Origin of the sequence: Candidatus Solirubrobacter pratensis (assembly GCF_000425945.1) — a bacterium.
Lineage (GTDB): Bacteria > Actinomycetota > Thermoleophilia > Solirubrobacterales > Solirubrobacteraceae > Solirubrobacter > Solirubrobacter pratensis.
In genome coordinates this window covers 1-114,285 of record NZ_AUEK01000013.1, presented here as the reverse complement: position 1 = coordinate 114,285, position 114,285 = coordinate 1, and the positions used below count along the sequence as shown (strand labels likewise).

Below are 114,285 nucleotides of genomic sequence, written 5' to 3'. Positions count from 1 at the left end.
GCGAGCCGCTGACCGAGCCGCCGCCGTTGCTCGTGCCGGCGGGGCTGGCGGCCGAGGCCTTCAGCGCCGTCGGGAGCGAGAAGGCGCCGTTCACCAGGTGGCCCGGCGCCGTGCTGCCGGCGTCCGTGACCGAGAGGGCCGCGTCGCCGGCGGTGGAGACGACGCCGGCGGTCGTCGAGCCGATGTAGTCCTTGGCCGCGCCCGGCGTGAACGCGCCGAACGAGGCCGCGGTGCCGAGCGTCAGGCTCAGCTGGGCGGGCACGTTCCCGCCCACCGCGGCCGGGACGTCGACGCCGTAGGGCGCGCAGCCGCCGTTGGCGTCATAGAAGCCGCCGCCGGCCAGGCCCGGGCCGGTGATCTGCGGCCGGTTGCCGGCCGCCGGCGAGCCCGTGTACGGCGTGTCCCACCACTGCTTGAAGAACTCGTCGAGCTTGTTGTGGCAGGCGGGCGACTGGTTCGGCAGGTACTTGTGGAACTCGGACTCCAGTTGCGCCTCGGTGATCGAGCCGCCGCGGTAGGCGTCCTGGATGTGATGCAGCGCGGCGTTGTAGTGGTCCTTGCCGAGGATCGCGCGCAAGGCGAGGTACGCCGTGCCCGGGCGCACGTAGGCGTTCGAGTTGCCGTTCATGCTCGCCGACGTCGGGTTCGACGGGGCGGTGTTCCAGAACGTCGTCGACGTCGAGTTGTAGTTGGTGTTGAAGCGGCTCACGAGGCTGGCCTCGAACGCGGCGTCGCCGGCCGCGGTGCCCTGGCCGCCGGCCGCGTTCGCCGCCGCGAGCGCGGTGTTGTAGTACTCGGCGGTCGTCGCCTGGCCCTCCTTGAACCACATGAGCTTGGGCGCGCCCTCGGCCACGTTGTCGCCCCACCACTGGTGCATGTTCTCGTGCGCGAACGTGCTCACGTTCGTGCCCTGGGCGCCACCGATGGTGCCGCCCACGAACACGATCTTGGTCTGCATCTCCTCCTCGAAGCTCGCGCGCGGCAGGGCGACGACGATGCCGTTGGAGTTGAACGGGAACGGCCCGCTGAACTGCTCCTGGAAGTGGGTGATGGCTTCCTGCTGGTCCATCGCGACCTTGTTGAGCGCTTTGCGCGCGGGGTCGATGGCCGAGTCCTGGGCCTCGAAGTAGACGACGTCGTTGGCGCCGTCGCGGAACGAGTAGTCGAAGTTGCCGACGCTGTTCTCGACCAGGTAGTTCGCGATCGGCTCCGAGGACTTCCAGTGATAGCTCGTCGAGCCGTCAGGGAAGTTCGCGTCCGGCGCGTTGTCGCCGGAGCCGACCAACCGGCCGGGGCCGATCGCCACCTTGCCCTTCGTGACCGTGTCGTAGATGTCGTAGGTGGGCTTGACCGACGGGTGGTTGTTGAGCGGGATCCAGGCCTCGGTGCCCGTCGGCTCGGAGGTGACCATGGCGCCCTCGGCGCCGGGCGTGGCGTTGCGGAACCAGCCCTCGGTGCCGGTGGGCGAGGGGCGCACGCCCGGGCGGCCGGTGTAGTTGACCGTCACGGTGAAGTCGGCGCCGGCCGGGATCGGCGCGGCGGGCGTGATCACGAGCTTGGTGTCCCCGCACGGCAGGTTCTGCGCCGCGGCCGCCGTGGACGTCGGCGGGCAGGCCGGCGGGTTCGGGTTGTCGGCGTTGATCGGGGTCGTCAGGCCCGTGCGGTGCGCGAGCGGGTCGGGATCGTCCTGGCCGTTGGGATCGCCCGGATACGTCGGCTGCACGAACTTGAACGTCGCCGGCCCGCCGTCGACCGTGACCGACTGCACGGTGAAGTCGGGACCGGGGACCGTGGTGCTGGTGACCGAGTTGTGGCGATCGAAGTCGAGGCTGAAGTCGGTCAGGCACTGCGTCGAGCGCTGCTGGAGGTCGACGTGCGTGCCCGGCAAGAACTGGTTGGCGATCGCGTCGTAGTCGATGTAGACGTCGCTGTGGGTACTGGCGTAGCCGCCGTTGCCGATATCGGGGTAGACGCGGTCGCCGGGCGGGGCGAGCGTGTGCGCGCCGGAGCTGCAGGAGTCGGCCTGCGCGGCCTTGGCGCTCGTGTGCGGGACCGCCTTGGGCAGCTGAACGGCCGTGCCGCGGACCGGCGTGCCGCCCTTGATCCGGATGTCCTTCTCAGAGGTCGCGCAGCCGAGGTCGCCGGCGCCGGTCCCGGACGGCGTGCACGCCGCCAGGTAGTAGTTGCCGCGGCTCAGGCTCCGCGGGAGCTCGACCGCGACGTTGTACGGCGCCGAGGCGTTGGCGGGCACCCGCACCGCGGTGTTGCCGACGAGCTTCGCGGAGCCGCCGTAGCGCTGGATCCGAACCGTGACCCCGGCATGGACCGCGTGGCCGGTGCGGTTGACGACCTCGCCGCGCAGCGTCCCGGCCTTCGCGCCCGCCTCGAGCGAGCTGAGCGACCCGACGGTCACTTCCGGCGAGGCCAGCGCGGAACTCGCGGCCAGCCCCGCCAGTGCGACCGAAACGAGTGCGACGCCTCCGGCGCGCACCTTCAAACCCTCCATAGACCCCTCCGTAAGACCCTCGCGGGCATGCAGCCCTTGACCCAAACGGGCGGCACCCTGGCAGGGCGCGGGCGGAGATTCAATGAGGCAGGGCGCGCGTTCTCATAAAGCGGATCTGCATTTACATGTATTGAACGACCGGCGTAGCGTGGCGCAGCACGATGCCGGCCGCGGGCGCGGTCACCGCATCACGGTCAGGCTCACGCTCCGGTTCCGGTAGGAGACCCTGAGCAGGTGGCCGCCCGCGCGCACCACGCGCCCTTCGGGCATCCCCTCGAAGCGACCCGAGATCGCGCCGCCGCGCATGATCGTCAGCACGGCGCCCGGCTGCACCGGCCCCCGCACGTCCAGCGTGAGGTCGCCGTCGAGCGCCAGATCGCCGGCGGCCTGCACGCTGGTGTAGTCGCGGTCGCCTCTGATCGTCACGGCAACGCGGCCACGCTTGGCGACGACCACCTTCCCGCCGGTCGTCAGGACGTTGCCCGGGGCGACCTGGACGTCGGTGATGCGCGCCGCTTCCCCGGGCGCGAGCCCGGGCTGCAGCACGCCGCCCGCGACGACGATGTCGTCGCCCACCTCGCCGCTGCCGCCCAGCGTCCCGCCCGACACCTCGATCGGGCTGGCGTGGGTGCCCACGACCGAGAGCTTGCCGCCGAGCACGCGGGTCTCACCGTGCCAGCCGTCCTTGCCGGTGAGGAACAGCGTTCCCTCGCCTCGCTTGGTGAGGCTGCCCTCGTACACGCGCGCGTCGCGCGCCTTCGCCCGGCGTGTACCGATGGCGTAGTCGGACTTGTCGACGTCGCTCGCGTCCGGCGGCAGCCCCTGCGTCCAGCCCTTCGCGCGCTCGGTCTCCAGCCAGGCGGCCGCTTCGCCGGCGTCCTCCTGACGCCGCCCGCGGATCGCGACGTCGGAGATGTCGTTCGACCACACGTCGCTGTAGCCGCGCGTGTCGACGTCGAACGGCCCGAGCAGCTGCCCCGGGCCCCTGACGGCCTCGCGCAGGCTGGGCGTGTGCCAGCCGTTGCGCCGGTCGGGCACCTGCACGATCTGGCCGGCCGTGGGATTCGGGACGGCGGCGCCGGACGCGTCGCTGACCGTGGCGTTCTGCCGGCCGGTGGTGAACATCGTGTAGAGCGCCTGCTCGTTGGTCATGTACGGGAAGCGCTGCATGACCAGCGTCAGCGCGGCCGCCGAGTGCGGGCCGGCCATCGACGTGCCGGACGCGCTCCCGTAGCGCGGCTGCGGCAAGCCGCCGACGAGCTGCACCGTGGTGCTGTTGATCCCCCGGCTCGGCGCGGTCACGCACGACCACTTCGCGACGCCACACTGATTGAACTCCTGTGTCCCCGGGACGAGGACCGATCCGTCGGGGTTGAACGTCCGCCCGATGTTGGGGTTGATGCCCGACGTCGTGTACCAGCGGCCTTCGAGGTCGGGCAGGAAGTACGGCGCGGCGCCGCGCGGCGTCGGATTCGCGTAGCCGCTGTTGCCGGCCGTGAACTGGAGGATGGTGCCGGTGCGCGCGACCTCGATCGCGCCGTTGAGCCAATGCTCGGTCTTGCCGTTCGGATCGGCGACGCCGTCGGGCGTGGACAGGAAGCGCCACGCCGTGTTCAAGCCGAAGCCGTCCGGAGCGCCGGGCGGCGGATCGTAGGTGTTGTAGTTCTCCGTCGCCGGCTGGCTGCCCCAGCTGCTCGTGATGAGCCGGATCGGCCTGCCGTTCTCCGTCTTCGCCGCGTTGACGGCGCGATAGACGTTCTCCAGGTACGCGTTGTCCGGCGTCTGGGCGAGCGTCGCGGTCGCCGGCAGCAGGCCGTAGAACACGCCGTCGGTCTTGTGGGTGTTGCCGACGAAGACGTCGCTGTTGAAGGCGACGCCGTGCATGTTGGCCTCCGGCCCCGCGGGCGTCGTCTCGCCGACGCCGTCGCGGCTGGCGCCCACGGTCCCGCTCACGTGGGTCCCGTGCAGGTCATTGAACGCCGGGTCGTAGAACCCCGGCGTCGGGCCCGTCTCACCGCCTTGGGCCTCGACCGAGAAGTACCGGTCCCCGACGGCGTAGTCCGTCGCCAGGCTGCCGTGCTCGCGCACGTGCCCGGCGAAGACGCCGGAGTCGACGATGCCGATGTTCATCCCGCTGCCGGAGTAACCGGCGGCGTAGGCGAACTCCGCTCCGATCGACAGCATGCCGTTGTCCCGTAGGAACTCCGGCGTGCGCCAGCTCGCCGGATCGCCCGGCCGGCCGGGATCGCCGGCATAGGACTGGATCGGCGCCGGCGGCGCCGACAGTTGCGCGCTCGCCGGTTGCGCGGCGACGACGCACGCCATCGCCGTCGACGCCGCGACAAGCCCCGCCTTGACGGAAATCACAGCTCTCCCCTCCCCCCGCGGATGGTTCAGCCGGGCACCCTACCTCAGCGGTCGGCCGGCGCTCGGCCGGTCGGGTCGGTTGTCTGAGCTGGTACCCGGACTTCTGTCGATCTCGTGGTATAAGCGTGCAACGACACGCGGCTGATCTGGCGGACTTTTGCGTTCCGAGCGAATACGGCAAGGGCCGAATCGCGACGTCGCCGCCGTGTCGACGCAAACACCCACGGGAGGCAACGACCATGAGGAAGCGCTTGCTCACGGGCGCCGCGACGGCCGCATTGGGGACGGGCCTGGCGATCGGCGTAGTCCCAGCCGCCGCGAAGGAGAAGCCGCCGCGTGTCCTGCTCTACACCGGCACGACCGGGTACCGGCACGCGGACGCGATCGACAATGGCCGGCCGGTGGTGCAGGCCGCCCTCGAGGAGGCGGGCTACGCGGTCGACTGGGAGGACTGCACCGACAACGGCGGCAACCCCGGCAATTGCGACCATCCGACGGCGAATCCGCGGGTGTTCACCGACCGCAACCTGAAGCGCTACGACGCGCTGCTGTTCTTCAATGCCTCCTCCTCCTGGGCGGGCGGCGGCAAGGTCGGTCCGCTGTGGGATGAGCCGGAGCGCGCCGCGATCATCCGCTTCGTCCAGAAGGGCGGTGGCATCGCCGCCAACCACAACGCGACCGACATGGGCGCGGGCGTCGTCAGCTGGGATTGGTGGGACGGCGGCGAGCAGTCGGTCGTCGGCACCCTCATGCGCGGCCACGCGCGCACGGACCGCAACAACGTCGCCGACGTCCACGTCGAAGATGCCGACCACCTCTCCACGTTCACGCTGCCGCCCGTCTACGGCTTCGGAGACGAGCACTACAACTTCGCCCGCAGCGTGCGCGACAGCCACCACGTGCTGCTCACGCTCGACGAGTCGTCCTACGACCCCGGCGCGAACGCGATGGGCGCGGACCATCCGATCACCTGGTGCAAGCGCTATGACGGCCTGGTGCTGGACGGCACCGGGGTGGCGAGGCGCTACCGCGACGGCCGGACCTGGGTGACCGGCATGGGTCACTTCGGCGGCTCGTACACGGAGAACGGCGGCGACAACGAGCTCGTGCGGCAGCTCGTCGGCGCGGTTCGGTGGGTGGCCGGGGAGGGCCACGGCTCGGACTGCGCGATCTGATCGCGCACGGCCCCGGGCGCCGCGCGTCGGCGTCCGGGCCGCCGAGGGGCCGATCGTCAGTCGTCTTCGAGCAGCGGCAGGCCCGCGGCGGCGAGCTCGCCCTCCTCGACCGCGCGCTCGTCGCCCGCGCCTGCGGGGGCGCTTGGCAGCGCGCCGCCGGGCAGCATCCACGCCACCGCCGCCGCCGCGAGGCAGAGCGCGCCGCCGACCGCGAACGTCTTGTCATAGGCGCTGGTGGTCGGCACCGCGGCATCGCCGTCGAACGCGCGCAGCAGCGTCACCGCCAGCCCGCTGCCGACAGAGAACCCGACGTAGCGCGTGACCTGGTAGAAGCTCATCGCGCTGCTGGTCTCGTGCCGCGGCACCGATCCGACGATGAGGCCGGGCATCGCGGCGAACGTGAAGCCCAGGCCGAGGCCGACGAGGCCCATCATCACGAACGCCTGCCACAGCGCGTCGCCGGTCAGCGCGAAGAACAGCATCGCCACCGCGATGACCGTGGCGCCGATCGGGATGGTGGCGCGCGCGCCGGTGTGCGCGCGCACGCGCGGCAGCAGGCGGCTGGAGGCCGTCGACAGCGCCGAGAGCGGCAGCAGCGTCAGTCCCGCGACGAAGACCGTCTCGTGCATGCCCGACGGCAGCTGCACGATCTGCGTGACCAGTGAGATGCCCAAGTACATGGATATGCCGAGCACCAGGCCGGTGACGTTGGCGGTCAACACCGCGCGCCGGCGGACCAGCCGCAGCTCGACGAGCGGGTGCTCGACGCGCAGCTCGTTGAGCGTCCACAGCGCGAGCAGCACGACCGCGAGCACGAGCAGGCCGAGCGTGGAGGCCGCGCTCCAGCCCCAGTCGGAGCCCTTCTCCAGCGCCAGCAGCAGCGCGAGCACGCCGCCGCCCACGAGCGCGGCGCCGCGGACGTCGAGCCCCGCGCGATGGTCCGTGCTCGAGGGCCCCGGGACGAACGCGGCCGCCACGACGAACGCCGCTGCGCCGGCGAACGCGCCGAACCAGAACGCCGCCGACGCGTCGGCGTGCTCGGCGATGAAGCCGGTGATCGGGTACCCGAGCCCCACGCCGACCGCTGCGATCACCGAGAGCAGCGCGATGACGCCGCCGGCGCGCTCGGGCGGCAGGTGGTCGCGCGCCGAGGCCATCGTCAGCGGCATGAGGGCAAGTCCCACACCTTGGAGCGCGCGGCCGAGGACGAGGACGGACAGCGAGCCCGCCAGCGCGGCCACCGCGCCGCCGAGCGTCACGAGCGCGAGGCAGCAGAGCAGCACGCGGCGCCGGTGCGGGCCGTCGCCGAGGCGCCCGACGAGCGGCGAGGCGACCGCCCCGACCAGCAGGGTCGCGGTCAGCGACCACTGCGTCGCGCTCAGGCTCGCGTGCATGTCGTGCGCGATCGTCGGGATGAGCGGCGCGCCGAGCGAGCTGATGACCGAGACGACCATGCCGATCGCCAGCAGGGTGGGGACGAAGGCGCGCTCGCGCACGCGCGTGCGGGCCTGGACCGTGGCAGGCATCCCCTGCGGCTCAGCGGTCACGGTCGCGCAAGCGCCGCGATCGCGGGGGCCAGGTGCCCGACGACGTCCTCGGCCGGCGTGTCGCTGAGCGCCGGCAGCGTGCCGACGCGGCGCGCGATCGAGACGCCGACCGTCGTGGCGACGATCAGCGCGGCGCGCAACTCGGGGTCGTCGGCTCCGCGGGCGCGCAGCGTCTCGGCCAACGGCCCGGTGCGCGTGGCGAGCCGCGCGCGGACCTGCTCGCGCATGGCGTCGCCGATCGTCGGCGAGACCATCGCCAGGCCGACGGGCCCGACGCCCTGCGCCTCGTGCCGGCTGAGGGTGCGCCGGACGAACTCCACCGGGTCGCCGGCGTCCGCCGGCGGCTCTTGCGCCGCGAGCGCCGCCAGGTACAGGCCTTCCTTGCTGCCGAAGTAGCGGGCGATGAGCGCGGGGTCGACGGCGGCGCGCTCGCCGATCTCGCGGACCGTCGTGGCGTCGTAGCCGCGCGCGTTGAACAGTTCGATCGCCGCTTCGAGCAGCGCCTGGCGGCTGGCCGGCGCGTCGTGGCGGCGCCGAAGCGGCTTGTCAGCAGGCGTTGACATCAAGCGCTGACCGTAGCAGCCGGCCCCGGCCATCCGGAGCGGGCCGGCGCTCAGGACGATGCTGACGGTGCCTGCGCCGCGGCCGTGAGGGCGACGCAGCAGCGTCCGGGGGCGGGTTCGAGCGTGGCGGTGAGTCCGGGCCTGTGGAGTCCGTTCAGCAATCCTCGAAGAAGCGCGAGATTCATCTCGCAGACGACCTCGGGGTGGCGTTGGGCGACGGCGTGGAACGGGCAGTTGCAGAGGCGGACGGTGCCGTCGTCGTCGTGGAAGGGCTCATAGCCGCGCTCGCGCAGGAGCGGCTCGATGTCGGTGTCGCCGGCTTCTTCGGCGATTTCGCGGCCGAGGCGCTCGGCGGCGGTGGACAGCGCGCGGCGGGTGGCGCCGTCGGTGTCGGAGGCCGCGGCGTCCGCGAGCAGGCGCGCGGCGAGGTGGTAGTCGCGCGGGGGGATGCTCACCGCGACCTCGCGCTCGCTGCGGGCGTAGAGCTTCGCCGGCCTGCCGGCGCCGGGGCCCGTGCGGCCGGAGCGGCGCTCGTAGGCGATGGTCAGAAGGCCTTCGGCGGCCAGGCGGTCGAGGTGGTAGGCGGCGAGCGTGCGGCCGATGCCGGCGGCGGCGGCCGCTTCGTCGCGGCTCACGGGGCCGGGTCGGCTCGCGACGTACTCGTAGACGCGACGTCGCGTCGCGTCCCCGAGCGCGCTGAGTGCCGCCAGCGGATCCATTACCGGGAGTCTATCGCTAACGAGAATTGACAAAACCGGACGCGAGGCGTAGGTTCGACAACCAGGATTGGTTTTAGAAGAGGGAGGACCTCACATGTCCGTGCTTCACGATCCGACCGTCTCGGCTCCGTCGCGGGCCGCGGAAGCCGACCACGCCGCGCAGGACGAGGCCGGCCACCAGGCGTATCTGATGCTTCGGGTCGCCTTCGCGGTCGCGCCGATCGCGTTCGGCCTGGACAAGTTCCTCAACGTGCTGACCGACTGGCCCAGGTACCTGGCCGGATGGGTGGACGACCTCATGCCGGGAAGCGCGCAGGACTTCATGTACGCCGTCGGGGCGATCGAGATCCTCGCCGGCATCCTGGTCGCGCTGCGCCCGCGCTACGGCGCGCCGGTCGTCGTGCTGTGGCTCGCCGGGATCATCGTCAACCTCGTCACCGGCCCCGGCTACTACGACGTCGCGCTGCGCGACTTCGGGCTCTTGCTGGCCGCGCTGACGCTGACGCGGCTCACGCTCGCGTACGACCGCCCGCGCGCTGGGCGATGAGCGGATCCATGACCGACACCTTCATCGTCGCCGGTGCCGGAATGGCCGGCGCCAAGGCCGTCGAGACGCTTCGCGAGGAGGGCTTCGACGGACGCGTCGCGCTCATCGGCGACGAGCTCGAACGCCCCTATGAGCGTCCCCCGCTGTCGAAGGACTACCTCCGCGGCGACTCCCGGCGCGAGACGATCTACGTCCACCCCGAGCGGTTCTACGCGGATCACGACGTCGAGCTGCGGCTCGGCCGCCGCGCGGTCGAGCTGGACGTACGGGAGCGAACGCTCGTGCTCGACGACGGCGAGTGGCTGCGCTACGACCGGCTGCTGCTCGCCACCGGCGCCGAGCCGCACCGGCTCGGGATACCGGGGAGCGACCTCGACGGCGTGCGCTACCTGCGCAGCGTGTCCGACTGCGACGCGCTGCGTGAGCGGCTCGACCATGCCGGCTCTCTCGTCGTCGTCGGTGCCGGGTGGATCGGCTGCGAGGTGGCGGCGTCGGCCCGTACGCGGGGCCTGGACGTGACCGTGCTCGAACCGCAGGCGGTCCCGTTGGAGCGCGTCCTGGGCCGTGATGTGGGCGCCGTCTACCGCGACGTCCATGTCGACCATGGCGTGCGGATGCGGCTGGGGTGCGGCGTCGCGGCGTTCGAGGGCACGGGCGCGGTCGAGCGCGTCCGGACGAGCGACGGCGATGCGATCGACTGCGACGTCGTCGCCGTTGGTGTCGGCGTGCGCCCGCGCATCGAGCTGGCGGAGCGGGCAGGGATCGCCGTCGGCGACGGGATCCACGCCGATCAGCGGCTCGAGACCAGCGCGCCGGGCGTGTTCGCCGCCGGCGACGTGGCCGGTGCCCAGCATCCGTTCTATGACGAGCGGATCCGCGTCGAGCACTGGGCGAACGCGCTCGAGCAGGGCCCGGTGGCGGCGCGGAACATGCTCGGCCGCGGGCTCGCCTACGAGCGCCTGCCGTACTTCTTCTCCGACCAGTACGACGTCGGGATGGAGTACACCGGCTACGCGCGGACATGGGACCGCGTCGTCTTCCGAGGCGATCCGGCGACGCGCGAGTTCATCGCGTTCTGGCTCGCCGGCGACCGCATCCTGGCGGGCATGAACGTGAATGTCTGGGACGTGGTCGACCCGATCCAGCGCCTGATCCGCGAGCGCGTCGCCGTCGACGACCGCCGGCTCGCCGATCCCGACCTTCCGCTCGGCGCGCTCGCTCCCGCGGAGGCGTCGTGAACCGCCTCGAGCACCGTCAGCGAGCGTCCCTGCAGCGCCATGCCGACCGGGGAGGCGAGGGGGAGAGAACGCCATCGCGAGCACGTGCAGCCAGCGGAGAGCGGCATCTCCCGGTGCATGGAGCAGGGCGCCGGGGCGCCCTCGGGCGAGCCGCTCGCCGATCGTGGTCGTGCCGGAGCCGTCGATCAGGCGGCGGCGAGGTTGCGCATGGGCTCGACGACGGACTGGCCCAGGAGGAACTGTGCGATCTCCTGATCGGCCTTGGGCTCGTCGATCGTGTACATGTGCGCGGCGTTCGGCCACAGCTGCAGCTGGGCGGCGGGGATCTTCTCCGCCAGCACCAGCGCGTTGACGGGCGGCACGAAGACATCCTGCTCGCCGTGGACGACGAGCGTCGGGGCGGAGAGGCGGTTGAGCCGCTGATAGGCGTCGTGCGCCGCCACGGCGGCCGCCTGGCGCAGGTAGACGAGCGGCTCGGGGGGTGAGCTCACGCGGTGGGCGATGTCGGCGCCGATGCGGTCCAGGTGGTGCCGGCGGGTGCGCTCGGCGTAGGTGTAGGGGACGGCCGCCCACTCCGCCTCTTCCGCGCCCATGGCACCCGCGCGGACCAGGAAGGTCTGCGCAAGCGAGGACGGTGAGGGCTTGTAGGCGGCGTACCCGCCGGCGGAGCTGGCGCCGAGGACGAGGGCCTCGACGCGGTCGGGATGCCGGAGGGCCAGTTCCTGCGCCACCAGGCTGCCCATCGAGATTCCGTACACGTGGGCGCGCCGCTCGCCGGCGGCGTCGAGGACCGCGGCGGCGTCCTCGGCCATCTGCGCCGCGGAGTAGCGCCAGCGCACGCGGCTGCTGCGGCCGGTGTCGCGGTTGTCAAAGGCGATCACCCGGAACGAGCGGGCCAGGACGGGGATCGTCGCCCACCATCCGTCGATCGTCATTCCCTGGCCAGCCAGCAGCAGCAGGGCCGGGCCGGCGCCGAAGCTCTCCCAGTGAAGGGTGATGGATCCGTTCCTCGCGAAGGGCACGGTCCAGATCTAACGGCCCATACCCCCTGGATTCGGCTGGCCTCTCGTACGGTAGGCCCATCGCTTCGGGTCGGTCTTGTTGCGCTCGCGGGCTCCCTAGGTTCCAACGGGAGCCCATGAACGTCATCGTCACAGGAGCGGCGGGCCATCTCGGCCGCCTCGTCGCAGAACAACTGCTGGAGCGCCTCGCGCCGGAGCAGCTCATCCTCGTCACCCGCCGTCCGGAGGCATTGCGCCGGTTGCGCGCCACCGGCGTCGACGTCCGCTACGGCGACTTCGACGATCCGGCTTCGCTGCGCGACGCCTTCGCGGGCGGCGACCGGATGCTCCTGATCAGCACCGACGCCATCGGTCGCCGAGTTCGCCAGCACGGGGCCGCCATCGACGCGGCGGCCGCGGCCGGGGTCGGCCACGTGGTGTTCACGTCGATCGTCAACCCGGTGGCCGACAACCCGACCGGCGCGAACGCCTGGGAGCCGGGCAAGACCGAGACCTTGCTGCAGCAGAGCGGGCTGGCGTGGACGCTGCTGCGGTTCGGGAGCTTCGCCGAGCTGGTGCTGCCGCCCGCCGCGACGGCGGTCCAGAACGGCCAGCTGGTCACGAACAACGGCCGCGGGCGGCTCGTCCCCATCTCGCGCAGGGACTGCGCCGAGGCGGCCGCCGTCACGCTCACGACCGGCGGCCACGCCGGCAGGACCTACGAGATCACCGGCCCACAGGCGCTGTCGGCGAGCGACCTGGCCGAGCTCTACTCCGACCTGAGCCGCAAGCCGGTGAAGGTCCTCCAGCTCAACGACGCGATGCTCAACTGGGTCCTCATGGGCATCGGCACGCCGATGCCGTTCGCGTGGCGGCTCACGGCGTACGGCCGCGCCGTCCGGCTGGGATACTTCGACGTGGTCGATCCCGCGTTCGAGCGGCTCACCGGACGAGCGCCGGTGTCGCTGCGCGACGTGCTCGTCGCCCAACGCGCCGACCTGCTGGCAGTGGCCTGAGCACCCGTCGGCGCCGGCCGGCTGCCGCGGGTCCGGCACCCCCTCGGGCTCGTGCGTGATCATTTGGCTCGCCGGGCGCCGCGCTCGGTCCGCCGGCCGGCAGGTCGCCGGTGCCCGCTACTGAGACGCCTGGGCGAGCGGGCTGCGGTACGGCTCCGGCGGCTTGGGGAAGTGCGCCTGCGCCTTCGCGACGTTCTCCGGGGTCACGAGCTCGATCGGCGCGTCCAGCTTGGCGGGAACCCGCTTGCCCTCGACCGCGGCGAGGCACGCCTCCACGCCGAGCTGCCCGATCGTGTAGGGGTACTGGGCGACCGTCGCCGACAGCTCACCGGACTTGACCGCCTCGAGCGCCTTGCTGATGCCGTCGACCCCGACGACCGCCACCCGGCCCCTGCGGCCGGCGTCGCGGACGGCATCGGCGACGCCGAGCGCCATCTCGTCGTTGACCGCGAAGAAGCCCTTGATCGACCGCTCCGAGCGCAGCAGGTCCGCGGCCGCGAGCATCGCCTTCTCGCGGCTGAAGTCCGCCGCGACGGTCTCGCCGACGACGAAGCGCTCGCGGGCGCCGCGGTCGAACCCCTCGATGCGGGCGGCGCTGGTGGCGTCGCCCGGGATGCCCGCGATCACGTCGACCTTGCCGCCGGCACGGACGAGCGCCGCCATCGCGTCGGCCCCGAGGCGCCCGGCGGCGATGTTGTCGGTCCCGATGTAGCTGGTGATCTTGACGCCCACCGCCGCGGCCGGCCCCAAGCCGATCGGCGAGTCGATGTTGACGATCGGCGCGCCCTTGGCGACGTGTGAGAGCGCGGGGATGAGGTTCGTCTGGGTGATCGGGTTGACGACGTAGCAGGCCGCGCGATCGGCCGCCAGCGCCTCGAGCTTGGCGGCCTGGCCCGCCGTGTCCTGGAGGCTCGCGGCGGCCTCGAGCCTCAGCGGCGTGCGATAGCGCCTGGCGGCATCGGACAAGCCGTCGCTCATCGCCGCGAAGAACGGGTTCTCCACCCCCTTGATGACCGCCGCGACGCTGTCGCCGCGGGTCATGTTGGCGTGGCCGCAGCCGGTCGCGACGAGCGCGAGCAGGCCGACGACAAGGGCGGTTGCTCGGGGCATCCTGCGACGGGGGCGGATGTGGTAATCGGCTACGTTCTGCGTCACGATGGACCGCGAGTGTTCCTACGCTCGTGGTTTCGCTCCGCCAGCCCGGCCCGGCTTGCGCTCCCGGCTCTGATCGTACTACTGGGCGTCGCCGGATATGTGATCTCGGCCGCCGTGATCCGCCAGGATCGAGCGGCCGCCGCGGCGCGCCGCGCGCAGGTCGAGAGCGTGCAGATCGACGGCGTGCTGGGCCGCGCCAGGGCCTATCTCGCGGGCCTCGCGAGCGTGCTCGGAGGCGAGCAGGCGCCGAGCGAGGAGGCCTTCGCCCGGCTGGCGGGGAGCACGGCCGGAAGCGTCGGCCTGGTCGACGCCCTGTGGGTGGAGACGGTGCCGCATGCGGAGCGGGCGGCGTACGAGCGCCGGCTCGGCGCGCCGATCACGCGACTTACCCGAACGGGCCATGCCGAGCCGGCTCCCGCCGCGCCCACTTACCTGCCGGCGACCTACACGAGCCGGACCCGTCCGGAGCTGCGGCAGGGGGTGGACGTGTCGGAGTGGCCGGCGCTGGCCGCGGCGATCCGCGACCGGGCGAACGTCTTCGCCGTCACCGCGAGCGGTCCCGGGTCGCTCGGAAGCGAGCCTGGCTTCTACCTGCTGCAGGCCGCCCGCTTCGGCCGCGATCCCGGCGACAACGGGGTTCTAGCGCTGTTCGTGCCGCGCGGCTGGCTCACGGCGGCGCTCGCGGACGACCCGCGGCGCGTGGCGATCAGCCTCGACGGTCAGCGGCTCGAGGGCGGGCTCGACACGGCCCCCGCGTCCAGCCAGACCTTCGCGGCGCTCGCCCGCCGCTGGCGGGTGGACGTGGGAAGCGAGCCGCCCTCGGGGTTCCAGACGCTCGTTCCCTGGGTCGCGCTCGCCTGGCCGATCGCGGCGGCGCTGCTGATGGTCCTCGTCGGGCGCGCCAGCATGCGGCGGCGCCGGGCCGAGCGCGACTTCGAGCGCGTCTTCAACCTCTCGCTCGACCTGCTCAGCATCTCCGGCGTCGACGGCTACTTCAAGCGCGTGAACCCCGCCTTCGAGCGCGCGCTCGGATATTCCAGCCGCGAGCTGCTGTCGCGGCCCTACGTGGAGTTCGTGCACCCGGACGACCGGGCCGCCACCCGCGAGGTGGCGCGCAAGCTCGCCCGCGGCGACCAGCTGCTGGAGTTCGAGAACCGCTACGTGACCGCCGACGGCACGGTGCGCTGGCTGCAGTGGAGCTCGCGGCCGATGCTGCGCGAGGGGGTGAGCTACGGCGTGGCCAAGGACATCACCGATCGCAAGCGCGCCGAGGCGGACCTGCGCGCGGCGCAGCGGGCGGTCGAGCGCAGCCGCGACGAGCTGCGCGTGCTGGCCGAGGAGCAGGCCGCGCTACGGCGCGTCGCCACGCTCGTCGCGCGCGGCGTGTCGCCGGAGGACGTGTTCGCCGCGGTCTGCGACGAAGTGGGCAGGCTGCTGGGCGCGGACGCGACGTCGCTCGTCCGCTACGAGCCCGACGGCACGGCGAGGATCGTCGCCAAGGACGAGGAGGGCGTCGGGCCTGAGATCGGCACGCGCGCCCCGCATGAGGCCGATAGCGTCACGGCCGCCGTGCTGCGCACGCGGCGCGCCTCCCGGCAGGACAGCTACGACGACGCTCCGATCTCCGTCGCCTCGCACGCGAGTGAGCTCGACTTCGGCTCGGCGGTCGCCGCGCCGATCGTCGTCGAGGGCCGCGTGTGGGGCGCCATGCTCGCCGCCTGGACCCACGGGGGCCGGCCGACGCCCGATGCGGAGACCCGCATCGCGCAGTTCACCGAGCTGGTCGCGACCACCGTCGCCAACGCCGACAGCCGCGCCCAGCTCGCCGCCTCGCGGGCGCGCATCGTGGATGCCGCCGACGACGAGCGCCGGCGCGTGGTGCGCGACCTGCACGACGGCGCGCAGCAGCGCCTCGTGCACACCGTGGTGGCGCTGAAGATGGCCCGCCGGGCGCTCGACCGGGGCCACGACGGCGTTGAGCCGTTCGTGGAGGATGCGCTCGAGCAGGCCGAGCAGGCCAACGCCCAGCTGCGCGAGCTGGCGCAGGGCATCCATCCCGTCTCGCTCACCCACGGCGGTCTGCGCGCGGCGATCGACCTGCTCGTCTCGCAGCTCTCGCTCCCGGTCATCGTCGACGTGGACCCGCAGCGGCTGCCGCCGGCGATCGAGGCCAACGCCTACTTCGCGATCAGCGAGGCGCTGACCAACGTGATCAAGCACTCGGGCGCGCGCAACGCGTACGTGCGCGCGCACCTCGACGATGGCGTGCTGCGGATCGAGGTGCGCGACGACGGGAGCGGCGGCGCGCGGCCCGGCCGTGGATCGGGGCTCGTCGGCCTCAGGGACCGCGTCGAGACGCTCGGCGGCAGCATGGAGGTCGAGAGCCCGCCCGGGAGCGGGACGTCGCTGCGGCTCGACATCCCCGTCGACGGCGCTTGACGGCGGTCAGCCGAGGAGGGCCTGGAGCTGCCGGCGCACCGCCGCGCGGAGCCACTCGGCATCGCCCTCGCCCGAGTTGAGCACGCTCATGCGCAGGCCGTCGAGCGCGGCGACGACGAGCCGGACGTCGACCTCCGGCGCTCCCTCCAGGACGCGATCGGCCAGTGCGTGAAGGCCGCGTCCCCACTCGCGGTGCACCTCCCGCGCGCCTGGGGAGCCGAGCAGCTCGATCTGCAGGCGGTAGAGCGCGATCGTCGTCTCGCGCTCGGCCGTGACCTGCTCGACGAGCCAGTCGGCGAGCTCGCCGGCCCAGGCGGCGGGATCGAACGCCGAGCCGCCGAGGAGGTCGGCGATCTGCCCGAGCCGCGCGATCTCGTGCGCGGCGGTCCAGCGCAGCGCCGCCTCGAGGATGTCGGCCTTGGCCGCGAAGTGCCACGTGGTCGACGACAGCGAGACGTGCGCCTCCATCGCCAGCCGGCGGTGCGTCACGGCGGCGACGCCCTCGCGCGCGACGATCCTGACGGTCGCCGCGACGATCGCCTCGCGGACGCGCTTCGAGGCCTCGGCCCTCGACACGGCGTCATCGTAACCAGTACGTACGTACTTGCGAGGGAAGTACGTGCGTACTACGCTCCGCGCCGCTCATGATCGGCACACTCACCACGCGCCGATCCTTCTTCGGATTGGCCGGCGGCGCCGCGCTGCTGTGCACGATCGGCGGCGAGGACGTCGAGGTCTCGAGCCCCGGCGGGCTCGACCGCGCCGATGCGGCCGCCGCCAGGGTGCCTCGACCGCGCGCCGCGGCGGCGCAGCAGATCCCGCAGCTGCAGTCCGCTCCCGGCGGCATCCGGCGCGAGTACTGGATCCAGGCCGAGACGGTCGACTGGGCGATCACGCCGAGGCGCCGCGACGAGTGGCACAACCGCACGTTCAGCAGCCGCAACGCCTTCACCGCCTACGTCTACCGCGAGATGACGCCCGGCTTCGCCGGCTACGCCGGACCGGCGGCCATCCCCGGTCCGCGGCTGGTCGCCGAGGTCGGCGACGTGCTGGTGGTGCACTTCCGCAATGCCGACCGCAGGCTCACGCAGGCGGTCACCATGCACCCGCACGGCGTCAAGTACAACCCGGAGTACGACGGCGCCTACATGGGGGAGTTCACGCGCGCCGGCGGGTTCATCGCGCCCGGCGAGTCGTTCACCTACCAGTGGGAGTGCGTGCCGGAGTCGGCCGGAGCGTGGCCGTACCACGACCACGGGCCCAATCACACGGTCAACACCTTCCGCGGGCTCTTCGGCGCGATCATCGTGCGACCCAAGGGTGTGCGGTGGCCGGATCGCACCTACACGCTGTTCGCGCACCAGCTGCCGCCGCCGATCACGCGCCTGGACGGCAACTTCCACTGCTTCAACGGCCGCGCCTACGCCGGCAACACGCCGACGCTGCGCGCCCGCGCGGGCGAGGACGTGGAGATCAACGCGTTCGGCATGGACTCCAACTTCCACACGTTCCACATCCACGGTCACCGCTGGATGGATCCGGCGGGAGCGTTCATCGACAACCCGGCGATGGGGCCCTCACGCTCGTGGGCAACCCAGCGCATCCGGAGAAGGTCGTGCTGCGGGCGCGGGGAAGATGCAGAACGGCAATCTTCGTCAACGACGCCGACGAGGTCACGGTCAACGGCTTCATGGCGCGCGACTACGTCGCCAACGGGTTCTTCTTCACCAACCTCCACGGCTACACCATGAACCACCTGGTGGCGCGTCACACCGGCGTCTATGGCCTGTACGCGTTCAACACCATCGGCGGGCGGATGGTCAACTCAGAGGCGTACTACGTCAACGACGGCGCGTTCTACATCGGGCAGACGCCGCCGCAGGCCAAGCCGGTGCGCACGATCGTCTCCAACGTCGACGGGTGGGGGAGCCCGATCGGCTTCAGCGCGACGAACATGCGCTACGTGACGATCACCAAGAGCCGCTTCTACAACAACGCCCTCGGCATCGTCCCGAACGCGCTGGACTCCGAGAAGTACCCGCCGCCCGAGGACAACGAGATCATCGACAACGACATCTTCTGGAACAACTTCGACTTCCACCAGGGCAAGCCGCCGTTCGCCGTGCGCAAGGAGGGCACCGCCGCGCTGGCGCCCGTCGGCACCGGCGTGCTGCTGCTCGGGGGCGCGGCAACCGGGTCGAGAACAACCGCATCTACGGCAACTTCCTGACCGGCGTCGGGGCGATCGAGGGGATCCTGCTCCAGAAGAACCCGCAGGCCAAGAGCCTCGAACGCAACGTGGTCCAGAACAACCAGTTCGGGCTCGGCGGCACCGACGTCAACGGCGTCGACATCAGCTACGACGGCAATGGCAGCGGCAACTGCTTCCCGCTCGCCGGCGTCACGTCGACGTTCCCGGCCGATCAGTCGACGTTCGCGGGCGGCTGCGGCGGCGCGAACGCCTTCAGCAAGCCGGTCCAGGACACGATGGTCAGCTGGATCGGCGAGAACGCCCTGAAGGCCTGGCACAAGCACCCGCACCCGGCCAAGCCCGGCTTCACGCCGCTGGAGGTCTTCGGATGAGGGGGGTCCTCGTCGCCGGCGCCGTGCTCTTGAGCGCGGCGCCGGCGACGGCCGCGACCAAGGGCAGGACGATCGAGCTCGGCGACACCTACTACTCGCCCAAGACCGTGACCGTCGATCGCGGCACCACGATCACGTGGCGCTGGCCCGGCTTCGACGAGGCCGGCGACGTGCACGACGTGAAGCTCAAGTCGGGCCCCAAGGGCGTCAAGCGCTTCCGTTCGGAGCCGGCGTCGACGGACTACTCGTTCAAGCGCAAGCTCACCGTCGCCGGTATCTACCGGATCGTGTGCACGCTCCACGAGGAGATGCGGATGACGATCCGCGTGCGCCGCTAGCCGCCGCGATCTGCGGGTACCGTCGCGCTATGGAGGCCGAGCGCGCGTTCCACTCCCTGGTCGGCGACCTCGAGTACCCGATGTTCATCGTCACCGCGCGGGCGGGCCGGGAGCCGCTCGGCTGCCTGGTCGGCTTCGCGACGCAGACGAGCATCGACCCGCCGCGCTTCGCGGTCTGCCTGTCGCATCGCAACCGCACGTTCCGGCGCGGGCGCGACGCCGGCGCGCTCGGCGTCCATTGCGTCCCGGCCGATGCCGGCGAGCTGGCCGAGCTGTTCGGCGGTGAGACCACCGACGAGGTCGACAAGTTCGCGCGCTGTGCGTGGCACGAGGGCCCCGGCGGGGTGCCGATCCTCGACGAGTGCGAGAACTGGTTCGTGGGGCGCGTGATCTGGCGCGCGGACGCCGGCGATCACGACGTCTTCCTGCTCGAGCCCGTCGCCGCGCATGCCGGGACCGGCGAGGGCGAGTTCACGTTCCACCGGGCCAAGCGCATCGACGCCGGCCACGAGGCGTGACGAGCGCCTCAAGGATGCCGGGGCCGCGTGAGCCCGGGCGGGACCGGGGCGCCGAGGAGCTCGAGCAGCGTGGCGACCTTGCGGTCGAGCTCGAGGCCGACCTCAGCGATCTCCGGCGTGCCGAAGCTGCCGAAGCGCGTGCTCGGCTGGTCGATCGTGAACCGCGTCGTGCCGCCGGCGTCGACGTAGATCGCGGTGCGCAGCGGCGCATAGAGCAGGATCGCGGGGTCGTGGCGGTACATCCGCTCGGCGATCGTGTGGTTGCCCATCAGGTACTCGACGCAGCGCCAGCGGTCGCCGGCGAGGCGGAGGAGCCCGTCGTCGAAGCTCCAGTAGACGATGAAGTCGTGCGGCGCGTTCTCGGCCGTCGCGCGCAGGACCGCGTCCCAGCCGGCGCCCTCGGCCATCAGCGCCTTGAAGCGCTCCGCGTCCAGCCGCGGGACAGCCGCCTCGTAGCGGGCGCGGAAGTCGTCGAACGAGGCGTTGACGGGGATCGCCAGCCGGTGCACCTCGTGCGGGACGGTCTGGATCGCGTGCGGCGTGAGCGTGCTCATGGTGCCTCCTGGCGCGGTTCGATGACCTATACCACGGGAGTTCGGTCACCGAACCGGCCCGCTGCGCTCGAGGCACTCACCGGCGGCTCGAGCCCCTGATTGCGTCGAGCGGCGCTGCGCAACTACGCACCATACCTTGACCTTTCGGGGATCCGCGCAACGAGCGGGCCGGGGTACGGTCACTCCTGCGCCCGCGCTCTGAGCTCAAGCCCGTCGTCGCCTGACCTTTCGCGGCGGCCCCTGGAGCGCGAACTCCTTACGAGGCCTGACCCCCCTCGCAGCCGGACGGAGCGCGGGCGCACCCCCTCGCCACGGCCCGGCGGGCCCGACCCGGCGTCCGCTGTCGCCGAACCGCCAGGAGGGGTCGTGCCCGAGCTCCGCAGGGGCTCGGCCGCAGGGCGGCGCTCGCGACACCGTCACGCTGGGCGGCTCCGCCACGGATCCCGACGGGGACGGCTAGCGAAGCGAGCGCGCGAGCTCCTCGAGCAGGTCCATGCCCTCCTGCATGCCGCCCTCCATGCCGCTCTCGACGATCATGTCGCGGACGTCCTTGCCGGAGACCTCGGTGAGCAGCGTCAGCGTCGTCCTCTCGCCGTGCTGGGCGAAGGTCACGGTGACGAGCGCGGCGCCGGCGTCCGGATCCGGAGCGCCTTCGTAGACCTCGGTGTTGACGATCCGCTCGTCCGGGACGATCTCGCGGAACTCGCCGTGGAAGGCGACCTCGAAGCCGCCGTGGGCGATCATGACGTAGCGCCAGGCGCCGCCCGGGCGCAGGTCGATCTCGGCGCTCTTCATCGCACCCCGCCGCCCCGGCCACCAGCGGCTGACGAGCTCCGGCTCGGTGTAGGCGCGGTAGACGAGGTGCTTGGGCGCGTCGAACTCGCGCGTGATGAGGATCTGCTCGTCGGTCGGGAGCGTCAGCCTCGCGCTGCCGCTACTCGTGGTCTCGGCCATCTTCCTGCTCCTTCCGCTTGAGGTCGTCGAGCACGACATCCAGCGCCTCGAAGCGCTCGCTCCACAAGCGCTCGAAGGGCTTGACCCAGTCGTGGATGGGCTTGAGCGCATGGCCGTTGAGCCGGTACAGCCGCCGCCGTCCGTCGTCACGCACCTCCACAGCCCCCACTTCCCGCAGCACGCGCAGGTGCTTGGACACCTGCGGCTGTGCGAGGCCGAGCTCCCGGACCAGGTCGTTCACCGGGCGCTCGCCGCCGGCGAGCACGTCGATGATCTGCCGGCGCCGCGGCTCGGCCACCGCGTTGAACGCATCCGCCGTCGTCGCTGCTCGTGCCACGACGACCATCATATGCCTATATGGGAATGTGTCAAGCGGCGCGGGCGAGCCCGCCGCGCCAGTCCACGAGCTCGCGCAGCGCGCCGAGGTCGTAGCCCGAGCTGCTGCCGGTGATGCCGACGATCAGCAGCGACACGCCTTCGGCGACCAGGTCGTCGGCTCCCGCGAGCGGGTCGTCCGCCTGCACCGCCCACGTCCGCTCGATCTCCGACGGGTCGCGGCCCACGTCGGCGCAGTGGCCGAGCAGGATCTCGTTCTTGCGCCGGTAGGTGTCGGCGTCGCCGAAGCCGTGCCACATGTCCGCGTAGCGCGCGACGAGCTTGAGCGTGACCTTCTCGCCGCTGCCGCCGATCAGGATCGGCAGCTTGCCGAGCGGCGGCGGGTTGAGCTTGCCGAGCCGCTCCGTGATGCGCGGCAGCGCCGCGCGCAGGTCGCGCAGCCGGTCAGGCGCGGTGCCGAACTCGTAGCCGTACTCGTCGTAGTCGCGCTCGAACCAGCCGGCGCCGATGCCGAGGATCGCCCGTCCGCCGGAGATGTGGTCGATCGTGCGGTGCGCGTCGGCCAGCAGCTCCGGGTTGCGGTAGGAGTTGCACATCACCAGCGCGCCCACCTGCGCACGCTCGGTGACCTGCGCCATCGCCGACAGCGTCGAGATCGCCTCGAAGTGCTTGCCGTCGGGCTCGCCGCTGAGCGGAAAGAAGTGGTCCCAGCAGAAGATCGCGTCGGCGCCGATCTCCTCGGCCTCGCGCCAGGCGCGCCGCATCTGATCGAAATCTGCGTGCTGCGGCTGGATCTGAACGCCGATTCGTAGCGAAGTCATCCTCTCCACACTAGGCGGCGGCGGCGCGCGCGGCCGTCTTCACCGAGCGCGTGAGCGTGTCGATGTCGTAGACGCCCTGGTGGCGGCGTCCGTTGATGAAGAACGTCGGCGTTCCCGACACGCCGCTCGCGTCGGCGCTCTGGACGTCGGCGGCGACGCGATGGGCGAACCGGCGGCGGCGGAGGTCGTCGGAGAAGCGGTCGACGTCGAGGCCGAGCTCGCTCGCGTGGCGGTAGAGGTCCACCGGCGCCAGCGCGTCCTGGTGATCGAGCAGGCGATCGTGCATCTCCCAGTAGGCGCCCTGCGCGCCGGCCGCCTCCGCCGCCTCGGACGCGAGCTGCGCGTTCGGGTGGACGTCCGTGAGCGGGAGGTGGCGGAAGACGTAGCGCAGCTCGTCGCCGAGGTGGTCCAGCAGCTTCCCGATCACCGGGGCGGCGTGGCCGCAGTACGGGCACTCGTAGTCGCCGTACTCGAGCAGCGTGACCGGCGCGTCGACGCGCCCGCGGATGTGGTCGCGCCCTGGGTCGACGTCCTCGGCGAGGTCGACGATCGTCTCCGCCACCTCGCCGAGCTGGCGGGCACGGACCTCGGCGGGCAGGCGGCGCATGACCTGGATCGCAAGCCAGGCGAGCGCGGGGGAGATGATGGCGGTCGCGAGCACGCCGATCTTCGCCTCGTCCAGCGGCTCGCCTTCGAACGCGAGCGTGGCCACGAGCAGCGAGACGGTGAAGCCGATGCCGGCCGAGGCGGCGCCGACCGCCAGCGCCGGGAACGTCACCGTGAGCCGCGCCCCGCGGCGGGTCGCGAGCCAGGACGCCGCGAGGATGCCAGCGGGCTTGCCGATCGCGTACGCCGCCACGATGCCGAGCGTGATCGGGGACGTGATCGCGTCCGAGAGCAGCGTGCCGTCGATGTGGATGCCGGCGTTGGCGAGGGCGAACAGCGGCACGATCACGCGGCTCGTCCACGGGTGCAGCCGGTACTGCATGCGCTCGTTCGGCGAGATCGCGCTGGTCAGGCTCGCGACCGCCGAGTACGCGAGCTCGGGCGTCGGCTGCTCGCGGAACGAGCGCGCCAGCTCCGTGCTGCGCTCCAGGTCGTCGCGCGCGGGCGGATAGGCGCTGGTGACCAGGCCGATCGCGAGGCCCGCGATGACGGCGTCGACCCCCGACTCGAACAGCGCGAACCAGATGCCCACGCCGAGCAGCACCGCCGCCGGGCCCCGCCACGACCCGGCCCAGCGGACGAGGAACAGCGCGGCGAACAGCGCCACCGCGATCAGCAGCGCCGTGACGTCGATGTGCTCGCTGTAGCCGAGCGCGATGATCAACAGCGCGGCGAGGTCGTCGATCACCACGACGGTGAGCAGGAACACGCGCAGCCGGATCGCGCGCCCGCGCGTGAGCAGCGAGAGGACGCCGAGCGCGAGCGCCGTGTCGGTCGAGACGGCGGCGCCCCAGCCCGCCGCTCCGTCGCCGCCGGCGTTGATCGCCAGGTAGATCCCGCCCGCGCCGAGCATGCCGCCGAACGACGCGAGGACCGGGATGGCGAGCCGCGTCCGCTCGCGCAGCTCGCCGAGGTCGAGCTCGCGCTTGGCCTCGAGCCCGACGACGAGGAAGAACAGCGTCATCAGGCCTTCGTTGATCCACCCGCGCAGGTCGGTCGCGAGGGCGTGATCGCCGAGCTGGACCGCGAGCCGCGTGCCCCAGACCGACTCGTAGGAGCTGGGCGACACGTTCGCCCACGCCAGCGCGGCAAGGGCCGCGGCGGCGAGCACGACCGCGCCGCCGGTCTCGGCGTGCAGGTAGCTGCGGATCGGCGCGGCGAGGTTGCGCGCCCAGGCGGTCCGCCCGGAGCTGGAGGTCGCGACGGCTGCGCTCACCCCTCAAATGGTGGCGTACCGAGGCTCTAGGCGAACAGCAGCGCGGTCACGACCGGCCGCGACTCCGGCGCGGGCTGGTCGCGATCGGAGTATGGCCGGTTGAGCAGGGCGCGAACGAGCGTCGCCGAGCCGCCGCCGTCGAGGTTGATCGCGTCGCGCGCGCCGCAGGAGATCAGCAGCCGCGCCAGCTCTGCGAGGTCCAGCCCGGCGTCGACGCCCGTGCGACGGCCGTCGCAGCAGACCGCGAGCAGCTCGTCCTCGCCGATGCCGAGCGCGCAGCGGGGATGACGCTCGGCGGTGATGTCGGAGTCGAACTGCGCCGCGCCGGCGGAGAATCCCTCGCGGTCCTCGCCGTCGGCGAGCGAGCGTCCGTCGCGCACCAGCAGGGGGCCGGCCTGGACCAGGTCGCCGGACGGCTGGGGTGGGAGCTCACCCCGAGCCGCGAGGCGCACCGCGCCGTCGACGTGGATGCAGGCGCGGCGCGTCGCCCAGGGCTCCGGGACGGGCTCGTGCTCGACCGCCGCGCCGCCGATCCGCACTTCGCCGAGCCGGCCGGTAGGGGTCGCGCACGAAGAAGCCGCCGACGATCGCCTCGGGGTGGCCGGTGGCCGCGCACCGGCGGTCGAGCCGCTCCGGCTGCTCGAAGCCGACCGCCGAGCTCGCGCCCGAGACGTGGACGCACGGCTCATCCGAGCAGCGCGTGCACTGGGTGCTGACGGGACTCCGATCGGGGCTCCCGGCGAGCTGCGACACCTTCTCAGGGCAGTGAGCCACGGCTCCAAGCGCCCGCAGGGTGCGAGTCTTCCGGCTTACCGACGCACCAAAGACCGGCCCAAATCGCCGTCTCATCCGATATAAGTCCGTCTGAGTCCCGTCAGAAGGGGCGATGGGTCAGGAGGGAGAGGAGAGATCTGGATGCATCGCGTCAAGATCGGCGGGCGCATCGCCCGTCGAGCCGGGTGCGCGGCCGCGGCGCTGATCGCGCTGGTGCCCGCCCAGGCGGGAGCGCAATACGTGGCGCCGCCGCCCGATCCCGGGTTCCACTACATCTTCGACGGCACCCCGACCGGCTCGGACGCGTCGTTCGACAAGTGGGTGTTCGCCAGCGGTACGGCGTCCCAGTCGGCGACGCAGGGGCGTGCCACGCTCGATCCCGTCGAGGGCTCGTTCCTCGTGGGCGCGTCGCCGTTCGGCTCGTACTGGTACCCGGTGCGGCCGCTGGGCGACGTCGTGATCAAGCTGCAGTACACGGTCCAGAACACGCCGACCTCGACGCGCAACGGCGGGATCATGATCCGCACGCCCGAGGTCCGCTACACGGGCGCCGACAACAACGCCGTGCTCGCGCAGAAGCCGACCGGCTACAGCTACGAGCTCTGCCCGGGCGCCCTGCCCGTGTGCGGCCGGCTCCAGCCGGCGGCCTCGACGACGTACACGTGGGCGGGCGCCTCCGGGCCGTTCCCGCCGGCCTCCAACGCGTCGAACCCGCCGTTCACGTACTCAGGCTCCTACTGCGCGCGCCAGGGCACGGACAACGTCGCCGGCCTCAACGGCGCGACGCCGCTGACGGTCAACGGCAATGCCAACAACCACCAGCACTGGACGCAGGTCTACTGCGGACATGAGATCCAGATCAACGAGTCGCTCAACGGCGGCGGGCCCGACCCGTCGACGGATCCGATCAAGACCGGCTCGGTGTACGGCTTCCGCAACCTCAACTCCAAGCAGTCCGGGACCTACAAGCGGCTCGTCAAGGGCGTCTGGCACAACATGGAGATCCGCACGATCGGGCAGCAGTACACGGTCCTGATCGACGGCGAGGTCATCAACCAGTTCGACAACTCGATCCCGAAGATCGCGTCGCGCGCCGGCGACCCGCCGACGATGGCGCGCCAGAACCCGAGCGGCTACATGGGGCTCCAGACGCACGGTGGCAACGACCGGATCTCCTACCGGCAGATCCAGGTCAAGGACTTCGCGCCGTCCGACATCCCGGTCAACACGGTCGCGCCGAAGGTCGAGGGGACCGGGTTCATCGGCAAGCCGCTGACGTGCGCGCACGGCGAGTGGCAGAACAACGCCGGCGGCCAGTACTGGGTCCGCTGGTACCGCTCGAACCCGCTGCTGCCCACCAACCCGCGCTACCACGCGCCGAGCCAGCTCGACTACGCGAACTACACGACGCCGGCCGAGCCTGAGATGGGCACCGCGCCGCTGCCGTGGATGGACTCGCAGATCGTCGGCACGGAGGACGCCTACACGCCGACGTCGGACGACATCGGGAAGACGATCCACTGCGCGGTCAGCGCCGACAACGGCGGCGCGACGGTCTTCAAGACCGCCCAGGCGCCAGGGATCCAGGCGTGGACGTCGGCGGACACCTCGGTCGGCGCGGGCGTGCCGGCCCAGCTGGCGCTCGTGCTCGGCGCGCCCGCCTCCTTCGGCGCGTTCGCGGCGGGGGTCACCGGCGACTACAGCGCGGCCACGTCCGCGACCGTGGTGTCGACCGCGGCCGACGCGACGCTCAGCGTCTCGGACCCCGGCCACCTGACCAACGGCGCGTTCTCGCTGCCGCAGCCGCTGCAGGTCTCGCTGTCGAAGTCCTCGTGGACGGGTCCGGTCTCCAACGACCCCGTCGCGATCGCGTTCAAGCAGCACATCGACGCCAACGACGCGCTGCGCACCGGGACGTACTCCAAGACGCTCACGTTCACCCTCTCGACCACCGCGCCGTAGCGGAGCTCGGGCCGGCTCCGCTCCCCTCCCCGGGAGCGGAGCCGGAGTCGGTTACCGTTTCGCCATGAGCGAAATCCGCACGACGGTGGGCGAGGCAGGGAGCGCGTACATCGATCTCGGCGCGGCGGGCGAGGTCCGCGACTCGGTCGCGTTGAGCGAGCACGAGATGGTCGAGAAGGTGCCGGCGCTGGAGTCGCTGGTACTGCACTTCGACTTCTACGGCCGCCTGGCCGCGATCGAGGTGACGGACTCGGCGGCCTCGGTGCTGCCGCCCGCGCTGCTCGATCAGCTCGCGTAGGACGGCGACCGCCGGCCGCGGGCGCGATGCGTGGTCCGCAACGCGCCGGCCGGCGCCCGCATCGTCGTCGCCTGCTCCGACGACCCCGACACCCTGTGCCGCCCGCCGGGCGGCAGCGCCGGGCCCTGTTGAGCGCGCGACAGGAGTCTCAGCTCGGCTCGGCGGTTCGCGGGGCCGATGATCGTTTTGGCAGCGTGGGCGAGGGGGTGTGCTACGAAGCTTCGAATAGTTCGAAGGTTCGTAGGGCACCATTGGGCTCGTGGGCGGCCGTGATCGTTCGTGCGCGATTGGGCGCGAGCGGCTGGTCGATCATGACCGTCGGGCCGGCGCGCGAGGTAGACCGCATCCCTCACCCCCGATCCCGCCAAGCCGCGCGAGCGTGGCCGGTTCGTGGAGGCGCGGGCCCGGGACGCGGCGGCGGTTCGACACCGCAATGCCGCGAGACGCTCCCGCTGTGGACACGATCCGACTCGACGGGCTGATCGTCTCGGCGCAGGGCTCGTGCTGCACGGGCCTCAGCGAGGGATGCGGCGCCACCGACCGCGGGATCGCGGACGATCCGGCGGCCGCTCGATCTCGGCGTGACGTGCATCGACACCGGCGACGCGCACGGCAGCGCGATCGCCGGCCGCCACGAAGCCGGGCATCGACCGCTCCGGCCGGCTGGGGAGCCGCTCTACAGGGAAGTAGTTGCGCCGGAAATCGGTTGCGCTATCTTGGGGACCATCGAAAACGGACCGTGATCCGTTTACAGATCGTCAACCCCTTCGAGGAGGCACTCACCCATGACCACCGCCGCGACCGCTCTCAGCGGAACCTACAACGCCGACCCGGTCCACTCGAGCTTCGGCTTCGCGGTCCGCTACCAGGGCGTCTCGCTGTTCAAGGGCACGCTGAACGAGGTCGCCGCGACGCTGGTCGATGGTCGCCTCGAGGGCACCGCCAAGGTCGAGTCGATCTCGATCCGCACGCCGGAGCAGTTCCGCGCCCACGTCCTCTCCGCGGAGTTCTTCGACGCCGAGAACCATCCTGAGGTCAAGTTCGTCTCCAACTCGCTCGAGCTGGGCGAGGACGGGACCGCCAAGGTCGCCGGCGAGCTGACGATCAAGGGCATCACCAAGCCGGTCACCGCGGCCGGCACCTGGATCGCCCCGGCCGCCGACGCCTTCGGCAACACGCGCGGTCACCTCAACCTCGAGGCCGTGATCGACCGCACCGAGTGGGACATCAACTGGAACATGGACCTCCCGGCGGGCGGCAAGGTGCTCGCCAACGAGGTGGCGCTGACCGTCGAGCTCTCCCTCCTCGAGCAGGCGGCCTAGCAGGATGCGGATCCTCGGCATCGCCGGCAGCCTGCGCCGAGGATCCCACAACCGCAGGCTGCTCCGGGCGGCGGGCGCACAGCTCCCGTCCGGAGTGGACCTCGTGGAGTGGGACGCGCTGGCCGCCATCCCGGCGTTCAACGAGGATGAGGAGCTCGATCCGCCGGAGGTCGTGAGCGACTTCCTGGCCGAGATCGAGTCCGCCGACGCGCTGCTGATCGCGACGCCGGAGTACAACGCGTCGCTGCCCGGCGCGCTGAAGAACGCGCTCGACTGGGCGTCACGCCCGTTCCCGGAGAACGTGCTGCGCCACAAGCCGTGCGCGGTCATCGGCGCGAGCACGGGCCTGTTCGGCGCGGTCTGGGCGCAGGCCGAGGTGCGCAAGGCGCTCAAGGCCTCGGGCGCCCACGTGCTCGAGTCCGAGCTGCCCGTCGGCCTCGCCGACGCCGCCTTCACCGAGGACGGCGCGCTCGTGGATCCCGAGCTGACCGCCCGCCTGCGCGACGTGGTCGGCGACCTCGTCCGCGAGGTCGGCGCGCCGGTCGAAGGCTAGAGGGGCCTGTTGAAGAATTCCGATACGCACCGACCATTCTTCAACAGACCCCTAGAGCGCCCGGAAGCCGATCACGACGCGCGCGGCGCCGTTGACGCCCGCGAGCTGGTGCGGGGTGCCCGCGGGGAGGATCGCCTCCTCGCCGATGCCCAGCTTGCGCTCCTCGCCGTCGGTGGTGAGACGCACGATCCCGTCGACCACGCGCAGCAGCGTGTCCTCCCAGCGGCGCATGCGCACCGGCGCCGGGCGGCTCACGAACGCCTCGATCGTCTCGAACGTCAGAACGGCGCCGTGGCGCGCGCTGCCCGCGGCGGCACGGGTCTGGGGGATCGGGTCTGCGTAGAGCGGGGCCATCTTCATCCTTGGGTTGCGCTGTCCGTCGATGCGTTGATCATCCGTCGCGAACGCGACGCGCGCACGTCGGAGATCTCTAGTCCCGCGGTACGGGCAGCACTAGCGCTGACGGAGTGTCAGCACGTCCGCGGGCGCGAGCAGCATCGTCAGTCCGGTGCGCGGGTCGCGCGGGCTCGCGCGCTGCTCGCGCAGGACGAGCGCCGACCACGGCTCGCCGTCGTCGAGTCGCGGCGCGAGCTCGGCGGCCAGCTCGCGCGGGACGAAGCCGAGCGGCTCGCCGGCCTCGGTGTCGACCGCGATCGCGTTGACGTCGAACTCGTTGGCAGGGTCGCGGCGGAGCCGCAGCGGGCGGCCGGGCGCCGCGTGCTCGGACTGCAGCGCGTCCGCATGGTGGCGCCCCGCTCCGGCCACGCCGGCGACGTGCAGCCCGGCGTCCGCGAGCTCGGCGGCGTCGCGGGGGAGATAGCGGCCCTCGGCGTCGACCAGCTGATAGCCGGCGACCCATACCTCGCCGCCGTCGTCCGGGTACCAGTACCGCTCCTGCAGGACGACGTCGATCTCCACCCGGCAAGCGTAGGCGCGCCCGGGCCGGCGACGGCGGCCCGGGCGCGGTCGGCGCTACGCGCCGAGCTCGAGCTGCTCGAAGACGGCCACGCCGTGGCTCGCCTTGAGCTCGGCCTCCCCGACCTGGCGGCCGGCGGCCAGCGCCTCGGCGCCGCAGCTGCCGTGGCCGCCGTCGCCATGGTCGTCGTCGTCGCCGCCATGGTCGCGGCCGCCGTTGTCGTCGTCGCCCTGATCGTCATCGCCGGGATCGTCGCCTGACGATGTGGCGGTGGCGTCGCCCTCGCACTCGATCTCCGTCTCGTCGGTGACCTGGCCGGTGAGCGTGCCGCCCTTGGCCAGGGTGATCGTGAGCACGCCACCCGTGAACGAGGCGACCTTGCCCGCGTTCTCGGCGTCGTCCCCGATGCCGTCGTCGTCGCTGTCGCCGTCGCGCGGGTCGGTGTGGGAGCGGTACTCGCCCAGGTTGTTGAGCCCGTCGCGGTCCTGGTCGCGGCGCGTCTCCTTGACCTTGAGCGACAGATGGTGCTGCTTCTCCCAGCGGTCCGGGATGCGATCGCGGTTGCGATCGGTGCCGTGTGCGCCCGCCGTGGCGGTGAAGAGCAGCGATGCAGCCACGGTGACTGCCGCGAGCGTGCAGAGCATGCGGGTCACAGGTCCTCCTTGGGTCCGATTGCGGTCCACTGCAAGGGAGACGCCGCCGGCCGGTCCGAGGTGACGGTCAATTTCCTGACTCGCCGGAGTCTCCGGACCGGCCGTCGCGGTCGCCCTGCGCCGCGTTCGCCGAGTCGCGTCCCGCGACGCCGGCGTCGGACGTCGCCGCGTCGGTGCCCTCGGCGCCGCCATCGCGCAGTGCCGAGTCGCCGTCGCCGGACGACGCCGCGTCGCGGCCAGACGTGTCGCCGTCGCGCAGCGCCGAATCGCGGCCCGAGGTGCTGCCGTCGCGCAGCGTCGAGTCGCGGCCCGAGGTGCTGCCGTCGCGCAGCGTCGAGTCGCGGCCCGAGGTGCTGCCGTCGCGCAGCACCGAGTCACGTCCCGAGGCCCCGCCGTCGTGCTCCGCGCCGGAGCCCTCATCGCGCTCGCGCCCCGCGTCGTCGCCGCCGTCCCGCTCGCGCCCAGGCACGCCGCCCGCGGCCCGGCGGACGCTCCGCTCGCTCTCATCGCGCGATTCGCCGCGGTCGTCGTCCTGGCTGCGGGCGCGATGGCGCGCGGCCCCGCCGCCGCCGCTCGCCGGCGCCCGGTCGTCGCCCGCTCCTTCATGCCGCGGCGCGGGAACGACCGACGCGACCGGAACGACCGGCGGCCTCGCGGTCGCCACGGGCGCGACCGATGCCGCCGGGACGGCCCGCGGCGTCGCGGTCAGCGCCGGAGCCGCCCGGGCCGGCGCCGCCCGCGACGCGTGGTGCTCCGCCAGGATCGGGGCCGAGACCGCTCCCGCCACGCCCGCCACGGCGCCGGCCTTCAGCAGCGTCGCCCCGGCGCCCGCGCCTCCGGCGCCGGCGATCAGCTGCCCGATCCGCAGGCTCATCGGCTCCGCGCCCGCGCCGGCTGACGCGAGCCATGCGACGACCGGGAACGGCACGACGGCCGACGCGGCCGCCCGCAGCGAGGTGCGTGCGCGGTGCACGAGCTGGCGCACGGCCACGCGCGAGAGGCCGAGCTCCTCCGCCACCTCGTCCTGGCTGTGTCCCTGGACGGCGATCCGCAGCAGCGCCTCCCGCTGGCGCTCGGGCAGTCCGGCGACGGCCTCTAACGTCTCCCGCACCACCGCGCGCCGTTCGGCCTCCTCCTGCGGGCTGGGAGCCGCGACCAGCGTGCCGAGCAGCGCAGGCGGCTCGGGGTGGCCGGGTCCGCGCAGGGCGCTGATCGCCGTGTTGCGGGCGATGCGGAACAGCCACGCGCGCAGATCGTGCACGTCGTCGCCGCGCCGCAGCGCTCCCCACGCCGAGACGAGCGCCTGCTGCAACACGTCCTCGGCGCGCGCCTCGGGGACCATCCTGCGGCACGCAGCCAGCAGCTGCCGGCGATAGCGCTTCACGATCGCCTCGAATGCCCGCTCGTGGCCGTCGCGCGCGAGCGCGATCAGCCGCTCGTCGGACTGGGTGCGCAGCAGGACCAGGCTCATACCCGTCAGACGCCTTTCGGCGGCCACAGGTTACGGCGTGGAGACATCTCAGCGCGCTGAGCGACTCCGGAACATTGCCGATCGGCAGTTGGAGGGGCAGGATGGAGGCTCACTGCTGGCATTCATGCTCGAGAGGGGAGCAGACAACTTGAGGTTCCGATTCCTGGGGGTCGCCGCCACGGCGACCGCCATGGCCGCGGTCGTGGGCACGAGCTCCGCATCCGCGCTGCCGCTCCTGACCACCGCCGAGAAGCCCGCCGCCCTGGCCCCGCCGGCGCCGGCCCCCGCGGGGGCGGTCCCGACGTTCGTCAACGGCCTCGCGCAGGCGGTGTTCACGACCGACCAGACGAAGTGGGTCCGCAACGAAGGCTGGGTCCAGACCACCTTCGACAGCGACAACGACGGCAAGCTCGACCGCGTCCACTTCGACGTGATCCGGCCGCCGGAGACCGAGACCGACGGGCTGAAGGTCCCCGTGATCTTCGAGGACAGCCCGTACTACGCGAACACGGCGGCGAAGTACAGCAACTGGGTCGTCGACCACGAGCTGGGCGCGCAGCCGCCCGAGCGTCCGCTCGCGCCGTTCTGGCCTGGCCGCAATACGAGCCCCAAGGTGAGCTCGAGCGACATCTACGCAGCGCAGTGGGTGCCGCGCGGGTTCGCGGTCGTCCACGCCGACTCGCCGGGCACGGGCAACTCGGACGGCTGTCCGACGTCCGGCGGCCGCAACGAGACGCTGGGCGCGAAGGCCGTCATCGACTGGCTCAACGGGCGCGCGCCCGCGTACACGACGCGCGCGGGGAGCACGCCGCTGGTCGCGTCCTGGACGACCGGCAAGGTCGGCATGATGGGCACGTCCTACAACGGCACGCTGCCGATCGCGGCCGCCACGACCGGCGTCCAGGGCCTGGACGCGATCGTCCCGATCTCGGCGATCTCGGACTGGTACGACTACTACCGCGCCAACGGCATGGTGCGCGCGCCGCACTCGCGCACCGGCGGCACCGGCACCAACTCCTACCTCGGCGAGGACCTCGACGTGCTCGTCGACGACGTGTACTCGCGCCAGGACGAGAACGCGGCGGGCGCGCGCACGATCTGCGTCCCCGTCATCGATGACATCAGGGTGCAGGAAGACCGTCTCACGGGCAACCGCAACGCCTTCTGGGACGAGCGCGACTACATGAAGGACGTCCAGAACGTCCATGCCGCGGCGCTGATCGCGCACGGCAACAACGACTTCAACGTCATGACCAAGAACGCGGCGCAGTTCCTCGACGCGCTCAAGAACCAGGGCGTGCCGCACGAGTTCTACTTCCACCAGGGCGGCCATGGCGGCGCCCCGCCGGACGTGCTCGTCAACCGCTGGTTCACGCGCTACCTCTACGGCGTCCAGAACGGCGTCGAGAACATGCCGAAGTCCTACGTCGTGCGCGAGCCGGCGACCTGCCCGACGCGGCAGAGCACGGTGACCGGCGACCAGTCGAACACGGCGACGCTGACCGTGGCCGACACGAGCGCGCTGCCGCTCGGCTACTACCTCACGATCCCGCAGCAGAACGCCGACGGAACCGTGACGAACGTCGTGCGCCAGATCACCGACGTGCCGGACGCGACGCACCTGACGCTCGCCTCGGCCGTGGCCACGGGCGCCGGCCAGAAGGTCGCCGCGGGCGCGACGGTCTTCATGCTCTGCCAGAACCCGTCCGGCACGCAGCCGACCTACACCAACCCGACGGCGTACTCCGAGTGGCCCGACCCCGCGTCCGCCCCGGTCGTGCAGCGCCTGCTGCCGGGTGGCGGCACACGCGGCAACCTGACGCTCGGGGCCGGCGGCACGGCGCAGGAGACGCTGACCGACGACGCGTCCAAGGAGGACCAGGCGCTGCTGGACGCCCCGAGCTCCGGCAACCGCCTCGTCTACCAGAGCAATCCGCTGACCAAGGACGTCCGCATCAGCGGCACGCCGTCGGTCACGCTGCGGATGGCGTTCAGCAAGCCGAAGGCGAACCTGTCGGCGGCGCTGATCAGCTACCCGGCGACGGGCGGCAGCGGCACGGTCCTGACGCGCGGCTGGCTCGATCCCGAGAACCGCAACTCGGACTACGTCAGCGACCCGATCGCGCCGGGCACGTTCTACACGCTCGAGTTCGACATGCAGGCCAAGGACGCGATCGTCCCGGCCGGCCGCCGGCTGGGGCTGATGGTGTTCTCCAGCGACCGCCAGTACACGATCCGCCCGGCCGCCGGCACGCAGCTGACGCTGGACCTGGCGGGCAGCTCGATCACGATCCCGGTCGTCGGCGGCACGAGCGCGCTCGCGACCGCGACGGGCACCGACATCGAGAACGGCGGCGCGTCCGGCACGGTGCCGGCGACGCTGTCGCTCACGCTCGGCGCCCCGGCGAGCTTCGGCGCGTTCACGCCCGGGGTCGCGAACGACTACAGCGCGGCGACGACGGCCAAGGTCGTCTCCACCGCGGGTGACGCGACGCTGAGCGTCTCCGATCCCGGCCATCTCGCGAACGGCGCGTTCTCGCTGCCGGATCCGCTGCAGGTGACGCTGTCGAAGTCCTCCTGGACGGGGCCGGTGTCCAACGACGTCGTCGACGTCGCGTTCAAGCAGCACATCAACGCCACGGACCCGCTGCGGACGGGGACGTACAGCAGGACGCTCACGTTCACGCTGAGCACGACCCAGCCGTAGGTCATGCGGGGGCGCCGGCCACGGCCGGCGCCCTCACCGGCGCTGCTGCAGCGCCTGCTCGAGCCGCTCGAGCCGCGCGATCCGGGCCTCGAGCGACGGATGGGTCGCCGGGAGCCGCATCCGGTCCTCGCCGCGGCGGGCGACGGGCAGCAGGTGGAACGCGTCCTGGGCCGCCGCGGCGCGCAGATCGCGCGCCGGGATCGCGCTGATCCCGTCGGAGACCTTCATCAGCGCGGAGGCGAGCGCCGCGGCGCTGCCGGTCAGCGCCACCGAGCCGGCGTCGGCCGCGAACTCGCGGTAGCGCGACAGCGCGCGCGTGCCGAGGCTTGCGACCCAGCCGATCGCCGCGGCGACGGCGCCGCCGGAGATGGCCAGCCACCAGCCGCCGCGCATCAGCTGCACGCCACCGCCGAGCAGCGCCGCGCCGGGGCCGCCGACGACGGTCATCACGGCCGCGTCGTGGTTGGCGACGTGCGCCAGCTCATGACCGATCACCGCCTCGAGCTCATGCCGGTCCAGGCGGTCGATCAGGCCCTCGGTCAGATGCAGGCGGTAGCCCCCGGCGCCGGTCCCGACGACCCAGCTGTTGGGGACGCGCTGCGGCTCGACGACGATCGCCGGCTTGGGCAGATCAGCCAGCAGGCACAGGCGCTCCACGATCGCGTGCAGCTCGGGGGCCTCGCCCTCCGAGACGGTGCTCGTGCGGCGCCCGCCCGCCCGCTCCTTGCGCATCGCGCCGACGCCGAGCACCGACGCGATCCCCGTGACGATGATGATCTTCGTGGGCGCCGCGAGGAAGACGACGGTCAGCAGCGCCAGGACGATCAGCGGGGTTGCCACGGCCGCGACGACCATGCGTGCGACGAGCCCGCGATCGGCGGGCAGCAGCTTGCGCCGAGTCATGGATCCAGTGTGCCACGGGTTCGTGAGAGCGGCCGGGGGAGGTCAGGCTTCGAGCGCCGCGAGGCGAGCCCGCGCGGCGACGAGCGCAGCCTCCGCCTCGGCGTTGAGCTCGGCCAGCAGGTCGCGCCCCTCGATCGACGCTGCCAGCGACCGCTCCATCAGCCGCGCGAGCTCGGTCGCGCGCACGTCGTCGAGCCGCCGCTGGGCCTCCGCCACCGCGGCTCGCAGCATCCGGTCGGAGTCGTTCCCGCCGCGCGCGTAGGGCGAGGTCTCCCATTGCCGCACCAGGTTCGCGATCGCGTCGGCGCCGCCTGCGCGGTAGGCGTCATTGAGCCGCTTCATGAACGCCTCCGCGTGCATCCGCCCGTCAGGGTCCTGGACCAGATCGGGATGCATCCGCTTCGCCGCCTCGCGGAAGAGCGCCTTGAGATCGTCGCCCGGCGGCGGGGCGGCGGGCGTGGGGACCGAGCGCAGCGCCGTCGTCGTCTCCCGCGCACGGTCGCGCGCGGCCCCCGCGGCCGCGACGTCCTCCGCGGCGCCCGTGCGCGCCGCGACCAGCGCCAGGATGCGCGCCTCGAGCTCATGCAACTCGGCGACCGCGATACCGGCGACACGAAGGTAGTCGGACTCGAACGCGGCCAGCTCGGCCCGCAGCGTCGCGTGCTCGGCCTCCAGATCGGCGAGCCGGTCGCGCAGCCCCGTCACGACGCCACCTTGCCCGGGAGAATCGCCCTCTGGGCGATTGCTCCCAGCGACGCGAGCCCTCTGGGCGAGGCGTCGCCGCTCACGCCCGGCCGCGGGCCAGGTCGAGCAGCCTGCCGAGCACGCGCGCGCCGTCGGCGCGGATCCCGTTGTGCTCGTATTCGCTCGTCAACCACGGGCGCAGCCCGCGGATCGCCGCCGCCGTCTCCTCGGAGAAGCTGCGCTCGACGTACAGGTCCTCGGCGTAGATCGCCGCCGCGGCCGGGACCTCGTTCGCCGCCAGCACCGACGGATCGTGCAGACGCGGCCACTCATGCGCGGCGAGCAGCTCGGCGGCGTCGCGCAGCGGCGCCAGCGCCGAGTAGTCCTCGAACAGCCATGGGAACACGTGCTCGCCGGTCAGCAGCTCCGGCGTCTCGGCATACTCGGCCGGCAGCACGCGCGCGGCAGACCAGCGCGTCGCGCCGCCGTCGGCGTAGCAGACCTCGTGGATGATCGCGTAGATCGGATTGCGCGCGAAGCCCATTCCCGGCTCGACGTCATGGCGGAACGCCGGCGAGTCGGGCGGCAGCTCGAGGATGTAGTGGAGCTTCTCGAAGCCGTCGCTCATCCCCAGCGCGTTGCCCAGGGTGCGCAGCCGCCGCGACGTCAGCCGGTCCCCGGACGGCAGCCGGAAGTCCTCCGCGTCCAGCCGCGCCACGAGCGAGCGCACCCGCTCGCGATCGTCCGGGTAGCGCTCGTAGTAGCGCCGGTTGCGCTCGAGCATGCGCGCGAACGTCGCGCCGTAGATCTCGTCGACCGGCCGCCCGAGCGGCGGCAGGCCGCCGGTGATGAGCGCCTCGCGCAGGCCCTCGGGCGCGATCGAGAGGTAGCTCGTGGCGCAGAAGCCGCCGAAGCTCTGGCCGAGCACGCTCCAGCGATCCACCCCGAGCGCCTCGCGCAGCAGCTCGCAGTCACGCACGATCGAGTCGGCGCGGAAGTGCGTCAGATACGCCGCCTGCTGCTCGGCCGTCATGCCATCCAGCGAGCCGACCGGCGTCGAGCGTCCGGTGCCGCGCTGGTCGAGCATCAGGACGCGGAAGTCCTGCAGCGCGCGGTCGAGCCAGGCCGGGGAGCTCGGATGCCGCGTGGGCCGCGGGGCCTGGAAGCCCGGGCCGCCCTCGAGATAGAGGAGGAACGGCTTGTCGAGGCCGTCCGGCTCGGCGACCTCGCGCGCGAAGACGGTGATCCGCTCGCCGTCCGGCTTGGAATGGTCGAGCGGGACCTCGAGCTCGTGCTCGGTCAGCACCAGGCCGGGGATGCGGATCACCGCGTCGACTCCAGGAAGCCGAAGAAGACGGCGCTCCAGCGCGCCGCGGCGTCGAGGAACGGGGCATGCCCTGAGTCCTCGAAGATCTCGATCTCGACGCGCCCGCCGGCGTCGCGGTAGCGCTCCAGCACCGCGCGGATCTGCGCGATCATCGTCTGCGGCGGGAACGCCTCGGCCCCGGGCCAGTCCGGGACCGCGCCGAGGCTGCCGAGGTGCCCCATCTCCCACGGCGAGCCGTCCGCGACGACGACGTCGCGCGCGCCGTGCGTCCAGAGGACCGGCGGCTTACGCGGCAGGTCCACGATCTCGCTCCAGTTGCAGTAGCGGGGGGAGAGGGCGTTGAGGAGCCCGCGCGTGCCCGGCGCGACGCCCGGCCAGTGCTCCGAGGGCGCCGAATCGCCCGGATAGCCGTCGTCGCCGACGTAGGACTTGAGGATCTCCTCCAGCAGCTCCTCCTCGCGCTCCTCGCGGTGGCCTGCCCGCCAATACGCCGAGTTCATGACGCTGCGCGGCGACGTGTCGGCCTGCGCGGTGCGGTCGCCGGCGGCCAGCCGGGCGACGAAGTCGGCGTTCGTCGTCCCGCCGCCCGACCCCGCGTAGTCCGGGAAGCACGGCGTCCCGTCGGCGAACGTGCCGCCGTAGCCGTACGGCGACACGGGATCGATGAACGTCAGCGACGCGACGGGGCGCTCGAGCGCGTAGGCGGCGATCGCGGCACCGCCAGTCGACCACCCGGCGAGGTGCGGCGGCTGCTCGACTCCGAGCGCGCGCAGGAGCGCGGCGGTGTCGTCGGCCCAGTCGCGCAGGCCGCGGGTCGCGTCGATCGGCGCCGGCTCGGAGTCGCCGAAGCCGCGCATGTCGGGCGCGATCAGGCGGTAGCGGATCGGCGCGCGCTCGAACAGGTGCGCGAAGAAGCGCCCGCTCGAGAGGTTGCCGTGCAGCAGCACCACCGGGACGCCGTCCTCGGGGCCGGACTCCAGCAGGTGCATCCGGATCCGGTCGGTCTCCACCGTTCGCTCGCGCATCGGCGCGAGACTATCCGCCGATGGCGCGCGTGATCATCCGAGCCCCGACCCTCGACGACGAAGAGGACTTCCTCGCCGCCATGCGCGCGAGCCGCGAGGCGCACCGCCCATGGCTGTACCCCCCGCAGGATGCCGCCGCCTACCGCGACTACCTCGCCACGCTCGGCGAGCGAAAGCACGGTTTCCTGGCGCGCCGCCGCGAGGACGGCGCGGTCGTCGGCTGGGCGAACGTCTCGGAGATCGTCCGCGGCTCGCTGCAGAGCGCGTTCCTCGGCTACGGCGGCGTCGCGGCCTACGCCGGGCAGGGCTACATGACCGAGGTGCTCGGGCTCGTCGTGCGCCACGCCTTCGGCGCGCTCCGACTGCACCGGCTGGAGGCCAACATCCAGCCGGGCAACGTGGCCTCGATCGCGCTGGCCCGCCGCTGCGGCTTCGAGAAGGAAGGCTTCTCCCCGCGCTATCTCAAGGTCGGGGGCCGCTGGCGCGATCACGAGCGCTGGGCGATCCGCGCCGATAGTGTTCGGGGTGCGCCAAGAAGGTGACGAAGGGAGCCAAATGACGGGATCGAACGGGTCGTCCACAGGCCGAGGCGCCGCAGTGCGGCGCGTCGAGGATCCGCCGCTGCTTCGAGGTACGCGGCCGTATACGGACGACCTGAGAGAGCCCGGAGCGTTGTACGCCGTCTTCGTGCGCTCGGGCTTCGCCCATGCCACGATCACCTCGATCGACGTCTCCGAGGCGGCGAGCGCACCCGGCGTCGTCGGCGTGTACACCGCCGCCGACCTGGAGATGCAGCCGCAGCCGCCTGCGGGGCCGCCGGTCGCGACGCCGGGGGAGATGCGCCGCCCGATCCTCGCCAGTGAGAGGGTCCGCTTCATCGGCGAGCCGGTCGCCGTCGTGGTCGCCGAGACCCGCGCGCAGGCGGTCGACGCCTCCGAGCTGGTCTACGTCGACTACGACGCGCTGGATGTGGTCGTCGACATGGAGAAGGCGCTCGAGCCGGGCGCGCCGCTGCTGTTCGAGGACGCGCCCAACGGCAACGTCGCGGCGCAGGGCCCCGCCGGCGAGGACGCGCTCGGCGACGCCCAGGTGATCGTCAGCGCGCGCCTGGTCAACCAGCGCCTCGCCGCGGTCCCGATGGAGCCGGGCGCCGGCGTCGCCGCGCCCGATCCGGACACGCCGGGCGCGTTCATCCTGTGGACGCCGAGCCAGGGCCCGCACGCGTACCAGTCCGCGGTCTGCGAGTCGCTCGGGCTCGAGAAGGAGCAGCTGCGCGTCGTCACTCCGGCCACCGGCGGCGGGTTCGGCGCGCGCATCGCCTGCTACCCGGAGACGATCACGCTCGTGGCGCTCGCCCGCGAGCTCAACCGGGCGGTGCGCTACATCGAGACGCGGTCCGAGACGATGCTGGCGATGCAGCACGGCCGCGCGCAGGTGCAGCGCTTCGACCTCGCCGGCACGCGCGAGGGCAAGGTCACCGGCCTCAAGGCGCGCGTGATCGCCGACTGCGGCGCGTATCCGGCGGACGCGTCGCTGATGCCGATGCTCACCGGCCTGATGTCGTGCGGCGTCTACGACATCCCGAAGGTCGACTTCCAGTTCACCTGCGTGGTCACGAACACGACGCCGATCGGCGCCTACCGCGGCGCCGGCCGGCCGGAGGCGACCGCGCTGATCGAGCGCGCGATCGACATGTTCGCCGACGAGATCGGCATGGACCCCGCCGAGGTGCGGCGGATCAACTTCATCCGCGACTTCCCGCACCAGACGGTCACGGGCGCCAACTACGACTCGGGCGAGTACGAGGCGGCGCTGAACCGCGTGCTCGAGACCGCCGGCTACCAGCAGCTGCTCGATCAGCAGCGGGAGCGGCGCGAGAACGGCAGCCCGCTGCAGCTCGGCATCGGCCTGTGCAGCTACGTCGAGTGGACCGGCTTCGGCTCAGAGCTCGGCACGTGCGAGGTCGGCGAGGACGGCATCGTGACCGTCCGCTCGGGCGCGTCCGCCCACGGGCAGGGCCACGAGACCGCCTATGCGCAGCTCGTGTCCGGCACGCTCGGCGTGCCGTTCGAGGACGTGCGCGTGATCCAGTCTGACACCGCGAAGGTGGCGCGCGGCATGGGCACGGCCGGCTCGCGCTCGCTCCAGGTCGGCGGCACCGCCGTGCTCAACGCGTCCAACGAGGTGCTCGAGAAGGGTCGCCGGCTCGCCGCGCACCTGCTCGAGGCCGACGTCGGCGACATCGCCGTCTTCCCGGGCGAGGGCCTGGGCGTGACGGGCGCGCCGGGGTCGGCGCTCTCGTGGGCCCAGCTCGCCGCCGCGGCCTCCGACGACGGCCGCCGCCCGGACGGCATGATGCCCGGGCTGACCGCGGAGAACGACTTCGAGACCCCGGACGCGACGTACCCGTTCGGCACGCACCTCGCGGTCGTCGAGGTCGACGTCGAGACCGGCTCGACGAAGCTGATCCGCCACGTCACGGTCGACGACGCGGGCACGATGCTCAACCCGCTGATGGTCGAGGGCCAGGTCCACGGCGGGATCGCACAGGGCGTCGCGCAGGCGCTCTACGAGGAGATCGCCTTCGACGAGGACGGCAACAACGTCACCGGCTCGCTCGCGTCCTACGCGATGCCGAGCGCAGGCGACCTGCCGATGTACGAGACCGAGCGCACCCAGACGCCCACGCCGCGCAACCCGCTCGGCGCCAAGGGCATCGGCGAGGCGGGCGCGATCGGCGCCACGCCCGCCGTCTGGAACGCGGTCGTCGACGCGCTCTCGCACCTGGGCGTGAGGAACATCGACATGCCCGCCACGCCGCAGCGCGTCTGGGAGGCGATCAGCGCCGCCTGATCACCCCGAGAAGCGGGGCGCGGGAGGCGACACCACGATCAGCACGGCCGCGGCGGTCCTTCGCGCCGCGGTCAGCTGACGCGTGCTCGAGTCGACCGCCAATCGGTGCACAGACTTGCCCGCAACGAGATGATCCCGCCTCATCCGACGGGGGTGATCGGCTCGAGGCCGCGACTTCGGATGCCGACGTGTGTCTGAGATGCTTGCCGTGCGCCCTCTGCTCCCATTGCTCCTGCTCCTCCTCCTCGCCGTCCCCGCGAAGGCGTCCGCGTCGATGGAGTTCGCGCTCCAGGACGACGACGTGTTCGTCCACCAGCGCGGGTTCGACCGTGACCGCGGGCTCGATCACGCGGTCGATCTCGGCGTCTCGCGCATCCGCGTCAACGTCCTGTGGTCGCGCGCGCTGGTGTCCGGCGGCTCCGCCCACCCGGTGTACGACTTCTCGGCGATCGACGCGCTCCAGGAGGCCGCCGCCGAGCGCGGCATCAAGCTGCAGCTGACGATCGCGGGACCCGCGCCCTCGTGGGCGACGCGCAACCACAGGGCCGGCAACTACGCGCCGGACGCGGCCGAGTTCGGCCGCTTCGTGCGCACGGTGGCGCTGCACTTCAAGGGACGCGTGGACCGCTACTCGATCTGGAACGAGCCGAACTGGAGCACGTGGCTGGCTCCGGCCAGGGAGGCGCCGTCGCTGTATCGCCGCCTGTACCGCGCCGGCTACGCCGCGATCAAGGGCGTGGACCCCGGCGCCCAGGTGCTGATCGGCGAGCTGGCGCCGGTCGGCGGCGGGCGCGCGATCGCGCCGCTGCAGTTCCTGCGGGCGCTCACCCCGCGCGGGAGCGCGCCGCTGAAGGCCGACGGCTTCGCGCTGCATCCCTACCAGCTGACCAGCGCCCCGACGCTCGCCGCGGGCAAGCCCGACGACGTCACGATCGGCACGCTCGGCCGGCTCACGACCGCGCTCGACGCCCTCTACCGGCGCGGCGCGCTGAAGACCTCCAAGGGCCGCAAGCTCGACCTCTACCTGACCGAGTTCGGCTACCTGACCGCGGGCTCGCGGCGGCAGAAGCCCGCCCGGATCGCCTCCTGGATGATCACCGCGCTCAAGATCGCGCAGCGCAACCCGCGCGTGCGCGAGCTGCTGCAGTACCAGCTGATCGATCCGCCCACCGATGCGCTCTGGCACTCGGCGCTGCTCAGCCGACACGGGTCGCCGCAGCCGGCCTACAAGGCGCTGGTGAAGGCGCTCAACCCGTAAGGACGAGCTTCCCGAACACGTCGCCCGCGTGCAGCGCCTCGAGGGCGGCGCGGGCGTCGCGCAGCGGCATCGTCGCCCCGATCACGGGGTGGATGCCCTTCTCGGCGCAGAAGCGCGCGAGCCGATCCAGCTCGTCGCGCGTGCCCATCGTCGAGCCGATCACGGACAGCTGCAGGAAGAACACGCGGTTGAGCTCGGCCGGTGGGTCGTATCCGCTGGTCGCGCCGGAGATGACGACCGTCCCGCCCGGCTTGAGCGCCTTGAGGGAGTGGCTCCACGTCGCCGCGCCGACGGTCTCCATCACCGCGTCGACGCGCTCCGGCAGCCGCGCGCCGGACTCGAACGCATCGGCCGCGCCGAGCTCGACGGCCTTGGCGCGCTTGTCCTCGCTGCGGCTCGTCGCCCACACGCGGATCCCGGCCACGCTCGCGAGCACGATCAGCGCGGTCGCCACGCCGCCGCCGGCGCCCTGCACCAGCAGCGTCTGCCCGGGCGTCACGGCGCCGCGCGTGAACAGCATCCGGTAGGCCGTCAGCCAGGCGGTCGGCAGGCACGCGGCCTGCTCGAAGGTCAGCCCGGCCGGCAGCGGCACGAGGTTGCGGCGCGGGACGGCGACGCGCTCGGCGAACGTGCCCTGGTGGCGCTCGGAGAAGATCGAGCGGCGCGGGTCGATGGTCTCGTCCCCGCGCCAGTCGGGGCTCGAGATGACCGAGTGCACGAGCACCTCGTTGCCGTCCTCGTCCAGGCCCGCGGCGTCGCAGCCGAGGATCATCGGCAGGCGCTCCGCGGGCAGCCCGACGCCCTTGAGCGACCACAGGTCGTGGTGGTTGAGCGAGGCGGCCTTGACGGTCACGGTCGTCCAGCCCTCCGGCACCTCCGGCTCGGGGCGATCGCCCAGCTCGAGTGCTGAGAGGGGGTCGTCCGGCGCGATGCGGGCGGCGTAGGCGGCGAACACCGTGGTCTAGATCCGGTGCGCCTGGAGTTCGCCGGCCATCGGCGGCGATCGTACCGCGCGCCTCGCAGCGCATCCCCTGAAACGCATCCGAGGTCACTTTGTATGCGTTTCCTGACGCGATCGTGCGTACACGCGTAATGTGGCCGCGACGCTGCGCGCCTGCTGCCGTACGGTCGCCCTGACGGCTACGAAGGACTACCAAGGCGTGCGAGCGATCCCCCCACGCGTCGCCGTTGTCCTACTCGGCCTCGTGGCCGTGACGGGCTTCGGCACGAACGCCGCGGCGCAGACGCCGCACCCAGAACCTGCACCCGGTGCGGCCACAGGGCCGGCCCCGGAACAGGCGCCCGCGCCTCGCGCGACGCCGCGGCCGGCGCCCGCGCCGGTGAAGCCGCACGTGGTCGCGACGCCGCGCCCGGCCGCGACCGCGACGCCTCGACCCACCGTCGCGGTACCGCATGCCACCGCGAAGCCGCGCGTGACCGCCGCGCCCCGGGCGACGGCCGTGCCCCGGGCGACCGCGGCGGCCCCGGTCGTGCGCGCGACGCCGCCCGTCGCGAGCTCAGCGCCCGTTCGCCATCGTGCGACGCGCCACAGGGCCGCGCATCGCGCGACGCCGGCGCCCACCGCGGCCGTCAAATCGTCGCGCGTCGTCACGGCCGCTCCGCGGCCGGCCGTGCACGCCTCCGGCGATGACGGCGACGGCCGCCGCATGGCCGTCGCCGGGCTGACGCTGCTGGGGCTGGCGCTCACCAGCGCCGGGTTCCTCATCCTCACCATGCGCGATCAGCACAGGAGCCCACGGACGTGAGCGCGCGCTTCGGTGTCGTGACCGTGCTGCTCACGCTCGCGGCGGCCGCGCCCGCGAGCGCCGCGCCGGTGATCACCCCGTCCATCTACGGGACGCTCGGCACCAACGACTGGTACACGAGCGACGTAACCGTCAACTGGAGCGTTACGGATCCGAGCGGTGCTCCGATCACCTCGCAGTCGAACAGCTGTCTCGCCACGACATTCCGCAGTGACACCCCGTCGGTGACGCAGTCGTGCACGGCCAGCAGCGCGGGCGGGACCTCGACGGTCACGACGCGGCGGATCCGGATCGACCGCACGCCGCCCAGCGGGATCACGGCGACGACCAGCCGGGCGCCGGATCACGTGCGCTGGTTCAACGGGCCGGTCGCGATCACGTGGTCGGGAACGGATGCCATGTCGGGCATCGCGTCCTGCACGACGGCGACCTACTCCGGGCCGGACTCGCCGAGCGCGGGAGTAAGCGGCACGTGCCGCGACGCCGCGGGCAACACGAGCGCCCCGTTCACGCTCTCGCTCGCCTACGACGCGACGCCACCCGCGCTCAGCAACGTCACCGCCACGCCGGGCGACACGACCGCAGCGCTCGCCTGGAAGCCGTCGGCCGACACACAGGCGGTCTCCGTCATCGCGACCGCTCCGGGGGCGCCCGCGCGAACGGTCTACCAGGGGCCGGGCACTTCGGTCCTGGACACCGGGCTGACCAACGGCCTCCCTTACACCTACACGGTCACCGCGTTCGATGCGGCGGGGAACACCGCGTCCCAGACGGCCGCGGCGACGCCCGACTCCAAGCTCGTCTCACCGCTCCCGGGAGCGCAGATCGAGAAGGCCCGGGCGCGCTCGAAGCCGCCGAACCTGACCTGGAAGGCGCGGGCCGGGGCGGCCTACTACAACGTCCAGCTGTTCCGCCGCATGGGCGGCCGCTGGCACAAGGTCATGAGCAGCTGGCCGCGGAAGAACCACCTGCGGCTGCGCAGCAGCTGGACCTATGGCGGACGGCGATGGACGCTGGACGAGGCGCATTACCGCTGGTACGTCTGGCCGGGCTACGGCGACAAGCGCCTGCACCACTACGGCAAGCTGCTCGGCCGGCGCGACTTCTTCATCACCGCGGCGTAGGCGCCGGCGGCACCGGCAGCCGTAGCCGAGCGCCTTGCGCAGCGCCTTGAACTCGTCCGAGCGGCGGTCGTCCTCGTGCTCGATGCCGGCCCGTGATCTCGTCGAGCAGGTCGAGCACGGCGACGGTGCGGGCCTCGGTGTCCAGCAGCGCCGGCTCGCACAGGCCGCCGACGACGGCGCGGCGCTCCATCGCGGTGCCGCGCGCCCACTCGCGCAGGCGTTCCGGCGGCGCCTCGCCGGCGGCGACGCGGGCGAGCTCGAGATCGGCGCGTGGGGCGGGCGCGCGCAGCGGCGGCTCCCAGTCGTCGGACTCGCGCAGGAGCGCGCGCTACTCGCTCAGTCGCCCTGCCACCCGGACCACAGGCGGTCGGGCACGGGCGGCGGGTTCGGTACGCGCGGCTCGCGCGGGGGCGGGGGAGGCTCGGGCGGGATCCAGACGTTGTCGGCAGGCCGGCGCTCGCGGCGGCCGACGTTGTCGATCAGGGCGAACATCACGCCGCCTACGACGGCGGCGAACAGGATCGAGAACGCGACGGTCATGCTCGCACCGAGGGTAGTGGCCGATCGCCCGGGCGTTACGCTCCGCTCGTGAGCGACGACGAACGCGAGCTGATCGCGCGACTGCGCGCGGGCGACGAGGACGCCTTCATGGAGCTCGTCGAGCGCTACGGCCCGCTGATGCTGAGGATCGCGCAGACCTACGTGCGCTCGCGCGCCGTCGCGGAGGACGTCGTGCAGGAGGCGTGGCTCGGCGTGCTGAACGGGATCGACCGCTTCGAGGGCCGCTCGTCGCTGAAGACCTGGATCCTCCGCATCGTCGCCAACCAGGCCCGTACGCGCGGGCAGCGCGAGGGGCGCAGCGTGCCGCTTTCCGCGCTGGACGGCGACGGCGACGCGGCCGTCGACCCGGACCGCTTCTTCGGTGCCGATCAGGCTCGCCATCCCGGCGCGTGGTCGGTCCCGCCGGAGCCGTGGCCGGAGGACGCGCTGCTCGCGGAGGAGACGCTCGAGCAGGTCCGGATGGCGATCTCGCAGCTGCCGCCGCGCCAGCAGGAGGTGATCGTCCTGCGCGACGTCGAAGGCTGGGACCCCGCCGAGGTGAGCGAGGCGCTGGGCCTCACCGACGGCAACCAGCGCGTGCTGCTGCACCGCGCGCGGTCCAAGGTCCGCGGCGAGCTCGAGCGCTACCTGGGCGGCGTGGAGATGGCGGCGTGACGGCGCCGGGCGGCATCACGTGCCGCGAGCTCGTCGAGCTCGTCAGCGACTACGTCGACGGCTCGCTGGAGCCAAAGACGCGCGAGCGGCTCGAGGTCCACCTGCGGGCGTGCGCGGGGTGCACCGAGTACGTCCACCAGATCCGCACGACGGTCCGGCTCGCCTCGGCGGCTGCGCTCGAGCAGCACCCCGACGGGGCGGCGCTGCTCGAGGCGTTCCGCACCTTCCGGAGGCGCTGAGCTCAGCGGCGCAGCAGCGGCGCGGTCAGGCAGGTGGGGCCGCCGTCGCCCTTGAGCGAGAGGTCGGAGCCGTCGTAGGTATGGACCTCGATCCCGCGCTTGGCGAGCTCGTCGCGGACCATGGGCGCGGCGTCGACCATCACGACGACCCCGGGGCGGACCGCAAGGATGTTGCAGCCCATGGCGGCGTAGCTGTCGGGATCGATCGCAATCCAGCCGATCCCTCGCTCCTTGAGGTCCTGCAGCAGCCGCACCGGGGCGAGCGGCTCGTAGACGACGAACAGGTCCTCGGTGACGGCGGAGAGGAACGACTGCAGATGCAGGACGTAGGCGGGGCCCTGGTCGTGCGGCATGTCGTAGGTCTCGACGTGGACGCCCTCGGGGGTCAGCAGCGCCTGGAGCGCCTGTGCGCCGGCGCGGTTGGTGCGGTACCCGAGGCCGAGCGCGATCGTGTGGTCGTCAAGCCAGAAGCGGTCGCCGCCGTCGGCGTAGGCGTCACCCTCGAGCGTGCCGACGACCGGGATGCCGAGCCGCTCGAGCTCCTCGGCGGCGTGCCGCGGCTCGCTCGACCGGATCGGCTTGGCCATGTTGAGGGGGATGCCGCCGCGCGCCGTCATGATCAGCGGGTCGTGCATGTAGACGGCGTCGACCAGGCCGTCGATCGAGCCGGCCAGCTCGACCTCCACGCCGAGGTCGCTCAGGAGCTGCGCGAAGGCTTCGTGCTGGCGCTCCAGCGAGCCGGAATCCGGGACGCGCCAGCCGGCGGCGTCCCAGTCCCCGGACGTGGCCGGACGGCGGATGAGGACGCGCCGCAGCGGCGCGACCATCGAGGTGACGCCGTAGCGGGCGCCGGGCGTGGTGGCTGCGCTCATGCCCCGCATCCTGGCGCGCCGGGATAAATCGCGCTCAGCGGGTGGCGGCGAGCCGGCGCGCCCGGGGGTATCCGGGCTATGGGTGGCGCCGTCCATGCGCGAGCGGTGTCGTCCATGGCTTGGCGGGCTGACGGTCACGATGGTCGGCTGGTGCGCGAACCTCGGGCGCGGGTTCCGGGTTCGGCGAACTGCGCCGGGTGGGGGATGCGGGTCTGTCCGGCTTGGCGGGCTGACGGTCACGATCGATCATCGTGGTCGCGCGTTCGCGCACGTTCGATCATCTTCGCGCGGTGTCTCCGGGGGGTGCCTCACGAACCTTCGAACTATTCGAAGGTTCGTGAGGCACCCCTCGCATCGCGGCCCCAAAACGATCACGCGGCCCCGCGAACCGCGCAGACAACCTGACCCGCTCCCTTACCAGCGCAGTTCGCCGGACCTGCCGGACCGCGGCGAGAAGAGGCGCCGCACGCGCGGCCCGCGAAGCGCGGTGAGGCGCGACGGGACGAGCCGAGGCCGCGTGAGGCGAGGCGCGGCGAGACGTGACGCGGCGAGGCGCCGCCGGGTGCGGCCCCGGGCGTCTCGTTGGGCACCGGGTCGCGGCGAGTTCATGTCGGGCGACGAGCCGCCCGCGGAGTGGCGCGGCAACCCGCGCCACCCCCTCACCGGCGCAGCTCGTCGGACCTGCCGAGGCGCGGCGACGGCGCGGCTCCCGGCGACGGCGCGGCTCGCGGCCTCGGCACGGCGCGGCGACCGCGGCGGGGCGGGGCGGGGGCGATGCGCGCCAAGGCGAACCGCGTGGTGCCGGCCCCCGGGCCCGGCGCGGACGCGCGCGATCGCTACGACGTGAGCGCCTCCACGATCAGGAGCGCCGCCGCGCGCGATGAAGGCACGCCGCGCCAGCGCCCCCCTCGCACGCGGGTCATCCCGCATGCCTCCCACGACGACCACGGGCGCGTTGTGCACGGTGCCGACCGCCCCATGAGCGTGCGGCCGGCCGGCCTCGCCCGCCCTCCCGACGCGGGCGACCGGTCAGCTGCCGCGGTAGGTGCTGTAGGACCAGGGGGAGACGAGCAGCGGCACGTGGTAGTGCGCCGACGGATGCGCGACGCCGAAGCGGATCGGCACGAGGTCGAGGAACGGCGGATCGTGCTCGTCGCCGCGGAAGTAGTCGCCGATCGCGAACACGAGCTCGTACTCGCCCGCGCGCAGGTCCCCGTGGGCGATCAGCGGCTCGTCGGTGCGCCCTTCCGCGTTGGTGACGAAGTCCCCGAGCAGCTTGCGCCGCGGCCCCGCGTAACGCGCGAGCGCGATCCCGACGCCGGCCGCGGGGCGTCCCCGCGCGGTGTCCAGGACGTGGGTCGTGAGGAACCCGGTCATAGCGCGTCGTCCAGCCGCAGCCGCGCGATCTTCGCGATCTCCGCCAGCGCCGTCTCGACCTCGTGCTCGCGCGAATGGGCCAGGCGCACGCCCGCGCTGGCGAGGATCGACTCGCGGGTGTGCTCGCGGACGCAGATGACGAACGGGAAGCCGAAGCGCTCGCGGTAGGCGGCGTTGAGCGCGGTGAAGCGCTCGTACTGCTCCGGCGAGAGGTGGTCCAGCCCCGCGCCCGACTGCTCGGAACGGGAGGCGCCGGTCAGCACCGCCACGCGCTCGCCGAGGTCCGGATGTGCGCGGATCAGCCCGATCCGGCGCTCCTCGGAGGCCGAGTACATCGCCGCGGCAAGGGCGGCGTGGAGCTCCTCGGCGTCGGCGAAGCCCTCCGGGCGCCAGGCGTCCTCGGCGACCCACGGCGAGGCCTCGTAGAGCGCGCCGAAGCGGGCGACGAAGGCATCACGGGAGAGGGAGATGCGGCCGTTGCCGCCTGAGGCGGCGTCCTCGCCCAGCGCGAGCGGCACGAGCTCGAACGCGTCGACGTCGACCAGCCCGCGGTCGGTGATCTTCAGCGACGGGATCACCGAGAGGGCGAGGAACGAGAGCGTCATGAACGGCGCGCCGATCGCCACGCCCTGCTCGGCCAGCAGCTCCTGCAGACCCTCGAGCCGCGCGGCGACGACCTCGACTGGCTCGTCGGAGAGCAGCCCGGCGACCGGCAGCGGAAGCTCGCCGCGCACGGCACCGCCGCGCGCGACGACAAGGCCGCCGCCGAGCGCCTGGGCGCGCTCGGCGCAGACCCGCATGTCATCGTCGGCGACGCCGACGACCACCAGATTGTGTGCGTCGTGCGCCACGGTCGAGGCGAACGCGCCCGCGCGCAGCCCGAAGCCGCGCACGAGCCCGAGCCCGACGCGGCCGGTTGCGTGGTGGCGCTCGATCACGGCGATCTTCGCCAGGTCGCGCTCCGGGTCGGCGACGACGTGGCCGTCAACCACCCGCGGCGCCTCGACGCCCGCCCCCGTGATCAACTGCCCCGGCTGGATCTCGATCACGCGCACGCGCTCCGGCGCGCCCGGGATCTCGAACCGGACGGGGATCGAGCGCATCGTCCCCTCCAGCCCGCGGGCCGTCGCACCGCCGAACTCGGGCCGGCGGCCCTGCTTGAGCACCAGCGACGCCCGGAAGTCCACGACGTCGTCGAGCAGCACCACGTCGGCGACCATCCCGGGCGCGATCGCCCCGCGATCGAGCAGCCCGTGCGCCCGCGCGCCGTGCAGCGTCGCCATCACGAGCACGTCCTCGGGCGCGATGCCCTCGCCGACGGCGATCCGGCACATCTGGTCGATGTGACCCTCGCGGAAGAGGAAGTCGGGCTCGCGGTCGTCGGTGCAGAACGCGCAGTAGTCCGGGCCATGCTCGCGGACGAGGGCGAGCAGGTCGACGAGGTTGCGGGCATTGGAGGCCTCGCGGATCAGCACCCACATGCCGCGCCGGCGCTTCTCGAGCGCCTCCTCCGGCGTCGTCGCCTCGTGGTCGGAGCCGATGCCGGCCGCGACGTACGCGTCCAGCCGCGCGCCCGTCACGCCCGGCGCGTGACCGTCGACATGCGCCGCGACCATCCGCGCGAGCACGTCCGGGTCGCCCGCGATGACGCCCGGGAAGTTCATCATCTCGGCCACGCCGATCGCCCGCGGGTGGCGCAGGATCTCGCGCATCTCGTCCGGCCCGAGCGGCCCGCACGGGGACTCGAAGCCCGAGGCGGGGACGCACGAGGGCGCCATCACGAACACGTCGAGCGGCAGGCCCTCGGCCGCGTCGAGCAGCCAGCGCACGCCGGCGACGCCCGCCACGTTGGCGATCTCGTGCGGGTCCGTGACGACCGTCGTCGTGCCGCGCGGGACGACGGCGCGGGCGAACTCGCGCGGCGTCAGCTTCGAGGACTCCAGGTGCACGTGGGCGTCGATGAACCCGGGCACGAGCCACTTCCCGCGGCCGTCGATGCGCTCGCCGCCCTCATAGGCGCCGACGCCGGCGATCCGCCCGCCGGCGATCGCCACGTCGCCCTGGAGCCACTCGCGCGTGAAGGCGGAGAACACCCGCGCGCCCTCGATCACGGTGTCGGGCGGCGCGTCTCCGCGGGCGACGGCGATCAGTCTCATAGCCCCACGATGTCATCCGGACGCACAGGCACGCGTACGAGCTCGCGCCCCGTCGCGTCGCGCAGGGCGGCAACCACCGCGGGGGTCGAGGAGATCGTCGGCGGCTCGCCGATCCCGCGCAGCCCGTACGGCGAGTCGGGGTCGCCGAGCTCCAGGACGTCGAGCTCCACGGGCGGCATGTCGAGCACCGTCGGGATCAGGTAGTCGGTGAAGGACGCGTTGCGCACGAGCCCGTCCACGACCTGGATCTCCTCCATCAGCGCCAGCCCGAGCCCCTGCGCGATACCGCCCTCGATCTGCCCCTCGACCGCCTGCGGGTTGATCGCCTTGCCGACGTCCTGCGCGGTGGCGATCTCGACGACCCGCACGAGCCCCAGCTCGACGTCGACGTCGACCACCGCGCGGTGGGCGGCGAACGCGAACGTGACGTGGGCGTCGCCCTGCCCGCGCTCGTCGAGCGGGACGGTCGGCCGGTGGTGATACTCGCGCGTCTCCTCGACCGGATCGTCCTCGACCAGCGCGGCGATCAGCTCCGGGTCGAGCTCGCGGCCGCCCGCGCGCTCACGCAGCCGGTCCCGCACGGCACGGCACGCCGCCTGTACGGCGCCGCCGGTCATGTGCGTCTGGCGCGACGCCGAGGAGGAGCCGGCGGAGCCGACCGCGGTGTCGGCCGGCAGGACGAGCACGTTCTCGATCCCGAGCTCCGTCCGCGCGATCTGGCCCTGGACGGTCACGAGCCCCTGCCCGACCTCCGCCGCCGCCGTGTGCACCTCGACGATCGGCTCGCCGTGCGCGGCCGACACGCGCACCCGCGCGGTCGAGTAGTCGTCGAACCCCTCAGAGAAGCCGACGTTCTTGAAGCCCACGGCATAGCCCACGCCGCGCACGACGCCCTCGCCGCGGGTGACGTTCGCGACGCCGCCGGGCGGCGGGCCGCCGGGCGCCGGGAGCGGCCGCTCGGACACGAGCCGCAGCAACTCGGCGACCGGCGCGGGGCAGTCGATCGGCGCGCCGGTCGGCATGCTCGAGCCGGTCTGCATCGCGTTGATCCGCCGCAGCTCGACGGGGTCGACCTCCAGCGCCCGGGCGAGCTTGTCCATCTGCGCCTCGTACGCGAAGCAGGTCTGCACCGCGCCGAACCCGCGCATCGCGCCGCACGGCGGGTTGTCGGTGTAGACGACGTAGGAGTCGATCCGTGCGCTCGGCACGACGTAGGGCCCGAGCGCGAACGAGGCGGCGTTGCTGCACACCGCGGTCGAGGACGACGCGTAGGCGCCGCCGTCGAGCAGGATCTCCGCGCGCACGTAGGCGAGCCTGCCGTCGCGCGTCGCCCCGTGCTCGTAGCGCATCTTCGCCGGGTGGCGGTGGACGTGGCCGAAGAAGGACTCCTCGCGCCCGTAGACCATCTTCACCGGCCGGCCCGTGTGCAGGGCGAGCATGCACGCGTGGATCTGCATCGAGACGTCCTCGCGACCGCCGAACGCGCCGCCCACGCCGGCCAGCGTGAAGCGGACCTTCTCCGGCGGCAGGTCGAGCGACGCCGCGACCTGGTCGCGATCGACGTGCAGCCATTGCGTGGCGATGTAGATGTCGACGCCGCCGTCCTCGGCGGGCACCGCGAGGCCCGACTCGGGACCCATGAACGCCTGGTCCTGCATGCCCATCTCGTACTCGCCGGTGACGACCACGTCGGCCTCGCCCGGCTCGGGCCCGTGCTCGATCCGGACGTGCCGCAGCACGTTCCCGCGCGGGTGCAGCGGCGGAGTCTCGGGGTCAAGTGCACGCCGAGAGTCGGTCAGCGGCTCGAGCTCCTCGTAATCGACCTCGATCCGGTCTGCCGCGCGCCGGGCGGTCTCCGGATGGTCCGCCGCGACGATCGCCACCGCCTCGCCCTGGTAGCGGACCTCGCCGAACGCCAGCACCGGCTGGTCGTGGATCTCGAGCCCGTAGACCTTGCGGCCGGGGACGTCGTGATGCGTGAGAACCGCATACACGCCGGGGACGGCGAGCGCCGCGCCGAGCTCGATCGAGCGGATGCGGGCGCGCGGGTGAGGGCTGCGCAGCGTCGCGCCCCACAGCATCCCGTCGGCCCACAGGTCCGACGAGTACGCGAACTCGCCCTTGACCTTCGGGATCCCGTCGGGGCGGCGGACCGACTCGCCGATGCCCTGGCCGACGCCGGTGATCGTCGTCACGCGCGCACCCCTGCCGCGAGCCGGGCGCTCGCAGCCGCCAGGTCGTGCGCGATCCGCTCGGCGTCGCCGGTCAGCAGCTCGCCGCCGCGCACGACCTCGCGGCCGCCGACGAACACGCGGTCCGCAAGCGGCCGGGGCCCGAGCACGAGCGCGGCGACCGGGTCCTCGATGCCGGCGTGGTCGAGATCGTCGAGGCGCCACAGCACGACGTCGGCCAGCATGCCCGCCTCGAGCGTGCCGAGCTCGTCCTCGCGGCCGAGGCAGCGGGCCCCGTGGACCGTGCCCAGCTCCAGCGCCTCGTGCGCGCTCAGCGCCGCCGGGCCGCCGGCCAACCGGGCGAACAGCAGCGCCTGGCGCAGCTCGCCGCCGAGCTCGCCGGCCTCGTTGGAGGCGGCGCCGTCGACGCCCAGGCCGACCGGCGCGCCCGCGCGCACCAGCGGCACGACCGGCGCGATCCCGGCCCCGAGCCGCGCGTTGGACGAAGGGCAGTGGGCGACGCCCGTGCCCGTCGCCCCGAACCGGGCGACCTCGTGCTCGTTGAGGTGCACGCAGTGCGCGAGCCAGACGTCGTCGCCGAGCCAGCCGAGCTCCTCCAGATACTCGACCGGCCGCATGCCGAAGAGCTCCTTGCAGAACTCCTCCTCCTCGACGGTCTCGGCCATGTGGGTGTGCAGCCGCACCCCGCGCGCCCGCGCGAGCTCGGCCGTCTCGCGCATCAGCTCGCGGGTCACGCTGAACGGCGAGCACGGCGCGAGCGCGATCCGCAGCATCGCGCCCGGCGACGGGTCGTGCCAGCGATCGATCGCCGCCGCGCACGCCGCGAGGATCTCGTCGCGATCCTCGGTGATCTCGTCCGGCGGCAGCCCGCCCGCCGACTTGCCGAGGTCCATCGAGCCGCGGCACGGGTGGAAGCGGATCCCGAGCTCGCGCGCGACCTCGATCTCGACCTCCAGCAGATCGCCTGCGCCACGGGGAAACACGTAGTGATGGTCGCTCGCCGTCGTGCAACCTGACAGCAGCAGCGCGGCGAGGCCGGCCCGCGCGGCGGCCCGCTCGACGCCGGCGTCGATCCGCGCCCACTTCGGGTACAGCTCGACGAGCCACTCGAACAGCGTCGCCTGCTGCGACTGCCCGCGCGTCGCCGACTGATAGAGGTGGTGGTGGCAGTTGACGAGGCCCGCGGTGGCGAGGCGGCCCGACGCGTCGATGCGCTCGCCGTCCGGCCCATCGCCGGCGCCCACGGACACGATGCGGTCGCCCTCGAACGCGACGTGCCCGATGTCGCCGCCGGCGATGACGCACCCATCGAGGACGATCATGCCCGCGCGGCCGCCAGCCGCACCGCGTCGAGGATCTTCTCGTAGCCGGTGCAGCGGCACAGGTTCCCGGCCAGCGCCTCGCGGATCTGCTCGTCGGATGGCGACGGCACGCGCGAGAGCAGGTCGTGCGTCGCCACGATCAGCCCCGGCGTGCAGAACCCGCACTGCACCGCGCCCGCCTCGAGGAACGCCTCCTGCACCGGGTTCAGCTGCTCCTCGCCCGCGAGCCCCTCGACCGTCACGACCGAGCAGCCCTCCGCCTGTCCGGCGGCGACCAGGCACGAGCACACCAAGACGCCGTCGAGGTAGACCGAGCAGGACCCGCACTCGCCCTGCTCGCAGGCGTTCTTGGAGCCCGGCAGCTGGAGGCGCTCGCGCAGCACGTACAGCAGCGACTCGCCCTCCCATAGGCCGTCGACCTCGCGCGCGACGCCGTTGACCGTGCAGCTCAGGCGCATCGCGCCTCCCACGCCCACTTCAATGCCCGCCGCGCGAGCACCGACAACGCGTGGCGGCGGTACGCGGCCGTCCCGCGCACGTCGTCGATCGGCGACGCCGCCTCCGCCACAAGCTCCCCGAAACGCACGAGCACATCCTCGCCGGCCGGCCGGCCGCCGTCCCAGTCCAGCGCGTCCAGCGCGAAGGCCTCGGCCTCGACCGCGCGCCGGGGCGTCGGCGCGGCGCTCCCGATGCAGGTGCCGAGGCTGCGCTCGCGCAGGTCCAGCGCGAACGAGCAGACCGCGATCACCATCGCGTTGCGCGTCCCGACCTTGGAGAACTGCTGCGGCCCGCCGGCGGCCGGGAACGAGAACGCCGCGATCAGCTCGTCCTCGGCGAGCACGTTGCGCTTGGGCCCGACGATGAACTCCTCGACCGCCAGCTCGCGCACGCCGCGCACCGACGCCAGCTCGACGGTGGCGCCGCTCGCGTACAGCGGCGGCAGCGCGTCGCCCGCGGGCGAGGAGGAGCCGAGGTTGCCCCCGATCGTCCCGCGGTTGCGGATCTGCGGCGAGCCGACGGTGCGCGAGGCCAGCGCCAATCCGGGCGCCAACTCGCCCAGCTCGTCGATCGCGCGCGAGTACGACACGCCGGCTCCGACGCGTACACGCCCATCGGCGCGCCGCCATTCCGTCAGCTCGCCGACACGCGTGAGGTCGAGCAGGACGTCGGGCCGGGAGCGGCCGAAGTTCATGTCCACCATCACGTCGGTGCCGCCCCAGACGGGCGTTGCGCCGGGGTGGGCGGCCTTCGCCTCGAGTGCACCCCGCCAATCGGCGGGTTGGAGGAACTCCATCCGGGCAGGAATACACCGCGAGGCCCTAACGTGCCAACCTTGCCTACTGTGACGCAGCGCACGTTCACGCGTCTCGCCGTGGTCAACCGCGGCGAGCCGGCGATGCGGCTGATCCACGCCGTACGCGAGCTCAACGAGGAGCTCGAGCGACCCATCACCGTGATCGCGCTCTACACGGAGCCGGAGCGCTCGGCGATGTTCGTCCGCCACGCGGACGAGGCTTTCTCGCTCGGTCCGACCGCGACCGTCGACGCCGACGGCAAGCGGACCGGCGCGTACCTGGACTACGAGGGGCTCGAGCGTGCCCTGAAGGCGGTGCGCGCCGACGCGGTATGGCCTGGTTGGGGGTTCGTCGCCGAGCACCCGGAGTTCTCGGATCTCTGCGAGCGCCTCGGCATCGTCTTCGTCGGCCCGAGCGGCGACGTGATGCGCGCGCTCGGCGACAAGATCCAGTCCAAGCTGATGGCCGAGAAGGCCGGCGTGCCGGTCGCGCCGTGGAGCAACGGGCCGGTCGCCACGATCGAGGAGGCGCGGGCGCACGCGGAGCGGATCGGCTTCCCCTTGATGATCAAGGCGGCGGCCGGCGGCGGCGGGCGCGGCATCCGCCGCGTCAACGACATGGACGGGCTCGCGAGCGCACTTGAGACGTCGCGCCGCGAGGCGCAGGACGCGTTCGGCGACGGCACCGTCTTCATGGAGGCGATGGTCGAGGGCGCGCACCACATCGAGGTGCAGCTGATCGCCGACGGCCAAGGCACGGCCTGGGCCGCCGGCGTGCGCGACTGCTCGTGCCAGCGTCGCCACCAGAAGGTCGTGGAGGAGTCCGCCAGCCCGGTGCTCGAGCCCGAGCAGGAGGAGGAGGTCAAGTCCGCCTCCGTGCGGCTCGCGCTCGAGGCCGGCTACCGCAACGCGGGCACCGTCGAGTTCCTCTACGAGCCCGAGCACCGGCGCTTCTCGTTCATGGAGGTCAACGCGCGCCTGCAGGTCGAGCACCCGGTGACCGAGGCCGTCACGGGCCTGGACCTGGTCAAGCTGCAGCTGCGCATCGCGGCGGGGGAGCGGCTGGAGGGTGAGCCGCCCGCGCCGATGGGCCACGCGATCGAGGCGCGCCTGAACGCCGAGGATCCCGCGATGGGCTTCGCGCCCACGCCCGGCCGCGTCCAGCTGCTCGACCTCAGCTCCGGCCCGGGCATCCGCGTCGACCGCGGCATCGCCACCGGCGACGTGATCCCGCCCGACTTCGACTCGATGGTCGCCAAGGTGATCGCGCACGGGCGCACGCGCGAGGAGGCGATCGCCCGCCTGCGCCGCGCGCTGCGCGAGAGCACCGCGATCATCGAGGACGGCACGACCAATCGCGCGTTCCTGCTGACGCTGCTCGACCGCCCCGAGTTCCGCAACGGCGAGGTCGACATCAACTGGCTGGACCGGCTCGGCGTCTCCGGCGACATGGAGTCCGTCCACGGCGCCGACGTCGCGTTGCTGCAGGCGGCGATCGAGCTCGCCGACGACGAGACCGCGACCGACCGCGCGAGCTTCTACGCCTACGCGCGCCGCGGCCGCCCGCACGCATCCGCGGCCCACGCGCGCAGCATCGAGGTCCGCCACCGCGGCCAGCCGTACCGCATCCTCGTCTCGCAGCTGAGCCCCGACCGTTACCGCACCGAGGTCGACGGCGTCGCCGTCGAGTGCACGATCGAGCGCCTCAGCGCACACGAGCGCCGGATCACGATCGGCGGGCTCACGCACCGCACGCTGATCAGCCGCCAGGGCGCCGACCTGCTCGTCGAGGTTCACGGCGTCCCGCATCGCGTCACGCGCGACGACGGCGGCCTCGTGCGCAGCCACGCGCCGGCGGTCGTCGTCGCGATCCCCGTTTCCGAGGGCGACGAGGTCGCCGAGGGGGAGGTGATCGCGATCGTCGAGTCGATGAAGATGGAGACGTCGCTGACCGCGCCCTTCGCCGGCCGCGTGCGCCGCGTCCTCACCGGCACCAATGTCCAGGTCGGCGCTCAGACGCCGTTGCTTCAGCTCGAGGCGATCGACGACGACGACGAGGACGCCGGCGCGGAGCGGGTCACCTTCACCGCCGAGGAGACCGTCGAGGAGGACGGCCTCGGCCGGCTGCGCTGGCTGCTGCTCGGCTACGACGTCAGCGCCGCGGAGGTCCGCCGCGTGCTCGACGAGCTGGACAACCGCGAGCCGGATCTCGAAGGCGAGCACCGGCTGCTGCACGTCTACGCGGACGTGCGCGCGCTCACGCGCGCGCGGCACGACATCGAGCGCGAGCTGCTGCACAGCCCGCAGGAGTACCTGCACGCCTACCTTCGCTCGCTCGACGTCAAGGCGGAGCGGCTGCCGGAGCGCTTCACCAGCTACCTCCAGCGCGCGCTCGCGCACTACGGCGTCGAGGGCCTCGACCGCACCCCGGCGCTCGAGGACGCGTGCTATCGCCTGTTCGTCTCCCAGCAGCGCGCCGAGTTGGCCAACACCGCGGTGCTGGCGATCCTCGACCGCCGCCTGCAGCGCGCCGACGAGCTGATCGGCAGGGCCGGCGACGGCTTCCGCGAGGTGCTCGACCGGATCGAGGCCTCCGCCGAGCGGCGCGACCCGGTGATCGCCGACCTCGCGCGCCAGCTGCGCAACCGCTACTTCGACCAGCCGCTGATCGCCGAGCGCCGTGAGGTCCTCTACGCGGACGTCGAGCGGCACCTGCGGGCCCTGGCCGCGGGCGAGCGCGACGGCCACGTGGAGGCGATCGTCTCCGCCCCGCAGCTGCTCGCTCCGCTGCTGATCGGGCACATGACCGACGCCCCGCCGGAGCAGCGCCCGACGCTGTTGGAGCTGATGACGCGGCGCTACTACCGCATCCGCGAGCTGGGGGACTTCAGCGAGGCGATCGTCGGCGACACGGCGTTCGCGATCACCGACTACGAGAACGACGGCCGCCGGCGCCACCTGATCGCCGGCTTCGTGGAGAACCATCGCTTCGACGACGCGGCGCGCGCGATCGCCCGCGTCGCCGAAGGCCATGAGCACGTCGTCGTCGATCTCTACGCGCATCAGAACGGCGACGCCGAGACGCTGATCGCCGGCCTCAAGGCCGCGCTCGAGCGCGCCGACCTGCGCCCCTCCGTGGAGCGCGTGGTGCTCGACGTGCCGGCGCCCGAGCGCGGCGTCTCGGCGGCCGACGCCATCACGCTGCGGCGCACGCCGGACGGGCGTTTCGCGATCGACCGCGACCTGCAGGGCGTCCACCCGGAGATGGGCGAGCGGCTCGGCCTCTGGCGCATGTCGGAGTTCGCGCTCGAGCGCATCCCGTCGCCGGCCGACGTCTACCTGTTCCGCGGCACCGGCCGCTCGAACCCGAAGGACGAGCGCCTGTTCGCGCTCGCCGAGGTGCGCGCGCTGAGCGTCGTGCACGACGAGAACGGGCGCGTCGTCTCGCTGCCCGAGCTCGAGCACATGCTGACCGAGGCGCTCGAGGCGCTGCGCCGCTACCAGGGCAAGCTGCCGCCGCGCGAGCGGCTGCTGTGGAACCGGGTGCGGTTGAACGTGTGGCCGGTGGTCGAGCTCGCGCCCGAGGCGGCCGGCGCGCTGATCGACCGCTACGCGCGCGAGACAGAGGGCCTCGGGATCGAGATGGTGATCATCCGCGGGCGCATGCGCGACCCGCGCGACGGGGAGATCCACGACCGCGAGCTGCGCCTGTTCGCGCCCGCCGGCCGCGGCGTGCTGGTGGAGCTCGACGAGCCGGCCAGACGACCGCTGCAGCCGCTCGACGAGGGCGCGCGCCGGATCGTGCAGGCGCGCCGGCGCGGCTCCGTGCATCCGGCCGAGCTGGTCAAGATCCTCGCGCCGGAGCGCGAGGACCGCGGCCGCGGCCTGCCCGCCGGCGAGTTCGTCGAGCACGACCTCGACGACGACGGCCGGCTCGTTCCGGTCGACCGCGCGCCGGCGACCAACGACGCCGCGATCGTCGTCGGGCTGGTGCGCTCGTTCACCAAGCGCCATCCCGAGGGGATGCAGCGCGTCGTGCTCATGGGCGACCCGACGAAGGCGCTCGGCTCGGTCGCCGAGCCGGAGTGCCGGCGCATCATCGCCGCGCTCGACATGGCCCAGGAGCTCGGCGTGCCGGTGGAGTGGTTCGCGCTCTCCTCGGGCGCGAAGATCGCGATGGACTCCGGGACGGAGAACATGGACTGGGTCGCCGCGGCGCTGCGGCGGATCATCGAGTTCACGCAACATGGTGGCGAGATCAATGTCATCGTCACCGGCATAAATGTGGGCGCGCAGCCGTATTGGAACGCGGAAGCGACGATGTTGATGCATACGAGGGGCATCCTGGTGATGACTCCGGAGAGCGCGATGGTGCTCACCGGCAAGACGGCGCTCGACTTCGCCGGCGGCGTCTCGGCCGAGGACAACTTCGGCATCGGCGGCTACGACCGCATCATGGGACCGAACGGCCAGGCGCAGTACTGGGCGCCGGACCTCGCGGGCGCATGCGCGACGCTGCTGCGCTACTACGACCACTCCTACGTCGCGCCGGGCGAGCGCTTCCCGCGCCGCGCGGAGACGAGCGACCCGGTCGACCGCGACGTCTGCAGCGCCCCGCACCGCGCCGTCGGCTCGGCGCTGGCGACCGTCGGCGACATCTTCTCCGACACCAGCAACCCGGACCGCAAGCAGCCCTTCGACATCCGCTCGGTCATGCGCGCGGTCTCGGACACCGATCACGCGCCGCTGGAGCGTTGGGCCAACATGCGCGACGCCGAGGCCGCCGTCGTCTGGGACGCGCACCTGGGCGGCTGGCCGGTGTCGCTGATCGGCATCGAGTCGCACCCGATCGACCGCTTCGGCCCCGTCCCCGCCGACGGGCCCGGCCAGTGGACGTCGGGCACCCTGTTCCCGCGCTCGTCCAAGAAAGTGGCGCGCGCGATCAACAGCGTGGGAGGGCGCCGGCCGGTCGTCGTGCTCGCGAACCTCGCGGGCTTCGACGGCTCGCCGGAGTCGATGCGCCAGTGGCAGCTCGAGTACGGCGCCGAGATCGGCCGCGCGATCGTCAACTTCGACGGCCCGATCGTCTTCTGCGTCATCTCCCGCTACCACGGCGGCGCGTTCGTCGTCTTCTCGCAGCGGTTGAACGAGGGCTTCGAGGCGATCGCCGTCGAGGGCGCCCGCGCGTCGGTGATCGGCGGCTCGGCCGCGGCCGGCGTCGTCTTCACGCGCGACGTGATGAACGCGACGCTGGGCGACCCGCGGATCGCCGAGCTCGACGAGCGGATCGAGGCGGCCGACGGCGCCGAGCGCCAGAAGCTGCGGACCGAGCGCGCGGTCCTGCTCGACACCGTGCGCAACGAGAAGATGGGCGAGTTGGCCGCGAAGTTCGACTCGATCCACTCGATCGAGCGCGCCGTCGAGGTCGGCTCGGTGAAGTCGATCGTCGCGGCGGGCTCGCTGCGTCCCTACCTCGTGGACGCGATCGAGCGCGGGATGCGCAAGGCAGCGGCGGGCGAAGAGCTGGGCGCGCTGTCCGGGTCGACGTAGGCTCAGAGGCCGAGGGCGCGGGCCGGATCGGTCGCCGCGCCCCGGACGGTCACCTCGAAGTGCAGGTGCGGCCCAGTCGCGTGGCCGGTCGCGCCGACGCGCCCGACGAGCCGGCCGGCGGCCACCGCCGCTCCCGGCGCAACGGCCGCGACGGAGAGGTGCGCGTAGCGCGTTCGCACGCCGTCGCCGTGGTCGAGCACGACCGTCAGCCCATAGCCGTCGTCGTAGCCGCTGAAGACGACCCGGCCGCTTGCGGCGGCGCTCACGGGCGTGCCGGTCGCGGCGGGGAAGTCGATGCCGGCGTGCCAGCCGGCGCCGCGCGGTCCGTAGCGGTCGGCCGGGGCGACGAGGATCGGGCGCCGCAGCGGCGGCGCGAGCGCGGGCGCGCGCCGGAGCAGCGCCTGCGTGGCCGGGCCGGCGATCCCGTCCTGGGGGAGCCCGCCGTAGGCCTGCGCGCGGATCACCGCCGCCTGGGTGTGGGCGCCGTAGAAGCCGTCGACCGTGCCGAGCGGGAAGCCGTGGCTCTCGAGCGCGAACTGCAGCGCGGCGACGTCGAACCCGCGGTCGCCGGGAGCGAGCGGCCGGCTGCCGACCGGATGGCGGCCGAGTGCGCCGAGCGCGCGGCGCGTCGCCGGGCCGGCGATGCCGTCGACCGCGATTCCCGCGCGCCGCTGCAGCACGCGCACGCCCTGCGCGGTCCCGGGGCCGGGCACGCCGTCGACGTTCCCCGCGTAGGCGCCGCGGGCGCGCAGGCCGGTCTGCAGGGCGGCGATCCGCTCACTCGCGACCGCGGGCGGCGCCGTCCACGCGGCGATCAGCAGGGCTGTCGCGATCCATCGCTTCACCCGAAAAACGGTTCGCGCTCTGACAACGCGATCCTGCCTCGGCGGGTGGCGGCGAGCGGCGTTCTGGCGCGTTGCCAGGCGTGCTCAGCCCGCTAGGCGGTCCGCCTCCGGCGTTCACGAGCCTCACGGGCGATCGAAGCGGTGGAGGAGGTATTCCGGCGTGCGCAGCTCGACGGTGGCGGGCCAGCCGAGGCGACCGAGGTGCTCATGCACGTCGTCGCCGAGCAGCGGGTGGCGATGGGCCTGGTGGCGCCGGTGGACCGCGAGCAGGCTGCCCGTGGGGACGAGCGTGCGCTCGATCTGCTCGAGCGTCCGCTCGAGCGCGGGCTCGTCGAGGCCGCAGAGGATCTCGCAGCAGACGATCAGGTCGAACGCGCCGTCCGGCCACTCCTCGGGGATCTCGCGGCGCTCGAAGGTCACGTGCGGCACACGCGCGCGGGCACGGGCGAGTGCGGTGTCCGCGACGTCGATCGCCAGCAGGCGCTCGCAGCGCTCGGCGAGCCGCTCGGTCAGCGGGCCGCTCGAGCAGCCGACCTCCAGCGCGGACGCGTACGGCGGCTCCAGCGCGGCGATCGTGGCGTCGTGCTTGGCCACCTCGTCGTCGCTGCCCTCGAAGCTCCAGGCGGGGGAGAGGCGCTCATTCTTCATGCCCCGCTCCACAGCCGCACGAGCGGCGGATCGAGCCGGTGCTGGAGGACCAAGCCCTCCGCCGCGGCCCCCGCGATCGCATCGAGCGCCTCGGAGGGCGTGGTGCCGGCGAGTGACGTCACCCGGGTCCTGCTACCCGAAGTCGGGGTTCCCAACCGGCAACGGCCCATGTGGGCGCGCGGGCTCCAGTCCTGGCGCCGGGCCGCGTCGGACATCACGCGACCGCCCCGGGAGCGCACCCGCCGCTAGACTCCGGGCAGCGCTTGGTGGGCGTAGCTCAGTTGGTAGAGCTCCGGGTTGTGGTCCCGGCGGTCGCGGGTTCGAATCCCGTCGCTCACCCCTCGAAAGGCCCTGCATCGCGGGGCCTTTCGCGTTTCGCTCGTCCTGCTTGCGGTAGCCGTGGGGCAAGCGCGGGGAAAGTTTCGTGTTGCGCCGGGGGCGAGCTTTCGGCAACCCTGCCTAGCCGTCAGGCATGTCCCGAACTCGTCGAGCCAACGGCGCCGGCAGGGTCTACATCAAGCACGGCAGCTACTACGGGCGCCGGCCCACGTCGGCCGGGGCGCATACCAATCGACGCCTCGGCCCGGTCCGCCGTCCAGGATCAAGCGACGGCCTCACGCGCAGCCAGGCGGAGAGACGCCTCCGCGAGCTGATGACGGCCATGGCGGCAGCGCCGATGGTGCCGGACCCCGGGATCACGATCGCGCGCGCCGGGCAAGCGTTTGTCGAGCAGTTGGAGGCACGCGGGCGCGCGAAGTCGCACGTCGAGACCGTCGAGGCACATTTGCGCGTGCATCTCGTGCCGTTCTTCGCCGACAAGTGACGCCGGGAGCCCAATAGTGCGCCACTTCTGGGAAGCCAATAGTGCGCCACCGCGCGGTGGGGTGGCGCCGGTCTGGCCGTGAGCCTTGGGGTCGTCTGTCGACGAGTTCGGGGAGGGCGGCGAGGAGGTGCGCAGCGCGATGGAGTGGGCTCAGGTGCGGGCGTTGGCCGCGGACGGTGTCTCGCAGCGGGAGATCGCGGCGCGGTTGGGGATCAATCGGCGAACGGTGGCGCGGTTGGCGGCGTCGTCGGAGCCGCCGCGCTATGCGCGGGCGCCAGAACGGGCCGATATGTCTGCCTCAAAGGAGCAGTCGGGCGGTTCGTCCCAGGGCCAGGCACCGGTCAGCCTCGTCACTTGACGCGTGCGGTCATCGCCGCGAGTCGGCGCAGCGCCGTTTCGGTCGGCGACCCGTGATTCGCGGTGGCTAGCAGGAGCGTCAGGCCGGGGTCTGCCCGCAGTTCGGCGGCCTCGAAGACGAGGTCGAGCATGCCCACGAGCGGGTGCTGGAACCGGTGCAGGCCCGCTGCCGGGAGTCGCACATCGTGCTGTGCCCAGATGGCCCGGAACTCGGCGCTGGTCTGGGAGAGCTCCTCGATGAGGTCCGCGGGTCCGGGGTCGTGCGGGTCTCGTCCTGTTTCGGAGCGCAGGATGCGAGCCGTGTCGTGTGCCACGGCCGGCCAGTCGACGAAGAACGTGCGGGCGCGGTCGTCGAGAAACACGTAGCGGACGTGGTTCGGCGGTCCGGTCTGGCCGTCGAAGATCTCGGCATACACCGCGCGGCCCAGCGCATTGGTCGCGAGGTAGTCCCATCGCCGGTTGCGCACGAGCGCCATGCCGCCGGTGAACGCGTCGAGGGTTCGCTGCACGCTTGGGCGGATCAGGCCGCGCGACGACGTCAGGCGTGTGGCCGCGTCCGGCCTGGCGAGATCGAAGAGATGCAGCCGTTCGGCGTCGTCGAGGCGCAGGGCGCGCGCGATGGCGTTGAGCACGCTGTCAGACGCTCCGTCGACGTTCCCGCGCTCAAGCTGGGTGTAGTAGTCCGCGCTCACGCCGGCGAGATCGGCCACCTCCTCGCGGCGCAGCCCCGGTACCCGTCGAACGTCACCGTCGAGCACGTATAGGCCCGCCTGCTCGGGCGTTACCCGCGCCCGGCGCGACATGAGGAACTCACGGATCTCGTGCCGGCGATCCACGCGCCGAGCCTAGCTCGCGGGCGTTGCCGAGCGCGGGCCGCGGCGGCGCTGAGGGGGGCTCACAGCACCTCTTTGCGAGCGATGTGCGGATCTACCGTCCAGGCCATGACGAAGACTTGGCTTATCACCGGCGCCGGTCGCGGCATGGGCGTCGAGTTCGCCCGCGCGGCCCTGGCCGCCGGCCATAACGTCGTGGCTACCGGCCGCAACCCCGACACCGTGCGCTCGGCCGTCGGCGTGCACGAGAACCTGCTCGTGACCACGCTTGATGTGACGGATGTCCACAAGGCCGAGGGCGCCGTGAGCGCTGCCGTGGAGCGCTTCGGCCGTATCGACGTGCTGCTCAACAACGCCGGCAGCTTCCTCACCGGCTTCTTCGAGGAGCTCACCACCGAGCAGGTGCGCTCGCAGATCGAGACCAACCTCTTCGGCCCGATGACGTTGACCCGGGCGGTGCTGCCGGTGATGCGCCGCCGGCACTCCGGCATGGTGATTTCGATCTCCTCCGGCGCCGGCGTGATCGGCAGCCCCTCCGGCTCGGCCTACGCGGCGTCGAAGTTCGCCCTGGAGGGCTGGATGGAGAGCCTGGCCGGCGAGATCGAGCCGTTCGGGATCCGCTCCATGATCGTGGAGCCCGGCTTCTTCCGCACCGAGCTGCTGACGCCCGAGTCGACCACCTTCGGCGAGCTGTCGATCGACGACTACGACCAGGCACGAGCCGAGATCAACGCCTTCTGGGCCTCGATGAACGGCACGCAGGCCGGCGACCCGGCCAAGCTCGCCCGGGCGCTCGTCCAGCTCGCCGACTCCAGTGAGCCGCCGCTGCGCTGGGCGGCCGGCAAGGACGTCGTCGGCGGTGTCGAGCAGAAGGCGCGTCTGCTGCTGGCGCAGGTCGACGCGCACCGCGAACTGTCGACCAGCCTGGCCCACGAGGACGCGAAGGTGCCCGCCTGATGCGCGGCGCAGTGATGCACGGCCCGGGCGAGGTCCGGGTCGAGGAACGCGAAGCACCGCAGATCGTCGAGCCGAGCGACGCGATCATCCGCGTGTCGGCCGCCTGCGTGTGCGGCTCGGACCTGTGGCCCTACCGCGGCATCGGCATCGAGGACTCGATGTGGCCGATGCCGATGGGCCACGAGTACGCCGGCATCGTCGAAGAAGTCGGCGACGCCGTCACGACTGTCAAGCCGGGCCAGTTCGTCGTCGGCTCGTTCTGGGCCACCGACAACACGTGCCCGATCTGTCTTGCCGGCTATCAGAGCGCGTGCGTGAACCGGGTACCGATGGGCGCGCTGGGCGCCCAGGCCGACCTGCTGCGGGTCCCATTGGCAGACGGCACGCTGATCGCCACGCCCGACATGCCGTCCGACGACCTCGTCCCGAGCCTGCTGTCGGCCTCCGACGTGCTCGGCACCGGCTGGTTCGGAGCGGTGGCGGCCGAGGCCGGCCCGGGAAAGACCGTCGCGGTGGTCGGCGATGGAGCGGTCGGCCTGCTCTCAGTCCTGGCGGCCAAGCAGCTCGGCGCCGAGCGGATCATCGCCATGAGCCGCCACGAGAGCCGCCAGCGCCTCGCCCGCGAGTTCGGCGCGACCGACATCGTCGAAGCCCGCGGCGACGAGGGCGTCGCGGCGATCAAGGAGCTCACCGACGGCCTCGGCGCCCACTCCGTCGTAGAGGCCGTCGGCACGCAGGAGTCGATGAACCAGGCGCTGCACGCCGTGCGTCCGGGCGGCCACGTCGGCTTCGTCGGCGTCGCCCACGGGGTCGCGATCGACGGCATGGACCTGTTCTGGAGCCTCGCACACGTCCACGGAGGCCCCGCCCCGGTGCGTCGCTTTCTGCCCGACCTGATCGACCTCATCTGGAAGCGCGAGATCGACCCGGGCAAGGTCTTCGACGTGGAGCTTCCGCTCGAAGAGGCGGCCGACGGCTACCGCGCGATGGACCAGCGCGAGGCGATCAAGGTGCTGTTGCGTCCATGAGCCGCTTCGACGGGAAAGTCGCCCTCATCACCGGGGCGACGAGCGGCATCGGCCGCGCCACGGCGCGTGCGTTCGCCCGCGAAGGCGCGAGCGTCGTCGTCGCCGACGTCGCCGCTGACGGCAACTGCGAGACGGCGCGGCTGATCGAGCAGGCCGGCGGGCAGGCGCTCGCCGTGACCTGCGACGTCACGCGCGCCGAGGACATCAGGGCGGCGCTCGACGCCGCGGTCGAGCGCTTCGGCCGTCTCGACATCGCCTTCAACAACGCCGGTATCGAGCAGGCGATCAAGCCGACTCACGAGATCACCGACGACGAATGGGACCGCCTGGTCGCGATCAACCTCCGTGGCGTGTTCATCGCCATGAAGTACGAGGTCGAGCTGATGCTCGACCGCGGCGGCGGCGCGATCGTCAACACCTCCTCAGGCGCCGGCGTGAAGGGCTTTGCCGGCAATGCCGCCTACGCGGCGACCAAGCACGGCGTCATCGGCCTCACCAAGTCGGCCGCGCTCGACTACGCCGACCAGGGCATCCGCATCTCAACGCGATCTGCCCCGGGATCATCGACACCGAGATGATGCGCCGCTTCACCGGCGACAGCGATGAAGGCCGCGCCGCCGTCATTGCCCAGGAGCCGATCGGCCGCATGGGCCGCCCCGAGGAGATCGCCGCCGCCGTGCTGTGGCTGTGCTCTGAGGAAGCCGCGTTCACGGTCGGTCATGCGATGGTCGTCGACGGCGGCCAGACCGCCTGAGCGAGGACCGAACGCGATGACCGAACCTAGCTGGACGACCAACGAGCTCGACCGGATCGGCAACGCCGACGAGCTCTACGTCGCGCCGCGCGGCAAGGACGGCGCGCTGCGCCGCGCGGTGCCCATCTGGGCCGTGCGCGTCGGCGACGAGCTCTACGTGCGCTCCTGGCGCGGGAACGGCGGCCGCTGGTATCGCGCCGCGCGGGTCAGCGGCGAAGGACACATCACTGCCGGTGGCGTCAGCCACGACGTTGCTCTCCGAGACGCCGATGACGGGGTCAATGACGCCGTAGATGCCGCGTTCCGTGAGAAGTACGGCCGCTACACAGGGCTACGTCGAGCCGATGGTCGCGCCGCAGGCGCGCGCGCCGGCGCTGCGACTTGTGCCCCGCTGCCAGGCCGGCGCGTGAGCGAGCGCCGCCAACGGCGGGGCGTGGTGCTGGCGATCATCCTCGCCGGCTACCTGCTGGTCCTGATCGACGTCTCGATCCTGATGGCAGCGCTTCCAAGTATCCGCGCCGACCTGGGCTTCAGCGATACCAGCCTTTCGTGGGCGCAGAACGCCTACACCCTGACGTTCGGCGGCCTGCTGCTGCTCGGCGCCCGCGCCGGTGACCTGCTCGGGCGCCGGCGCACCTTCATGCTCGGCATCGCCGTGTTCACTGCCGCCTCGCTGTCCGTGGGCCTGGCGCAGTCGCCGGCCTGGATGATCGCCGCCCGCGCCGTGCAGGGCATCGGCGCCGCCACCCTGGCGCCATCGACGCTCGCACTGCTGTCGACGAGCTTCCCCGAGGGCGAGCAGCGCTCGCGCGCGATGGCCGCCTACGGCGCGCTGGCCGGCATCGGCACCGCTGCCGGCCTCCTCATCGGTGGCGCGCTGACCCAGACGCTGTCGTGGCGCTACGGCTTCTTGCTCAACGTGCCGATCGGCCTGGCGGCGATCGTTGCTGCGCCCCGCTACCTGGACGAGTCCGTTCAGCGCGCCGGCCGACTCGACGTCCCGGGAGCGCTGAGCTCGACCTTCGGAGCCGCGGCGCTGGTGCTCGGCATCGTCCACTCCGCCGACGCCGGCTGGGGGGACCACACCACCGTCCTCGCTCTGACGCTCGGCACGCTGCTCATCGCGCTCTTCGTCACCGGCCTGGTCAACGTGGCGCATCACCTCGGCGGCGCTCTCGGGCTCGGCATCCTCGTCACCGTCTTCGACGCAGCAGGCGCCGCGGGCGACGGACCGCGCGAGCTGTTGGCCGATCGCGTCTCGGCGGCGTTGACCGCCGCGGCCGCCTTCCTCGTGCTGGCGCTCCTGGTGACGCTGATGGGCCGCCCGCGGCGCGCCGCGGCCACACCGAGCGTTGACGATGTCCCGCCTACAGCAGATTTCACCGCGTCAGACGCCGGCAGGCCTGTGCGCGCGTCCGCTTAGACACCCCAATTCACAAGGAATACAGCGATATGCAGATCACTCGCAGCGCAGTCCAGACGCAGAAGGGCCCCGCCGACTGGTTCACCGGCGACGTCTACATCGACGCCGTCGCCGCCCCTGAGGCGACCTCCACGTTCGCGGCCGCGAGCGTCCATTTCACGCCCGGCGCCCGCACCGCCTGGCACACCCACCCGCACGGCCAGACCATCTTCGTCACCGAGGGCGTCGGCCTCTGCCAACGCGAAGGCGGTCCGATCGAAGAGATCCGACCCGGCGACCGGGTCTTCTTCGAGCCGGGCGAAAACCACTGGCACGGCGCGACGGCGAACCGCTTCATGGTCCACCTCGCCATGCAGCAGAACGACCAGTCGGGCAGCCCGGTCACGTGGGGCGAGCACGTCAGCGACGAGCAGTACAGCGGCGGGCGGTCCGCATGAAGCCGACCTATGACTTCACCGGCCAAGTCGCAGTCGTCACCGGCGCCGGCGCCGGCATGGGCCTCGACACCGCCCGCGCGTTCGCCGCAGCCGGCGCCGCGGTCGTGCTTGCCGACGTCAACGTGCAGGGGCTGCATGCCGCGACGGACGAACTGACCACCGCTGGGCACCGAGCGCTCGCCGTGAACTGCGACGTCGCCGACGAGGATCAGGTGGCCGCGCTGGTGGACCGCACCGTCGCTGAGTTCGGTCGGCTGGACATGGCCTTCAACAACGCCGGGATCATGCTCCCGCTCGCCGACGCCGCCGATGAGCCGGCGGAGAGCTTCGACCGCGTTACGGCAATCAACCTGCGCGGCGTCTGGGCGTGCATGAAGCACGAGCTGCGCCAAATGCGCGCGCAAGGCAGCGGCGCCATCGTCAACTGCTCGTCGCTCGGCGGCCTCGTCGGCGGCGCCGGCCGCGCTGCCTATCACGCCACCAAGCACGGCGTGCTCGGCCTGACAAGAAGCGCCGCGCTGGAGTATGCGCCGCGCGGGATCCGCGTCAACGCATGGGCTTGACGCCCGCGACGGAGCCGCTGAGATCGCGGGCCGAAGCTTATCTTCTTGACGCGTCCTCCGGTATCAAGAGCGGGCACACAGTTGCATCCTCCGGATGCCGGTGGCCATGGCGCGCGTCTTGATGGCTGTTCAGATAGCCGATGCTGTCGATCGGGAAGCTCGCCGAGCGGCCAGGCCGACTACTACCTCGCGCTCGCCGGCGCGCGGGTCGACCGCGGCTCGAGCGTGTCGTCTGGCGCCGACGCCGCCGTAACGGAGCAGCTTGCACATCTCCGTCTTCTCCTTGACTGCGGTGGCTTGGAACACGCAGCCATTCCACGGGCAATCAGGGGCGGCTCCGTCCGGGTTCCGGCGCGGACTCAGTGCGGGTTTCCCACATCCTTCGACGGAGATGTCCGCGGTCGCGGGATGACGATCTCGAACCGGGCGGGGCGGGCGCGCGCGAGAATCAGCCGGCCGCCGTCGGCCTCGACGAGCGCGCGCGCGAGCGGGAGCCCCAGGCCGGTCGAGCCGGCAGTCGAGACGTGGCGGTCGAAGATCGACTCCTCGAGCCCCTCCGCGACGCCGGCGCCCTGGTCCTCCACGGCGAGGACGGTGCGGCCGCTTGCGACCGCGGCATGCAGGTGAGTCGTGCCGGCCCCGTGGGCGATCGCGTTCTCGAGCAGGACGTCGAGTGCCTGGGCGACGCCGCCCGGGCTGACCCGCGCGGGCAGCGACGCCTCGACCTGGACGCTGAGCCTCCGCGCGGCGTGGGCGTAGACCGGCTGCCAGGCGGTCGCGTGCCGGCGGGCGAGGTCGGCGAGGTCGATGTCGCGCGGCCGTCCGATGTCGCCCGCGCGCGCGAGCTCGAGCAGGTCGGTCACGGTGCGCTCAAGCCGGTCGGCGACGCGCAGGGCGGCCTCGAGCTGCGCGCGGACGGCGAGCGGATGGTCGAGCGCCGAGAGCGAGTCGAGCCGCAGGCGCATGGCGGTCAGTGGCGTGCGCAGCTGATGCGAGACGTTCGCCGCGAACTCGCGCTGGCGTCCGACGAGCTGCGCGATCTGCACGGCGGCGGCGTCGAGCGTCGCCGCGACGTGGTCGAGCTCGGGCAGGTCGAGCCGCCCGGTGCGCGCCGAGAAGTCACCGGCACCGAGCCGCGCGGACGTCGCGACCAGCTGACGGAGCGGCCGCGTGAACCGCCGGGCCTGCAGGACCGCGAGGCCGGCGGCCGCCGCCGTGCCGACGACGGCCAGGCCGCCGACCAGCAGCCACACCTGCCGCTGCCGGTGGGTGACCTCGCCGGCCGACGCGAAGACCGTCACGCGGACGCCCTGCGTGGCGCCGGAGCGCGCGGACAGCACACCGCCCTTCGACACCTGCCCGACGCGCAACCGCGCCCCGCCGGCCGTGATGACCGCCGCGTGCCCGGATCGCAACCAGGGCGAGAGCACCGTCGCGTCGACGCCGCGGATGCTTCCTGGGCGATCGTCGATCGCCGCGGCGATCGCATCGGCCTCGCGCTCCAGGCGTCCCAGAGCGTCACTGCGGGCGCGCGCGCTCTCGACGAGGCCGAGCGGGATGCCGAGCACGAGGATCGCCGCCAGCGCGATCAGGGCGGTCGTCGCGATCAGGCGTCGCCGCATCAGCGCTCGAAGCGGAACCCGATGCGGCGAACGGTCGAGATCAACGGCGGCTCGCCGAGCTTGCGCCGCAGCCAGGACATGTGCATGTCGAGCGTCTTGGTGGAGCCGAACCAGTTGACGTCCCAGACCTCGTCCATGATCCGCTCGCGTGCGACCGCGTTGCCGGCCTCGCGGACCAGCAGTGCGAGCAGGTCGAACTCCTTGGGCGAGAGATCGAGCTCGCGCTCGCCGCGCCAGGCCCGCCGCGAGGATTCGTCGACGCGGACGTCGGCAGCGGTCAGCTCCGCGGGCGCGCCGCGTCGCAGCATGGCGCGCACGCGCGCCAGAAGCACCGAGAGTCCGAATGGCTTGGCCACGTAGTCGTCGGCGCCCGCGTCGAGACCCGCGATCGTCTCCAGCTCGCCGTCGCGCGCGGTCAGCATCAGGATCGGCACCAGCGGGCGCAGTTCGCGCACGCGGCGGCAGACTTGAAGGCCGTCGATGCCCGGCAGGCCGATGTCGAGGATGAGCAGGTCGGGCGGCGCGTCGACCAAAGCGCTGAGCGCCACCTCGCCGTCTCCCGCGGTCACCACGTCGTAGCCTTCCCGCTGCAGCGCCTGGGCGAGCGGCTCCGCGATGTCATGGTCGTCCTCGACGAGCAGCACACGAGCCACGGATCGATCGTAGGAGGCCCTCGGCAAACCTTGACCAAGGCTTTGCCGAAGCGATGCCTCTCCGTTGACGCTCGACACCGACACTGGGACCATGAACCCGTCCAACGAATCCTCCGCCGCCGAGCTCGGCCGGCTGGCGCGCGAGATCGCTGCGCGCACCGCCGCGGCCGTCGGACTCGCCGGGATCGCACTGATCCACCTGCTGGACTCGATCTCGAAGTTCCACGAGACCCCGTACATGGGGTGGATGTACGTCGGCTTGATGATCTCGTGCCTGGTCGTCGCCGCGACGCTGCTGCGGGCCAACGTCCGCGAGGCCTGGCTGGCGGCGATCGTCCTGCCCGCGTCGGCCATCGCAGGCTTCACGCTGACCCGCACCACCGGGCTGCCGCAGGCCCACGGCGACGTCGGTAACTGGAGCGAGCCGCTGGGCCTCGCCGCGCTGTTCGTCGAGATCGCCGTCATCGCCGTCGCGGGCTACGCCCTCGCTGCGCTGCACCCGGCGCGGATGCCGGCTGGCCGCGCCCGGCTCGCCCACCGGGCGGCCTGAGTGCGGCCTTGCCGAACCATTACCCCCGACTCGCGACGCTGCGGCGATGCCGCGCGGAGTCGCGCGGCTCGAGGTGGCGCCGGCGCGAGGGACCGACCCCGCCGCCGCGGGGCAGCAGGCGTTCTTGCTCCGCGGCGTGGGCTGCGCGTCCTGCCACCGGCACCATGCGCAGGGAATGCGCGGCCCGCGGCTCGCCGGTGGCATCGAGCTCGCCGACTTCCGCCGCGTCCAAGGTCACTGGCTGTTCCCTCCCGACGTGGTCACCGATCGCGACTTCGCGGCGATAAACGCTTAGCTGCGGACGCTCCCCCGGTCGCGGTCAGTGGCGTGGACCCGGTCGGCGTTGTCAGGTCAGGCCCCTGGGGTTAGCTGGTCGTCGTGATCCTGCCAGGTGGCGGCGACCTCGCGTGGGGTGCGGTAGGCCAGCCGTGAGTGGGGTCGGTGGTGGTAGCGCTCGACGTAGGCGCCGATCGTGGCGCGGGCTTCGTCGAGCGTCTCGAACTCTTCGCGCGTGTCAGCGCGCGAGGGCTTTGCGGCGGCTCGGCGGCACGGCGCAGAGCCAAATCCCGCGTCGCGGCGCCGGGTCTCTTCGGGGTCGGATCCCGGAGGTCGTTTGTGCCGCCGTTCGTGGCCGCACTCTCGTCGGCTGGGCTCAACCGGACTGCTCCCGTTCGCGCAACGCGATAGGCGACCGCCGGGCCCGCCTGGCTGCCGCCGTTGACGACGCCCTCTTGTAGTGCTCGCGGTTCATGGAATCGAGTCCTCGTCGGGTTGGTGAAGTGACCGGCGGCGGGCGCGGGGGTCGGCGCGCCCGCCGGGCAGGTCAGCGTCCGGGCTGCGCGATCGCCGCGGTGTGGTGAGCGCTCGAGCGTGCCGGGGCCGCCGTGGCGCCCGCCGCGTCGCGCTGCGCCTTGAAGCGGCGCAGGCGCAGCGCGTTGGAGACGACGGAGATGCTGGAGAACACCATCGCGAGGCTGGCGATGACCGGGTTGAGCAGGCCGATCGCGGCGAGTGGGATGGCGGCGACGTTGTAGCCGAACGCCCAGGCGAGGTTCTGCTTGATCGTGCGCAGCGTCGCGCGCGACAGGCGGATGGCGTCGGCGGCGGCGCGCAGGTCGCCGGAGACGAGCGTGAGGTCGGAGGCTTCGATGGCGACGTCGGTGCCGGTGCCGATGCTCAGGCCGAGGTCGGCTTGCGCCAGGGCGGGGGCGTCGTTGACGCCGTCGCCGACCATCGCGAGGACGCGGCCCTCGGCCTGCAGGCCGCGGATGACGTCGGCCTTGTCGGCCGGGAGGACCTCGGCGATGACTTCGTCGATGCCGACCTCGGCGGCGACGGCGCGGGCGCTGGTCTCGTTGTCGCCGGTGAGCAGCACCGGGCGCAGGCCGAGCGCCTTGAGCGACGCGACGGCCTCGGCCGAGCTGTCCTTGACGGTGTCGGCGACGACGAAGACGGCGGTGGCGTGGCCGTCCCAGCCGGCGGCGATCGCGGGCTGCCCGCGGGCCTCGGCGGCCCTGCGGGCGGCGTCGAGCTCGGGGCTGAGGTGCATCGCCCAGTCGGCCAGCAGCGCCGGGCGTCCCACGATCAGCGCGTGGCCGTCGACGACGCCCTCGACGCCGAGGCCGCCGCGGTTGGTGAAGCCCTCGACCGCCGGCAGCGCGCCCTCGGCCGCCGCCGCCGCGGCGATCGCCCGGGCGATCGGGTGCTCGGAGGCGTGCTCCAGCGCACCGACGAGGCGCAGCGCCTTGTCGCGGTCGACGCCGTCGGCGACGGTGACCTCGACCAGCGACATCTTGCCGGTGGTCACGGTGCCGGTCTTGTCGAGCACGACGGTGTCGACGCGGCGCGTGGATTCGAGGACCTCGGGGCCCTTGATCAGCAGGCCGAGCTGGGCGCCGCGGCCAGTGCCGACCATCAGCGCCGTCGGGGTGGCCAGCCCGAGCGCGCACGGGCAGGCGATGATGAGCACGGCGACGGCGGCGGTGAACGCGAAGCTCGCGCTCTCGCCGGTGCCCAACCAGAAGCCGAGCGTCGCGAGCGACAGGACGATGACGACCGGCACGAAGACGCCCGAGATGCGGTCGGCGAGCCGTTGGACCGGCGCCTTGCCGGTCTGGGCGTCCTCGACCAGCCGCGCGATCTGCGCCAGGGCGGTGTCGGCGCCGACCTTGGTGGCGCGGACGATCAGGCGGCCGCCGGCGTTGACGGTGGCGCCGGCGATCTCCGATCCCGGTGCCACCTCGACGGGGACCGACTCGCCGGTGAGCATGCTCATGTCCACGGCGCTGGTGCCCTGCTCGACGATGCCGTCGCTGGCCACCTTCTCGCCGGGACGGACGACGAAGCGGTCGCCGATGGTGAGCTCCTCGACGGGTACGCTGCGCTCGCTGCCGTCGGCGTCGAGGATGGCGACGTCCTTGGCGCCGAGCTCCAGCAGCGCGGTCAGGGCGGCGCCGGCACGGCGCTTGGCCTTGGCCTCGAAGTAGCGGCCGGCGAGCAGGAACGTGGTGACGATGCCCGCGGTCTCCAGGTAGATCTGGTCGGCGCCCTCGCCCGGGTTGGGGATGACGTCGAACGCCATGCGCATGTCGTTCATGCCGGCGTCGCCGAGGAACAGCGCGTACAGCGACCACAACCATGCGGCCAGCGTCCCGACGCTGATGAGGGTGTCCATGGTCGCCGCGCCGTGCTTGAGGTTGGCCCAGGCCGCCTTGTGGAAGGGCCACGCCGCCCACAGCACCACCGGGGTGACGAGGTTCAGCGACAGCCACTGGAAGTTGTCGAACTGCAGCGCCGGGATCATCGCCATCAGCAGCGCCGGCACGGAGAGCACCGCGGCGAGGATCAGCCGGTTGCGCAGCACCACGGTGTCGTCCTGCTCCACCGCCGCCCCGGCGCTGGCCGGCTCGGTTGATGGCAGCGCGGCCTGGTAGCCGGCCGCCTCGACGGCCTCGACGAGCCGCTCGGGGGCGACGGTGCCCGGGTCGAACTCGACCCGGGCCTTCTCGGTGGCGTAGTTGACGGTGGCGGTGACGCCCTCGAGCTTGTTGAGCTTGCGCTCGATGCGGTTGGCGCACGACGCGCAGGTCATGCCGGTGATGGGCAGCTCGACGCGCTCGATCGCGGTGGTGCTCATCGGGTCACCTCCTGGGTGAACGCGGCGGTGTGCAGGCGGCCGTCGGCGGTCTTGAACTGCAGGAACAAGCGGTGGTAGCCGACCGTCGGGAACGTGGCCATGAATTTCAGGCGGTTCTCGTCGGGGTGCACGTGCAGGAACGCTAGGTCGCCCTGGCGCAGCGCCACGAGGTGGCCCTTGGCGCCCAGGTAGTTCTGGATGGCGACGGGCTTGCCGTTGCGGGTGACGGTGAACGCGAGCTCGGACTCGGCGCCCGCCTTGGTCGCGCCCTCAGTGAGGGAGACGCGCAGGCCGTCGACGTTGACGCTTCGGACCGGCGCCGGCAGCTTCTGGGAGCGCAGCGTCCCGTCGACGACGAGGTCGCCGGCGAGGGTGTACGGCCTGTCGTCGACCGAGAAGTCGGCGAACACGCGGTAGGAGCCCGCGTCGGCGAGGGCCACGGGAACCGTCCAGGTGCCGTCGGGCTGCTCGGTCGGGTGCAGGTGCTGGAAGCCGGTCATGTCGCGACGCACGACGATCAAGTGCATGCGCTTGGTGTGCTCGACGCCGAAGTCGCGCACGGTCTGCCCGCGGAGGTCGACGATCCGGAACGCCAACTCGACGCGCTCGCCCCGCGGCGCGGTGGTCCGCGCGAGCTCGAGCGTCAGGCCCTTGTCGCTGACCGCCAGGCCGCGCACCGGCTGCGGCGCCATCTTCTCGGCGCCGTGGCCTTCGCCGTCGGCGGCCATCGCACCCATGCCGGCCTTGAAGGCCTTCTCGGCCGCGGGCTTGCCCGGATGGACGTCGAGCTGGCTGCCCGCGAATGCCGCGCCGGCGAAGATCAGCGCAGCGACGACGGCGAAGCCGGCGAGCTTGGCCAGCGCGTTCATGCGGTCACCCCCTCGGCCACCGTCGCCTCGACGTCGCGTCCGCGGCGGTGGGGGATGTACTCGGCCGGGCGCAGCAGCATCACGCCGGCCATGGCCAGCAGCATCGCGACGTGCTCGATGAGCATCAGCGCGCCGAGGTCGGTCATCAGCTCGCCCCACAGCAGGCCGATCACGGCGAAGGTCGGGACGAACATCGAGGCCGACATCTCGGCGTTGGCGCGCCAGCCGTGGCCGCGGTACATCATCCAGCCGACCATCGGGATGGTCATCGTCGTGGCCATGCCCAGGAACATCAGCGCGGGCGCCTCGGTGTGGAGCTCGTGCCAGCTCGTGCCCACGGCGCTCATAGCCCAACCGGCGGGGACGCCGAGGACGGCCATTCCAAGGAACATCGCCACGACCATCTCGGCGTAGTGGCGGATGAAGTGCTTCGTGGAGGGGCTCATGCCGCCACCGCGTCGTAGCCGGCCTCGTCGATCGCGGCGACGACGGCCGCGGGGTCGACGTCGCTGCCGTGGACCTGGACGCGGTTGGTGGCGAGATCGATGTCGATCGCGGTGACGCCGGCGACCTTGGTGACCTCCTCGGTCACCGCGAGCGTGCAGTGGTCGCAGGTCATGCCCGCCACCAGGTAGGTGAGCTGCGGCTCGGAGGACGGGATCTGGGGAGGAGGGGACTGATTCGACATGCGGATTCCTTCGTGTGTGATACGGGGAGGGGGTATCGCGGTTGCCGTAGCCTAGCATACCCCTGGGGGGTAACCAAGGAAGGTTTCAGGCGCCGAGCCCGAAGCGCTCGCGATTAGGCGGCGGGAGTGACCCCGACGCGGCGCTGGACGCGCGCCGTTGGAGAGCGCGATCTCTCCGTCGGCGGTCGGCGCGAGGACGTCGACGCGATAGGACCCGGCGCCTGCTGGTTGGCGTAGAAAGAAGGTCTCGACCGGGCCCAGCACGTCGAGCGACTGGACGCCGTCGAGGGCGAGGATCAGGACTCGGCGGATCGGTGGCATGCGGATGCTCCTGCCACGATCGACGTTGGCATCAAGGTCCCACACCCCACGAGTCCCGCCAACTCGGGGACCACTCCCGCGGCGGCGGGAGCGCGGAAGCGAGAAGCTTTGACTATACCCTCTAGGGGTATGCTACTGTCAGCGTACGCCGACCCAGGAGCCTCGCGCCATGCCGACCACCGCCACCGCCACCGCCACGCCGGCCCGCGGCTACACCGCGACCAAGGACCAGCTCCAGAAACGGCTCAAGCGCATCGAGGGCCAGGTCCGCGGCGTGCATGGCATGGTCGAAGATGACCGCTACTGCATCGACGTCATCACGCAGATCAGCGCGATCCAGGCTGCGCTGGACAAGGTCGCGCTCGGGCTGCTCGACGACCACGCCCGCCATTGCGTCATGGGCGCCGACGAGGCCGAGCAGGCCGACAAGACCGACGAGCTGATGGCCGCCGTCGCCCGGCTCATGCGCCGCGGCTGACCCGGCCCACTCACGACAGCGAAGGAGGCCCCGACATGAGCACGCACGCTCAGGCCGGCCACGATACCGGCCAAACCGTGAACCGCCTGGCCTTGAGCGCCACTGTGCACTGCCTCACCGGCTGCGCGATCGGCGAGGTCCTCGGCATGATCATCGGCACCGCACTCGGCTGGTCCAACGGCGCCACGATCGCCGCGTCGATCGTGCTCGCATTCTTCTTCGGCTACAGCCTCACCAGCCTGCCGCTGCTGCGCGCCGGGCTCGGGGTGCGCCGCGCCGCGCCGCTGGCGTTCGCCTCCGACACGCTCTCGATCACCACGATGGAGATCGTCGACACGCTGATCGTCGTGCTCATCCCCGGCGCGATGGCCGCCGGCCTCGGCGACCCGCTTTTCTGGGGCAGTCTCGCCATCGCCCTGCTGATCGCCGGCGCCTTCGCCTTCCCGGTCAACCGCTGGCTGCTCGTCCGCGGCAAGGGTCACGCCGTGGTGCACCAGTACCACCACGCGCACTAGCTTCATGGCGCGCGCCGGGACCCGTGTGGCGCTGGCCCCGAATTTGCGTGTCGGAGGCGGCATCTGGCTGAGCCGCACGTCGGGGAGCGGCTGACGCGCGGGGCTGACATCAGCGGCATGATCCGCAGGAGGCACGGCACAGCGGTCCGCGTGCCCTGCGCGCTGAGACTGTCCTCGCGGACCTGCGGCTTCAGAGCATCGTCCGCGCCGATCCGGTCCTACAGCCTCGTTTGCGACGTAGCGTGGCTGCGCGACCCGGGTCGGCTCGACCATGCGCGCTGACTGCCGCCCGCGAGGCCCCCTCGCCGTCGATCATGCGAGCGCTCGTTGCGGAGGTTCCGGGGTCATAGCTCACCACGAGCGAGCGCTCGAGCCGCACGATTACGCTCAGCTGCCCGCACTCGACATCGGCCACGGTGAGCGCGCCGAGCGCGCCATCAGGTCGCCATGGGACCGCAATCGCGACCTGATCCTCAACCCGCGCATACCCGAGGCTGAGCACGTCGTCCAAGGCGCTGTGCTGCCGTTCGTCCAACGCGAGGCGTTCGACCAACGTGTACCGCCATCGACGGCGGTGCGCGAGCGGCAGCCGACCTGGGGGCGATGTCGCGACGCCCATGAGGTCGTCGCGGCGCGCGGGGGAAGGAACGCTGCTTGCGATGCACAGCACGTCGGCGTAGCAGGGGATCGCGACATACGCCGGCCGCTGCGCGCGTTCCGCGATCTCGCCGACCAACGCGAGTGCGGCGTGAGGCGGCCTGGCCGAGGGCTGGGCCGTCTACTTCCCGCCCGAAGGGCTCGGACCGCAGCCGCCCGACGCCCTGCTCGGCTGGCGCGCGCACCCACTGCTCTTCCCGTTCGCGCGAGGCGCGGCGACCGGCGCTCAGCGGCTGATCGTCCCCGCGGCTGAGAGGCGCGCCTGGTCGGAGCGCGTGCGGGCCCTGGACCTCGAGCTCCGCGCACGGCACGACGGCTACGGAGAGGCGGTCGTCGCCCACCTGACGCTCCTGCTCGTGGGCGTCGCTCGCCTGGCGGCCGACGTGGTCGGGATCTCACGCTCAAGGATGAGCCCCTGCTCGCCGACGTCTTCGGCCTCATCGGGGCGCGCTACCACGAGCGCATCTCGCTCCGCGACGTCGCAGCCGCGGTGAGCCTGTCGCCGGGCCCATCTCACGACGGTCGTCAGGCGCAAGACCGGCCGGAACGGTGCAGGAATGGATCGCCGAGCGCCGCATGGCCGAGGCACGCCGCCTCTGCTCGAAACCGATCTCACTGCCGAGCTCGAGGCCGCGGGCCGCCCGGTCGGTTGCGTTCTCCTACGTCTTCTCGTGGATGAGCGCGTTCGTCGCGCTGTCCGTGCGCAATCCGGAGCCACCACAGTCGGCGGGGTTCATCTGGGTCTTGCTGCTCACGTTCGTGTCCTCGGCCCTCGATGCCGGGCACGCTGGAGGCGTTTGGGAGCGCCAATCCCGTCACGCTGTGCGTCGATGCCGCCCGAGCGCAGACGATCGGCGAAGAGGACGTGACCGGGCCGCTTCTCGGCACGCTCGCTTGGCTCGCCGGCCTGCTGCTCGTGTTCGTGCCGCTGGCCGTGCGCGCGTTCCGCCGCGTAGTCGCGGGGCTGTCGCCCACGGGTATCGCCGGCCACGCCGTCGACCTGGTGCGCGTTGCAGTACGGGCGCGGGTCAGTGTGCCCGTGAGACATCGGTCCGCTCGCGGGCGGTCGGGCCGGTCTGGAACCACGCGACCACCAGGCAGCCGAGGCCAAGGAGCCCGGCGGCGATGCCGTGTTTGACGTGGTGGTGCGTCGAGCCGGCCTCGTGACCGGGGATGAAGCTCGGCAGCGATCCCGCCGAGTCGAGGAAGTACAGGCCCGCGAGCGCGAGCAGCGCGAGGCCGACGATGACGGCCGGGACGATCGATGCAGGACGCTTGGTCACGGCCGGACCTCCGAGTCAGGTTGGCGAGGAAGCGCGCGAAGGAGACGGCGCCGGCGACGGAGCAGTGCGGCGAACGGGTCGAGCGGTTGCTCTCGTCGTTGTGATGGATGTCCCATCCCAACAGTCGCGGCGTGATCGTGCTGTGAGCGGCAGCTTCCTTGCATTGCGGTCTCGCGTCAGCGCTTGGACACGGTCGTTGTCGTGGACGTGCGCGGGGCGGTGCCGATGACGGGCTTGACGGTGAGGACGATCGTGCCGCCGCTCGTCTCTTGTCGGCCGGTGAGGCGGAGCGGGATGGCGGCGTTCCCGTCGGGGGGGAGCGCGTAGGTCGCCGTTCCGAGTGTGCGCTTGCCACTCTTAGCGGTGAGGGTGCCGGCGCAGCCGCCGGCGCCGGTCGAGCAGCTGAGCGTTGGGGCGATGCGGCCGTGGCTGTCGAGCGCGAGCTTGGCTGCCGGGAGTGTCAGCGCGGCGGGCGTCGATGGTGGCGGGGTCGCGGTGGCGGTCGGCGTGGCGGTCGGGAAGGCGACGCCGGTGGGGGCGTTCGAGCCGTGCGGATCGAAGCAGCTGTCGAACTCGAAGACGGGGTTGTCGACGTCGTTGCCGTGTGTGTCGCTGATCGTCTGCAGGCCGACGAGCTTCGACGGGCCGCCGGCCGTGTAGCAGTCGTTGCTGTGGGCGTTGACCTCGAACTTGCCGTATCCGTCGGGGAGCGGCACGTTCGGGTCCTTCCAGCTCATCAGGCAGATCCAGTCGGCGCCGGGTCCGCGGTCGGCGACCTTCGCGCCGCCCTTGTCGCACTGCGCGCGCGCATGCAGTGACCGCACGGTGATGTCCTTGTGCCCGAGGAGCTTGGCCTGCTGGACGTAGAGGTTGGCGAACGTCTGGGGCAGGTTGCGCTCCAGGCGGGCCTTGGTGACGTCGCTGCCGCCGCAGCCGCTGAGCCCGAGCACGACGGCTCCCGTGGCGGAGAGGACGGCGAGGCGCCGGATGGTGTGAAGGTTCATGGTCTCAGCCTCCGGCGATGTCGCGGCGTCGCAGGGAGATGAATGCCGTGGTCAGGCAGACCACGCACCAGCCGGCCGAGGCGACGAAGCCCCAGATCAGGGGTGCGTAGAACTGGTGCTGGGCGAGCAGGCCGTGCCAGGACTCGAAGGGGGTGGTGAGCAGCAGCGGGCGGATGCCCTCGACGCCGCCGAGCGTGCCGGCGAGCTGCATGACCATGCCGATGACGACGGGGGCGGCGATCCCGAAGGCGGGGTTGCGGGAGCGGACGGACAGCAGGATCGCCAGGCACGTGAAGCCGAGCATCGGGGCGAGCGCGGTGGCCCAGCTGGCGATCACCAGGCGCGCGGCGGTGCTGGACGGGATGAGCTGGCCGGAGAGGCCGGTGAGGTCTTGGTGGCCGACGATCAGGATGCCGGCGACGATCGTGCTGGCGGCGAGGATGGCCAGGACGGCGGTCGCGAAGGCGAGGGCGGTGATGGTCTTGGCCCAGAACAGCTGCGCGCGGCTTGCCGAGCGGGTGAGGACGGTCTTCCAGGTACCGTGCTGGTCCTCGCTCGCGAAGATGTCGCCGGCGACCAGCGCGGTGAGCAGCGGGAGGACCCACTGGGCCGCGAAGCCGAGCACCAGCAGCGGGACGGCGTAGCCGCTCTGATGGATGTAGCGCCCGAAGAGGCTGTCCTTGGGCGGGCGCTGCTGGCCGTTGATCACGATCACGATCAACACCGGCGCGATCAAGCAGATCAGCAGCGTGAGGCGGGCTCGGGCTTGGGCGGTGAGCTTGGTCATCTCCCAAGCGATCGCGTCGAACAGGGTCGGCCGGCGGCGTGCGGCCCGCTGGGGCGGCGCGAGCGGTGCGACGGCGGCGGGGCTGCTCATCGGACGGCTCCGATCGGGCGGCGATCGAGCTCGTTGGGCACGCCGCCGGGGGCGGACTCGGTGAGCATGAAGAACAGCGTCTCCAGCGGCGTCTCGGTCAGCTCGAGTCCGCGCATCGCGATCCCGGACGTGACGAGGGTCGTGACGTAGGCGTCGACGTCGTGTTGCGACCCCTCGACGACGAGCCCGCCGTCAGGTGCGAGGGTGACCTGGAGGCCGGGGTGCCGTGCGGCGCGCTCTCTCGCGCGCTGGTCGTCGTCGGTGTGGATGCGGTGGCCCTGCTCGGGCGCCTGGTCGCGCAGCGCGGAGATCTCGCCGTGGTACACGACCGACCCCGTGCGCATGATCGTGACGTTGTCGCAGATCTCCTCGACCTCGGACATGTCGTGGGAGCTCAGGAGCACGGTCAAGCCGCCGGCGGCGAGTCGCTTGATCAGAGAGCGCATGTCGCGCATGCCGGCGGGGTCCAGGCCGTTGGCGGGCTCGTCGAGGACGAGCAGTTGAGGGTCGCGCAGCAGGCTGGCGGCGACGCCGAGGCGCTGGCGCATGCCGAACGAGTACCCGCCGACCTTGTGGTCGGCGCGGTCGATCAGATCGACGATCTCGAGGACCTCGTCCAGCCGCCTCGGCGTGGCGCCGCCGTCGAGTCGCGCGAGGCCGGCGAGGTTCTTGCGTCCGCTGAGGTAGGGGTAGAACTTCGGGCTCTCGATGAACCCGGAGACGCCGTCGAGCGTGCGCGGCCCGGTGTGCTCCCACGTCTGTCCGAAGAGCTTGATCGTTCCGGCGTCGGGACGGATGAGGCCGAACAGCATGCGCAAGAACGTGGTCTTCCCCGCGCCGTTGGGTCCAAGGACGCCGTACACCTCGCCTTGCGCGACTTGCAGGGTGATCGCGTCCACGGCGGTCAGATCGCCGTAGCGTTTGGTCACGTCGACGGCGTCGACGGCAAGGACTTCGGTCATGCCCGGCACCGTAGGCAGGGTCTTTGAAGCAATCGTGAAGCGCTGTCCGGCCCGTGCCGTCGGGCAGAATGCGGCGATGCGCGTGCTGGTCATCGAGGACGACGAAGGCCTGGCGGACGTCCTCGGGCGCGGCCTGGAGGATGCGGGTCACGACGTGTCCGTGCGCCACACCGGGCCCGATGGAGTTGCCGCCGCGATGGCCGATTCCTTCGACGCGGTGGTCCTCGACTGGATGCTTCCCGGGCAGGACGGGCCGGCGGTCTGCCGGGAGCTGCGTGCACGCGGGAACGACACGCCGGTGCTGATGCTCACGGCGCGGCAGGCGATCCCCGATCGCGTCGGCGGCCTGGACGCTGGCGCGGATGACTACCTCACCAAGCCGTTCTCATTCGACGAGCTGCTCGCGCGGCTGCGCGTCTTCGCCCGGCGCAGCGGCCGCCATGAGCTGCTGATCGTCGACGACCTCGTGGTCGATCGCGAGCGGCGCACCGTGACGCGGGGTGGTGTGCTCGTCGACGTGACCGCCCGCGAGTTCGACCTGCTCGCTCTGCTGGCCGAGCGCGCGGGTCGCGTCGTCACGCGACTGCAGATCCTCGACGACGTGTGGGACGGGGAGACCGATCTGCGCAGCAACGCGATCGACGTCCACGTCGGCAATCTGCGCGCCAAGGTCGACCGCCCATTCGGCCGCAAGAGCATCCGAACCGTCCGCGGCATCGGCTTCCGGCTCGACGACACGGCTTCCGAGTGATGCCCGTGCGGGTGAGGCGCCTTCCGCTGCGCGTTCGCCTGGTCGTGGGGTTCGTCGTCGCGATGATCGTCGTGCTGGTGGCCGCCGGCGCGTTCGTCTTCTGGCGCGTGCAGTTCGCGCTCGACCATCGCCTCGACCAGGACCTGCTCAGTCAGACGAGTGATCTTCGCGAGGCCGCGGCGCGCCAGGCCCCGGCGGCGGCGTTGGCGTCTCTGCGCGATCAGGGACGCGAAGCGCAGCTGCTGACCGCCGGTGGGACGGTCCTGGCCTCCGGGCCGGGGATCGCCGGCGGTCGCCCTTTGCTCGCGCCCGAGCAGGCCCGGCGCGCCGCACGGGGTGAGCTCCAGACCGGACGCGGATACCTGTTCTCCAAGCGCGGACGGCACCTGCGGATCCTGGCGGTCCCCGTCGGAGGGAGCGGACCCGCGGCCGTGGCGGCCGGCGCGGTGCGCCTGGACCAGCGCGACGAGGCGCTGCGGGAGCTGCTCGCACAGCTCACGATCGCCAACGCGCTCGCGCTCGCGCTGGCTTCGCTCGTGGGCTATCGCCTCGCGCGCGCGGCGCTCGACCCGGTCGAGCACTATCGCGCGCAGGCGGAGGAGATCGCCCAGGGCGCGACCGGCGTCCGCCTCGACGTCCCCGCGGGACCGCACGACGAGATCAGCCGCCTGGGGTCGACGCTGAACGCGATGCTCGATGCGCAGGAGCGAGCGGCCGAGCGCCAGCGACAGTTCATCGACGACGCCAGCCACGAGCTGCGCACACCACTGAGCACCCTCTCCGCCGAGATCGACCTCGCCCTGCGCAAGCCACGCACCGCCGCGGAGTACGCGGCGACGCTGCGCCGGCTCCGCACCGGCACCGCGCAGCTCGTCGAGCTGGCCGAGGCGCTCCTTACGCTCGGCGCGCTCGGAAGCGCCACGCCGAACGCGCGGGACATCGACGCGCGAGACGTGTTGGACGCCGCGGCTCGGCGCGCTCGCAGCCAGCTCGACACGCACGCGGCGCGCACGGTCGACGTGCAGTCCCCGCACGATCTCGTGATCCACGCCGACGCTGCACTCCTGGAACGCGCCCTCGGCAACCTCGTCGACAACGCCGTCCGCTACGGCACAGGCACGATCACCCTGACCGCGGCCCGAGCGGACATCACCCCCGCGGCTGTACTTTCTGTCCACGACGAAGGCGCCGGCATGCGGCCCGGCTTCCTCCGCCATGCCGCCGAGCGATTCCGTCAGGACAAATCCTCGCGCACCGGCGCGGGAGCCGGCCTCGGGCTCTCCCTCGTCGACGCGATCGCCACCGCCCACGGCGGCCAACTGCGGATCTGCTCCGCCGGCCACCACCACCACCAGCCCGCCGCCGATCCCGAGCTGGCGCGGCTCGCATGCCGGCATCCCGAGACGGGCACGACGATCACCCTGCTGCTCCCTGCCGCCGGCGATCGACGATCGATCAATCTGGATTGATGCATCGTCGTCGCATTCCCGCGACCATCTCGACCCGGACTTCTCGCCGCCGAGCTTCGTGCGGCTTGCCGGGCACCCGCTGCGCTGGCGCCTGCTGAGCGAGCTCGGGCGCAGCGATCGTCAGGTGCGCGAGCTGTGCGCTCTGGTCGGCCGGCCTCAGAGCCTGGTCTCCTACCACCTCGGTCGACTGCGATCCGAGCGGCTGGTGTCCATGCGGCGCAGTTCGGCCGATCGGCGCGACGCCTACTACAGCCTCGACCTGCCGCGCTGCGGCGAGCTGCTGGCGGCCGGCGGCGGCGACCTTCATCCGGGGCTGCGGCCGGCCCTGGCCTCGTCGAGCAGGCGGGAGCAGCGCACCAGTGAAGCGCGCCCGCGGTTGCTGTTCCTCTGCACCGGCAACAGCGCCCGCTCGCAGATGGCCGAGGCGCTGGTGCAGCACCTCGCGGGCGGCGCGATCGAGGTGTTCAGCGCCGGCAGCCACCCCAAGCCGCTGCACCGGAACGCCGTGCGCGCGATGCGCGCGCGCGACGTCGACATCGCCGGCCGCGGCTCCAAGCACCTCGACGAGCTCGCGCAGCAGCGCTTCGACCACGTCGTCACCCTGTGCGACCGCGTACGCGAGGTGTGCCCCGAGTTCCCCGGCCGGGGCGAGCGGATCCACTGGAGCGTGCCGACCCCGCGCGCGAGGGCCACACGGACCGCGCAGACCTATCCCGCCTTCGAGCGCACCGCGACCGAGCTCGTCGACGCCGCCGCGCACCGGCGTTGGCGGCTGCGGGCCGTCGAGCGCCCTTTGCGGGTACTCGCGTGGACGGGCCGGCCGCGGGCGTTCCGCGGCCGGCCCTTCAGCTAGCCGAGCAGATCCTGCATCGCGCGGCTCATGATCGCCGCGCGGTTGGCGTCCGTGTCGACCTGCTCGAGGCCGAAGCCCAGCAGGATCGAGCGGTCGGTCCGGATGGCCGCGCCCTCGGGGAAGCCGGCGGCCCCCGTGCGCGTCCAGTTGTTGCTGTTGGGACCTGAGCCGGGCGGCGGCCCGGTGATCGACCAGCCGCCGAGTCCGTCCTCGAACGACGTCGTCGACCCGTCGGGCTCGGTGATGTCGTCGAGGAAGACGCCCAGGCCCTGGGTGCCCCAGTCGCTGATGTAGGAGATCGAGAGCTCGACCTGGCCGCCCTGGTAGGCGCTCAGGTCGACGTCCCACTCCTTCCAGCCGCCGGAGTTGCCGGTGGCCGCGTTCCAGGCACCCGTCGTGCCGGACGGTGTGCAGGCGTCGCCGGCGAGCGTCTGGTAGTGGTCGAGTTGGGGGTGCAGCTCGCGCCAGCCGGAGGCGCAGGACTCGCCGGTGCCGCCGCTCGTCTGCCCGTTGAGGTCGGGCAGCGTGGTCCAGTCGTCCTGGCCGGGGTGGCGCGCCTCCACGGTCAGGTAGTCCCAGTCCTGCTCGGTGTCATAGGACGCCCAGAACTTCAGGTGGCCGCCGGCGGGAACGGTGATCGTCTTCGTGAGCCGCTTGAAGCTCACGTCGGCGATACCCGAGTACAGGTAGCTGCTCCCCGTGTGCGGCTCGAACGGGCCGCCGGGACGCGCGTAGCGCGCGGCGGGCGTGGAGGTGAACTGCGGGTACTCCGACGGCGGCAGGATCCCACTCGTCGTGATGAACGACGCGTTGTCGGTCGCCCCGGCGCCGAAGCCCCAGCTCAGGCCCGCGAACGGATCGCCGATGCCGTTGGCGGCGAAGATCCCCCCGGCAGGATTCGAGCCCGCGTTGGCGTTGACGAGAAATGCGCCGTACCAGTACTGCAGCACGTCGTTGACGCCGTCGCCGGAGCCGCGCAGGAGCAGGCACCGGTAGGCGATCGCCGGATCCGTGCACGGCAGCGAGCTGCCCTGCGGGTCGTAGCGCTGGTTGCCGGTGCCGCCGGTGGCGGAGTACTGGTAGGTGGCCCGCTTGCCCGCCCACAGGACGCGTCCGCCCTCGTTCATGTAGGCGCGCGTCTCGAAGGCCAGGTCCTGCGCGAGCCGCGACACGTTGCCCGCAGCCCATCCGGCGTTGCGGGTTACGGTGTCGTCGCCCGTCTCCCACACGACGGCGTCGTAGTGGCTGAGGACGCCGAGCGCGTCGGGCGCCCTGCGGCCGTTGGCGTCGACGTCGTAGACGTCCGCGGCGATGCCGTTCGCGGCGAGCGCGGCGACGTAGGTGTCCGCGTACTTCGGAGCCGTCACGCCGGGCTGCGCCGGGGACGCGCCCGTGTAGTCCTCAGCCGCGATCACCAGTACCTTGCGACCGCTCTCGGAGACGGCCGTGTACGTGAACGATTCGCTCTTCTGGCCGCCGCCCGTGAACCAGACCTCGACCGAGTCGCCCGGACTCGTCCCGGAGACCTGCCCTCGCACCTGGTGGTAGTACAGCTGGCCTTCGGTGCCGAAGACCTCACCGGTCTTCCATTCGCTGGTCGGCGCCGTCCGGACCGCGCCGCCGTTGACGCGCCAGTTGAGCGTCACGGCGCCGAGCGACTTCTTGGCGACCGTGGCGACGACCTGTGGGTCGCCGTAGGACTTCGTGAACACGAAGTTCGCGCCCGGGGTCCCGTCCTTGAACGGGTCGTCGCTCTTGAGGTAGAACGGCTTGCTCGAGATGCCGACCGACGACTGCGGGTCCGACGGCTTGGCGGCCGAGCGCGCCACGGAAAGCGCGAACGGCAGGTTGTCCTCGAACTCCTGCTGGACCAATGCCTCGTCGTCGGGGAAGACGAACCCGCAGCTCGGGCAGCCCGGGTCGAGCTCCGGCGTCCACGCGAGCGTGCCGACGGTCTGCGCCCAGTCGTTCATCTCGCCGTTGGTGGAGTAGAGGACGTCCGAGCTCAGGCCGGCCTTCGAGCCCGGGATCGCCGGGTGGTCGATGTTGCCTGACAGCGCGTAGTAGATCGGGTCGTCCGCCGTCGGCGTGCCGATCTGCCAGCCGGCCGGGTAGAGCAGGTACGGACCGTAGGAGTGGTAGTTGACCTGGAACGCGAAGTTGACGCGCTGCATCAGGCCGACCATCGCCTGGGTCTCGGGCTCGGAGCCCCCGTACGGGCCGTGATAGGTCTGGCTCGAGAAGTCGGCCGAGGAGCCCTCGCGGTCGTAGTTGAAGTGCTCGGGGTAGTTGCGGTTTGGGTCGACGCCGTCGGCGATCGTGATCTCGCCGTTGTTGTCGTTGTCGCGCAGGTTCTTGCGCCACAGCCGCTCGGTGTCGAACGTGTACTGGTAGCCGTCCGGGTTGGCGATCAGCACGAACCACAGCTCGTTCGCCTTGAGCAGGTTCTTGATCTCCTTGTCGTTGGCGCGCCACTTGCCGACGTACCAGTCGAGCAGGCGGCGGTTGGTCTCGGAGGCGATCCACTCGCGCGCGTGCTGCAGCGAGCTGTAGAGCACCGCGGGCCGCGTGCCGTCGGGCACGTCGCGCGCCCCTTGCGTGAGCTTGAGGGCGAGGATGTCGCGACCCTGATAGGTCGTGCCGAGCTTCTCGAGCTTGAGCAGCTGCGGATTCTCGCGGGCCATCCGCTGTATGTAGGCGGCGAAGCCGTCCGGCCCGTCGTAGTCGCGCCACACGTTGTAACCGGCGGCCGCCTGGGCCGCCGCGAACTGCTTGACGGTCTTGCCGTCCTTCAGGCGGATCAGTGTCGCGTCGACGCCCTCGGATGCGAGCGTCGCGCGCTGGCTCGGGGTGAGCACGAGGTCGAGCTGGACCTGACCGCCGGCAAGGTCCTGCCGGGCGCTGACGTCGATGCCGCGCCGGAGCAGATCGACGACCTTCGCAGGGCCGACCGTCGCGCGATACATGTCCAGGCGATCCTGCTTGCCCGGAGCGGCTTGTGCCGGTGCCGCGATGGCCAACGTCGCGAGCGCGGCCGCGACGGCCGCACGTTTGAGACTGCGCAATGAACCCTCCTCCAGCGGGCGGCCGAAGCCGCAAATGATGAGCGGAGAATAGTGGGAGCAAGATGAGCGATGCAACTCGCGGCGGCCTTTGATGCATCTGCCGTCGCTCTCGCCGCGACTTCGACGAGAACGGCCGCGCCCCGGCCACAGCGCCTGGGCCGCCACCTGCGAGAAGGGGCCGCGCAACTGGGTGAGGAAGGCGGACGGACGCACGATCGCCGCGATCGCGCCGTAGGCCGCGCTCAGGACTTCATTGCCGTCCGTCGCACGGAGGCGCGATGAGCCGATGTCTGCGGCGGCGCGAACTGGCCTTCGTCGAAGCCTGTTCCGCTGGGCTGTGCACGGAGTTCGGCTAGCGCCCGGCGAGGCGCCGCGGCGCCTCGCGGTTGCCGAAGACGTCGATGCTGAAGAAGCGCGCGCGGCGAAGCGAGGTCGCGGGGATGCGCAAGCTGCCGCGGCGCAGGCGCACGGGGTGGGACCCGAGCGCCGCGACGGTGGTCGCGATGCCGGACCGATCGGTCGCCGTGAGGTGAATGGTCGCGATGTGTCCGTGGCGCGTGACACGCGTGCCGCGTAACGGCGACCGACTCGATGACGTCGTCGTCGGGCAGGGACATGAGGACCACGTCCGCCGCCTCGGCGATCTCACGCGGCGTCTCCCGCCAGCCCCGATCCGTCGTGCCGGTTAGCCCCCATCACGCGGCAGCGGAAACGTCGCTTCCAGCGACGTCCCGCTCCCCGGCGGGTTCTCGACGGCGAGCGCCTCGACGCGGTGGCCGAGGCCGATCAGGCCCGCGCCGCGGACCGGGTCCGCGCCGCCCACCCCGTCGTCGCGACCCATACCCGCACCGCCGCGTCATCCAGGTCCACGTCCACCGACACGCTCGACGCCGCGCGTTGGCGAGCGCCTCGGCGACGACGTAGCAGGCCGCGACCTCGACGTGCTCGGGCACCGCTCCTCCCTCAAGATCAGCCTCGCGGTGCAGCTGCTCGCCTTTCCGAGGGCCTGCTGCTCGCCGAGGACGCGGCGGGCGCTCTCTGTGTCCGCGCGTTCGGGGTGCGTGCTCGGCGCGGCCCGGATGCTCGTCGCGTCGTCGAAGCAGGTCACACCGAACGCCGGTCGAGAGCACCTCGAGCTGGCTTCCGACGCCCACGGCCCAAGGCCAGCGCCGACTGGTCTCTTGCCGTATGAAACCGCGAAGGATCTCATGCACGCTCGATCCATGGGTCCTGCGAACCAGATAGCGCCGTGCCGCCAAGCAGGCGCCGAGTGGCCAGCCTGAAGGTCGCTACCGAGGATTTCCTCGGCACGGTCCTGCAGAGGGCTGCGCAGCCAATCTGCGTCGGGGATACCGACGGCAGGATTCGGTTCGCCAACGCGGCCGCGCTTGCGGCGCTCGGGTATGACACGGTCGACGACGCGCCGATGCGCCTCCCGCCGGCCACGGGCCGGACCGTCACGAGCGACCTGGACTGGTTCGTTCGGCGCGACGGGTCGAAGTTCCCCGTTTCCTACGTCTCGGTCCCGATCGACACGCCGACGGGTCGGCTTGCCGTCGTGACCTTCACCGACGCCGAGGATCGCCTACGGGAGGAAGGGCTGCGGCGGGAGCAGGAGACGATCCTCGTGGCGCAACGGCGGATCGCGACGCTCGTGGCCGGTGGCGCGCCGCCGGAGGAGGTGTTCGCGGCGATCGCCGAGCAGGTTGGGGACGTGATAGGGCTCCCGCTGGTGGTGGTGTGGCGCTACGAGTCCGAGGGGGTCGGCGTCGTGATCGGCGCGTGGGGCGAGCTTCGGCATCAGTTCCAGCCGGGCAGTCGCTGGTCGCTGGACGGAGGGGCAGTGTGCGCGATGCTCCGACGGGTCGGCCGCGCCCGGAGAGTCGACGACTTGGAGGGCGTCCCCGGCACGATCGCCGACGCCCAGCGCGAGGCCGGGCTACGCTCGTGCGCCGGCGCTCCGATCATCGTCGACGGCGAGGTCTGGGGCGCGATTTCGGTCCTCTCGACTGATCCTGCGCGCTTGCCCGACCAGATCGAGAATCGGCTGGCGGGGATCACGGAGCTGGTCGCCACCGCGATCTCCAGCAGCACTAGCCGCGAGGAGCTCGCTTGGCTCGCGGACGAGCAGGCGGCGCTCCGGCGTGTCGCGACGCTGGTCGCGCGTGGGGTGCCCGAGGGTGATCTCTTCGGTGCCGTCATCGGGGAGGTCGGCAGCCTGTTCGGCGCGGACCTCGCGGGCATGATCCGCTACGGGCCCGATCTCGCGGTGACCCCGGTCGCCGCCTGGGGCGCAGCGGGCGAGCACCCAGTCTGGCCGGATCCGTGGCCTACCGACGAGGTCGATCCGGCGACGATGATCGCGAAGACGCGCCGAGCCGAGCGGATCGACTGGAGCGGCGTCACCGGGACGAACGCCACGTTGCTGCGCGGCGTCGGGATCAGGTCGTCGGTCGGAAGCCCGATCGTTGTCGATGGGCGACTGTGGGGCGCCCTCGCCGTCCACACGAAGCGTCCGCACCCGTTCCCCCCGGACACCGAGTCGCGCCTGGAGAACTTCACCGAGCTGGTCGCCACGGCGATCTCGAATATCGAGGCGCGAGCCGCGCTGACGGCGTCCCGGGCCCGGATCGCGGAGGCAACCGACGAGGAACGCCGGCGCGTGGTGCGCGATCTGCACGACGGAGCGCAGCAGCGGCTGGTCCACACGATCATCACACTGAAGCTGGCGCGCCGCGCCTGGCAGAGCGAGGAGGAGGACCTCCCCGCCCTCCTGACCGAGGCGCTCGACCAAGCGGAGCAGGCAAACGTCGAGCTGCGTGAGCTCGCGCACGGCATCCTGCCGGCGAGCCTCACCCACGGTGGGCTCCGGATGGGAGTGGACGGGCTGGCTTCGCGGATGCCGGTGCCGGTCGAGAAATGCGTGTCCGTGGGCCGGCTCCCCGCGGCGGTCGAGGCGACCGCATACTTCGTCGTCGCCGAGGCGCTCACCAACGTCGCCAAACACGCTCGCGCCCGTCGCGCCACGGTCGCCGCGCATGTTGAGGACGGCACGCTCCGAGTCCAGGTGCGTGATGACGGCATCGGCGGCGCTCGACCCGACGGCAGCGGGCTGCTCGGGATGGCGGACCGGCTGGCGGCCCTCGGGGGGCAGCTCCGAATCGAGAGCCCGGCCGGCGGCGGCACGCTGATCGCCGCCGACTTCCCTCTGACGGGCTACTAGTGTCGTGATTGATGATTCGGTTGCAGTCGCGGGCGATCGAGTCGAGGATCTGGTCGGCGGTCTAGGTCCGATCCGCAACACCGCGTTCTGGGTCAGGCCGACCTCCCGGGGTGTGCCCCCGAGCCGCGACGACGCCGGCGCGCGGCGAGCATTGGCCCAGGCGTCCAGCTCTACCTACGCTCGAAGCGAGGAACGATCGGGGGAGAGCCACCGCAATGACCGCGCTGTCCGAGAGCTCGATCCAGATCGAGGGAAGATCGCCCGGCGACGTGATCGCGCCGCGCGACAACCCCTACGCTGCGCCGGGCTTCGGGCCTCCCGCCCTGCACCTCGAGCCGCCGCCCGGCCTCGAGCTTCCGCTCTGACCGCCGGCACGAAGACCCTGTCCTGTCCAGGGGGCAGCGAACCCGGTTCGCGAGGAGCGGGTGGGTGATCTGTCGAAAGTCGTGACCGGGCTCATCGGCCGGACGATCGTCGTCAGCGGAATCCTCGCGCTGCTCATCGGGGCGGCCTTCGCCCTCCTGGTGCACGCGATCTCCGAGGAGCGCGACTCGGTGGCGCTGGCGATCGAGTCGCAGGGGGCGCTCGTGACCTCGAACACGCTCGAGCGGCTCGTGCTGGACCTGGAGACCGGCGAGCGCGGGTACCTCATCTCGCGCGATGAGCGCTTCCTGGCGCCGTGGACCGCCGGTCGCGCCGCGATCCCGCAGGCCGTCAGGCGGCTGGACGCGGCCGGGACGGTGCCCGCGCAACGGCTCCGTGCGCAGCGGATCGGGGCGGCCGTCGAGTCGTACGTGCACGACTACTCGGTCCCGCTCGTGGAGCAAGCGACGCGAGGAGACGCGGCGGCGCGGAGCGTCGCCGGGTTGAACGAGGGGCGGCGGCGCGTGGATGCGCTCCGCGGCCAGTTCGACCGCTTCGTCGCCGCCGAGCGCGCGCTGTTCAACGCGCGCAACGCGCATGCCGAGGCGGATACGCGGCGGGCGATCGTCGCGACGACCACAGGTCTTGCGGGCTCGGTGCTGCTGATCGCGCTCTCGGGCGCGTTTCTGACGCGCGCGATCGTGCTGCCGGTGCGGCGCGCGGCCGCGATGGCCGGGCGGCTCGCGGGCGGCGATCTTGAGGCGCGGATGCCGGAGACGGGGCCGGCGGAGATCGGCGCGCTCGAGAGCTCGTTGAACACGATGGCGTGCTCCTTGGAGGCGAGCCGGCATGAGTTGCGGGTGCTCGCGCAGGAGCAGGCGGCACTGCGGCGCATGGCGACGCTCGTCGCGCGGGGGTTGCCGCCTGACGAGATCTTCGCTGCGGTCGCGCAGGAGGTCGGCTGCCTGCTCGGCACCGATTTCGCCGTCGTGTCCCGCTTCGAGTCCGACGGCACGGAGACCGTCGCCGCCCAGCGGGGGCATCCGGACGTGCTGCCGGTCGGGCTGCGCTGGGCGCCGGGCGAGGTGTCGCCCACGACCATGGTCCGCTGCACCGGTCGGCCGGCGCGCGTCGATGCGGACCACTGGAGGGGTAGGACGGGGCCGACCGCCGATGTCGTCCGGCGGCTAGGAGTCCAGTCCGCGGTCGCCAGCCCGATCGTCGTCGAGGGCTGCCTGTGGGGCACGCTGGTCGTCGGCGCGCGTGCGCTGCTGCCGCCGGACACCGAGGAGCGGATGGCGAGCTTCACCGAGCTCGTCGGCACCGCGATCGCCAACGCCGAGAGCCGCGCGGAGCTCGCTGCCTCGCGCGCCCGCGTCGTCGCGACCGCCGACGAGACGCGCCGGCGCATCGAGCGCGACCTGCACGACGGCGCGCAGCAGCGCCTCACGTGGTCGGTGATCACGCTCAAGCTGGCGCGACGGGCGCTCGGCGATGCCGACGGGCCGGCGGTCGCGCTCCTGGAGGAGGCGCTCGAGCACGGCGAGCGCGCGGCCGCCGAGCTGCGCGACCTCGCGCAGGGGATCCTGCCGGCGGCGCTCAGCTACGGCGGGCTGCGCGCCGGCGTCGAGGCGCTGGTCTCGCGCGTGGGGCTGGCCGTGTCGGTTGACATCGCCGCCGAGCGGCTGCCGGCGGCGCTCGAGGCGACCGCCTACTTCATCGTCGCCGAGGCGCTGACGAACACCGTCAAGCACGCGCACGCCAACCGCGCCTGGATCGCCGCCGCGATCGACGGCGACACGCTGCGCGTCGAGGTCCGCGACGACGGCGTCGGCGGCGCCCGCTTCGACGCCAGCACCGGGCTGCTCGGGCTGCGCGACCGCGCCGCCGCGGCGAACGGCGAGCTGCGCGTGGACAGCCCGCCGGGCGCCGGCACCGTAGTCACGGCCACGCTGCCCATCCCGCTCGCATGAGCCCCGGACATCGATCGATCGCGAGGACGGAGGCGACGGATCGTCGGTCCAGGTGATCCCGGCGGGGACGGCTTCCAGCATCGAGGCCACCTACCCCTCAAGAGGTGCACGATGCGGATCATTGACATACACGAGGAAGCGTGATGGAGCTCAGGCGCAAGTTCGAGATGGAGTTCGTCGGGACGTTCTTCCTCGTCTTCACCGTCGGCATGGCGTCCGCGACCGCGGGCGCGCTCGCTCCGCTGGCGGCGGGCGGCGTGCTGATGGTCATGGTGTTCGCCGGCGGCCACGTTTCCGGTGGACACTTCAACCCGGCGGTCAGCACGGCGGTGCTGCTGCGCGGCAAGCTGCGGCCGATCGAGTACGCGGGCTACGTGGCGGCGCAGGCGCTCGCGGCGCTTGCGGCGGCCGGCGTGGTGATCGCGCTCGGCTACAACCCGGCGCACGCCGTCGCGGTCGCCGGGACCGGCAAGATCCTCGTGGCCGAGTTCCTGTTCACGTTCGCGCTCGCGTACGTCGTCCTGAACGTCGCGACGGCGACGGGCACCGCGGGGAACTCGTTCTACGGCCTGGCGATCGGGTTCACGGTCGCCGCCGGCGGGCTCGCGGTGGGCTCGGTGTCCGGCGGCGCCTTCAACCCGGCGGTCGCGCTCGGCGCGACGGTGATAGGCCTGTTCCAGTGGAGCCACATCTGGATCTACCTGGTCGCCGAGCTCGTGGGCGGCGCGGCCGCGGCGGCGACATTCCGGTTCACCGAGCCCGCGGAGGAGTTCGCGGCGGTGCAACGGGCCGGCGCCGCGGGCAACGGGCGGCACTCGCACGGGCGCGTGTTCACGGGCGGCGGAGCCGAGTGAGGCGCTCCTGACGAAGGCCGGCGCGGCTAGCTCGTCAGGTCGCGCCGGCCGAAGATCGCGAACGCGGCGATCAGCGGCGGGATCGCGAACGCCGCCGAGACGCACGCCGCGCGCAGGATCGCTGCGCCGTCGATCGGCGTCTGGAACGGGCCGTGCGAGGCGGTGAGCTGGTTCGTGTGCACGTAGGGTGCGGTGCGTGCGCCGCGTGACACAGGCGCCGCCGAGGATCGCGTCGAGGCGCAGGTCACCCGCGTTGACGGTGGTGATCGAGCCGAGAGGACGTGGGTGAGGTCGATGCCGATGTCGTGGTTGTGGCTGATGATCACGACGCCGGCGGCGAACAGGGCGGCTTCGACGCTGCCGATGATGGCGTCCTCGCGCAGGCGAGGGTGGCCGGCGAGCAGGCTCATCAGCGCAGCCATGGCGAGGCCCGCGCCGATCGCACTGACCGTGATGCTCCAGCCCCCGAGGTAGGCGACGGCGACGCCGCCGACGGTGGCGTGGCTCATCGCGTCGCCCAGGTAGGCGAGACGGCGCAACACGATCCAGGTGCCGACGAGCGGTGCGACCGCGCCGACGATCAGCGACGCTTCGAACCCGGCTCGCCGTTGCTCGCCTCGGCCGGGGAGGACGGCAGCGCCGCGCTCTGGAAGCCGGCACCGACGACCTCCCGCTCACGACCGTCGCGGTGGACGATCGGATCACCACGGCTGCATGGTCGTCGGCCGGCGGCCACCTCGCGGTCGGGGGGCGCAAACGACACCCTGGCGATCGCTGAGGTGACCTGACCTCAGGCCGGCCAGGCACGCGGCTCAACCGTGTGCGTGCGCGTGGATCTCGCCCAGCGCCTCGGGCGCCGCGCGTACCGACACGATCGCGGTCAGGGCGGTCGTCAGCGGCACCGAGACGAGCAGGGCGGTCGCGCCGATCAGCGTGCCGAGGACCGGCTCGGCGAGATCTTGGGTGTTCAGTGCGTCGGTGGTGCTGACGCCCGCGGCGTGCATGACGAGCAGCAGCGGCAGAGTGGCCCCGGCGTATACGAGCACGAGCGTGTGCGTCGTCGCCACGAGGTGGTCGCGGCCGACGGCGAAGGCGCGCCGGTACAGCTCGCGAGCGGAGGCATCCGGTGCCGCTTGTCGCAGTGCCATGACCGCGGACGCCTGCGTGACTCCCATGTCGGCGAGGACGCCAAGGGTGGCGAGCACGATCCCCGCGAGCACGACGCCTGACAGGGACAGCTGCGCGTCGGCGCCGGCGAGGAAGCTCGACAGCTCGCTCGAGCGCCCGTCGAGGTGGGCGGCGTGGGCGAACGCGGCGGCGGCGAGCGCGGCGAGCCCGAGTGTGAGCCCGATGCTGATGCACGCCGCGAGGCTCGGGCCGCTGACGCCGTAGGTCAGGACGACGGTGACGAACATCACCGCCAGCGAGCCGACCAGGGCGACCAGCAGGCCGGGCGAGCCGGCCAGGATGGCGGGCACGACGAACTTCGTCACGAGCAGCAGCGAAAGCGCGAGACCGCCGAGCGCAAGCAGGCCGCGCAGGCGCGTGACGGCCACGACGAGGCCGACGAAGATCAGGCCCGCGAGCAGCAGCGGGCGCCGCCGGTCGTAGCCGGCGAGTACGTAGGGCTCAACACCGTGGGCGCCCTGCGGCACGGCGACGCGTTGGACGCGAATGTGTGCGCCGCGCTCAAGCGAAGGCGTCGCACGGACCGGGCCGAGCGTCAGTGCCGTCCGGCCTCCGCCGCCGAGCTTGACGACGGCGCGGCGGCACGCCTGGGGTACCGGGCCGTCGCAGCGAACCTCCGAAGTCGCCTCGACGGTCGCGCCCACGGTCTGGCCGCCCATCGCCTCGCTCGTCCGCTTCGCATGTCCGCCTCCCGGCCACAGCACGACGATGCCGGCAAGGGTCAGTGCGGCGAGCACGGCGACGGCGGCGCTGAGCGCTTTGCCCACCCGGCTGGCGAACAGCCGCGGCGCGGCGTGCTCGTGCGTCCGGGCGAGCCTGCGCTGCTCGTAGCGGGCGAGGCGCTCGGCCTGGTCTCTGTCGATCGTCCCCTCATCCATGGAACTCCGACAGATCGTAGGGACGGGAGCGGACGCTCCAGAAGGCCGTGCGTCAACGTCCGCGCAGGCCGACGATCTCCTGCGCGGCGACGAGGCACTGGCCCTCCCGCGCGAGCAGCTCGAGCACTGCCGTGCGCGCGGCGCCGGCCCGCCGTCGTGCTCCGGCGAGACGTGCGTGGGCGCGCGCCAGCCCAGCGATCGCGGAGCTCGGGGTCCGCGTCGGGCGGAGTACGCGCACCAGCGGCTCACGAGCAGGGGGTTCCGGCGCGGCGGAGCGCGGGCTGCGGTGATCGAGCTCCTCGACGCCGAGGAGTGCGGGCGCTCGGCCGGCGAGATCGAGGACATGCTCCGTGCCGGCGGCCGGCGGGTCGGCCGCGCGACGATCTACCGCGTCCTCGACGAGCTCGATCGGCTCGGGCTCGTCACGCGGATCGAGATCGGGGACGGGATCACGCGCTATGAGTCGGTCTTCCCCGGCGGCACGGAGCATCACCACCATCTGGTGTGCGGCCGATGCGGAACGCTCACGCCGGTCACCGACGACGCGCTCGAGAAGGCGATCCGCCGCGTTGCGCGGCGTGAGAGCTTCGCCGTGGACGAGCACGACGTGACTCTGCACGGGATGTGCGCGAACTGCGGTGCAGCGCAGTAGCGTTTCCAGATAACGGGTACTAGTCTCAGCGGCGATGTTCGAGCCCTTCGGCTACGCCTTCGCCCAACGGGGCCTCGCCGAGGTCCTGCTGCTTAGCGTCGCCGCGGGCCTTCTGGGCACGTGGGTGGTGGCTCGCGGGCTCGCCTTCTACTCGCACGCGGTCGCCGCCGCGGCGTTCCCCGGGCTCGTGCTGGCGGCCGGCGTCGGCTTTGCGCCGATGGCCGGCGCGCTGGCCGCCGGAGCGCTCTTCGCGCTCGGCGTGGGTCGCCTCTCGACGAGCCGCTCCGCGACCTATGACGTGCTGACCGCGCTCGCGCTCGTCGCGGCGCTGGCGGCCGGCGTGATCCTGGCCTCGAACGTCTTCCACTCGGGGTCCGAGGTCGACACGCTGCTGTTCGGGAGCCTGTTCGCGCTGCACACGCCGGATCTGCTGTTGAGTCTGGGCGTCTCCGTCGTCGCGCTGCTCGCGACGTACGCGCTGGGGCCGCGGTGGCTGTCCGCGGGCTTCGACGCCGGCGCCGCGCGAGCCGTCGGCGCCGACCCGCGGCGGCCTGACCTGGCGCTGCTCGCGCTGGTGGCGCTGGTTGCCGTCGCCGCCCTGGCCGCCGTCGGCTCGCTGCTTGCGACCGCGATGCTCGTCGTGCCGGCCGTGACGGCGCGCATGTGGACGGGGCGGATGCTCGCGTGGCAGCTCGCCACCGTCGCGTTGACCGCGGCTGAGGGCGTCGCCGGGGTCTGGCTCTCGATCAAGACCAACGCGCCGCCCGGGGCGGCGATCGCCGTGCTCGGCGGCGGCGTGTTCGCAGTGACGGCGCTCATCGACGCGGTAGAAAACAAGATTCGATCTCGATAACGTTAGGCCGATTCTTCGACTGGAGGTCGTCACCGTGCCCGTTCGCCCTGCCCTCATCGCCGCCGCCTTGGCGGTCGCCGTCTCCGGCTGCGGCGGCTCCGACCAGGACTCCGAGTCCGCGGCGTCGGCGGGGGCGAGCTCGTCGTCCAAGCCGATCGCGGTCGTGGCGACCACGACGCAGCTCGGGGACATCGTCCGCGAGGTCGGCGGCCCAAGCGTCGACGTCCATCAGATCCTGCAACCCAACTCGGATCCGCACGACTACGAGCCGCGGCCGGCCGACGTGCAGGCGGCGGCGGGCGCGAAGCTGGTGGTGGAGTCGGGCAACAACCTCGACAAGTGGATGGGCGAGGTCGTAAGCGAGGCGGGCGGGCATCCTGCGGTCCTCGCGATCGCGCCGGAGCAGACGCCGTATACGGTGCCGGGCGAGTCGTCGGGCCCGGAGGCCTCCAAGTTCGACCCGCATTGGTGGCACGACCCACGCAACGTCGAGGCCGCGGTCGCCGCGGTGCGCGACGCGCTGGTGCAGGCGGAGCCGGGCAACGCGCGGGCGCTCCGCAGGAGTGCGGATGGCTATCTGGCCAAGGTCAAGGCGCTCGACGCGGGCATCGCGTCGTGCTTTGCCGCCGTGCCGGCCGGGCAGCGCAAGCTGGTCACGAGCCACGACGCGTTCAACTACTTCGCCAAGCGCTACGGCATCACGGTCGTCGGCGCCGTGATCCCGTCGCAGTCGACGCAGGCGCAGCCGTCGGCGGGCCAGATCTCCAAGCTCGCAAAGCTCGTGGAGCAGGAGGGCGTGAAGGCCGTCTACCCGGAGAGCTCGCTCAACCCGAAGCTCGCCGACGCGATCGCCAAGCAGACGGGTGCGCGCGCCGACTACACGCTCTACGGCGACACGCTCGGGCCGGCGGGCTCGAGCGGCGACACCTACCTGCACATGGAGCAGGCCAATGCCGACGCGATGGTGCGGGGCTTCACCGGCGGAGCGCGGGGATGCACGATCGCGGGGCTGTGACGGGCGAGCACGTCGTCGTCGCCGAAGGTCTCGCCGTCGGATACGGCGGCGCGCCCGTCCTCACCGACGTGACGGTCGCGATGCGGCCCGGTGAACGGATCGGCGTGCTTGGACCGAACGGCGGCGGCAAGACCACGCTCATGCGCGCGCTGCTCGGTGAGCTGCGCGCGCTGTCCGGCACGCTCGAGGTTGCCGGTCGTTGCGGAACGGTTCCGCAGACCGAGCGCTCGCGGCTGGACTATCCGGTCTCGGCCCTCGACGTCGTGGTCATGGGCGCGCTCGGGCGCCTGCCGTGGTGGCGCCGGCCGGGCCGAGCGGAGCGGGGCGACGCGCTCGCCGCGCTCGGCCGCGTCGGGCTCGCCGAGCGCGCCCATCACACGTTCGGCGAGCTCTCGGGCGGCCAGCGCCAGCGCGTGCTCGTCGCCCGCGCATTGGTGCAGGACGCCGCCATCGTCCTGTTCGACGAGCCGTTCACCGGCCTGGACGCGCCGAGCGCGGCCGCGCTCACCGACCTGATCGACGCGCTCGCCGGCGAGGGCCGCGCCGTCCTCGTCTCGACGCACGACGTCTCCCAGACGCTCGCGTGGGATGCGGTGCTCTGCCTCAACCGCCGCCAGGTCGCCTTCGGTCCGCCGGTGACGGCGCTCACACCGGCCGTGCTCGAGGCGACCTACGGGCGAGCGCTGATCCGCCTCCCCGGCAACGGCGCCGGATACGCGGTCGTCGCGCACGACCATGGCTGACCTCTGGCACGCGCTCGCCGCTCCCTGGAGCGAGCCGATCATGCGCCACGCGGCGCTCGAGGTCCTGTTCGCCGGCACCGCGTGCGGTGCCCTCGGCGTGTGGGTCGTGCTCTACTCGCTGTCGTACAGCGCCGAGTCGCTCGCGCACGGGATGTTCCCCGGTCTCGCCGTCGCGGCGCTCGCGGGCGCGCCGCTGGTCCTGGGGGGCGCGGCAGGGCTCGCGATCGCCGGCGTGTCGGTCGCGCTGGCCGCGCGCATCAGGAACGTCGGCGCCGACAACGCGGTGGCGGTGGTGATCACGACCCTGTTCGGTGCCGGCGTGTTGCTCGCGCTCTCTCCCGCGAGCCCGCCGGGGCTGAACGGGCTGCTGTTCGGCGACGTGCTGGGGGCGAGCGGCGGGGACGTCGCGCTCGGCGGAGTGCTCGCCGCAGTCGTGCTCGCCGGCATGTGGCTGGCCCGCTGGCGGCTGCTGGCGACCGGGTTCGACCGCGGCGGCGCGCGAGCGCTCGGCGTGTCGCCGCTGCGCGCGGAGCTGACGCTGTTGATGCTGCTGGCCGTCGCGGTGCTGGTCGGCGTCCAGGGGCTCGGCAACCTGCTCGTCGTCGCGGCGCTGATCGCGCCCGCCGCAGCCGCTCGCGCGCTCGCGCGCCGGCTTGGTCCGATGATCGCGGTCGCCGTCGCGATCGGGATCACCTGCGGAATCGGCGGGCTGTACCTCTCCTACTACGCCGACGTCGCGGCCGGCGCGGCGATCGCCGGCCTGCTCGTGACCGCGTTCCTGCTCAGCTATATGGGTTCCTCGGCTGCTCGATCTCGTCGGCCTGCGTCGCCGACACCGTGAGATTGCGCCCGGGCGTGCCTGCGAGCGTCCCGCGCACGCGCACCCAAGTGTCGTCGGTGAACTCCTGCGCGTTCGGCGGCAGCTTCACGCGCACGGAGTATGCGACCGCGTCCGCGGCGCAGCACGTGACGAAGAAGCGCGAGAGCTCCACCGGCCCGCCGTCCTTGGACGGCTTGGAGACAAAGCCGACGAAGTCGACGTCGCGGCCGATCTTGATGCCGTTGTTGGAGGCGTACTTCGCCGACTCGCCGGCCCACGCGATCTCGTACAGGCGCACGTTGCCGTCGGCCGGCGCAGCCTGCGGCGCCGGGGCGTTCTTGCCGCGCTTGTTCGCGACGGCCAACGCTCCGAGACTCGGAGCGGGCACCATGATGGCCAAGACCAGCGGAGCGACGAGCAGGCCGAGGCCGCCGAGCTCACGGTGCGAGGGCGTCTTCGCGCGCCCGCGCGCGCCCGCGAGATACGCGAGCGCGATCAGCGGCAGCAGCAGCGCGCCGATCGTCACCACCCACGCGGTCTTCGGCCCGATGTAAGTCGTCGAGCGCCCGCTCAGCTCGAGGAAGACGAAGAATGCGCCCCAGGCGCCGAGAGCGAGCGCGCGGGCCACACGCGACCAGTCGAGCGACATTCACACCGCCAGTCCGAAGAGCAGGGAGCCGGCCAGGACGACCGGCACGATCACGGCCGCGAGCCGCAGCACGAAGGCGCGGCCGAACGTTCCGCCGTAGAGCATCGCGAGCTTGGTGTCGAGCACCGGCCCGGCGGCCAGGAACGCGAGCTGCGAGGAGAGCGGGAACTGGATGAACGAGACCGCGACGAACGCGTCGGCCTCCGAGCACAGAGAGAGCACGAACGCCAGGACGATCATGATCAGCGCGCCGAAGAAGGGCGACGTGAGCGCGCCGGTGAAGACGCTCTGCGGTACCGCCGTCTGCATCGCCGCGGCGAGCGCGGCGCCGAGCACGATGAACTTGCCCATCAGCAGCAGGTCGGCCGCGAGATGGTCGACGAACCCGCGCACGCGCGCGCCCTCGTGTTGGTGATGCGCGTGGTGCTCCTCGCCGCGCAGCGGCACGCCCTTGCGGGCGACGATCGTGCCCACGACGATCGCCACGAGCAGGCCTAGGCCAGCACGACCCAGCACCATCTCCAGCTGGTTGCGCCCGTGGTAGGCGACCGCCGTCGAGAACAGGACGACCGGGTTGATCACCGGCGCGGCGAGCATGAACGCGACGCCCGCCGCGGGATGGACTCCGCGCACGATCAAGCGCCGCGCGACCGGCACCGAGCCGCATTCGCAGACCGGCATCGCGATGCCGGCCAGCGCCACGCACGGCACTTGCAGCCGCAGCGGCAGGCGCGCGATCGCGGCGAACCAGCGGTCGGGGGCGAAGACCTCGATCGCGGCCGACACCGCGGCCCCGAGCAGCACGAACGGGAGCGCCTCGACCACGATCGAGGTGCCGATGACCAGGAAGGTCTGCAGCCGGCCGTACTCGCCCACCGCCGCGAGGCGCCCGAACACCACCGCGGCCGCGACCAGCGCGGCCACGCCCGCCACCAACGACAGCGACGGCAGCTGGAGGCCTCGACGCCGATGCGCCTGCAGCTGCCACGCGCCGATCAGCGTCAGCAACAGCACGGCGGGCATCCCGACCGACACCGTCCGCCCCGTTCCCGTGGACTGCGTGAGCGCGAGGGAGATCACCGTGCCGAGCACGACTGGCACGACGAGCACCCATGCCGCGAGCCACGAGATGCCGTAGGAGCGACCGATCAGCGCCGCGAGCAGCGCGAACGGCGACAAGCCCCAGAGGTGGTACGGGAGATAGGCGCCCGAGAAGCCGACCAGCCGCCACTCTTCGAGCCAGGCGTACGGCGACAGCACGATCACGATGCCGAGCGCGAGGATCGCCGTGGTGGCGAAGTGGCGCGCTTGCGCCGGTGCAGCGATCCGTGCCACAGACGTCATGCCGACGAACCGTAGGAGAGCGATACTGGCGGCGCAAGCGTCCTCACGTGTGGAGGAGCCTCAACGGTTCTGGAGCCGCACCTCCGCACCGGCCCGCGAGCCGGAGGGTATATGCGGAGGCGCGGCCCACAGAGGGTCTTTGCCGGGCGGGGTTGCGGGCCCGGCCCCGCGCACTATAGCCCTACGAGATGTAGGATGTCTACAGGCGACCGACGGTCGCCTGTGCCTCACGCGCGATGCGCTCGACGCGATCGAAGTTGCGCGTGCGCACATGCTCCTGGCGAACGATCCACGTACACGAGACCGCGAGCACCGACGGGAGCGCTGCATAGGCACGCAGCGTCTCGGAGCGGACTCCGCCGCTCGGCGGGAACGCCACCGTCGGATACGCGCCGGCGACCGCTTCGAGGAACGGTGTCCCACCCAGGGCGACGACCGGGAAGACGCCCATGGCCCTGACGCCGAGCGTCTGCAGCCGCTCGATCTCGCTCGGCGTCGCGACGCCGGGAAAGAACGGCAGGCCGAGCTCCCGGCACACGTGAACGACGGCCATGTTCGTGCCGGGCGCCGTCGCGAACTGCGCTCCCGCGCGCGCGACGCTCGCGACCTGCTCGGGCTCGATGACGTTGCCCGCGCCGACCAGCAGACCGTCGACGGCGCGTGCCGCGCGGATCGCGCTCGCGCCGGCCGTTCCAGGCCGACCGCAGACGACCTCGAGGCAGCGCACTCCGCCGCGCGCGAGCGCCGCTCCTGCGTCCTCGGCCTGCTCGGCGTGTCGAACACGGCGCTCGCCACGATGCGCCCGGCAGCCAGGCGGCGCACGACCTGGGTCTCCGAGATCTCCCTCACAAGCGTCATAGGGAAATTCTCCTACAACTCTTAGGATCTAGCCATCAAATAGACGCTGAGACCGGTCCACGGGGCCGCTCCGCCTAACCGACGCCGCGTGGGAGTCAGCAGTGCTCGGCGGCGGCGCCGCGGTGCGGATGGTGCATGGTCGCGTGCGCGACGAACGGCAGCGCTCCCGCGGCGACGGCCAGCAGCACGATCATCACCGGCACCAGCGTCAGCAGGCCGATCGACGGCCGTCGCAGCGGCGCATTGTCGAGCAGCTGGCGCACGCGGCGCGAGACGACTCCGCGCCCGCCGAGCGCCAGCGTGATGCCCTTGGGCGGCTCGTGCAGCGCGGCCTTGCAGATCGCGCTGGCGAGTACCACGGGGCTGTGTCGGCGGGCGAGGGCGAAGCGGTCGGCGTCGCGCTCGAGATGGAACAGGAGCTCGCGGGCGGCGGCGCGCGTACCGGGAACCAGCCGCCCCAGCGCGCGCGCCAGCTCGGCGAGGACGAGTACGTAGCGGTGACCGCGCGCGATGTGGCCCCGCTCGTGCTCCAAGGAGGCGAACAGCTCCTCGTCGTCGAGCGCCAACAGGGCGCCGGCCGAAACGAGTATCCGCGGCTTGCGCAGGCCGGCGGCCGCGACCAGCAGGTCGCCGTCGGCGACGATCACGCTCCCACAGGGCCCCGCGCCGACGAGGCCGTCGCTCGTCAGCCGCGCCACCGCGCGCGCCGCCCGCCACAACTGCAGCAGCGCGACGATCAGCGCACCCGCGAGGAGGAAGGTTGGGATCGCCAGGACCGCGTCCCCGATCGAGTGTCCGCTGACCCCCAGCGCGCATACGCTCGACAGCGGCTCGTAGGCGCGGGTCGCCGGGATGAAGACCTCGAGCGAGACGACCGCCAGCAGCGACCCGACGGCCCGCAGCAGCAGCGCGCACAACCAGACGCCGGCGGCGAACGCCGGCGGCGCGGCGTCGAGCCGCAGGAAGTGCGGCAAGCCAATCGCCACGGCGAGTACGGCGGCTGCGAGCAGCCAGGTCATACGGGGTGCGCGCTCACGCTCCGCGCTTCGCTGAAGCGTTCTGCGCCAGATCGGCGATCCGGCCGAGCTCTCCCGGCCCCAGTCCGCCGATGATGCTCGCCAGCGCGGCGCGGCGCGCATCGATCGACGCCCCGGCCAGCGTGTGCCGGATCGTCCCCGACAGGTAGTCGGCTTCTGACAAGCGCGGCTTGTACACGTAGCCGCGGCCCTCGCGCTCGCGCTCCAGCAGCCCGCGCTCGGCCAGCCGGTTGAGCACGGTCTGCACCGTGTTGTACGCACCGCGATAGCGCGAAGGCAGCTCTGAGCGCACCTGCTCGACCGTTCCGGCGCCGAGCCGCCAGAGGGCCGACATGACCTGCGTCTGCAGGTCGCCCTGGATCGGAGTCAGTTCGTCCACAGCGCGAGTATGCCAGCCGGAACTCGACATTCCTACGCCATGTAGGCGGGTGTCGTGGAGGCAAATCCACGCTCTGTGCATCTGTCGGCCGCACCGTGGGACGGGCTTGCATGAGCGGGGGGTCCCCGGGTCTGGAGGACCCGTCCTACGTCTAACACGGAGGTTTCGCGATGAAGCGACGCAGCGGCGCGCTCTTAAGCGCGCTGGCCCTGGCCATCGGGGTGGGTCTCCCGGCGACCGCGCATGGATCGGTGGTCGAGGACGACCCTGGCACGGCCGACGAGCTCAGCCTGGTCGAGTTCAAGCTCCCAAGCCGGGAGGACATCCCGCGCCTGACGGCGGTGGGCGCCGACCTCGCCGAGTACGTGCGCGACAACGACGACGGCACGATCACGGTCGACGCCTGGGTGACCGGCGATCAGGAGGCGCAGTACGAGGCGATGGGCTTTCCCGCTACCGGCGTCGTCGACACGCAGGCGGCGATCGAGGCCGGCCGCGCCGAGCGCGAGGCGGCGATCCGCGCCGAGCGGGCAGCCGCGAGCAACCTCACGGCCGGCCGCGGCAAGGCCAGGAGCCTGGCCGCGACCGACACGGTCACAGCGCAGCGCGCCGACTACTTCACCAACTACGCCGGGCGCTTCATCTCGATCGAGGCGGTCACGAGCGACGGCAAGCCGGTGGCCGCGCAGAACCCGATCATGACCGCGAGCTGGGACTCGGGCAGCGGCAACCTGTCGCCTTTCATCGACGGCGGCGCCTACCTCTATCACCGCAACCTCTTCCGCGTGGGCGACAACGGCGACGGCAAGCCGATGCCGTCGACCGTGCGGGTCGCGAGCGCCAACGGCGGCAGCGACACGATCGCGGTCAAGGAGTGGGTCACCACCAACGGCCACGGCGCGCCGCCGGTCGGCTTCCTGCAGGACTTCACGACGCACTACACCGACTCCAGCGAGAGCTTCGCCAAGATCCGCTCGCTCGCGGCCGAGTTCCCGGACATCGCCCAGGTCATCGACCTGCCCTACAAGACCAACGGCTATCAGCGCAAGGCGCAGATGATCGTCGGCACCGCGACGCCCTACACCGGCGCGACGAGTCAGATCGCCACGACACAGCGCGCGCAGGCGGTCCAGCTCACCTCGAAGGCTTGGGGCCAGGACGGCGGCAACGACATCAGCATCCAGCTAAAGGATCCGGGAGCGCCCGGCCAGGCGCTCGGCGTCTCGGTCGCCGGCAAGGCCATCACGGTCAATCTCGCCACCGACGCCGCCGGCAAGGTCACCAGCACGTCCGGTGAAGTCATGGCGGCCGTCAACAGCGACGCGGCGGCGTCCGCGCTGGTCGTCGCCGAGCGCTACCACGGCAACACCGTGGGAGACCCGACGTCGGTCGTCGCGCCCGGTGCGGCGCCGTCGCAGCTGAGCGACTTCCTCAAGGCGCCCGCCTCAATCCCGCGCGGGCCGCAGACGGTGCAGGCGATCCGCATCGGCGCGCATCGCGACGGCTCCAAGACCGGCGTCTTCCTGTACTGCCAGGAGCACGCGCGCGAATGGGTCGTGCCGCTGGTGTGCCTCGAGACCGCGGAGCGGCTCGTGCGCAACTACGCGACCGACCCCGAGACCAAGGAACTCGTCGACAACCTCGACATCTTCATCCTCCCGTCGGTCAACGCGGACGGCGCCGACTACACGCTCTACGACTACGGCAGCCAGCGCAAGAACATGGTCAACTACTGCCCGGCGGCCAACGACGCGCCGACGGACCGCAACACGTGGGGCGTCGACCTCAACCGCAACTTCTCGGTCGGGTCGATCTTCGACGGCTACAGCGGCTCGTCCTCGAGCTGCACCAACGAGGTCTACTCCGGGCCGTTCGAGCTTTCCGAGCCCGAGGTGCGCAACGAGACCTGGCTGACCGACCAGCACCCGAACATCAAGCTGTCCAACAACGTGCACTCCTACGGCGGCTACTTCATGTGGGCGCCGGGCGCGTATAAGACGGCCGGCCGCCAGACGCTGCCGTACGCCTCCTACGGCGTCAATCAGTACTTCGAGCAGACGGCGGCCACGACGCTGGATCGCATCAAGAGCTACCGCGGGACCGCGATCCTGCCGGCCCGCACCGGCCCAGTGGCCGACGTCCTGTACTCGGCCGCCGGCAACAGCTCCGACGAGGCCTGGTACAACCGCGGCATCATCGGCTACGACTTCGAAGTCGGCGCTGACCGCTTCACCTCGCCCACGAGCACCGCCCAGTCGCCCGTCGGCTTCTTCCCGGCCTACGCCACCGAGGGTCACGACGAGGCGATGGAGTTCGCCAACGGCAACTACGGGATCCTCGAGTCGGCGCTCGCCTACGAGCGCGACCACTCGGCGCCGGTCGTGAGCCCGATGGCGACGCCGGCGGGAGGCGGCATGGACGTGCTGTTCAACCAGAACGAGCCCGCCACGATCCACTACACGACCGACGGCTCGACGCCGACGGCGGACTCGCCGGCATACGGGCCTTCGAGCCCGCGCGCGCGGCTGCGCCCGTTCCACGTGCCGGCGAACGCGACCGTGCGGTGGATCGCGACCGACGTCAAGGGTCAGACCTCGACGGGCTCGCAGACGTTCACGCCCGGCGACGTGGGCGGCAACGTCCCGGCAACGCTCTCGCTCTCGCTCGGTCCGGCGGCCAGCTTCGGTGTCTTCACGCCCGGCGTCGGGAAGGGCTACACCACGTCCACGACCGCGAAGGTGACCTCCACGGCCGGTGACGCGACGCTGAGCGTGAGCGATCCGGGTCACCTCACGAACGGCGCCTTCTCGCTGCCGCTGCCGCTGCGCGTCGACATCGCCCCCGGCTCGTGGCCGTCGCCCGTCTCCAACGGCGTGTCGACGATCACGTTCACGCAGACGATCGACGCCAACGACGCGCTCCGGACGGGCGCCTACTCGAAGACGCTGACGTTCACGCTGTCGACGACGACGCCGTGAAGCTGCGGGGCGCGGCCCGATCGGGCGGCGCCCCTCTGCTCGCCAGCTCCTATCGGACGTGGGTGTTGCGGCCGCATCGCTGAACCGAGCAATCGGTTGGGCGGCGTCGCAACGCCTACGCGCTGTGGGGGTACGCTGGCGGGTCGCGTTACTTAGGCGGCGTACGCAAGGGGTCGGGCGTGGATACGGGGCCGGGCTGGGTCGTAGCGTTCGGCGTCCGGGCCGCACGCCTCCGCGGCTCTCGGGAGAAACGCGCCGCAGCAAGCCGAGGGAGAGCACCTCGATATGCGGAGCCACTCACATGGAGACGCAACGCGCTCTCTGTTCACGACGCACCGGTTGTTAGGAGCATCACGCGACCTCATCGGCGGGCGCATGTTCCGCTCACGCCTTCGCGACTGACAACGCACGCAAGGCGTTTGCGCCGGCGCTCCCGAGCCGGCGTGACCGACGTCGTCGAATCATCGCCCTGACCGTCGTCGGCGGCCTCGGCCTGGACATCTCCCGCTACTCGATCCCCTTCGAGGCCTTCGAGCGGCGCTCGCCGCGTCACGTGGTCAACGGCTCGTTCTCGCTCTCACAGGCCCAGGCCGACAGCCCGGCCGCGGGCTCCCGCGGCGCGTTCGCCCCGGTCTCCCGCGCCCCGATGTCGCTGCTGAGCTCGAGCGCCCAGCGACGCGCTGCGTACCCGCAGCTACGGCAAGGCGCTGACGTTCACCTGTCCACGACGACGCGTAGGAGTGTGCCCCATGCCGGTGGCGGCGCGCCCGCGCCGCGCGTGCTTACCGTGCACATCCACTATCGGTTGCACAAGGGCGCGGAATGTGACACCGAAACGGCGCAAGCGGACGAAGTTGCGAAATGTGTCATGTACGCGGCCGCCGTACTCCGACGGATGACGGGAGACAGCCGGCCCAATCGAGGGGAAGCTTGCGCAAACCCTGGAGGTCGGGAGAGTTCATGAAACGTTTGGTGCTGCTGTTCGCCGGCACGCTGCTCGTGGTCGCCATCGCCACGGCGACGTCGGTAACGCCGAGGAGTCGCCCGGTCCGAGCCGAAGAGCCGCTCCCGTGGAACGGCGCCGCCAAGGAATCGGAGGGGCCGCAGTCGTTCCTCGATCTGTCAGCGTCGGCGGGCAAGCCCGTCACGCAGGCGCAGGTCAAGCGCGCGGTCGCGCAGGCGGCCGCGCTGCCTGAGGCGTCCGACAGCTCACGCTGGCAGTTCGTCGGCCCATCGAACGTCGGCGGGCGCGTGACCGATCTGGCGATCGATCCGACGACGAGCCCGAGCACGGTCTACGCGTCCGTGGGCAGCGGCGGCGTGTTCAAGTCGACCGATGCCGGCGACACCTGGACGCCGGCATGGCCGGAGCGCACCACCCAGGCGGTGGGCGCGCTCGCACGCGGCTCCGACGGCACGCTGTACGCCGGCACCGGCGAGGGATCGAATCCGTCCGGCGGCGGCTCGACGTTCATGGGCGACGGTCTCTACAAGTCGAGCGACGGGGGCGCGTCCTGGACGCTCTCGGGCCTCCCGGACAGCGGCGCGTTCGCCCGCATCGTCGTCAACCCCGACAACCCGAAGGAGGTGTGGGCGGCGTCCGCCGGCTCACTCACCTGGGTCTCCAGCGAGCGCGGCCTCTATCACTCGACCGACGGCGGTGAGACGTGGCAGCTCGCGCTCGCGCCGACCGGCGATCATGTCGGCGCCGCCGACGTGGCACTGATGCCGGGCAACCCGCACGTGATCCTCGCCTCGATGTGGGATCACTACCGCAACAACGGCAGCTTCTACTACGGCGGCAAGGGCTCCGGCCTGTACCGCTCGACCGACGACGGCAAGACCTGGACGCGGCTGGACAACTCGGACATCAACGGCTCCGTGTGCGGTTGGGACGCGACGAAGACCGGCCTCAACCAGAGCGACGACCTCGGGCACATCGGCGTCGGCTTCGCGCCGAGCGACCCGAACCGCGCCTACATTCAGTTCGCCACGTCCAACGGTCCCGACAAGGGCTTCTACTACTCGAACGACGGTGGCCAGACCTGGACGTGCGGCGGCGAGTCGGGCACGATCAGTGGCGGCTATGAGTGGGTGTTCTCGCGCCTGTGGGTCGACCCGGCCGACGAGAACCACCTATTCGCCGGGAACGTCGATATGCGCGAGTCCGGCGACGGCGGCAAGACGTGGATCAATAACACCGCCTGGTCGTCGGCGGTCGTCCAGCCCAAGACGTTCGCGCTCGACACCCTGCACGCCGACCAGCACGCGATGGCCTGGGACCCGAACCAGCCCAAGCGCGTGTACGCCGGGAACGACGGCGGCGTCTACCGCTCCGACAGCAACGGCGACCAGCCGAACGGGCAGCTGCCGACGAACAGCCTCTCGACCAAGAAGAACTGGCTGCACGGCACGGTCGAGCCGTGGACGCAGCCGTACCACATCTCCGTGTCCCAGCAGGACGCGCGGCGGATGGTGATCGGCCTCCAGGACAACGGCTCCAGCCGTACCTGGACGCCGGGCACCGAGCCGGGCGACCTCACCAAGTGGAACCAGTACGGCGGCGGAGACGGGTTCTCAGTCCAGGTCGATCCGACCAACCAGCTTCGCTACTACGAGTGTCTGCAGCCGACCCCGCCGCGGATCAGCTGCGGCCGCCGCGTCGACGCGGCGGCGACGGGTTCGACGAGCAGTGCGACGTCGAACTTCTCGACGCCGCCGTGGCCTTCGAACACGCGCGTGGAGGTGGCGATGCCGATGCTGCTCGACCCGGCCGATCCCGACTACGTCTACGTCGCCGGCACGTCGATCGCCCGCTCGGGCGCGGGTGTCGTGAACTCGTGGACGATCATCAGCCCGCCGACGCCGGATGACCCGGCGAGCCTGCCGGGTGTGGTGCCGGATCCGGAGATCAACCGCGACACGTATTACGCGAACGAGTTCGGCGCGGTGACGGCGATCGGGCCGGCCAAGACGACCGGCACGAGCACCACACCGGCCAGCACGATCTACGCCGGCACCGACACGGGCCTGCTGTGGAAGACGACCAACGCCGACGCCGCGAACGGGAGCGACGTCAAGTGGACGCAGCTGGGTAAGGGCGTGCTGCCCGGGACCTGGGTGACCTCGATCGTCGTGGACCCGACGAACGCCGAGCACGTCTACGCGAGCTTCTCCAGCTACAAGGAGGGCGACCGGGCGGCCAACGTGTGGGAGACCACCGACGGCGGCACGACGTGGAAGAACATCAGCTCCGACCTGCCCAACGCGCCGGTGTGGCACGTCACCTACGATCAGGCGAACGGCGTGCTCTATGCCGGTGAGAACCTGGGTGTGTTCGAGAGCACCGACGACGGCGCGCACTGGTATGACCTCAGCGCGGGCCTGCCGAACGCGCCGATCCTCGATATGGGGTTCAGCGCCGACCACTCCGCGCTGTTCGTGGCCAATTACGGCCGCGGCGTGTACGAGCTGCCGCTGACCGAGAGCGCCGGCGGTGACGGCAGTGGCGGGGTCGGCGGGGCGGTGCCGGCGACGTTGGCGCTGTCGCTGGGGGCGCCGGCGAGCTTCGGCGCGTTCACCCCGGGCGCCGGGCAGGACTACGACGCGTCCACGACGGCCGATGTCCTCAGCACCGCCGGAGCCGCGGCACTGTCGGTGGCCGACACGAGCGGCGTCGCGGCTGGTCACCTGGTCAACGGCTCGTTCTCTCTGCCGCAACCGCTGCGGGCCCAGGCCGGCAGCCCCGCCGCGGGCTCGGGCAGCGCGTTGGCCCCGGTCTCGGGCGACCCGCTCGCGCTGCTGAGCTGGAGCGCCCCGGTCAGCCACGACCCGGTGACGATCGCGCTGCGCCAGAGGATCGGTGCCAACGACGCGCTGCGCACCGGCAGCTACAGCAAGACGCTGACGTTCACGCTGTCCACCACGACACCGTAGGAGCGTGCACACGTAGGCGGCGGCGCACACGCGCCGCCGCCTACCGACC

104 protein-coding genes, 1 tRNA gene and 2 pseudogenes (1 of these 107 only partly in view) are annotated in these 114,285 nt (G+C 72.2%); 51 read left to right on the top strand and 56 right to left on the bottom strand.

Features of this window, described 5'->3' with window-relative positions; genetic code table 11:
- Together H958_RS0120175 and H958_RS38995 are read right to left on the bottom strand one after the other, a co-directional pair.
- A protein-coding gene (locus tag H958_RS0120175; RefSeq protein WP_081686092.1) for a M1 family aminopeptidase crosses the window boundary here: on the bottom strand, window positions 1–2,506 show its 5' portion. Its footprint begins 146 nt before the window's first position; 2,506 of the gene's 2,652 nt are visible here — the first part of the coding sequence; the start codon lies at window positions 2,504–2,506; the stop codon falls past the left edge of the window.
- A gap of 180 nt (window positions 2,507–2,686) precedes the next feature.
- Window positions 2,687–4,873: a S8 family peptidase gene (locus H958_RS38995; RefSeq protein WP_156028103.1), complete on the bottom strand. Its 2,187-nt coding sequence runs from the start codon at window positions 4,871–4,873 to the stop codon at window positions 2,687–2,689.
- Between the two features lie 239 nt (window positions 4,874–5,112).
- Here H958_RS38995 and H958_RS0120165 point away from each other — a divergent pair, with 239 nt between their 5' ends.
- A complete protein-coding gene (locus tag H958_RS0120165; protein ID WP_028059976.1) occupies window positions 5,113–6,048 on the top strand; it encodes a ThuA domain-containing protein in 936 nt (311 codons plus the stop codon).
- A 56-nt stretch (window positions 6,049–6,104) separates the two neighbouring features.
- Here H958_RS0120165 and H958_RS38990 read toward each other — a convergent pair whose 3' ends face one another.
- From H958_RS38990 to H958_RS0120150, 3 genes are read right to left on the bottom strand one after another with little or no spacing between them, the layout of a single operon-like run.
- Window positions 6,105–7,574, bottom strand: a complete 1,470-nt coding sequence (locus H958_RS38990; protein ID WP_156028102.1) for an MFS transporter — start codon at window positions 7,572–7,574, stop codon at window positions 6,105–6,107.
- Between the two features lie 17 nt (window positions 7,575–7,591).
- A complete protein-coding gene (locus H958_RS0120155; protein WP_028059975.1) occupies window positions 7,592–8,158 on the bottom strand; it encodes a TetR/AcrR family transcriptional regulator in 567 nt (188 codons plus the stop codon).
- A 50-nt stretch (window positions 8,159–8,208) separates the two neighbouring features.
- Window positions 8,209–8,877, bottom strand: coding sequence for a helix-turn-helix transcriptional regulator (locus tag H958_RS0120150; RefSeq protein ID WP_028059974.1), 669 nt, complete (start codon window positions 8,875–8,877; stop codon window positions 8,209–8,211).
- 94 nt (window positions 8,878–8,971) lie between these two features.
- On the opposite strand from H958_RS0120150, the gene H958_RS38985 reads away from it, so the two are divergent.
- Complete coding sequence (locus H958_RS38985; RefSeq protein ID WP_051324564.1) at window positions 8,972–9,424, top strand: DoxX family protein; 453 nt, start codon at window positions 8,972–8,974, stop codon at window positions 9,422–9,424.
- Between the two features lie 8 nt (window positions 9,425–9,432).
- A complete protein-coding gene (locus H958_RS0120140) occupies window positions 9,433–10,662 on the top strand; it encodes an NAD(P)/FAD-dependent oxidoreductase (protein WP_028059973.1) in 1,230 nt (409 codons plus the stop codon).
- A gap of 185 nt (window positions 10,663–10,847) precedes the next feature.
- Here H958_RS0120140 and H958_RS38980 read toward each other — a convergent pair whose 3' ends face one another.
- Window positions 10,848–11,684: an alpha/beta fold hydrolase gene (locus H958_RS38980; protein ID WP_051324563.1), complete on the bottom strand. Its 837-nt coding sequence runs from the start codon at window positions 11,682–11,684 to the stop codon at window positions 10,848–10,850.
- A 116-nt stretch (window positions 11,685–11,800) separates the two neighbouring features.
- Here H958_RS38980 and H958_RS0120130 point away from each other — a divergent pair, with 116 nt between their 5' ends.
- A complete protein-coding gene (locus tag H958_RS0120130) occupies window positions 11,801–12,679 on the top strand; it encodes an NAD(P)H-binding protein (RefSeq protein WP_028059972.1) in 879 nt (292 codons plus the stop codon).
- A gap of 117 nt (window positions 12,680–12,796) precedes the next feature.
- Here the strand turns inward: H958_RS0120130 and H958_RS38975 are convergent, their stop codons facing one another.
- Window positions 12,797–13,789, bottom strand: coding sequence for a substrate-binding domain-containing protein (locus H958_RS38975; protein ID WP_037410900.1), 993 nt, complete (start codon window positions 13,787–13,789; stop codon window positions 12,797–12,799).
- A gap of 159 nt (window positions 13,790–13,948) precedes the next feature.
- Here H958_RS38975 and H958_RS43745 point away from each other — a divergent pair, with 159 nt between their 5' ends.
- Window positions 13,949–16,273, top strand: a complete 2,325-nt coding sequence (locus H958_RS43745; protein WP_156028101.1) for a PAS domain S-box protein — start codon at window positions 13,949–13,951, stop codon at window positions 16,271–16,273.
- A gap of 6 nt (window positions 16,274–16,279) precedes the next feature.
- Here the strand turns inward: H958_RS43745 and H958_RS43740 are convergent, their stop codons facing one another.
- Entirely contained in the window at window positions 16,280–16,849 is a 570-nt protein-coding gene (locus H958_RS43740; protein WP_051324561.1) for a TetR/AcrR family transcriptional regulator, read from the bottom strand.
- Window positions 16,850–16,917: 68 nt separating this feature from the next.
- Here H958_RS43740 and H958_RS0120110 point away from each other — a divergent pair, with 68 nt between their 5' ends.
- The 5 genes from H958_RS0120110 (at window position 16,918) to H958_RS0120090 (ending at window position 19,712) form a co-directional block, all read left to right on the top strand.
- Entirely contained in the window at window positions 16,918–18,024 is a 1,107-nt protein-coding gene (locus H958_RS0120110) for a multicopper oxidase domain-containing protein (protein ID WP_028059971.1), read from the top strand.
- Window positions 17,964–18,503, top strand: a complete 540-nt coding sequence (locus tag H958_RS0120105; protein WP_028059970.1) for a hypothetical protein — start codon at window positions 17,964–17,966, stop codon at window positions 18,501–18,503. The genes H958_RS0120110 and H958_RS0120105 overlap by 61 nt, the downstream gene beginning before the upstream one ends.
- A gap of 68 nt (window positions 18,504–18,571) precedes the next feature.
- Window positions 18,572–18,856, top strand: coding sequence for a hypothetical protein (locus H958_RS0120100; protein WP_028059969.1), 285 nt, complete (start codon window positions 18,572–18,574; stop codon window positions 18,854–18,856).
- Window positions 18,853–19,194: a cupredoxin domain-containing protein gene (locus tag H958_RS0120095; RefSeq protein ID WP_028059968.1), complete on the top strand. Its 342-nt coding sequence runs from the start codon at window positions 18,853–18,855 to the stop codon at window positions 19,192–19,194. The genes H958_RS0120100 and H958_RS0120095 overlap by 4 nt, the downstream gene beginning before the upstream one ends.
- Window positions 19,195–19,223: 29 nt before the next feature.
- The gene (locus tag H958_RS0120090; RefSeq protein WP_028059967.1) at window positions 19,224–19,712 is read left to right on the top strand and encodes a flavin reductase family protein; all 489 of its coding nucleotides are present in this window, start codon (window positions 19,224–19,226) and stop codon (window positions 19,710–19,712) included.
- Window positions 19,713–19,720: 8 nt separating this feature from the next.
- Here the strand turns inward: H958_RS0120090 and H958_RS0120085 are convergent, their stop codons facing one another.
- The 6 genes from H958_RS0120085 to H958_RS0120060 all read right to left on the bottom strand — a co-directional run bounded on the left by H958_RS0120085 (window position 19,721) and on the right by H958_RS0120060 (window position 24,798).
- Window positions 19,721–20,266 (bottom strand): DUF302 domain-containing protein, encoded by a 546-nt coding sequence (locus H958_RS0120085; protein WP_028059966.1) that lies wholly within the window; start codon window positions 20,264–20,266, stop codon window positions 19,721–19,723.
- 456 nt (window positions 20,267–20,722) lie between these two features.
- The gene (locus H958_RS0120080) at window positions 20,723–21,220 is read right to left on the bottom strand and encodes an SRPBCC family protein (protein WP_028059965.1); all 498 of its coding nucleotides are present in this window, start codon (window positions 21,218–21,220) and stop codon (window positions 20,723–20,725) included.
- On the bottom strand, window positions 21,201–21,557 hold the full coding sequence (locus tag H958_RS0120075) for an ArsR/SmtB family transcription factor (protein ID WP_028059964.1): 357 nt from the start codon (window positions 21,555–21,557) through the stop codon (window positions 21,201–21,203). The genes H958_RS0120080 and H958_RS0120075 overlap by 20 nt, the downstream gene beginning before the upstream one ends.
- A 31-nt stretch (window positions 21,558–21,588) precedes the next feature.
- On the bottom strand, window positions 21,589–22,377 hold the full coding sequence (locus H958_RS0120070) for an LLM class F420-dependent oxidoreductase (RefSeq protein ID WP_028059963.1): 789 nt from the start codon (window positions 22,375–22,377) through the stop codon (window positions 21,589–21,591).
- Window positions 22,378–22,387: 10 nt separating this feature from the next.
- Window positions 22,388–24,259: a Na+/H+ antiporter NhaA gene (nhaA, locus tag H958_RS0120065; protein ID WP_028059962.1), complete on the bottom strand. Its 1,872-nt coding sequence runs from the start codon at window positions 24,257–24,259 to the stop codon at window positions 22,388–22,390.
- Window positions 24,260–24,285: 26 nt separating this feature from the next.
- Entirely contained in the window at window positions 24,286–24,798 is a 513-nt protein-coding gene (locus H958_RS0120060) for a phosphodiester glycosidase family protein (protein WP_028059961.1), read from the bottom strand.
- A 65-nt stretch (window positions 24,799–24,863) separates the two neighbouring features.
- Here H958_RS0120060 and H958_RS49135 point away from each other — a divergent pair, with 65 nt between their 5' ends.
- The 5 genes from H958_RS49135 to H958_RS0120035 all read left to right on the top strand — a co-directional run bounded on the left by H958_RS49135 (window position 24,864) and on the right by H958_RS0120035 (window position 29,168).
- Window positions 24,864–25,028, top strand: coding sequence for a neutral zinc metallopeptidase (locus H958_RS49135; protein WP_196807463.1), 165 nt, complete (start codon window positions 24,864–24,866; stop codon window positions 25,026–25,028).
- Window positions 25,029–25,174: 146 nt separating this feature from the next.
- Entirely contained in the window at window positions 25,175–26,995 is a 1,821-nt protein-coding gene (locus tag H958_RS43735; RefSeq protein WP_028059960.1) for a 3-keto-disaccharide hydrolase, read from the top strand.
- 64 nt (window positions 26,996–27,059) lie between these two features.
- The gene (locus H958_RS0120045; protein ID WP_028059959.1) at window positions 27,060–27,293 is read left to right on the top strand and encodes a hypothetical protein; all 234 of its coding nucleotides are present in this window, start codon (window positions 27,060–27,062) and stop codon (window positions 27,291–27,293) included.
- A gap of 785 nt (window positions 27,294–28,078) precedes the next feature.
- Window positions 28,079–28,615, top strand: coding sequence for a YceI family protein (locus H958_RS0120040; RefSeq protein WP_028059958.1), 537 nt, complete (start codon window positions 28,079–28,081; stop codon window positions 28,613–28,615).
- 4 nt (window positions 28,616–28,619) lie between these two features.
- The gene (locus H958_RS0120035; RefSeq protein WP_028059957.1) at window positions 28,620–29,168 is read left to right on the top strand and encodes an NADPH-dependent FMN reductase; all 549 of its coding nucleotides are present in this window, start codon (window positions 28,620–28,622) and stop codon (window positions 29,166–29,168) included.
- Window positions 29,169–29,219: 51 nt separating this feature from the next.
- Here the strand turns inward: H958_RS0120035 and H958_RS0120030 are convergent, their stop codons facing one another.
- The 4 genes from H958_RS0120030 to H958_RS38950 all read right to left on the bottom strand — a co-directional run bounded on the left by H958_RS0120030 (window position 29,220) and on the right by H958_RS38950 (window position 32,208).
- Window positions 29,220–29,522 (bottom strand): cupin domain-containing protein, encoded by a 303-nt coding sequence (locus tag H958_RS0120030; RefSeq protein ID WP_196807462.1) that lies wholly within the window; start codon window positions 29,520–29,522, stop codon window positions 29,220–29,222.
- A gap of 99 nt (window positions 29,523–29,621) precedes the next feature.
- A complete protein-coding gene (locus tag H958_RS38955; protein WP_037410898.1) occupies window positions 29,622–30,086 on the bottom strand; it encodes an HIRAN domain-containing protein in 465 nt (154 codons plus the stop codon).
- Between the two features lie 54 nt (window positions 30,087–30,140).
- A complete protein-coding gene (locus H958_RS0120020; RefSeq protein WP_028059955.1) occupies window positions 30,141–30,728 on the bottom strand; it encodes a hypothetical protein in 588 nt (195 codons plus the stop codon).
- A 76-nt stretch (window positions 30,729–30,804) separates the two neighbouring features.
- The gene (locus H958_RS38950) at window positions 30,805–32,208 is read right to left on the bottom strand and encodes a sigma-70 family RNA polymerase sigma factor (RefSeq protein ID WP_037410896.1); all 1,404 of its coding nucleotides are present in this window, start codon (window positions 32,206–32,208) and stop codon (window positions 30,805–30,807) included.
- A 148-nt stretch (window positions 32,209–32,356) separates the two neighbouring features.
- On the opposite strand from H958_RS38950, the gene H958_RS43730 reads away from it, so the two are divergent.
- A complete protein-coding gene (locus tag H958_RS43730) occupies window positions 32,357–34,915 on the top strand; it encodes a Xaa-Pro dipeptidyl-peptidase (RefSeq protein WP_196807461.1) in 2,559 nt (852 codons plus the stop codon).
- A 33-nt stretch (window positions 34,916–34,948) separates the two neighbouring features.
- Here H958_RS43730 and H958_RS0120005 read toward each other — a convergent pair whose 3' ends face one another.
- The 4 genes from H958_RS0120005 to H958_RS38940 all read right to left on the bottom strand — a co-directional run bounded on the left by H958_RS0120005 (window position 34,949) and on the right by H958_RS38940 (window position 38,854).
- On the bottom strand, window positions 34,949–35,818 hold the full coding sequence (locus tag H958_RS0120005; RefSeq protein WP_028059954.1) for a M48 family metalloprotease: 870 nt from the start codon (window positions 35,816–35,818) through the stop codon (window positions 34,949–34,951).
- A 42-nt stretch (window positions 35,819–35,860) separates the two neighbouring features.
- Window positions 35,861–36,523 carry a J domain-containing protein gene (locus H958_RS0120000; RefSeq protein WP_028059953.1) on the bottom strand — a complete coding sequence of 221 codons (663 nt, stop codon included), beginning with the start codon at window positions 36,521–36,523 and terminating at the stop codon, window positions 35,861–35,863.
- 79 nt (window positions 36,524–36,602) lie between these two features.
- Entirely contained in the window at window positions 36,603–37,829 is a 1,227-nt protein-coding gene (locus tag H958_RS0119995; RefSeq protein WP_028059952.1) for an alpha/beta fold hydrolase, read from the bottom strand.
- Window positions 37,826–38,854 carry an alpha/beta fold hydrolase gene (locus H958_RS38940; RefSeq protein ID WP_037410895.1) on the bottom strand — a complete coding sequence of 343 codons (1,029 nt, stop codon included), beginning with the start codon at window positions 38,852–38,854 and terminating at the stop codon, window positions 37,826–37,828. The genes H958_RS0119995 and H958_RS38940 overlap by 4 nt, the downstream gene beginning before the upstream one ends.
- Before the next feature lie 20 nt (window positions 38,855–38,874).
- On the opposite strand from H958_RS38940, the gene H958_RS0119985 reads away from it, so the two are divergent.
- From H958_RS0119985 to H958_RS43725, 3 genes are all read left to right on the top strand, one after another.
- Window positions 38,875–39,396, top strand: a complete 522-nt coding sequence (locus H958_RS0119985; RefSeq protein WP_028059951.1) for a GNAT family N-acetyltransferase — start codon at window positions 38,875–38,877, stop codon at window positions 39,394–39,396.
- A gap of 13 nt (window positions 39,397–39,409) precedes the next feature.
- Entirely contained in the window at window positions 39,410–41,707 is a 2,298-nt protein-coding gene (locus tag H958_RS38935; RefSeq protein ID WP_051324559.1) for a xanthine dehydrogenase family protein molybdopterin-binding subunit, read from the top strand.
- 208 nt (window positions 41,708–41,915) lie between these two features.
- Window positions 41,916–42,965: a glycoside hydrolase family protein gene (locus H958_RS43725; RefSeq protein ID WP_231379317.1), complete on the top strand. Its 1,050-nt coding sequence runs from the start codon at window positions 41,916–41,918 to the stop codon at window positions 42,963–42,965.
- Here H958_RS43725 and H958_RS0119965 read toward each other — a convergent pair.
- Window positions 42,955–43,920: a zinc-binding dehydrogenase gene (locus tag H958_RS0119965; RefSeq protein WP_028059949.1), complete on the bottom strand. Its 966-nt coding sequence runs from the start codon at window positions 43,918–43,920 to the stop codon at window positions 42,955–42,957. The genes H958_RS43725 and H958_RS0119965 overlap by 11 nt on opposite strands.
- 676 nt (window positions 43,921–44,596) lie before the next feature.
- Between H958_RS0119965 and H958_RS48775 the strand changes: the two genes are divergently transcribed.
- Window positions 44,597–44,731 carry a hypothetical protein gene (locus H958_RS48775; RefSeq protein ID WP_255325439.1) on the top strand — a complete coding sequence of 45 codons (135 nt, stop codon included), beginning with the start codon at window positions 44,597–44,599 and terminating at the stop codon, window positions 44,729–44,731.
- Window positions 44,728–45,855 (top strand): hypothetical protein, encoded by a 1,128-nt coding sequence (locus H958_RS0119955; RefSeq protein ID WP_028059947.1) that lies wholly within the window; start codon window positions 44,728–44,730, stop codon window positions 45,853–45,855. Before H958_RS48775 ends, H958_RS0119955 begins: the two co-directional genes overlap by 4 nt.
- 336 nt (window positions 45,856–46,191) lie before the next feature.
- Here the strand turns inward: H958_RS0119955 and H958_RS46505 are convergent, their stop codons facing one another.
- On the bottom strand, window positions 46,192–46,395 hold the full coding sequence (locus H958_RS46505) for a hypothetical protein (RefSeq protein WP_156028098.1): 204 nt from the start codon (window positions 46,393–46,395) through the stop codon (window positions 46,192–46,194).
- A gap of 48 nt (window positions 46,396–46,443) precedes the next feature.
- Here H958_RS46505 and H958_RS0119945 point away from each other — a divergent pair, with 48 nt between their 5' ends.
- The gene (locus H958_RS0119945) at window positions 46,444–47,070 is read left to right on the top strand and encodes an RNA polymerase sigma factor (protein ID WP_028059945.1); all 627 of its coding nucleotides are present in this window, start codon (window positions 46,444–46,446) and stop codon (window positions 47,068–47,070) included.
- Window positions 47,067–47,309: an anti-sigma factor family protein gene (locus H958_RS0119940; RefSeq protein WP_028059944.1), complete on the top strand. Its 243-nt coding sequence runs from the start codon at window positions 47,067–47,069 to the stop codon at window positions 47,307–47,309. The genes H958_RS0119945 and H958_RS0119940 overlap by 4 nt, the downstream gene beginning before the upstream one ends.
- A 2-nt stretch (window positions 47,310–47,311) precedes the next feature.
- On the opposite strand, the gene H958_RS0119935 is transcribed toward H958_RS0119940, so the two are convergent.
- The 7 genes from H958_RS0119935 to H958_RS0119900 form a co-directional block, all read right to left on the bottom strand.
- A complete protein-coding gene (locus H958_RS0119935) occupies window positions 47,312–48,181 on the bottom strand; it encodes a dimethylarginine dimethylaminohydrolase family protein (RefSeq protein WP_028059943.1) in 870 nt (289 codons plus the stop codon).
- A gap of 1,029 nt (window positions 48,182–49,210) precedes the next feature.
- Window positions 49,211–49,558: a hydroxyisourate hydrolase gene (gene uraH / locus H958_RS47725; RefSeq protein WP_028059942.1), complete on the bottom strand. Its 348-nt coding sequence runs from the start codon at window positions 49,556–49,558 to the stop codon at window positions 49,211–49,213.
- Window positions 49,555–51,714, bottom strand: coding sequence for an adenine deaminase (ade, locus tag H958_RS38925; protein WP_196807458.1), 2,160 nt, complete (start codon window positions 51,712–51,714; stop codon window positions 49,555–49,557). Before ade ends, uraH begins: the two co-directional genes overlap by 4 nt.
- Window positions 51,711–53,909 (bottom strand): xanthine dehydrogenase subunit D, encoded by a 2,199-nt coding sequence (gene pucD / locus H958_RS0119915; protein WP_028059941.1) that lies wholly within the window; start codon window positions 53,907–53,909, stop codon window positions 51,711–51,713. Before pucD ends, ade begins: the two co-directional genes overlap by 4 nt.
- On the bottom strand, window positions 53,906–55,228 hold the full coding sequence (locus H958_RS0119910) for an 8-oxoguanine deaminase (RefSeq protein ID WP_028059940.1): 1,323 nt from the start codon (window positions 55,226–55,228) through the stop codon (window positions 53,906–53,908). Before H958_RS0119910 ends, pucD begins: the two co-directional genes overlap by 4 nt.
- Window positions 55,225–55,686: a (2Fe-2S)-binding protein gene (locus H958_RS0119905; protein WP_028059939.1), complete on the bottom strand. Its 462-nt coding sequence runs from the start codon at window positions 55,684–55,686 to the stop codon at window positions 55,225–55,227. Before H958_RS0119905 ends, H958_RS0119910 begins: the two co-directional genes overlap by 4 nt.
- Window positions 55,677–56,522: an FAD binding domain-containing protein gene (locus tag H958_RS0119900; protein ID WP_028059938.1), complete on the bottom strand. Its 846-nt coding sequence runs from the start codon at window positions 56,520–56,522 to the stop codon at window positions 55,677–55,679. Before H958_RS0119900 ends, H958_RS0119905 begins: the two co-directional genes overlap by 10 nt.
- Before the next feature lie 48 nt (window positions 56,523–56,570).
- On the opposite strand from H958_RS0119900, the gene H958_RS0119895 reads away from it, so the two are divergent.
- A complete protein-coding gene (locus tag H958_RS0119895; RefSeq protein WP_028059937.1) occupies window positions 56,571–62,072 on the top strand; it encodes an ATP-binding protein in 5,502 nt (1,833 codons plus the stop codon).
- 2 nt (window positions 62,073–62,074) lie between these two features.
- Here the strand turns inward: H958_RS0119895 and H958_RS43720 are convergent, their stop codons facing one another.
- The 3 genes from H958_RS43720 to H958_RS48770 all read right to left on the bottom strand — a co-directional run bounded on the left by H958_RS43720 (window position 62,075) and on the right by H958_RS48770 (window position 63,687).
- The gene (locus H958_RS43720) at window positions 62,075–62,917 is read right to left on the bottom strand and encodes a peptidoglycan DD-metalloendopeptidase family protein (RefSeq protein ID WP_028059936.1); all 843 of its coding nucleotides are present in this window, start codon (window positions 62,915–62,917) and stop codon (window positions 62,075–62,077) included.
- A 123-nt stretch (window positions 62,918–63,040) separates the two neighbouring features.
- Window positions 63,041–63,565 carry a class I SAM-dependent DNA methyltransferase gene (locus H958_RS38915; RefSeq protein WP_051324558.1) on the bottom strand — a complete coding sequence of 175 codons (525 nt, stop codon included), beginning with the start codon at window positions 63,563–63,565 and terminating at the stop codon, window positions 63,041–63,043.
- Window positions 63,562–63,687, bottom strand: a complete 126-nt coding sequence (locus H958_RS48770; RefSeq protein ID WP_255325438.1) for a hypothetical protein — start codon at window positions 63,685–63,687, stop codon at window positions 63,562–63,564. Before H958_RS48770 ends, H958_RS38915 begins: the two co-directional genes overlap by 4 nt.
- A gap of 144 nt (window positions 63,688–63,831) precedes the next feature.
- Between H958_RS48770 and H958_RS0119875 the strand changes: the two genes are divergently transcribed.
- From H958_RS0119875 to H958_RS49130, 3 genes are all read left to right on the top strand, one after another.
- A tRNA-His gene (locus tag H958_RS0119875) sits at window positions 63,832–63,904 on the top strand.
- A 313-nt stretch (window positions 63,905–64,217) separates the two neighbouring features.
- Complete coding sequence (locus H958_RS46500) at window positions 64,218–64,388, top strand: hypothetical protein (RefSeq protein ID WP_156028096.1); 171 nt, start codon at window positions 64,218–64,220, stop codon at window positions 64,386–64,388.
- Between the two features lie 139 nt (window positions 64,389–64,527).
- A complete protein-coding gene (locus H958_RS49130) occupies window positions 64,528–64,746 on the top strand; it encodes a helix-turn-helix domain-containing protein (protein ID WP_407641159.1) in 219 nt (72 codons plus the stop codon).
- Here H958_RS49130 and H958_RS38905 read toward each other — a convergent pair.
- Window positions 64,739–65,503, bottom strand: a complete 765-nt coding sequence (locus H958_RS38905) for a helix-turn-helix domain-containing protein (protein ID WP_231379316.1) — start codon at window positions 65,501–65,503, stop codon at window positions 64,739–64,741. The two genes, H958_RS49130 and H958_RS38905, sit on opposite strands and share 8 nt — an antisense overlap.
- Window positions 65,504–65,686: 183 nt before the next feature.
- Here H958_RS38905 and H958_RS0119855 point away from each other — a divergent pair, with 183 nt between their 5' ends.
- The 6 genes and pseudogenes from H958_RS0119855 to H958_RS38890 form a co-directional block, all read left to right on the top strand.
- Complete coding sequence (locus tag H958_RS0119855) at window positions 65,687–66,535, top strand: SDR family oxidoreductase (protein WP_028059934.1); 849 nt, start codon at window positions 65,687–65,689, stop codon at window positions 66,533–66,535.
- Window positions 66,535–67,563, top strand: coding sequence for a zinc-dependent alcohol dehydrogenase family protein (locus tag H958_RS0119850; RefSeq protein ID WP_028059933.1), 1,029 nt, complete (start codon window positions 66,535–66,537; stop codon window positions 67,561–67,563). The genes H958_RS0119855 and H958_RS0119850 overlap by 1 nt, the downstream gene beginning before the upstream one ends.
- Window positions 67,560–68,317 (top strand): annotated as a pseudogene (locus tag H958_RS38900) (SDR family oxidoreductase). Before H958_RS0119850 ends, H958_RS38900 begins: the two are co-directional and overlap by 4 nt.
- Window positions 68,318–68,333: 16 nt before the next feature.
- Window positions 68,334–69,740: an MFS transporter gene (locus H958_RS43715; protein WP_051324557.1), complete on the top strand. Its 1,407-nt coding sequence runs from the start codon at window positions 68,334–68,336 to the stop codon at window positions 69,738–69,740.
- Between the two features lie 29 nt (window positions 69,741–69,769).
- Window positions 69,770–70,177: a (R)-mandelonitrile lyase gene (locus tag H958_RS0119835; RefSeq protein ID WP_028059932.1), complete on the top strand. Its 408-nt coding sequence runs from the start codon at window positions 69,770–69,772 to the stop codon at window positions 70,175–70,177.
- Window positions 70,174–70,731, top strand: a pseudogene (locus tag H958_RS38890) (SDR family NAD(P)-dependent oxidoreductase); the annotation flags it as partial. The gene H958_RS0119835 and the pseudogene H958_RS38890, both read left to right, overlap by 4 nt.
- A 368-nt stretch (window positions 70,732–71,099) precedes the next feature.
- On the opposite strand, the gene H958_RS43710 reads toward H958_RS38890, so the two are convergent.
- A complete protein-coding gene (locus H958_RS43710) occupies window positions 71,100–72,362 on the bottom strand; it encodes a HAMP domain-containing sensor histidine kinase (RefSeq protein ID WP_051324556.1) in 1,263 nt (420 codons plus the stop codon).
- Window positions 72,362–73,015, bottom strand: a complete 654-nt coding sequence (locus H958_RS0119820) for a response regulator transcription factor (protein ID WP_028059931.1) — start codon at window positions 73,013–73,015, stop codon at window positions 72,362–72,364. Before H958_RS0119820 ends, H958_RS43710 begins: the two co-directional genes overlap by 1 nt.
- Before the next feature lie 91 nt (window positions 73,016–73,106).
- Here H958_RS0119820 and H958_RS38880 point away from each other — a divergent pair, with 91 nt between their 5' ends.
- Together H958_RS38880 and H958_RS0119810 are read left to right on the top strand one after the other, a co-directional pair.
- A complete protein-coding gene (locus tag H958_RS38880) occupies window positions 73,107–73,565 on the top strand; it encodes a hypothetical protein (protein WP_051324555.1) in 459 nt (152 codons plus the stop codon).
- Between the two features lie 46 nt (window positions 73,566–73,611).
- Window positions 73,612–73,860, top strand: coding sequence for a hypothetical protein (locus H958_RS0119810; protein ID WP_028059930.1), 249 nt, complete (start codon window positions 73,612–73,614; stop codon window positions 73,858–73,860).
- A gap of 528 nt (window positions 73,861–74,388) precedes the next feature.
- Here H958_RS0119810 and H958_RS38875 read toward each other — a convergent pair.
- The 4 genes from H958_RS38875 to H958_RS0119790 are packed head-to-tail and all read right to left on the bottom strand — an operon-like array spanning window position 74,389 to window position 78,258.
- Window positions 74,389–76,701, bottom strand: coding sequence for a heavy metal translocating P-type ATPase (locus H958_RS38875; protein ID WP_051324554.1), 2,313 nt, complete (start codon window positions 76,699–76,701; stop codon window positions 74,389–74,391).
- Window positions 76,698–77,570, bottom strand: coding sequence for a hypothetical protein (locus H958_RS0119800; protein WP_028059929.1), 873 nt, complete (start codon window positions 77,568–77,570; stop codon window positions 76,698–76,700). Before H958_RS0119800 ends, H958_RS38875 begins: the two co-directional genes overlap by 4 nt.
- Window positions 77,567–78,016, bottom strand: a complete 450-nt coding sequence (locus H958_RS38870; protein WP_051324553.1) for a hypothetical protein — start codon at window positions 78,014–78,016, stop codon at window positions 77,567–77,569. The genes H958_RS0119800 and H958_RS38870 overlap by 4 nt, the downstream gene beginning before the upstream one ends.
- Window positions 78,013–78,258, bottom strand: coding sequence for a heavy-metal-associated domain-containing protein (locus H958_RS0119790; protein ID WP_037410891.1), 246 nt, complete (start codon window positions 78,256–78,258; stop codon window positions 78,013–78,015). Before H958_RS0119790 ends, H958_RS38870 begins: the two co-directional genes overlap by 4 nt.
- A gap of 490 nt (window positions 78,259–78,748) precedes the next feature.
- On the opposite strand from H958_RS0119790, the gene H958_RS0119785 reads away from it, so the two are divergent.
- Together H958_RS0119785 and H958_RS0119780 are read left to right on the top strand one after the other, a co-directional pair.
- Window positions 78,749–79,057: a metal-sensitive transcriptional regulator gene (locus tag H958_RS0119785; protein ID WP_028059927.1), complete on the top strand. Its 309-nt coding sequence runs from the start codon at window positions 78,749–78,751 to the stop codon at window positions 79,055–79,057.
- A 35-nt stretch (window positions 79,058–79,092) separates the two neighbouring features.
- On the top strand, window positions 79,093–79,572 hold the full coding sequence (locus tag H958_RS0119780; RefSeq protein WP_028059926.1) for a DUF4396 domain-containing protein: 480 nt from the start codon (window positions 79,093–79,095) through the stop codon (window positions 79,570–79,572).
- A 190-nt stretch (window positions 79,573–79,762) separates the two neighbouring features.
- On the opposite strand, the gene H958_RS0119775 is transcribed toward H958_RS0119780, so the two are convergent.
- From H958_RS0119775 to H958_RS38855, 5 genes are all read right to left on the bottom strand, one after another.
- Window positions 79,763–80,308: a hypothetical protein gene (locus H958_RS0119775; RefSeq protein WP_028059925.1), complete on the bottom strand. Its 546-nt coding sequence runs from the start codon at window positions 80,306–80,308 to the stop codon at window positions 79,763–79,765.
- Window positions 80,309–81,257: 949 nt separating this feature from the next.
- Window positions 81,258–81,512, bottom strand: a complete 255-nt coding sequence (locus H958_RS43700) for a hypothetical protein (protein ID WP_028059923.1) — start codon at window positions 81,510–81,512, stop codon at window positions 81,258–81,260.
- 176 nt (window positions 81,513–81,688) lie between these two features.
- On the bottom strand, window positions 81,689–82,516 hold the full coding sequence (locus H958_RS47720) for a hypothetical protein (protein WP_196807456.1): 828 nt from the start codon (window positions 82,514–82,516) through the stop codon (window positions 81,689–81,691).
- A 4-nt stretch (window positions 82,517–82,520) separates the two neighbouring features.
- Window positions 82,521–83,393: an ABC transporter permease gene (locus H958_RS0119755; RefSeq protein ID WP_028059922.1), complete on the bottom strand. Its 873-nt coding sequence runs from the start codon at window positions 83,391–83,393 to the stop codon at window positions 82,521–82,523.
- Window positions 83,390–84,355, bottom strand: coding sequence for an ABC transporter ATP-binding protein (locus tag H958_RS38855; protein ID WP_051324552.1), 966 nt, complete (start codon window positions 84,353–84,355; stop codon window positions 83,390–83,392). The genes H958_RS0119755 and H958_RS38855 overlap by 4 nt, the downstream gene beginning before the upstream one ends.
- 76 nt (window positions 84,356–84,431) lie before the next feature.
- Between H958_RS38855 and H958_RS0119745 the strand changes: the two genes are divergently transcribed.
- The 3 genes from H958_RS0119745 to H958_RS38850 are packed head-to-tail and all read left to right on the top strand — an operon-like array spanning window position 84,432 to window position 87,428.
- A complete protein-coding gene (locus H958_RS0119745; RefSeq protein ID WP_028059921.1) occupies window positions 84,432–85,106 on the top strand; it encodes a response regulator transcription factor in 675 nt (224 codons plus the stop codon).
- Between the two features lie 11 nt (window positions 85,107–85,117).
- On the top strand, window positions 85,118–86,575 hold the full coding sequence (locus H958_RS0119740) for a HAMP domain-containing sensor histidine kinase (RefSeq protein WP_196807455.1): 1,458 nt from the start codon (window positions 85,118–85,120) through the stop codon (window positions 86,573–86,575).
- 58 nt (window positions 86,576–86,633) lie between these two features.
- Complete coding sequence (locus H958_RS38850; protein ID WP_196807454.1) at window positions 86,634–87,428, top strand: arsenate reductase/protein-tyrosine-phosphatase family protein; 795 nt, start codon at window positions 86,634–86,636, stop codon at window positions 87,426–87,428.
- Here the strand turns inward: H958_RS38850 and H958_RS0119730 are convergent.
- Both H958_RS0119730 and H958_RS46490 read right to left on the bottom strand, forming a co-directional pair.
- Window positions 87,425–90,493: a M14 family metallopeptidase gene (locus tag H958_RS0119730; protein ID WP_028059919.1), complete on the bottom strand. Its 3,069-nt coding sequence runs from the start codon at window positions 90,491–90,493 to the stop codon at window positions 87,425–87,427. The two genes, H958_RS38850 and H958_RS0119730, sit on opposite strands and share 4 nt — an antisense overlap.
- Window positions 90,494–91,178: 685 nt before the next feature.
- Window positions 91,179–91,334 carry a hypothetical protein gene (locus tag H958_RS46490; protein ID WP_156028095.1) on the bottom strand — a complete coding sequence of 52 codons (156 nt, stop codon included), beginning with the start codon at window positions 91,332–91,334 and terminating at the stop codon, window positions 91,179–91,181.
- Window positions 91,335–91,763: 429 nt separating this feature from the next.
- On the opposite strand from H958_RS46490, the gene H958_RS0119715 reads away from it, so the two are divergent.
- The 4 genes from H958_RS0119715 (at window position 91,764) to H958_RS38840 (ending at window position 96,906) form a co-directional block, all read left to right on the top strand.
- Window positions 91,764–93,716, top strand: a complete 1,953-nt coding sequence (locus H958_RS0119715) for a GAF domain-containing sensor histidine kinase (RefSeq protein WP_051324551.1) — start codon at window positions 91,764–91,766, stop codon at window positions 93,714–93,716.
- A 215-nt stretch (window positions 93,717–93,931) separates the two neighbouring features.
- On the top strand, window positions 93,932–94,081 hold the full coding sequence (locus tag H958_RS46485; RefSeq protein ID WP_156028094.1) for a hypothetical protein: 150 nt from the start codon (window positions 93,932–93,934) through the stop codon (window positions 94,079–94,081).
- A gap of 81 nt (window positions 94,082–94,162) precedes the next feature.
- Entirely contained in the window at window positions 94,163–96,052 is a 1,890-nt protein-coding gene (locus H958_RS38845; protein ID WP_051324550.1) for a CHASE3 domain-containing protein, read from the top strand.
- A 143-nt stretch (window positions 96,053–96,195) separates the two neighbouring features.
- Window positions 96,196–96,906: an aquaporin gene (locus tag H958_RS38840; RefSeq protein WP_081686084.1), complete on the top strand. Its 711-nt coding sequence runs from the start codon at window positions 96,196–96,198 to the stop codon at window positions 96,904–96,906.
- Between the two features lie 26 nt (window positions 96,907–96,932).
- On the opposite strand, the gene H958_RS43695 is transcribed toward H958_RS38840, so the two are convergent.
- The 3 genes from H958_RS43695 to H958_RS48335 form a co-directional block, all read right to left on the bottom strand.
- Window positions 96,933–97,490, bottom strand: a complete 558-nt coding sequence (locus H958_RS43695) for a metal ABC transporter permease (protein ID WP_081686083.1) — start codon at window positions 97,488–97,490, stop codon at window positions 96,933–96,935.
- Between the two features lie 228 nt (window positions 97,491–97,718).
- Window positions 97,719–98,972, bottom strand: a complete 1,254-nt coding sequence (locus H958_RS0119690; protein WP_028059916.1) for a YibE/F family protein — start codon at window positions 98,970–98,972, stop codon at window positions 97,719–97,721.
- A gap of 52 nt (window positions 98,973–99,024) precedes the next feature.
- Window positions 99,025–99,210, bottom strand: a complete 186-nt coding sequence (locus H958_RS48335) for a hypothetical protein (RefSeq protein WP_231379312.1) — start codon at window positions 99,208–99,210, stop codon at window positions 99,025–99,027.
- Here H958_RS48335 and H958_RS48330 point away from each other — a divergent pair.
- The 5 genes from H958_RS48330 to H958_RS38810 are packed head-to-tail and all read left to right on the top strand — an operon-like array spanning window position 99,148 to window position 103,076.
- Window positions 99,148–99,624, top strand: a complete 477-nt coding sequence (locus H958_RS48330) for a Fur family transcriptional regulator (RefSeq protein ID WP_051324595.1) — start codon at window positions 99,148–99,150, stop codon at window positions 99,622–99,624. The genes H958_RS48335 and H958_RS48330 overlap by 63 nt on opposite strands.
- A 34-nt stretch (window positions 99,625–99,658) precedes the next feature.
- Window positions 99,659–100,477, top strand: a complete 819-nt coding sequence (locus H958_RS0119680; RefSeq protein ID WP_028059915.1) for a metal ABC transporter permease — start codon at window positions 99,659–99,661, stop codon at window positions 100,475–100,477.
- Window positions 100,478–100,511: 34 nt separating this feature from the next.
- A complete protein-coding gene (locus tag H958_RS38820; protein ID WP_196807453.1) occupies window positions 100,512–101,492 on the top strand; it encodes a metal ABC transporter substrate-binding protein in 981 nt (326 codons plus the stop codon).
- Window positions 101,489–102,235, top strand: coding sequence for a metal ABC transporter ATP-binding protein (locus H958_RS38815; protein WP_231379310.1), 747 nt, complete (start codon window positions 101,489–101,491; stop codon window positions 102,233–102,235). Before H958_RS38820 ends, H958_RS38815 begins: the two co-directional genes overlap by 4 nt.
- Complete coding sequence (locus H958_RS38810; RefSeq protein WP_051324548.1) at window positions 102,228–103,076, top strand: metal ABC transporter permease; 849 nt, start codon at window positions 102,228–102,230, stop codon at window positions 103,074–103,076. Before H958_RS38815 ends, H958_RS38810 begins: the two co-directional genes overlap by 8 nt.
- Here the strand turns inward: H958_RS38810 and H958_RS43690 are convergent.
- From H958_RS43690 to H958_RS38785, 5 genes are all read right to left on the bottom strand, one after another.
- Window positions 103,018–103,704 (bottom strand): TIGR03943 family putative permease subunit, encoded by a 687-nt coding sequence (locus H958_RS43690; protein ID WP_028059914.1) that lies wholly within the window; start codon window positions 103,702–103,704, stop codon window positions 103,018–103,020. The genes H958_RS38810 and H958_RS43690 overlap by 59 nt on opposite strands.
- Window positions 103,705–105,048, bottom strand: a complete 1,344-nt coding sequence (locus H958_RS38800) for a permease (RefSeq protein WP_081686080.1) — start codon at window positions 105,046–105,048, stop codon at window positions 103,705–103,707.
- Window positions 105,049–105,247: 199 nt separating this feature from the next.
- Window positions 105,248–105,934, bottom strand: a complete 687-nt coding sequence (locus tag H958_RS38795; protein WP_081686079.1) for a beta/alpha barrel domain-containing protein — start codon at window positions 105,932–105,934, stop codon at window positions 105,248–105,250.
- Between the two features lie 67 nt (window positions 105,935–106,001).
- Entirely contained in the window at window positions 106,002–106,892 is an 891-nt protein-coding gene (locus H958_RS43685; protein WP_196807452.1) for a M56 family metallopeptidase, read from the bottom strand.
- A gap of 46 nt (window positions 106,893–106,938) precedes the next feature.
- Entirely contained in the window at window positions 106,939–107,322 is a 384-nt protein-coding gene (locus H958_RS38785; RefSeq protein ID WP_051324545.1) for a BlaI/MecI/CopY family transcriptional regulator, read from the bottom strand.
- A 170-nt stretch (window positions 107,323–107,492) separates the two neighbouring features.
- Here H958_RS38785 and H958_RS38780 point away from each other — a divergent pair, with 170 nt between their 5' ends.
- Both H958_RS38780 and H958_RS0119630 read left to right on the top strand, forming a co-directional pair.
- The gene (locus H958_RS38780; RefSeq protein WP_081686077.1) at window positions 107,493–110,300 is read left to right on the top strand and encodes a M14 family metallopeptidase; all 2,808 of its coding nucleotides are present in this window, start codon (window positions 107,493–107,495) and stop codon (window positions 110,298–110,300) included.
- 960 nt (window positions 110,301–111,260) lie between these two features.
- On the top strand, window positions 111,261–114,236 hold the full coding sequence (locus H958_RS0119630) for a WD40/YVTN/BNR-like repeat-containing protein (RefSeq protein ID WP_196807451.1): 2,976 nt from the start codon (window positions 111,261–111,263) through the stop codon (window positions 114,234–114,236).
- Window positions 114,237–114,285: the final 49 nt, after the last annotated feature.

Coding starts and splice junctions, on each gene's coding strand:
- H958_RS0120165 (WP_028059976.1), top strand. CDS start 5,113: ATGAGGAAGCGCTTGCTCACGGGCGCCGCGACGGCCGCATTGGGGACG.
- H958_RS38990 (WP_156028102.1), bottom strand. CDS start 7,574: ATGCCTGCCACGGTCCAGGCCCGCACGCGCGTGCGCGAGCGCGCCTTC.
- H958_RS0120155 (WP_028059975.1), bottom strand. CDS start 8,158: ATGTCAACGCCTGCTGACAAGCCGCTTCGGCGCCGCCACGACGCGCCG.
- H958_RS0120150 (WP_028059974.1), bottom strand. CDS start 8,877: ATGGATCCGCTGGCGGCACTCAGCGCGCTCGGGGACGCGACGCGACGT.
- H958_RS38985 (WP_051324564.1), top strand. CDS start 8,972: ATGTCCGTGCTTCACGATCCGACCGTCTCGGCTCCGTCGCGGGCCGCG.
- H958_RS0120140 (WP_028059973.1), top strand. CDS start 9,433: ATGACCGACACCTTCATCGTCGCCGGTGCCGGAATGGCCGGCGCCAAG.
- H958_RS0120130 (WP_028059972.1), top strand. CDS start 11,801: ATGAACGTCATCGTCACAGGAGCGGCGGGCCATCTCGGCCGCCTCGTC.
- H958_RS38975 (WP_037410900.1), bottom strand. CDS start 13,789: ATGCCCCGAGCAACCGCCCTTGTCGTCGGCCTGCTCGCGCTCGTCGCG.
- H958_RS0120110 (WP_028059971.1), top strand. CDS start 16,918: ATGATCGGCACACTCACCACGCGCCGATCCTTCTTCGGATTGGCCGGC.
- H958_RS0120105 (WP_028059970.1), top strand. CDS start 17,964: ATGGCGCGCGACTACGTCGCCAACGGGTTCTTCTTCACCAACCTCCAC.
- H958_RS0120095 (WP_028059968.1), top strand. CDS start 18,853: ATGAGGGGGGTCCTCGTCGCCGGCGCCGTGCTCTTGAGCGCGGCGCCG.
- H958_RS0120090 (WP_028059967.1), top strand. CDS start 19,224: ATGGAGGCCGAGCGCGCGTTCCACTCCCTGGTCGGCGACCTCGAGTAC.
- H958_RS0120085 (WP_028059966.1), bottom strand. CDS start 20,266: ATGAGCACGCTCACGCCGCACGCGATCCAGACCGTCCCGCACGAGGTG.
- H958_RS0120080 (WP_028059965.1), bottom strand. CDS start 21,220: ATGGCCGAGACCACGAGTAGCGGCAGCGCGAGGCTGACGCTCCCGACC.
- H958_RS0120070 (WP_028059963.1), bottom strand. CDS start 22,377: ATGACTTCGCTACGAATCGGCGTTCAGATCCAGCCGCAGCACGCAGAT.
- H958_RS43735 (WP_028059960.1), top strand. CDS start 25,175: ATGCATCGCGTCAAGATCGGCGGGCGCATCGCCCGTCGAGCCGGGTGC.
- H958_RS0120045 (WP_028059959.1), top strand. CDS start 27,060: ATGAGCGAAATCCGCACGACGGTGGGCGAGGCAGGGAGCGCGTACATC.
- H958_RS0120040 (WP_028059958.1), top strand. CDS start 28,079: ATGACCACCGCCGCGACCGCTCTCAGCGGAACCTACAACGCCGACCCG.
- H958_RS0120035 (WP_028059957.1), top strand. CDS start 28,620: ATGCGGATCCTCGGCATCGCCGGCAGCCTGCGCCGAGGATCCCACAAC.
- H958_RS0120030 (WP_196807462.1), bottom strand. CDS start 29,522: ATGGCCCCGCTCTACGCAGACCCGATCCCCCAGACCCGTGCCGCCGCG.
- H958_RS0120020 (WP_028059955.1), bottom strand. CDS start 30,728: ATGCTCTGCACGCTCGCGGCAGTCACCGTGGCTGCATCGCTGCTCTTC.
- H958_RS38950 (WP_037410896.1), bottom strand. CDS start 32,208: ATGAGCCTGGTCCTGCTGCGCACCCAGTCCGACGAGCGGCTGATCGCG.
- H958_RS0120005 (WP_028059954.1), bottom strand. CDS start 35,818: ATGACTCGGCGCAAGCTGCTGCCCGCCGATCGCGGGCTCGTCGCACGC.
- H958_RS38940 (WP_037410895.1), bottom strand. CDS start 38,854: ATGCGCGAGCGAACGGTGGAGACCGACCGGATCCGGATGCACCTGCTG.
- H958_RS0119985 (WP_028059951.1), top strand. CDS start 38,875: ATGGCGCGCGTGATCATCCGAGCCCCGACCCTCGACGACGAAGAGGAC.
- H958_RS38935 (WP_051324559.1), top strand. CDS start 39,410: ATGACGGGATCGAACGGGTCGTCCACAGGCCGAGGCGCCGCAGTGCGG.
- H958_RS46505 (WP_156028098.1), bottom strand. CDS start 46,395: ATGACCGTCGCGTTCTCGATCCTGTTCGCCGCCGTCGTAGGCGGCGTG.
- H958_RS0119935 (WP_028059943.1), bottom strand. CDS start 48,181: ATGAGCGCAGCCACCACGCCCGGCGCCCGCTACGGCGTCACCTCGATG.
- uraH (WP_028059942.1), bottom strand. CDS start 49,558: ATGACCGGGTTCCTCACGACCCACGTCCTGGACACCGCGCGGGGACGC.
- ade (WP_196807458.1), bottom strand. CDS start 51,714: ATGAGACTGATCGCCGTCGCCCGCGGAGACGCGCCGCCCGACACCGTG.
- H958_RS0119910 (WP_028059940.1), bottom strand. CDS start 55,228: ATGATCGTCCTCGATGGGTGCGTCATCGCCGGCGGCGACATCGGGCAC.
- H958_RS0119905 (WP_028059939.1), bottom strand. CDS start 55,686: ATGCGCCTGAGCTGCACGGTCAACGGCGTCGCGCGCGAGGTCGACGGC.
- H958_RS0119900 (WP_028059938.1), bottom strand. CDS start 56,522: ATGGAGTTCCTCCAACCCGCCGATTGGCGGGGTGCACTCGAGGCGAAG.
- H958_RS38915 (WP_051324558.1), bottom strand. CDS start 63,565: ATGAAGAATGAGCGCCTCTCCCCCGCCTGGAGCTTCGAGGGCAGCGAC.
- H958_RS46500 (WP_156028096.1), top strand. CDS start 64,218: ATGACGGCCATGGCGGCAGCGCCGATGGTGCCGGACCCCGGGATCACG.
- H958_RS49130 (WP_407641159.1), top strand. CDS start 64,528: ATGGAGTGGGCTCAGGTGCGGGCGTTGGCCGCGGACGGTGTCTCGCAG.
- H958_RS0119855 (WP_028059934.1), top strand. CDS start 65,687: ATGACGAAGACTTGGCTTATCACCGGCGCCGGTCGCGGCATGGGCGTC.
- H958_RS0119850 (WP_028059933.1), top strand. CDS start 66,535: ATGCGCGGCGCAGTGATGCACGGCCCGGGCGAGGTCCGGGTCGAGGAA.
- H958_RS43715 (WP_051324557.1), top strand. CDS start 68,334: ATGACCGAACCTAGCTGGACGACCAACGAGCTCGACCGGATCGGCAAC.
- H958_RS0119835 (WP_028059932.1), top strand. CDS start 69,770: ATGCAGATCACTCGCAGCGCAGTCCAGACGCAGAAGGGCCCCGCCGAC.
- H958_RS43710 (WP_051324556.1), bottom strand. CDS start 72,362: ATGCGGCGACGCCTGATCGCGACGACCGCCCTGATCGCGCTGGCGGCG.
- H958_RS38880 (WP_051324555.1), top strand. CDS start 73,107: ATGAACCCGTCCAACGAATCCTCCGCCGCCGAGCTCGGCCGGCTGGCG.
- H958_RS0119810 (WP_028059930.1), top strand. CDS start 73,612: ATGCCGCGCGGAGTCGCGCGGCTCGAGGTGGCGCCGGCGCGAGGGACC.
- H958_RS38875 (WP_051324554.1), bottom strand. CDS start 76,701: ATGAGCACCACCGCGATCGAGCGCGTCGAGCTGCCCATCACCGGCATG.
- H958_RS0119800 (WP_028059929.1), bottom strand. CDS start 77,570: ATGAACGCGCTGGCCAAGCTCGCCGGCTTCGCCGTCGTCGCTGCGCTG.
- H958_RS38870 (WP_051324553.1), bottom strand. CDS start 78,016: ATGAGCCCCTCCACGAAGCACTTCATCCGCCACTACGCCGAGATGGTC.
- H958_RS0119790 (WP_037410891.1), bottom strand. CDS start 78,258: ATGTCGAATCAGTCCCCTCCTCCCCAGATCCCGTCCTCCGAGCCGCAG.
- H958_RS0119785 (WP_028059927.1), top strand. CDS start 78,749: ATGCCGACCACCGCCACCGCCACCGCCACGCCGGCCCGCGGCTACACC.
- H958_RS0119780 (WP_028059926.1), top strand. CDS start 79,093: ATGAGCACGCACGCTCAGGCCGGCCACGATACCGGCCAAACCGTGAAC.
- H958_RS47720 (WP_196807456.1), bottom strand. CDS start 82,516: ATGAACCTTCACACCATCCGGCGCCTCGCCGTCCTCTCCGCCACGGGA.
- H958_RS0119755 (WP_028059922.1), bottom strand. CDS start 83,393: ATGAGCAGCCCCGCCGCCGTCGCACCGCTCGCGCCGCCCCAGCGGGCC.
- H958_RS38855 (WP_051324552.1), bottom strand. CDS start 84,355: ATGACCGAAGTCCTTGCCGTCGACGCCGTCGACGTGACCAAACGCTAC.
- H958_RS0119745 (WP_028059921.1), top strand. CDS start 84,432: ATGCGCGTGCTGGTCATCGAGGACGACGAAGGCCTGGCGGACGTCCTC.
- H958_RS46490 (WP_156028095.1), bottom strand. CDS start 91,334: ATGGGTCGCGACGACGGGGTGGGCGGCGCGGACCCGGTCCGCGGCGCG.
- H958_RS46485 (WP_156028094.1), top strand. CDS start 93,932: ATGACCGCGCTGTCCGAGAGCTCGATCCAGATCGAGGGAAGATCGCCC.
- H958_RS38840 (WP_081686084.1), top strand. CDS start 96,196: ATGGAGCTCAGGCGCAAGTTCGAGATGGAGTTCGTCGGGACGTTCTTC.
- H958_RS0119690 (WP_028059916.1), bottom strand. CDS start 98,972: ATGGATGAGGGGACGATCGACAGAGACCAGGCCGAGCGCCTCGCCCGC.
- H958_RS0119680 (WP_028059915.1), top strand. CDS start 99,659: ATGTTCGAGCCCTTCGGCTACGCCTTCGCCCAACGGGGCCTCGCCGAG.
- H958_RS38810 (WP_051324548.1), top strand. CDS start 102,228: ATGGCTGACCTCTGGCACGCGCTCGCCGCTCCCTGGAGCGAGCCGATC.
- H958_RS43690 (WP_028059914.1), bottom strand. CDS start 103,704: ATGTCGCTCGACTGGTCGCGTGTGGCCCGCGCGCTCGCTCTCGGCGCC.
- H958_RS38800 (WP_081686080.1), bottom strand. CDS start 105,048: ATGACGTCTGTGGCACGGATCGCTGCACCGGCGCAAGCGCGCCACTTC.
- H958_RS38780 (WP_081686077.1), top strand. CDS start 107,493: ATGAAGCGACGCAGCGGCGCGCTCTTAAGCGCGCTGGCCCTGGCCATC.
- H958_RS0119630 (WP_196807451.1), top strand. CDS start 111,261: ATGAAACGTTTGGTGCTGCTGTTCGCCGGCACGCTGCTCGTGGTCGCC.